This is a genomic window from Helicobacter cetorum MIT 00-7128 (assembly GCF_000259255.1).
Classification (GTDB): domain Bacteria; phylum Campylobacterota; class Campylobacteria; order Campylobacterales; family Helicobacteraceae; genus Helicobacter; species Helicobacter cetorum_B.
On record NC_017737.1, the window covers coordinates 517963 to 632746 of the forward strand.

Consider the following 114784-nt stretch of genomic DNA (forward strand, 5'->3'; position numbering starts at 1 on the left):
AGAGCAAGTCGGTAGCGGGGATAGAAGTGAAAGAATCCGCACTTATAATTACCCACAAAATCGCTTGAGCGAACACAGAATTAACTTGACCTTGTATAGCCTAGAAGAAATCATGCTTTCAGGAAATTTAGATGAAGTGATTAACCCCTTAATCGCTCACGCTCAAAGTCAGTTTGAGTAAACTTTGGTTCTTGCTTAGTAGCAATCTCACTACTTAGACTTTTTTAAAATATTCTCTCTTGATTGCCATTTTTTATGTTGTTTTAATGGCGTGTTTGTATGTGATTAAAAGTAAGTTATTTCAAGTCTTGTAATGATTTATAGTTCTATTTGTAAGAGTGTTGATTAAAACAAATATAGATAAACTTTAAATTTTAAAGGGCTAAAAAAAGTTTTATAAAAAAATCTAAAAATGTTTGCTTAAATGATTCTTTAGTCAAATACTTTTAGCTATAAAATCTGTTAATCAATATTTTTATTAAATAGAACCTTATTTATTTTAAAATGGTGTTATGGGATTAAAAAGAATTTGTATTTGAATATCTGTCTATAAGGAGTTGTTTGATGAGCTGTTGTGTTAAAAGATTGCAAGAAATAGAAGTTTATAAAATTTTACAAGAGCGTGCGAATGAGCCTTTAAAAAACATTAAAGAGCTTTCGGTGTTTTTGGTTTCTTTATTGACTACTTTTATAATCGTGATTTATCAAGCTTGTTATGTAGTGAATTACATGACAGGCAAGCAAATATGGGACATTCTTGGTATAGCGTGGCATAATCTTTCAAATTTTAGTATTTTGAATAGTGAAGATACTTATCGGATATATATTTCGTTTCAGTTGGGGCTATTTTTTGCGTGGCTATTTTTTCTTTACTCTTATTTAATAAATAATAAAGATAAGAGTAGTCGACTTGTTGCATTTATGGTTTTTGTTCTTGGGTTGATGTTGTTGATTCTACTTTCATTTTTTCCAACTTTGAAGTTATTGATAACTTTAGATGCATTTTGGGATACAAGTGGTTTTCTTAAAACTACGATGATATTTTCGCTGAGTTTGAATGTTGTTTTTGTAGCTAGTTCTTTTTTTGAAGAGAAATTTAAGACTTACTTTCCCCCTATTTGGTCTTTTATAATATTCTTATGTTGGCCTATATTTGTATGGCTTGCTTGGCTGTATGATAATGTTATTTATCACATTCTTATCTCTCAAATTTTTCTCTATTTAGTTATTTTTGTAATGCTTATGTTTTTTTTATCTTTACTTTCCTTATTTTTGCTTTCTTGTGATATTTGTTTTTCCATTAAGAAAAATAATGCTTTGTATGCATTAAGAAAAAGGATTATTGATAAGCAGATAGCAGATAGAGATACAGATTTAAAAAAGTTGATAGAATATGAACCGGCTCAAACATTTCCATTAAAATTAAGCCTAACAGACCATATTAAAACATTTTTTAGTCGTAAATTTTTGATAGGGTTGGTTATTCCATCTTTAGTATTGATTAGCTCGCCTATATTTATATCTTTTTCATACAACGATATTTGTGGCAAGAAAAGTATCCATGCTTGTAAGGCTCACTTAGCATTTGGTTTTAACAAAAAACTTGCAGATGATAAACAATCCACAAAAATAGACATTAAGTTATACGCTGGAAGTGCTAAAATTTATCGTTTGCAACTTAATTATGGGGGTTGTGTGGCATATAGGGAACAAGAAAGAAATTCTTTGAATAATAGAGGATTTTTTCAAGAACAAGGTTTATTTGCTAAATATATCAACCATGACCGATTTGCCGTTGATTATGGCAAAGATTTTATGGCTCAACCATTTGTTTGTGTAAAATTTGACAATCAGCCCCTAAGCGAGTCTATAAAACTTTTATCAGAAATCAAAAACAAACCTATTCAAACTCTAAATCCTACGCACGAGACGATGTCAATTTACACTTCATGCAAGAATACAGATATTCACAACATCACTTTATGGGTTGAATACAAGGGGCGATTAGAAAAAATAGAGCATGATTTTTAAGTGAGAAAAAATGTTTGTTTAGCATTAGCGTGTTGGTAAAAGGGCTTGTTTTAACGATTTAGTTTTAAAAACTATCTTATAATTCCCTAACAGATTGCATTAGAGGGAATATGAATAACAAATTTTTAAAATTAATCGTTTTAGTAGCACTTAGCGCAAGTCAAGTTTATGCTAATAGCGGATTGAATAAGGCGTTATTTGACTTAAAAGACACTTCTTTAATAGGTAATCTAGTCTCTAGGAAAGTAACTATTGGGGGGTGGCAAGGCAATACCAAAGAATGGGGCGCTAGGGCTTTAAGCTATATCAATGTGGCTAATGGTGATGCGAAAAAATTCAGCGCTTTAGTAGCAAAAATGCGTTTTGGCTCTAATTTGGGGGGATTGAGAGAGCATGTATATTTAAAAGAGGCGCTCAAATTACAAAAAGAATTGAAATACAATCTTAAAGTGATTGCTAGAGATGCTTTTTATAGCTATCGCACCGGCATTTATATTCCCTTAGGTATTTCTTTAAAAGACCAAAAAATTGCTCAAAAAATGCTTGCTGATGTCAATATTATTAGCCAATATCTTAGCAAAATGAAAGACACTCAAAATTCCAATAGTGTGTATAGTGGCTATAGAAGGAGTTCCAATAATTATAGCTATTACAATAATCCTTATGGGTTTTATTATGGATTATATGGTTATGGCATGTATGGTAGTATGATGATGATGCAAATGCAAGATTATCTAATGCTTGAAGATTATATTTATGCACTAGACAGAGAAGAGGGTTTAGAGCATGAGGCTATAGCCAATGACACCCCTAGAGCTGATACTAGCCCTATACCTAGAGATGAAACTAAAGATACCAATAAAAACCTTGATGACACCAAGTCAAATGATATTAAAGATACTTTAGCAAATGCTAACATTATGCGATTTTATCGTAACCCTAAATTTAGCAAAGATATTCAAGCACACCGCCTAAATCATGCCTTAGTGAATTTAGACAATAGCCACCAATTAAAAGACAACCCCTTATTTAATACCAAAGTAATGCCTTCTAAAAATGTTGATGCGATTACTCATGATGCCAAGCAATTAAATGGCTTAGTCAAAGAAATTCAAGATTTGAAAGCTCAAGGGGCAAGTGAGCATAAGATTGATTCATTGATAGACAAAGCAAATGATGTGAGAGATAAATTAGATAATAACCTCAATCAATTAAATAACGATTTAAAAGATACCCCCAATGACCTCTCAAATTCTGAAAAATTGCAAGTGCATGAAGCAATAGAGAGTGTGCAAAAGCTTAGTGATAGTAGCGATACGATTGCAAGCTACTTAGATGGGAGCATGAAAATTGATGATGGGCATGATATGATGGATAATCCTAATATCATGTCCGCACCCTTAATAGTTCGCTCTAAGCCCCAAGTTAATGCCAATAATAATACTAGCGATAACTCAAAGTATGAGCATTCTAATACTAATATCACAACAGATCGCAACAATAACCCCTCAAATAATCTTGACACCAAAGACAATTCTAATAATACTGATGTTAAAGATGATACAAACAATGATAACAACACAGATACAAAAGACAATAACGATAATAGCGACAATTCAAACGATGATAACTCTAATGACACGAACGACAACACTGATAATAGCGACAATAGCGATAATGCTGATACTGACAATAACGCTGATGAAAATCCCGGAGGCGATGATAGTTCTGATGTAGGGGATTCTAATGATATGCAGGATATGAATGACATGCAAGACATGCAAGATATGCAAGATATGAACGATATGCAGGATATGATGAACTAGGATTAGTGGTAGGAAAAAGAAGTTTAGGTCTTAAAAAGAGATTTTAAAAAAGGGCTTTAATAAAAGCCCTTTAGAAAGTAAGCTAAGTTAGCGACAGATTGAGCCTAATTGCTCTTTGAGCTTTGCATTAGCATAGTTAAGTGCCTTTTGGTTTAATTTGGGAAAACTCTTTTTAAGGATTCTATCTATGTCTTTTAGCTCACATCTTGCAATGGCAACTTTGACAATAGCAGTTTGCATTTTTTCATTGATGTAAGTATCCATAACTTTTGTATTGTCTAATAGATAGCTATAGGCAACCGCTCTAATCGCATCAACATCTTCATCATTGACTTTAGCCTCTTTCTTAAACTCTTTTCTATAAGATTTAAAGAGGTCATGCATGTCTAAAACAAGACGCATTTTAGCCTCTGAGGTAGCCTGCTCAATACCCATTTTATTATTCATAATAGGAATAGCTGCAATGCCTAATTCTTCGCCACGCTTTAATTCATTTTGAGAAAAAATCCATTGGGGAGCGTCTTTATATTCTTCTTTTAAATGTTGTAAATCTTCTAAGCGTGGTTCTTCGCTAGTAAGAATAGGCTTTGCCATAGAAATAGCACAGCACACACTAATTCCAAGTAATATCTTTTTTAACATAAAAACTCCTTCTAGTAATTTCAAAATGGTAGTATATCACAATTCAAAATGAGACTAAGTGAGATACTGCCTAACACACACCATAAATCATGCAATTTTATAACAAACAAGCTTTTATCCTAATAGCACCTAAAGCATAGTTGGTGTGTCTCTTAGTGGCAAATAGAGCCTAGTTTCTCTTTAAAACGACGGCTAATATGCTCTAATGCGGTTCTATTTAGGCTAGGAAATCTTTTTCGCACAGCACGATTTAATTCATACAAAGAGCAATGTATAATAGCCACTTTGACTACAGCAGTTTGCGTGCTTTTATTCACATAAGTATTAGTGGCTATGGTATTGTTTAATAAATAGCCAAAAACAATCGCTCTAATCGCATCAACTTGTTCCTCATCAAGGTCGCCGGTATGTTCAAGTTCTTTTCTATAAGCCTTAAAAAGATTGTGAAATTTAAGGATTAAGCGCATTTTAGCATCTGAAGTAGCCTTTTCAAGCCCTAATTTTTCATTGGTGATAGGGATATTGGCAATGCCTAATTCTTCTTTATTTTTCAAGTCATGCTTTTTGGTAAAGACCCATTCGGGAGCGTCCTTGTATTGCGCTTTCTTGTTTTGCAAATCTTCTAAATGAGGCTCTTTGGTTTCTATAATAGGCTTAGCTAACAAAAGAGCATAACAAGCACTCATGCTTAATAGTATTCTTTTTAACATTAAAGTGTTCCTTTTAACGATTAGTAGTGTAATAATACAATAATTTATGCTAGAAAGTAATAAGATATATCAATGTTTTTTTTTTTTTTTTTGAAATGGCAAGGGGGCTAAAATAGGGGGTTTATAAAGGTTTTTTTACATTTACTTGGAAGTTAAATTTTGGTTTTTTTAGATTGTTTTAATAAGGCTAAAAGATGTTTAAATCAACATGCAATGATTTAAAATTATTGCATGTTTGAAAGGCTTAGAAATTCACTACATAATTGACATAGAATTGCACGAGGTTTTTATAGACAATGGTAGTTTCTGTGCCATTATAGTGGCTTTTAAAGTAGCTATTATAAGCTAGAGGGATTTTAAGCCCAAATTCCAAACCATTATGTTTAGAGAGATTTGCTCTAAAGCCTACAACCACAGGGATTTGAAAATAGCTTGTATTCATTTTGGCATGACCATTATGGGCATTAATATATTTCATTTGGCTTTCAAAATAAGATTGATTTTCATTAGACCAAGAAGAACCCAAAAGCTCTGTGCCTAGTAAAATTCCGGCTGTGCGGTATTGATTCTTGCCCTCGCCCTCCCAAAAATTCCATAAAAAGTCTATGCCAGCACCATAAATACTATTGTTAGCTTGACCCACCATACCTACACTAGCTATATCTTGTTTGAATTGATTTTTATGTTGCAAGTTAGAATACAAGTAAGAATAAGTGCCATAAGTGCGCACACCAAAATGCTTTTTCTTGCCAAAGAACCATTTATAGCCAAATTGCACATTCAAGCCATAGCCCGGTCCGCCATTGCCTAAAGAGCTAGAGCTACTGATACTAGGAATGGTTGTAGGAATAATACTAGCTTTTTGAGCTGTAGCTTGGATTTGAGAGATGATACCATTCAAATAGTTTTGAGCGTTATTAGCCACGCTAGAGGCATTGCTTAAGACCACTTGTTTGGCTTGCTCTTTAGGACTTACAGAAATAGGCGTGCCTATAGGGGCATTTTGTAAGGGGATTTGTTGGCTAAAGGGTGCGTTAGCCTCTTTATTAAGGTAAGAGGCAACTACCCCTACAGCATTACTAGCATTAGCAAGTAAAGCACTTAGATTGTTTGCGCCATTATAGGGCAAGTCTTGTTTGTTGTTGGCAAAATTATGCAAATTGATAATGTCTTGCACCGCTGTCTTAATATTTTGGGTTAGCAGATTTGAGGAAAAATTGTAATTTTGATACTTTCCATTAGTGCCACTACCCTTGCTTGCATTTTCTAAGTCATAGAGCGTGGTAATAAGACTATCAAGCGAGTTAATTTGAGTTGCTATGCTTTCGCCATTGATACAATCTGTGCTATTTGCTGAGGTGCAAGTTGTATCGGTGCTAGGTGGGAGTGGTTTTTCATTAGGAAAGGGATTAGGGATAGTGCCATTAGGATTAGTGGCAAGGATTACTTTTTCTGGGATAAGTGTTTTGGTGTTTTGAGAATATTCTTGGTGTGAATATATCCAACCAAGCTCGCCATAAAAACCATTTTCTTCTGCCATAAGAAGAGAGTTTAACAAGCTTAAAATAGCCATGCTTTTTGTAATGCTCTTTGTTTTCATACAAAAACCTTTTAATTTAAGAATTTACTTTAAAAATACTCACGCCTTTTTGGTGCGTTTTAAAACATTTGTAATAAAGACCTTTATAAAAACGCATAATGAGAGAGCGTTTTATTGTTGATAATAATATCCTTTTAATATCGGTGCGTATTATAACTAGAATAAACTTCATATTTTATTAATTTTTTTAAAAGAGCATGGCGACCCTTGAAAGATTTGAACTTCCGTTTCCACCGTGAAAGGGTGGTATCCTTGGCCACTAGATGAAAGGGTCGTAAACAAAGATAAAAGGCACTATAGTAACTAAAAAGAGAAAATAATAAGATAATTTTGATAGAAATATTTGAGTGGCGGAGCGGACGGGACTCGAACCCGCGACCCCCTGCGTGACAGGCAGATATTCTAACCAGCTGAACTACCGCTCCATGCTTTAAATAAAATCAAATCTCATCGCATTATTATAGCTTCACTTTTGAAGTTAATGGTGGTCGCTATAAGACTCGAACTTATGACATCTACCTTGTAAGGGTAGCGCTCTACCAACTGAGCTAAGCGACCATCTGATGAGATAGCATTTAACTAAAAAACTAAGTTTTTAAAAGAGTGGTGACTCCTAGGGGATTTGAACCCCTGTAACCACCGTGAAAGGGTGGTATCCTAACCACTAGATGAAGGAGCCACTATGCTCGTTTAAATGGTGACCCGTGTTGGATTCGAACCAACGGCCCATTCCTTAAAAGGGAATTGCTCTACCGGCTGAGCTAACGGGTCTTTTGAAAAGTCAAGTAAAACAAAAAAGCAATAAAACGCCCTTTCATTTAAAAAAGACTTTGAAATAATACAATTTTTTTGAGGGCTTGTCAAGAACTTTTGAAATAATTAAAAATTTTTTTAGAAAAATAAGCCAGCAAGAGTGTGAATTTTTGGACTAGCTCTCTAAAAACTTTGTTATTTTTATCAATATTTTCTTAATTTGTAACTAATTTTGGTATAAGTTTTCACCAATTACAGAAATAATTACCTAAAGCTGTAATTTAAATTTTTGAAAACAAAGGGTAAAAAATGGTTTTTGAAAAAGTTACTGAACTTATAGGAAATACCCCATTGGTAAAAATTAAGCATGACAAAGGCACAATTTTAGGAAAATGCGAATTTTTAAACCCCTCGCATTCTATTAAAGATAGAGCCTCTGTTGCGATGATAAAAAATGCTTTAGAGAATAACAAAATCAATCAAGATACTTTAATTATTGAGCCAACGAGTGGGAATACCGGTATCGCACTAAGTATGATTTGTGCTAGTTTGGGACTGCAAGCTATCTTTACTATGCCAAGTTCTATGAGTATAGAAAGGCAAAAATTACTTAAAGCTTATGGGGCTAAGATTGTTTTAACTGAGCCAAGCTTAGGCATGCAAGGGGCAGTGCAAAAAGCGTTAGAATTAGCTAAAGATAATCCAAACTCTTTCATTCCTAGTCAGTTTGAAAATGTAGCTAACCCTAACATGCATTACAAAACGACTGCTCTTGAAATTTGGGAAAGCACACAAGGAAAAATAGACATGTTTATTGCAGGTTTTGGCACAGGAGGGACAATTTCTGGGGTAGGAAAATTCTTAAAAGAAAGAAATCCACAAATTAAAATTGTTGCCATTGAGCCAAAAGATTCGCCCTTGGTGAGCGAGAAAAGAGCCGGTAGCCATAGAATCCAAGGCATAGGGGCAAATTTTGTGCCTAAAAACTTGGATTTGAGTGTTATTGATGAAATTGTAACGATTTCTAATGAAGATGCCATTTCTCAAACCTTGCACTTAGCTAAAAATGATGGGTTGTTAGTGGGGATTTCAAGTGGAGCGAATGTGTTTGTTGCTAAGGAGATGATTAAGCCAAATCAAGTTGCAGTAACCATGCTTAATGATACGGGTGAGCGCTATTTAAGCACCGGAATTTTTGATTGAGTTTAGCTTTGGGGTAAATATTGTGATTTGGTCTTTGATTAAAGAAGATTTAAAACAACCTGCCCTTAAAGACCCGGCATTTAATAGCAAATGGGAGTTATTATTTTGCTATCCGGGTTTAGTGGCTTTGATTTTGCATAGAATTGCGCATGCTTTGTGGAATAAAAACTTTAAGCTTATGGCTAGAATGATTAGTGGGATTAATTTGTTTCTCACTAAGGTAGATATTCATCCGGGGGCAAAAGTAGGTCATAGGCTATTTATAGACCATGCTATAGGGGTTGTAATAGGCGAAACGGCTGTTATAGGAGATGATTGCTTAATTTATCAAGGTGTAACTTTAGGGGGTTTGAGCTTAGAAAAAACAAAGCGCCACCCCACTTTAGAAAATAATGTCATTATAGGGGCTGGAGCAAAAGTGCTAGGCAACATCACAATAGGGCAAGGGGCAAAGATAGGGGCAAATGCCGTAATCTTAAGAGACATAGAGCCAAATTCTGTGGCTGTGGGGATAGCGAAATAAGACCTTAAGGGCGTATTTAAGCGCTTGCAACATCATTTAATAACTCCAAGCCTAATTGCTGATTATTTTTTGAATCAAAAATTTGTGGTGGAATTTTTGGGCGTGCTGAGACTATAATTACAGCCAAGGGCTTTAAAATAGCATTGATATGAGCTATACATTCTTGTTTGTTGGGTTTAATGAGTTTAAAAAATTCATTTTGATTGTTTTCTTGTATGGTGCATTCCACCATATTTTGAAATTTTTGTATTTCTAGTTCATTCATGCTAAAAAGCACTACCAAACGCTCCATTTGTGCAAAAAAGACCCTATAAACACGCACAACATCATCTTCAATCATATTGTCCATAGCTTTTTTACCCAAGATACTTGCGCCAAAACCTCCAATCAATCCTCCTATAATAGCTCCCGGAACAGCACCTATCATTCCTCCTATAATGGCTCCTGTCATAGCTCCCCCAGTAGATGCGCTATTAACAACTAGATTTTTAATGACTTGTGAACCCGACATGTTACCTCTAAACATTTTATATACATCAGGGGCAGTTTGCACAGCAATCGTAGCCAAAGCTATTACTGCATTAGAGCGTAAAACATTATTAGCGGCACTGTTTATGCCACTTTTACTCATATTTGCCGTATTCTTGCCACCAAATTCTGCTAAGCTCTTCCCAATTGTGCCACCATTAAAATCAAAAGAAATCATTTTTTCTAAAAAAGTCTTAAGCAGAGGTATTCTTTGGGCTTGCATAGAAATCATAGCGATAGAAAATGACTTAAACGCGCTTTTACTAGCAATAAAAAGAGAGGACTTTAAGGCATCTTTGAGGGTAATATTTTTATTCCTATAGAGTAAAATAGCTACTTGGCATACAAAAGAAATTCCAAAGGCACTTATTGCTGCAATACTTCCTCTATAAGCATCATATTTTAAGCTTTCTTTAGTGCAAAATTTACTAGCATTTCTAGCTTCTTCATAAGTAAAATGCCCTTTTCTAACGATATTTTTAGCTTCAGCTGGGTCTGTTACGCCTTCTATTTTGCCTTGTTTGATTTTTTCTTGCATTAATTCTAGGGCTTTAGAATATTGGTCTTTAGGAACTTCAATTTGTTGGTTGCGATATTTGTAAAACCCATTTTCATCAAAAGCTGCATTAATACTTCGTTGGGCACTAGCACAATATTTAGATTGAATTTCAATGTTATCAACCAGTCTGTCTGCACCATTTTTGGCATTATCATCTCCGATAATACTAGCATCTTTGCCACTTAATATGTCGCTTCTATGATTAAGCAATTCTGCCATCCATCCATGCCCTGTAATGGTATTAGATAGTGGCTTGTAGAGTTCCACCCAATTAGAAGGAACAACAATAGAATTAATGCTTATAGCACTTAGAAGTTCATTAGTTTTATTGAGATTTTGTTGGGTATTACTCTGAATCATTTGGTTGTAAGCCTCTAGACTTTGGTTTGGTTCTAGAATGGGGTTTAATGTGTTACTGATTTTTTCACAAACTTTTTCCACATTTTCACAAGTTTTAGAACAATAAAATTCGCCCTCATAATTTTTATCGTCCATTATAAGTGTGCCACAAGATTGACATGCATTAAAATGGTGCAACATTTTATAAGGCACATAAGTGCAATCCCCTTTGAATATGTAGCGTGCGTAAGGTTGTGTGCCAAGACCTAGGGCGAAATTAGCAAAAACTTCTTTGTTTTCTTTGTCAGAAAAAAGCGTTTTGATTTGCGTTTGAAAATGTTCTAGCGTCTCGTTTTGGTCTGCTTCTTCAACACACAGGTTAAAGTCAGTTTCTAGGACAAGTTTTGCCAAATGAGTGGAGTTGAAATGAGTTTTAGTGTCATTTTCTAAGCTTAGGGAGATGGATTGATTAAGTATACTAGCGCCTATGGGGTGTAGGAGGATTTGTTCTTGTCCTATGGTTGCAATATTTATATTGTAATATTTTGCATAAAATTCACTGATATCTTGTATTATTGTTTGGTATTTGAGTGTATTTTCTTTGTTTAATGCTTGAGGCGGAGTGAGTGAAAATATAAGGATTTTGGCTTGTTCTAAATCCTTGAGTTGTTGCATAAAGGCTTTTGTATCCAATTTCTCAATAGAGAGCTTATCAGCAAGCATCATAATTGCAATAAATAAAACTACCATTTTGATATATACCCAATTTTCTATATCTTGAGAAGTGTTGCAAACCCCAAGCAATAAAAACGCACTAAAAAATAAAGCTATTATGCGATAGATTTGAGTTTTAGCTAATTGGTAACTTTTGCTTGTCTTGAGAACTCTTGCGCGCACAAATTGATTTAGGTTGGAGCCAAAAACAATAGTGCAAGTTTGCACTAAAACAATATTTGAAAAGAATAAAATAAAGGCTTTGTCAAAACTAAAAGCATCTATAAAAGCAAAAGAACCATGAATTTTAAAAAGATTTAAGCTTGAATACCATGCGATAGCACTGCATAATAACAAAAGAAATTTAACTAAAAAATACATAGTCTTCATTATTATAGTCTTAAGAAAATAACTACAAAGTAACAAAGAAATAACTAAGACAACTGGTAGAATAATAGGGTTTAAAGTGTGCATGTATGAACCTTTTAAGTTTTTACAAATATCTAAAAAATAGTTTTTGTAATTAAACTTAAATTAAACTTAAATTAAACTTAAATTAAACTTAAATTAAAGTGGGTCATCAAAACGAAACCAAAATAGAAAAATTGGTTCTCCAATTTTGCGAAAAATGTTCTTTATAGCCGTTATAAGTGAAAGGGGTGTTTTTGATTAGGGGGATTTCAAAACCCCATTGCAAAGATAAATAACCAATGAAATCTACAATCAATCCTATTCTAAAAGGAGCTTGAAAAAAGTTTTTCTTACTTTTAGTAATAATAGCCATTTTATCCACATCGCTGACAATCAACAATTCATCTTTGAGGGCAAATCCAAGATAAGACCTCAAATGATAGGTCTTTTTCTTAACAAGAGTAGCAAAAAAATCTAGCCCTCCGCCATAGCTTTGTGAAAGTATGATTTGAGGGTGCATAATTGTTAGAGAGTGCGAATAAGTATAGGTGCTAAAGAGTCTATAACCAAACTTGGAATGCTTTCTAAAATAATGTTCTAATCCAGAAGTGGCTCTAAAGCCAATACTACCAACAGAAATGCTTTCTTGAGCGAGCGAGTTTGGCGCATTGATAGAATAGTGCATGCGCCCATAAGTGTATCCAAAGCTAAAGTAAAAATTTAAATTTTTCTTTAAGATTTTTTCTAATACTTCTTGGTCTTTTTTATTGAGATTGATTTGCTTATTTGGTTCTTCTTTGAGGTTTTTTTGAATAGTGTTGGGGGTTTTTGTGTTTTCTTTAGGTTTATTTTTAAAGCTATCAATGAATTTAGACCAACTCATTTCCCCACTAAAAGCATGCAAGGTGTTAAAAAGAAACAATAGGGTAAATAAGCTCTTTTTCATCTCTCTATTTCTCTTTTTATTTTTGCTATTTTTAGGGGTGTTTAGATTTCTTATATTAATTTGTTGGTAATAACAATGATTAAAGATAAGCTAAAAATTTTTCAAAAATAAGCAAAAATAGAATGGATTTGACACCAAAGATGAGATTTAAGCAATTTGAAAAGATTTTAAGGTGTTAAATACTAGAATAATAGATTTTGTTTTGATGTTTTAAACTAAAGGAACATGATGAGTTATAGTAATCAAGTTATCTTTCAACAAAAAAAGATAGGCAATAAATTGATAAAGCATTTTAGTCTTGCTCGTATTTTACTAGGTATTTTAGCTTTTAATGGCTTACAAGCTATGGATAGCGCTAAAGAAGATGAAAAAAATCAAGAAAAAGTCCTTATAGACCAAAAGACTAAAAACAATCAGCAAGCCACGCCAAACCACCAAACTACCACGCTAGAAAAAAGCGCTTTTTTTGTTGGGATAGGATATTCTGGTATGGCTAGTGGTTGGGAGGGAATTTTTAGGGTAGGTGCATCTATGCAACCCATTTTAAATGGCTTTAATGTAGAGGCAGGCTATCAACATATCAGTAAGAAATACCCAAATATTGGCGTGAGAGCGGGCTTTATATATTCGTATAAGGCACAAAATCTTACTAAAAACTATCCTATCTATAATTTGAACAATAATCAACCAAATCAGTCCATAGGAATAAGCGGTCTTGGCATCTCTATGAATACCTATAGTGTATTTGTAGATTTTTTGAATGATTTTTACCAAAAAGAAAGATTTTTTCTTGGCTGGTTTTTGGGTGTGGGGCTTGGGGGAGAGAGTGTGAAGTTTAGCCAATTATTTACAAATCCTCACACCATTATGGGCGTAACGCAATTTCAAGGCTTTGGCACTTTAGGTTTGAGAATAGGGGACAAACACCATACTTTAGAGTTAAGCACTTCTATCTATGGAGATGCAGGAAATTGTAGCAATCATAAAAGCAGTTGTTTTAAATTATCTCAAACAAATACAAAAAGCATGTATGGATTATGGGGCATATATATAGCTTGGAATGTAAATTATGTCTATCGTTTTTAATAGGGCTAAAAGGTATTAGCGCTTTTTTAGGGGCAATACTTAGGATTACCAAGTATAGCCCCCACCAATACGCAACGCCACATATTCTGGGATAGCGTAATTATCAAATTTCTGTGTTTTTAAGCTAGATTGTATGGATATATCAAATACTTTATAAAAGCCAATACCACCGGTTAAGATAATGCCATAATCTAAATTATCTCTTGCCATATTTCCCATAGCTCCAAACCTAAAATCAATATACTTAAAATCTAGCATAATCCCCCCACCAGTCATTTGACTCTTTTTAAAAGGCACAATGGAATTATTTTTGGTTAAGTCAAAATCCCACGCTAGAGTTAAAAATTTATAGTGATATGCCAAACCCAAACGCACTTGAGGGTCAATGCGTAAAAATCCATTGTTTGTTCCTAAGCTGAATTTAGGGGCGTTGAGGTATTTGCCTACAAGCCCCAAAGTAAAGCCCTTAATAGAATATGCCCCGCCTAAGTCTAGTCCAAAATGTGAAGTTTTTGGAATGCTATTGAAACTAAAGTTATTCAAAGCATTCATAGAGCCTACTTCATTTAGCATGGTATTAGCGTTACCTTTTAGCCCTATGCCATAGCTTAAACTCCAAATATATTTAAAGGTAATCCCCACACCAAAACGCCCTATTTTAGTATTAAAAGCATGCCCATAACCTAGTGGCACTTCCACCAAAGCTAAGGCACGCACAGCCCCTTGCAAATTGGCATTAGGCGAAAGCATGGAGTGTGCGTTATAATTGGCTTGCGAAGTTTGTGAGAGGTTGATAGAGTGCGCATTGATTTGAGCTTGATAATATGTGTTATTATCATCAATAATAAGTTCTTTATGTTCTTTATCTGTTATAGCGCTTGCCCCTCCAAAGGCACTTCCAAATAGTCCTATTCCAAACGACCCCACGAATTCTTTCTTACGCCCTCTATAATTGTATTGGAAGACAAAGCCATTTTGCGAACTTAGCATAAGCGCATTATTTTGAATGAAATTGTTAGTTGTATTGGCAATTTGCACCACATTATTAGCTTGAGAATTTTCACTAGCATTGATAGTGATGTTTGAATTGCCACCTTGCAGAGCTTGTGCGATGGTTTGATTATTAGAAGTTCTTAGATTGCTTATATTATTTTCTAGGTTATCAATTTCTCCATTAGTAGCAAGGTTTGCAAGGGATAAAACATTTTTTTGCGCTACTTGCGCATTAAAGCTATAGCCAAATTTAGACTTTTCGTCCATATCCAGCAAAGCTGGGTTATAATACAGCGCCCATTGAGATTCTTGCAAGGCTACACCAGCACCCCCTAATCCCATAGACACATTTCCCATGCCACCAAATTCTAAGGCTTTGAGCAAACAAGGAATGAGTAATGCCAAGCTATAATAGCGCTTAGTTACCCCCCCCCCCCATAAAATTAGATTGATTCAACATTAATTCTCCTCATACAATATTTTAGAAATTTTAAAAACAAAATTTTATTCTATCTAAAAATAATTGAAACTTTTTTGATTTTGCAAATCAGTGTTATATAAAATTTAATGTTTTAGTATAAAACAATATTTAAAAATAAGTATTTTAATATATGGTATCATTTATATGACTAAGATTTTTTAATATTCAAAAAGGATTAGGATAATTTCAGCTTTCAAACCCCCTCAATTTGAAAGCTTTTAAAGTGCTATAACGACTTATCTTTTAAGTTCTTTTTCTAATTTGGCTACAGCATTCCAAGTAGAAATCACGCTATCAGGATTCAAAGAAATAGAAGTAATGCCTTCTTTGACTAAAAACTCCGCCACTTCAGGGTAATCGCTTGGAGCTTGCCCGCAAATCCCACAATATTTGTTGTGTCTTTTGCAAGCCTCAATCGCTCTTTTAAACATTTCTAGCATAGCCGGGTTTCTTTCATCAAAGATGTGGCTGACTAATTCGCCATCTCTATCCACGCCTAAAGTAAGCTGTGTCAAATCATTTGAGCCAATAGAGAAACCATCAAACAAACTTAAGAAATCATCAGCCAAAATGACATTAATGGGTAATTCGCACATGATATAAATTTCTAGCCCATTTTTACCGGACTCTAAACCATTTTTTCTTAGAATTTCTAAAACTTTTTTGCCCTCTTCAATAGTGCGTAAGAAAGGAATCATTACTTTCATGTTGGTTAATCCCATTTCTTCTCTAACCATTGCTAATGCCTCGCACTCCCAAGCAAACGCCTCGCAATATTGCTCTGAATAATACCGACTTGCACCCCTATAACCAAGCATGGGGTTTTCTTCATGGGGTTCATAGCTAGAACCTGCTAGCATTCGCATGTATTCGTTAGATTTAAAATCGCTTGTGCGAACGATTACAGGTTTAGGATAAAATGCCGCACTTATCATGCCAATGCCCTCAGCGATTTTTTTCACAAAGAAATCCTTAGGGTTAGCATAGCCTGCCATTAAGTTTTCAATTTCATTTTTTTCTTTTACTGGCTTTTTATGGTGCAAATCCACTAAAGCTAAGGGGTGGGCTTTAATTTGATTTAAGATAATCATTTCCATTCTAGCTAATCCCACGCCATGATTAGGAAGTTGAGCAAAGCCAAAAGCCTTTTCAGGGTTTCCAATATTGACATAAATTTTAGTCTTTGTCTCTTCCATATTGGAGAGCTCTACACGCTTGATTTCATAGGGGTGGATTCCTGCATACACATAGCCCTCTTCGCCCTCTGCACAAGAAACGGTGATTTCCATGCCGGTATAGAGCCTATCAGTAGCCCCACTAGCCCCAACAATGGTAGGCACGCCAATTTCTCTAGCCACAATAGCAGCATGGCAAGTGCGCCCCCCACGATTTGTAATAACCGCACTTGCTTTTTTCATGCAAGGCTCCCAATCAGGGTCGGTATTATCGGTTACTAGAATTTCACCCTCTTTAAAGGTATTCATATGTTCTAGGTTATTAATAATGCGCACTTTTCCTGAGCCAATCTTGCTACCAATAGCTCTGCCTTGTAAAATAATTTCTTTTTTCTCATTAGAGTTTGTGAATTTAAATTTTTCAAAAACTTGACTGCTTTCTTTGCTCTTTTGACTTTGAACGGTTTCTGGGCGAGCTTGCACGATAAAGATTTCTCCACTATCGCCATCTTTTGCCCATTCTATATCCATAGGGCGATAAGCACCCGCCTCTTTGGTGTAATGCTTTTCAATCTCAATAGCGTATTTAGCTAAAGTTAGCACATCTTCATCATCTAATGAAAAGGATTGTAATTCTTTTTTAGTGGTTTTAATGTTTTTAGTAGGGTGTTCGCTCCCTCTTGGAGCATAAACCATTTTTTGAAATTTATTACCTAATTGTCTTTTGATGATAGGGCGTTTATTTTGTTCTAAAGTTGGCTTAAACACATAAAATTCATCAGGATTTACCGTCCCACCTACGACATTTTCGCCTAATCCCCAAGCTGAAGTGATAAAGACAGCATTTTTAAAGCCTGTTTCTGTATCAATAGAAAACATAACCCCTGCACTGCCTTTATCAGAGCGCACCATTTTTTGCACCCCAACACTTAGTGCGACCTTCAAATGGTCAAACCCACGACTAGCTCTATAGCTAATCGCTCTATCTGTAAAAAGTGATGCAATACAAGATTTAATGTAATGCACTAATTCGGTTTTGCCTTTAATATTCAAATAAGTGTCTTGTTGACCGGCAAAAGACGCATCGGGCAAATCTTCTGCCGTAGCGCTTGAGCGCACCGCTACATCAGCCTCTTTCATATTATATTGTTTGCTTAAAATCTCATAAGCTTGAAAAATTTCATCTCTTAAATCACTAGGAAAAGGTGTGCCAAAAATAAGCTCTCTAATCTTTTTAGAACGCACTTTTAGCACATCAATTTCAGTCGCATCAACATTTTCTAAAAGCTCTACAATCTTTTGCTTAGCCCCACCTTGCTCTAAAAGATACCAATAAGCCTCACTAGTGATTGCAAAGCCATCGGGCACTTTAATACCAATAGGCACTAATTCTTGAAACATCTCGCCAATACTAGCATTCTTTCCCCCAACTAGATTCACATCTTTATTATTCAGCTCTTTGAAAAATTTGATGTAGCGCATAAACTTCCTTAATTCAAACCAAGTTTTAAAAATTTTTAGAAACCCTAAAATCGTAATGATAGCACATGAGACTTATTTTTTGGTTTTTAGATATATCAAAGTTAAAGTGTTTTTATAGTTTATGTTTTTTGTTGTATAATGTTAGTTTTATATATTTGGGGTTGGGAGCTTGTTTGAAGTGCTTTTTATCAACAAATGGATTTTAGGACTTCTTTTGGTTGTTTGTGTCGCTTGTTTGCAGAGCTGTTTCCAACCCATGCATGACCCAGAGGCAGAGAAACCAGACGCTCAAGTGCAGTGTGGCTTTGGCTCAGGAAGTTGCTGATATAGAAGTTGCTAATTAAAAATGGAGTAAAGAATTTTTAGATGAGTGCGGAACTGATTGCCGTTTATAAAGATAAGCAAATAATAGATTTAGAGAGTGCGAAAGTCTTAGGACTAAGCGATGGGATTAAGGCGCTTGGGGACTCAGAGCCGATATATTTTGATGATTCGCCTTTAGCTTTAGAAGTGATTAGGCATTCGTGTGCGCACTTGCTCGCTCAAAGTTTGAAAGCCCTTTATCCGGATGCAAAGTTTTTTGTGGGGCCTGTGGTGGAAGAAGGGTTTTACTACGATTTTAAGACCACTTCAAAAATTAGCGAAGAAGATTTGCCTAAAATTGAAGCTAAAATGAAAGAATTTGCGAAGTCTAAACTAGCTATCACTAAAGAGACTTTAACTAGAGAACAAGCCCTAGAGCGTTTTAAGGGCGATGAATTAAAACATGCCGTAATGAGTAGGATTAGTGGCAATGAGTTTGGTGTGTATAGACAGGGCGAATTTGAAGACTTGTGTAAAGGACCCCACTTACCAAACACTCGCTTTTTACACAGTTTTAAGCTCACTAAACTCGCTGGAGCCTATCTAGGTGGCGATGAAAAAAATGAAATGCTAATTAGGATTTATGGCATTGCGTTTGCTTCTAAAGAGAGCCTAAAAGATTATCTTTTCCAAATTGAAGAGGCTAAAAAACGAGACCATAGAAAGTTAGGCACAGAACTAGGGCTTTTTAGTTTTGATGATGAAATAGGGGCGGGCTTACCCTTATGGCTACCTAAGGGAGCAAGACTTAGAAAGCGCATAGAAGATTTGTTGAGTAAGGCGTTACTTTTAAGAGGCTATGAGCCTGTAAGAGGCCCTGAGATTTTAAAAAGTGATGTGTGGAAAATCAGTGGGCATTACGATAATTACAAAGAAAATATGTATTTTACCACCATTGATGAGCAAGAATACGGCATAAAACCCATGAATTGTGTGGGGCATATTAAAGTTTATCAAAATGCTTTACACAGCTACAGAGAATTGCCTTTAAGGTTTTATGAATACGGCGTGGTGCATAGGCACGAAAAAAGTGGCGTGTTGCATGGGCTTTTAAGAGTGAGGGAGTTCACCCAAGATGACGCTCATATTTTTTGCTCATTTGAACAGATTCAAAGCGAAGTGAGTGCGATTTTAGATTTTACACATAAAATTATGAACGCCTTTAATTTTAGCTATGAAATGGAGTTATCCACTCGCCCCACTAAATCCATTGGCGATGACAAAGTATGGGAGAAAGCCACAAACGCTCTTAAAGAGGCTCTAAAAGAACACCATATTGATTATAAAGTTGATGAGGGTGGGGGGGCTTTCTATGGGCCTAAGATTGATATTAAAATTACAGACGCCTTAAAACGCAAATGGCAGTGTGGCACGATTCAAGTGGATATGAATTTGCCTGAACGCTTTAAACTTGCTTTCACTAACGAGCATAACGAGGCTGAGCAACCGGTAATGATTCACAGAGCGATTTTAGGCTCATTTGAAAGGTTTATTGCAATTTTAAGCGAGCATTTTGGTGGGAATTTCCCATTCTTTGTCGCACCCACTCAAATTGCTCTTATTCCTATTAGTGAAGAGCATTATAATTTTGCCCTAGAGCTTAAAGAAGAGTTAAAAAAGCGTGAGATTTTTGTAGAAGTGCTAGATAAAAACGACAGCTTGAATAAAAAAGTGCGCTTAGCTGAAAAACAAAAAATCCCTATGATTTTAGTTCTAGGTAATGAAGAAGTAGAGACAAAAATTCTATCTATTAGAGATAGAGAAAAGCAAACCCAATATAAAATGCCCTTAAAGGAGTTTTTGAACATGGTTGAATCTAAAATGCAAGAGGTTAGTTTTTGAGTAAAAACGAAGTATTGTTAAACGAAGATATTAATTTTAAAGAAGTGCGTTGTGTAGGCGATGATGGCGAAGTGCATGGCATTATTTCTTCTAAAGAGGCATTAAGCATTGCTCGCAATTTAGGATTAGATTTAGTCCTTATTTCAGCGAGTGCTAAGCCTCCTGTATGTAAGGTCATGGATTATAATAAATTCCGCTATCAAAGCGAAAAAAAGATTAAAGAGGCTAAGAAAAAGCAAAAGCAAATTGAAATCAAAGAGATTAAGCTTTCTACTCAAATCGCACAAAATGATATTAATTATAAAGTCAAGCATGCTAGAGAGTTTATTGAATCCAATAAGCATGTGAAATTCAAAGTAGTCTTAAAGGGTAGGGAGAGCCAAAACCCTAGGGCAGGACTTGATGTGCTTAATAGGGTATGTGAGATGATGCAAGATATAGCCAACCCTGAAAAAGAGCCAAAGACTGAGGGGCGTTTTGTATCATGGATGTTTGTGCCTAAAAAAGACCAAGAAACTAAAAATTCTAAAACAAAGCAAAACCACAAAGATGCTAGTAAAGTTCAGGGCGAAAAGGATAGTCAAACCCCCTTTAATAGCATTAACCTTATGAAAGGAGAAAATCATGCCTAAAATGAAGACTAATCGTGGTGCTTCAAAGCGTTTCAAAGTTAAAAAGAACTTGATTAAGCGTGGCAGTGCTTTTAAAAGTCATATTTTGACTAAAAAAAGCCCTAAGCGTAAAGCTAATTTGAACGCACCAAAACATGTGCATCATACCAACACGCATTCTGTCATGTCCTTACTTTGTAAAGCATAAGAAGTTTGGTTGTTAAGCATAAATCCCCTTAAATTTTTAAGGGAAAGTCGTTTTTAAGAAAACGCACCTAAAATACATTAAAAGAAAGGTAAAGAAATGAGAGTTAAAACAGGCGTTGTGCGCAGAAGACGCCATAAAAAAGTCTTAAAACTCGCTAGAGGGTTTTATAGTGGCAGAAGAAAGCATTTTAGAAAGGCGAAAGAACAACTTGAAAGAAGTATGTGCTATGCCTTTAGAGACCGCAAACAAAAGAAAAGAGATTTTAGAAGTTTGTGGGTTATAAGAATCAATGCAGCTTGCAGAATGCATAATACGAGCTATTCACGCTTTATGCATGCTCTAAAGTTAGCTAATGTTGAGCTAGATCGCAAGGTTTTAGCAGATATGGCTATGAATGATATGCAAGCGTTTGTAAGTGTGCTAGAGAGTGTTAAAGAACATTTATAGAACTAAGATATTTAGGGGGTTGAATATAAGAGAGATTTAGCTAAGCTAAAATCTTTCTTATTTAAGAAGTTAAGTTTTTGCTTGTTTTGTGGGTAAAAACTATTTTTAATCAAAAACCAAGTAAAATTATAGTAAAATCCAACTTTGAGACTCAAAACAGAGAACAAGAGAACAATGTAGAAGGAAGGAATACATGAAGAAAACTTTCGTAGCGAGTGTCATCTCTCTAGTAATGGCAAGCGTATTGTCAGCCGAGATGCCTACAAAAAATAGTGCGGTTGCTAAGTCGTCTAAGAGCAAGTCTAGCAAGGGTGAGAGGAATGCGGCTTTTATAGGGATTGATTATCAATTAGGTATGTTAAGCACTACTGAGCAAAATTGCTCTAAAGCTACTTGTGATACAGATCCAGTCGTTACTCCCGGCAAAGGGGTAAGTTGGGGTAGCACAGGAAGTATTTATAACAAGGCTTTGACAAATCAGCAATACGCTATCAATGGCTTTGGCTTTATGACAGGATACAAGCATTTCCTTAAAAAAGTCCCTATGTTTGGTTTCCGCTATTATGCGTTTTTTGACTTTGCGAGTTCATACTATAAGTATGATGTGTATGGGGCTAATTATGAATACACTCGTCATGGCGCACAAAACTATATGTTTGGCTATGGTGGTGGCACAGACATTCTTTTCAACCCTGCGATTTTCAATCGTGAGAATTTGCACTTTGGCTTTTTCTTAGGGATTGCAATTGGCGGAACTTCTTGGGGTCCAATGAATCATTACTATAAGGATTTGGCTCATACATATGGCGGAAGACTTGCTACTTCAAACTTCCAATTCTTAGTTAATGGTGGGATTCGCTTAGGCACTAAGCATCAAGGCTTTGAGATTGGTCTTAAGATTCAAACCATTAGAAATAACTATTATGTTGCCAATGCTGCCCCTTATGGCGAGCCTTTTAGAGCAACATTCCATCGTCCTTTTGCGTTCTATTGGCGCTATATTGTAAGCTTTTAAAAAAGCATTTTTAAAAGCAACGACACTTTTTAGCCCTATGAGCGCTAAAAGGTGTTTGTGGAAACAAAAGTTTTATGAAAGTAGGGGTTGTGCTAGGGGGAGCATAACCACAATCAAGGCTATCAGCACTTCTTCAAATATCCTTATAAAATGTCTTAGTTGGTTTTTAAGAATTGTAGCTCTAATGCGATGATTTTTAAGAGCATTTTAAAACATACTCTCAAAAAAACATGATTTATTTTTCTTATAGTTCTTTCATTGGTCTTTTATCTTTTAAGAAAGCTTAAGGTTTATTCTATGGTTGAGATTTGTTGATTGTAAAAATTTTCTTAAGAAAGGGTTTTTAAAGGCTTATGCCTTGCTTTTTGCTGATTAAAGGTGTGTTTAAGTGCTTTTAAAATTAGATGTTAATTATTCATTTTATCCTTATTTTCTTATAGTTTTTAAAGATAGCAAAACGCTAGATATGCTTTTGAGATTTTTAAACTTAAGAGGGCGTTTAAGTTTTTTATAGTTTTATATCAATATTTAATAAGAATAGAGTTAGTCTCAATATATTGTTAAAACAGAGCTTTGTTTTATTAGTGAAATCCTTGTGGCTAACCCTTGAATTAACTCTAGTTTTTTGTTTGCATAGGTTTTAGATTTTAGTAAAGAATATAGTGGGTTTAACCTATTTGCTTGGCTTTAGTTTTTACCCATATAGTTTTATATCTTTTCTTTTGCTTACTTGTATTAGTGTTATATTTTGTTGTTTGAGGGGTTTAATCTTTGCTTTTATCTTTTTATCAGATTTTATTGATATTCTATTTTGTCGTTTTTATCTCTAAAAACTCAATTTTGATTTATTTTATTGCTTTTATTTATTTGGAGGGGGGTTGCAAGGTTTGAAAGGGTGCTTTTATTTTAAGTGTATTGTTTTAAATAATTAGAGTTCTAGCTTATAGGAGCACAGGGAGTTAATGCGAATTTAAAATCAAAAATTGATAAAAAGTTTTTGATTTCTCTTGCCTAATTCACAAAATTAAAAACTCCTTTGTATGGTAAAAATTGTAAAAAAGTAAACAATTTCTAAGCTATTTTTAACTCCATAAATGCTATAATTTTGTTAGTATCATACTTTGTTAGTATCATACTTTGTTAGTATCATACTTTGTTAGTATCATACTTTGTTAGTATCATACTTTGTTAGTATCATACTTTGTTAGTATCATACTTTAAATGGGAGTGTTTCTATGAATAAGATGGTATTGTCGGTATTTTTATTTGGATTACTAGGCATTTCTTTGAGTGCGAGCGATTTTAAAAGCATGGATAACAAGCAACTTGCTGAACAAGCAGGAAAAGTGTCTCCAGAAGAGATTCCACAATTTCGTGCAGAGGTTCATAAGCGCTTGCAAGCTATGAATGAAGAAGAGCGCAAGGCATATAAAGCGCAGTTTAAAGATGCTATTGGTAAGAATCTAGGCGCTTTAAGCGAAGATGAGCGTAAAAAGCGTGAAGAAGAAATTCTTAAGGTTATTGCCAATAAGAAAAAGCAAATGACCATGAAAGAATATCGTAAGAGAGAGTTAGATTTACATAGTTGCACTTGTGAGGGTCCTTTCCATGACCACAAAAAGAAAGAATACCAACAGCATAAAAAAGCGCATCATAAACACCACGAAGATTCCAAGCAACACAAAGATTAAAATATCTTTATGGTGCGTTTGGTTTAAGAGTGGGACTTAAAGTAGTATTAGCTCAAGATTTTTGAGATTTTTTGATATTTTTTGTGTGTTTACTATTTGAATTATGGTAAAATTTAGCAAGACAGCAGTCCCTTTTTAAAAGGGATTTTTTATTGAGCTAGTTCTAAGTTATTTTGTTTTGTGAATACTTGTAAAAAGTATTATTTTATTATGATGTTTTTTAAATTTCAATTTTTTGTGAGGTCTATGTTATGGCACGGATTTTAGTTTTTTTAATGATGGGTTCTTTACTATGGGCAGATGCTACAATTAGCACTACAATTGACCCTAATGTAATGTTTTATGACAATTCCACAGGGAATGTCAAAAAAGACCGCAAGAAAGTTTTAAAAACTATGGTTAATTTGGAGAAAGAGAGAGTTAAAGGTTTCAACAAATATTCTGAAACCAAAATGAGCAAAGGCGATTTATCGGCTTTTGGAGCTTTCTTTAAAGATAGTTTAGAGAGTTGTGTAAAGCAAGGTATTTGTTATTATGAAACCAAAGATGGAAAAGTGTCTTTCGTTGTTAATGATAGAGAGAAGTTTTACAAGCATATTCTTCAAGACTTAGGAACAGAGCTTTCACTTCCTTTGTTTAATTGGCTTTATAAGGGTTCTGACTTTGGCGCATTGCATGAACAATTTGGTGATATGTATGATGGCTATATCAAATATTTGGTAAGCATGGTTAGAATAAGTCAAAAAGAGAAAGAGAAAAAGCTTAATGCAAGCGTTCTTAAAAAAGAAGAAGAGCAAGCTAGAAAGCAAACTGAAGAGGCTATCGCTAAGAGAGAGGGTATTAGCAAGAATGTTAGCACAACTAAGAGTGCTCCTAGTGTGAAAGAAAGCACCCCTAAAACAACTACTTCGCATACTACTGACACTAAAAAACATAAGTAAGCACCACGCAAAAAGTTGTAAGAAAAGGCACATAGCTGAATAACTAAGAAGTCTCAAAGGAGAAGTGATTCTTCTTTTGGGGTTTTCAAGATTTGAACGAGAGTCTAGCGCTACCTTAATAAAGCATTAATAATAAAATCTATAACTAAAAATGCTTGTAATAAATCAAATATTTGTTTTTGCTGTAATTTGAATCAATGTTTTACTCTATTCCTATTGAGTGCTGATAATAAAATAAAAGAGCTTTAATAATAAAAGCCTTTAGGGCGATAGCTTTGTAAGCTTTGTAAAGTTAAGGGTTTTTTAAAGCAAGAGGGAATGATAAGAGTGGTTTGAGTTAGCAAGCATTTTCAAAAGCATTAAAGGCGTTTGATAAAAAAGCACTCTAAAAAAGAGTCTTAAAAAGTTTTTAGTTGTTGGCTCTATTCTAATTGTGTATGGATAACTAAAATAAAAATGCTTTTAGCGTTTTTAAATCAAATAGCAAAAAGGGCTTGATATAAGTTAAGCAATAATAATTTAAAGCGTTATTAGAGGGTTTGGGGCGTTTAAAAAGCACTTAATATGCTTTTTATAATCAGTGAATAATGCGATAGCATTTATTAACCCTCTGTCCCCCTTAAAAAATAGAAGAGTTTAAGTTAATAAAAATATCTAAAAAATGAAATTCAAAAAGAATATAAAAGCAACTTAACAGCGTTTTTAATTTGAATGCTTGTAGAAAAAATAGAATTGATTTTTATCAAATATCTTTAAAATCAACACTCAATCAAAAAAATAGAGCCTTTTATTTTTAGGAAAACCCTGTTAAAACATTGTATTGATAGATTATTTTCTTTATTGAGTGATTAAATTTTTTAAAAAAGTTCTTTTTGATAAGATAAACAAGTGGGGTGTAGTTTTCCTCTTAATAACTATTTTTTAGACTTAAGGTCTATTTTACAATCTTAAAATTTAAATTATTTTAAGTATCAACACTTTGTTTAAATAGAGCCTTAAGAAAGTTAATTGAGTATTAAGGGTGGCATTTTATACCAATAAAGCTATTTTATTAGCATTTAATGGTTTTAGCCAACCCTCCTAGAGAAGTCTCTTTATATTTGGCGTCCATATCTTTTCCGGTAGCTCGCATAGTAGCAATGACTTCATCTAAACTCACCTTAGGCTTATAGGCATCTTCTAGGGCAAGTTTAGAGGCACTAATCGCTTTAATCGCCCCTAAGACATTCCTTTCAATGCAAGGGATTTGCACTAAGCCTCCTACAGGATCACATGTTAACCCTAAATGATGTTCCATAGCAATTTCACTAGCTATTAAGATTTGTTGCATTGTAGCTTGATATAGGCATGCTAATCCTCCAGCAGCCATAGAGCTTGCCACGCCAATTTCAGCTTGACACCCAGCCTCTGCGCCACTTAATGAGGCATTTTTCTTATAAAGATAGCCAATAGCAGAGCAAGTGAGCAAAAAGTCATTGATAGCAGTTTGTGATAGATTTTCAAACAAATGATTTTGAGCGTATAAAAGCACGCTTGGCACAACCGCACATGCGCCATTAGTAGGGGCAGTTACCACCTTGCCTCCACTCGCATTTTCTTCAGCAATTGCACGAGCATATAGTGAAATATAATCAATCAAGGCTAGGGGGTCATTCCCATTTTTTGGGTGTTTTTCTAAGCGTATTTTAATGCTTGGGGCTAGGCGTGTAACTTGCAAGCGACCGGGCAAGTAAATCTCTTTAGAATTAGCGCCATTATGATAGCATTCAAGCATGACTTGATAAATTTTAGTCATCACTTCATCGGGGTGATTTCCTAAGGCAATTTCTCTTAAACGCACAATCTCAGCAATGCTTTTTTGGTGCATTTGGCATAATTCTAACAATTCCTTAGCGCTATTAAAATCATAAATATTTTTTTGACACAAGTCTTTTTCAAGGGATTGGTCTAATTCTCTTTCTGTATAGACAAAGCCCCCACCGGTAGAATAGTAAGTTTCTTCTTTTAAGAGTTCTTTATTGGCGTTAAAAGCTTGCAAAACTAAGGCATTTTCATGCCTAGATAAACGATTATCATCAAAGATTAAGTCCTTATCGTAATCAAAATTAATGGCTTTTTTATTAGCAAGCATTAGGAGCTTATTTTCTAAAACACTATACAAAATAGCTTTCTTTGTGTTTATATCTAAGCTATTGGCACAAATGCCATGCAAGCCAATTAGGACTGCCTCATCGCTTAAATGCCCTTTTCCGGTTAAAGACAATGAGCCATGCAAAGTGATTTGAATGCGCTCTACTTGCTCTAAAACATCTTTTAATAATTCACAAAATCTAGCTCCAGCCTCCATAGGTCCTATGGTGTGTGAAGAGCTAGGTCCAACGCCGATTTTAAAAATGGATAAAATAGAAAAACTAGCCATTAGAATAGTCCTAAAAACACACTTAAAGCACTCAAGCTCCCTAAGACAAATACAAAAATATCTGCTTTTAAGTTTCTAAAACGCTTTAATGCGGGAATGGTGTAAAAAGCTATCATAGGCATGACAAAAAGAATGAGTGCAATAATAGGCCCGCCTAAATTTTCAATAAAATCTAAGATATTAGGGTTGATATAAGCTACAAGTGTGATAGTGAGCCATAAAAAAATCGTGGTGCTAACGCTCAGAGCTTTAGAAGGTTTTTTTATTTTTAAGCCTTGTGTAATAATGCCTTCTAAACCTTCTTTTGCTCCATAATAATGCCCCAAAAAAGATGAAAAAATCGCTAAAAAAGCCACGATAGGCCCAGCATAATTGATTAAAGGATTGTTTAAAGTGTTAGCAAAGTAGCTCAAAATGGGGATATTTTGTTCTTTTGCTTTGATAAAATCATCAGCACTCAAGCACATAATGCAAGAAAGCACAAAAAACATCACAAATCCTAAAAGCATAAAAGATGCTCCTAATTCAATTTGATTGAGTTTATACTCTTTGAAAGCACCATATTCTTTTTCTACATTTTGAGTAAAGGTTGAAATAATAGGGCTATGGTTGAACGAAAACACAAGCACCGGTAAGGTCAGCCAAATAGCTAAGATAAATTCTTTAAAACTTGGCATAACAAAGAGATTAGAGAATTGCCAATAAGGCATAAGATACACAGAAAAGAGAAGTAAAATCAAGCATAAAGGATAGACTAGAGCGTTACAAATGCGTGTAACAATAGTGGCATTAAAAGTCATTACAAGCATCATTAAAGAAACAAGAACAAAAGCTAGTAAGCCACGATTAAAAGGCTCTAAATGTAATTGATTGGTAAAAAAGTTATCAAACACATTGGTAATGCCTACCCCATAAGCCAAACAAATAGGATAAATCGCAAAGAAATAAAGCAAAGTGATAGCAAAACCCCATTTAGCGCCAAAATGTGAGCGAGCTACCATAGTAATATCTTCGCCATTTCTTGAGCCAATAAAATAGGCTAACGCACGATGACCTAGCCAAGTTAAAGGAAAGATAATGGCAAACATTGCTATGATTACCCATATTCCATGCCCACCAGCTCTAATAGGTAAAAATAAAATTCCAGCCCCAACGGCTGTGCCAAAAAGTGAGGCAATCCAACGAATATCAAACGCATTGAGTTTTTTATAATTTTTTGGAGTAGTATTTTCTTGCATATTTGGTGTTACCGCCCTTTTAATAGTTTTTAAGAGTCGCTTTTTATTGTATCACAAAGATTTTCTAATTTTTAGGCTTGGTGTTAGTTTTTAAAGCCTTTATAAGAGACATGTTTTCTAAAGTTTGCATTTTAATAGAAACTCTTTCAAGCTATAATAATGGTTTTTAAAAATTACATTAATAGGTTTAAGCATGCCACACACAACAACTTGGTCGCCAGATTCTTGGCGCAATTTCCCTATAGAGCAACACCCTATCTATAAAAATAAGGAAGAGTTAGAGAGGGTTAAAAAAGAATTACGCTCTTACCCACCTTTAGTGTTTGCTGGTGAAGCTAGAAACTTGCAAGAAAGATTAGCCCAAGCCATTGACAATAAGGCGTTTTTATTGCAAGGGGGCGATTGTGCGGAGTCGTTTTCTCAATTTAGTGCTAATAGAATTAGGGACATGTTTAAGGTGATGATGCAAATGGCGATTACTCTTACTTTTGCTGGCTCTATGCCTATTGTTAAAGTGGGGCGCATTGCTGGACAATTTGCTAAGCCTCGTTCTAGTGCGACTGAAATGTTAGATAATGAAGAAGTGCTAAGTTATAGGGGTGATATTATCAATGGGATTTTAAAAGATGAAAGAGAGCCAAAGGCTGAACGCATGCTTAAAGCCTATCATCAAAGTGTAGCGACCTTAAATCTTATTAGAGCCTTTGCTCAAGGTGGGTTAGCCAATTTAGAGCAAGTGCATCGTTTCAATTTGGATTTTGTCAAAAATAACAACCAAAAATACCAACAAATCGCAGATAAAATCACGCAAGCTTTGGGATTTATGCAAGCTTGTGGGGTAGAGATAGAGCGCACACCCATTCTTAAAGAAGTGGAATTTTACACAAGTCATGAGGCATTATTGTTGCATTATGAAGAGCCTTTAGTGCGTAAGGATAGTTTGAGTGATAAATTTTATGATTGTTCTGCACACATGCTTTGGATTGGCGAAAGAACTAGAAACCCTAAGGGCGCTCATGTAGAGTTTTTAAGGGGGGTTGAAAATCCTTTAGGGGTAAAAATAGGGCCCAATGCGAGTGCGAGTGAAATTTTAGAATTATGCGATGTTTTAAATCCGCACAATATTAAGGGGCGTTTGAATTTGATTGTGCGTATGGGTTCTGAGATAATCAAAGAGCGTTTACCTAAGCTTTTAAGGGAAGTTTTGAGAGAAAAACGCCATATTTTATGGAGCATAGACCCTATGCATGGCAATACGATTAAAACGAGTTCGGGGGTTAAAACAAGGGCTTTTGATTGTGTGCTTGATGAGGTAAAAAGCTTTTTTGAAATTCATGAAAGCGAGGGGAGTTTAGCATCTGGGGTGCATTTGGAAATGACAGGAGAAAATGTTACAGAATGTATCGGTGGCTCGCAAGCGATTACCGAAGAGAGCTTGAATTGCCATTATTACACGCAATGCGACCCAAGACTAAACGCTACTCAAGCCCTAGAACTAGCCTTTTTAATTGCTGATATGCTCAAAAAACAGCGTGCTGTTTTAGTAGAGAAACATTAAAAGGGGAATTAATTTACTTTTAACGCTTTTAATTTTATAATACGCTATACCCTATGAGAGGAGCTTTTTTTATGAGAATTTCTTTTTTAGCAATGGTTTTGGCGTTATTCTTTATGGCATGTCATGAGACAAAGCAAGAGATTTTACAAAATGAGGCTGATAGCACGCCCTCAGAAAAGACGATTTGGCAACCTGAACAAAAGTAATTTTTAACTGAATAACTGAGTTAAACACTCAGTTAATTTGCTTTGCGAGATTAGTTCTAATCTTACTCTTTTAGAAAAGTATTAATGAAATATTTTTCTATATTTAGTTTAAAAATCTCTCAATTTCTTATTATTGTTAAAATGATTAAGGCTATTTTAGTTATTGGCAAAAAATTTAAGTTTTATTGCCAATTAAGATAGCCAATTTTAATTATGGAACATTTCTTGCTTTTAATCCTATAAATTAAAATGTAGGAAATTAAAATGGCAGTTTCTTCTATCAATCAATTTGATTCTAACCTTTATGGGCTTTTAAATCCCAAAAACACTCCTTCAAAAGAGAGCGAGACTCAAGGGGTTGCTCCTATACAAAATGTGGAGGCAATAGAAAAAGAAAAAAGAGATGCTTTAATAGAAAATCTTCCTTTCAACCCTGATAATCGTGAGACTTATGGATTTTTAGTTTTAGAATTGATGAGTGATAGGGAATATAACGCCTTTTTAAGAGCTACGGCTGGAATGGACGAGAGTCAAAAGCGCCTAGCTGCGCAATCACTCTATAGCTTGACAGATTTTTACAATGGAAAATTTTCTAAAGAAGTGGAAAACGCTCCTAAACAGCCCTTGAATGGCTTGCAAAAAAAGGCTTTAGCATCTTTTAATGCAACCAACAATAACAATAGCGCCTTTTTGCAACGCTATCAAAATGCCTACAATAACAGCACTTCTTCTATGGATGTGGTTCTATAAATTTTAAAGCTTTCTGTTTTTGAAAATAGAAAGCAATTTACCCTTATTTAATTAGCAAAACTTTTTATAGTTTTTGTTAAAAAATTAGCTAGTTTTTAAACCTGATTTAAAAATTTATAAGTCTTTAATTAAAAGGATTTTTGAAAATTTTAGGGTAACCTATCATTTTAAAAAATCAAATATATTTAGCTTTTTTAACATTAGATACTTTCTTCTAGGCTATTAAACACTTTGATTAAATCTATATGCTCATCAACATCATGCACTCTTAAAATGCTCGCTCCATTTTGTAATGCCATTAAATGCAAAGCTAAAGTGCCAGAAAGTCGCTTTTCAACTTCACGCCCTGTAATAAGACCGATAGTGTTTTTACGGCTTGCCCCAACTAGCAAGGGCTTTTTAAATTTTAGAAAGTGGCTTAAGTGCTTGATTAAGGCTAGATTATGCTCTTTTAGTTTGGCAAATCCAAACCCTATATCTAAAATAATATCCTTAAGGGCGTATTTTTCTAAAATCTCTAGTTTGTCTTTAAAGAAAATATCCATTTCATCAAATAAGTTGTGATAAAAGACATTTTCTTGCATGTCTTTGGGAGTTTTTTTGGCATGCATTAAAACACAAGTTGGCTTGTAGTCTCTTGCGACTTCTAGCATTTCAACGCTACTAAAACCGCTCACATCATTAAGAACAGAAAAATGGTGTTCTAAAGCCATTTTGGCTGTGCTTGCATGATAGGTGTCTATACTAAATTTAGCATGTTCATAGAGTTTTTGAGATTTGATTTCATATAAGACTTCTTTCAAACGCTTCTGTTCTATCTTTGGGTCAATGATTTCACTTCCGGGTTTTGAGCTTGCTGCACCTATATCAATGAGAGTGATGCCTTTTTCAAGGTGTTGATAGATTTCTTCAATGGCATTTTTATTATCAAAACGGCTCTTTTCATAGAAACTATCAGGCGTGAGATTTAAAATTGCCATAATTTGTGGGGCGTTAGGCTTGGGGGATTTGAGATGATTTTTTAATTCTTGTGCTAGAGTTTTAAGCCCAAAGGGTTGGGAATAACACTTGGTGATAAGGCGTTCTAATTGTTTGGCATTAACAATGAGAATGCCATCATAAAAAGGCTTTTTGGCTAGGATACAATCTTTTGGCGTGGCAAAATCACCCCCCACACTCAAGGCTTCTTGTTTTAAAATAAGCGTAGCGCTTAGGGGCAAATCTTTGATTTCAAAGACTAAACTAACGCCTTTTTTAAGCATATGAGCTTGAGCGATTTTTTCTGAGCCTATGTTGTGAAGGGCGGTTTTTAAGGCGTTAGGATTAAGGCGTTTTAAAGTCATTGCTGTTTTTTCTTGTATAAAAGGCTTAAGAGTAGGGGCAAGAGATTGTAGCTAAGCTTGTAATAAGAGCTATTGGCTTTAATAGCTAAATCAAAGGCTTGTAATTCCTGCTCGCTTAGTTTGATGTTATGCCTATTAACACTTTCTAGTAGGCTTTCAATTTTTTCTCTTTGATTTTCTCTTGAATCAAAATTTTCTTTGTCTAATTCTTTTAAAAACGCATAAATATCCTTTAAATCTAGCCTAGATAAATCTAAATCTAAGGGCTTTAGGGGGATTTTTTGGCGCCTATCTTCTTTTACTAATCGGGATTTAATAGTGGTTAAAACATGGTTTGGGCTTTTGGCAAACATGATGAAACAGACATTGTTTGGGGGTTCTTCTAAGATTTTTAAAAGAGCGTTTTGAGCCTCTATGCCATAACTTGGAGCACCAATTAAAAAGGCGTTTAATTTAGAATGTGTCAAACTTGCTTTAGCAATCACTTCTTTGGCATGCTCAATTCTAAAATCTTTATTGAAAGTTTTTATGGTAGTGTTTTTATCCTTTTCATAAATTTCAGTGTAGAATTTGGTGCAATTTTCAAAAAGACTTGCCTCTTCTTCTAGGCTTTCTTCAATATCATTAGTATAAATGAGGCGATTTAAGTTTTTCACTCTAAGACAACCTTATTGTATAGCACGGCAAAAAGCGCATTGTCAAAAAGCTTGAAAAGTTGCAACAATTTATAATCTAACAAAGGGTCATGCTCATTTAAAAGCAAGCAATCTTCTTTAAGGTTTTCAAAAAGCCACAAAAAGCTTGGGTTCTTTTCTAAAAGTAATTTTTCCATTTCTTTAGTTTCAATTTTACCAATATGCCAAAACATAGGGTTTTGATAGGTAAGTTCTATGGTGGCTAAGGACATGTTGGCATCTTCATTGGGATAGAAAGAAGAATGATTAAAATCAATTATGGGCAATAAAGGGCGATTAGCTGAATTTTTGGGATTAAGATTAGAAAGGATATATTCTAAAAACCAATGCCTAGAAGAATCAGTGCTAATAAGCAATGAGCCCCCATTAAGCAAATGCGAGATAGTTTGTGCGATTAAATTTGCATAGTTTGAGCGCTCTAATTCTAGCCACCCGCTTTCTTGAGCAATTATCTCGCCTTGGTCTCTTACAAAGCCATTTATCCAATCATAGAAATTCTTCATGCGTCTAGTTTATAAACAGAATGCAAGGTTCTAACAGCTAATTCGGCATATTTAATATCAATAAGCATAGAAATTTTAATTTCACTTGTAGCAATCATCATAATATTGATATTTTCTTTAGCTAGGGCTTTAAAGGCTGTGCTTGCTACGCCAGAGTGCGATTTCATGCCCACACCTACAACTGAAACTTTAGCAATATTTTCATCATAATCAATAGAGGCAGTTTGAGTCAAAAAGGGCTCTAAAGCCTCTTTGGTATCTTCTATTTGAGTTTGAGGGATAGTGAAATCTAAATCAGTTTTGCCATCTCTACCAATGGTTTGAACTATCATATCCACATTAATGCGATACTCAGCCAAAGCACTAAAGATTTCAGCCGCAATGCCCGGTCTATCTTCTACGCCCTCCATGCTCACACGAGCTTGATTCTTATCTAGTGCAATCCCGCTTACTACAGGTGCTTCCATGTTGTTTTCCTTAATGTCTTTTTCTGCTACAATGAGTGTGCCTTCACTATGATTAAACGAACTGCGAGTAACTAGCTTAACATTGAGTTTTTTAGCTAATTCCACAGAGCGATTTAATAATACTTTAGCCCCCATAGAGGCAAGCTCAAGCATTTCATCATAACTAATTTGTGTGATTTTTTGAGCCTTTTTTTCAATTCTTGGGTCGGTGGTATATACGCCATCTACATCAGTATAGATTTCGCATAAATCTGCTTTTAAAGCTCCAGCTAGTGCGACCGCACTCAAATCGCTCCCTCCACGCCCCAAAGTAGTGATTTCATGCTCTATACTAGCGCCTTGAAAGCCTGCTACTACAATGACATAACCCTCTGTTAAAAGTTTGTTTAAGCGTGCGGTGTTGATAGATTGGATTTGAGCGTTTTGAAAATGTGAAGTGGTTAAAATCCCAGCCTCTGCCCCACTTAATGAAATAGCCTTAGAACCATATCTTTCTAATGCCATGCATAAAGCAGCGCTTGAGATTATCTCGCCTGTGCTTACAATTCTATCCATTTCTCGTTTATTGGGGTTATGGCTAAAATTTTTGCAAAATTCTAAAAGCTTGTCAGTTTCGCCACTCATAGCAGAGACCACTACCACAACTTGATGGTTTAAGGCAACACTCTCTAACACTCTTTTGGCAACATTATGGATTCTTTCAGCACTACCCATGCTTGTGCCACCATATTTTTGAACGATTAACACCCTAAATACCCCTCTGTTTTAAAATAAGAAATCACTTGGCGATACACTTGACGCTTAAAAGGCGCTACTTTTTTAAGTAAATCTTTAAAACCTACAAATTGGTAAGCCCTAAATTCTGGCGTATGCGCATTTAAATTGATTTGGTTTGAATGCTTTAAGCGCACTAAAAAGTAGCGTTGCTTTTGCCCATCAAAAGGATAGAGCTTGCGCTCCATATTACTTGGGAAATCATAAGCAATCCATTTGGGATATTGCGCTAAGACTTCTACTTCATTAGTGCCAATTTCTTCTAATAGCTCTCTTTTTAATGCCTCCAAAGCACTCTCGCCCTCATCAATGCCCCCTTGAGGGAATTGCCAAGCGCCTTGAATATCTATGCGCTCTGCAACAAATATTTCACACTCCAAAGGGTAGTTTGGCGACAAAATAACAGCAGCAACATTGGGTCGGTAAGTTTTGCTCATATGTTATGTCTCTCCCTTTAGAAGTGTGCTATTTTATTAAAGGGGTATTATAGTGAAACATGGCTTTAAATATTGTTAAGCATTAAAATGAAGTTAAAGAGATAATCATATATAGATTAAAAGATGAAAGGTTAATAAGCCATGTTGTATATGGCTTATTAAAGGTTTAATTAGTTATTTTAGAGTGGGAATATATTTGGCTAAAGCCTTAATGTCTTCAATGCTAAGTTTATTGACTTGCATTTGCATAAAAGCGCTTTTTTTCTTGCCGGTTTTAAAATCCATTAAATCACTCTCAATCTGTTTGGCACTAAGAGTGTTTACAACTAATTTTCTAGCACCTACGGGTTTTTCAAATTTTTTGCCATGACAACTAATGCAACCTTTGGTTTTAATAATATCCTTCGCACTTTGGGCTAGAGCTTGCGTTAGTGTTACGATACTTAAGATTAAAATAATTTTTTTCATTTTTATCCTTAACTTATTGATTAATTTTAGGTTATTCTAAATCATACAATCCTAAACTTAAGGTTTGGCTTATAAAAAACAAGAAATTTAAGATTAAAGAGTCTAAAGATAAAAGAATTAGTTTGAAAGCAAAACTACAAAAAAGTGGGATAAAAAATAAAATGAGAGAGACAATACTCTTAAAAAAGAGTATTGTCAAAAACCTTACTTAAGAGTAGGGATATATTTAGCTAAAGCTTTGATGTCTTCTGCGCTTAATTTCTTAGCTTGCATTTCCATTACAGGGCTTTTCTTCTTGCCTTCTTTGAAAGCCATAAGTTCTTCTTTAATTTCTTTTTCAGTCATTGAATTAACTACTTTGCTCTTACCCATAGCTTTCTTTTCAAATTTAGCACCATGGCAACCAATGCAACCCTTGGCAAGATCTTTTGCCTCTGCTGCCATTAAAACATTTGCAAGTGCTAAAGCACCAAAAACTAGAACAACCTTTTTCATGTTCGTCTCCTTAAATTATCAAAATGATTTTAAAATGATACAATTTCAAATTTTAAGTTTTGCTTAAAATGAAGTAAAAATGAGAGAATATTATATGATTTTATATATCCATATCCCTTTTTGTGATAATAAATGCGGTTATTGTGCTTTCAACTCGTATGAAAATAAGCACGAATTAATAGAAGAATATGTAAAGGCGTTATGTCTAGATTTAAAGCATGCTTTAGGGCAAACAGATGAAAAAATTGAGAGCATTTTTATTGGTGGTGGCACGCCTAATACCTTAAGCGTAAAATCTTTTGAGAGTATTTTTGAATGTGTTTATCAAAATGCGAGCTTAACTACAGATTGCGAGATAACCACTGAGGCTAATCCTGAGTTGATTTCTAAAACTTGGTGTGAAAGTTTAAGAGATTTAGGAGTTAATCGTATAAGTTTAGGGGTGCAAAGTTTTAGAGAAGATAAATTATTGTTTTTAGAACGCAAACACTCCAAAAATATTGCCCCTATCATAGAAATTATTGCAAAAAGTAAGATTAAAAATATTAGTATTGATTTGATTTATAACACTCCCTTAGACAACGAATTATCGTTAAAAGAAGAATTAAAATGCGCTTATGAACTTCCTATCAATCATTTGAGTGCCTATGCTTTAAGCATTGAAAAAAACACGAATTTAGAAAAAAACGCTAAAAAATCATCAAGTATTAATTATGATAGGGTAGTTAAAGATACTTTAGAAAGCTTTTCTTTCAAGCAATACGAAGTGTCTAATTATGCTAGAAATTATAAGGTCAAACACAATTTAGCTTACTGGGGGGCTAAAGACTATTTAGGGTGTGGGGCTGGGGCTGTGGGCTGTATCAATAACAAACGATTTTATGCTAAAAAAATCATAGAAAATTATATAAAAGACCCCCTAAAACGCCAAGTTGAGTTACTGAATAAAGAAGATAAGCGATTAGAAAGGCTGTTTTTAGGTTTAAGATGTGAATTAGGGGTTGAGCTTAGTTTATTAGATGAGAATAAAGTAGGGCTTTTAATAAAAGAAAATAAGGCTTTCACTAAAAACAATCAACTCATAGCGAGCGATTTTTTTATGGCTGATGAAATGGCTTTATGGTTGCTTTAAAAAGGCATTCAAGCCTTTTTAAACGCTCTTAATTTAAGCCTACAAAGTTTTTAGCCAAAAACCAGCCGATTGCCACACAAATTAGCCCTAAAATATTTGTGCCTAAGGCATAAGAAATCGCTTCAATGTATTGAGATTTTTGCAAGAGTTTTAAAGTATCAAGTCCGTAGGAAGAAAAGGTTGTAAAGCCCCCTAAAACTCCGGTTACAAAGAAAATCCCAAATTCATCACCAAAAACTTTTTTAGCTGCTAAATGCCCCATAAAGCCAATGACAAAACACCCCACAAGATTCACCGTGAAAGTCCCTAAAGGAAAACTTTCAAACATTAAAAACTTGCTAGGCATCATTTTACCCACAAAATACCTTAATGAACTCCCTATAGCCCCCCCAAGGGCTGCAAATAAAAAGACCAAATTCATGCATAATCCTTTTAAAATAGATAAGAGTAGTGTAATAAGATTTTCTTAATATTCCTTAACTTTCAAACTTAAAGCTAGGTCTAAACACGCTTCTATGGAAGGCTTTTTTGCAATGTGGCTTTTAATACCTTGTTCTAATAAAAACTGAGCGGTTGTGTTTCCGATACTTATGGCGGTGTAATTTTCTAAAAATTCAAAATAATACAAAAAGGCTTTTACATGGCTTATGGCTGTAAAAATGAGAATGCTATTATCTTTAGGTTTTAGAGCGTTTTTTTCACTCAAGCTCAAAGTTTTAAGCTTGTTTTCATAAACAATAGCTTGGGTGAGACTCACACCATGTTCTAAAAGAATGGTATCTAAATGAGAGACAATTTCTTTAGCCCTTAGATACAAAACTTTTTTATTCTTTAGTAAAGGAATAATTTCTTTGGCAAACTCTTTTCCATGAGCTTTTTGTCCTACAAACGCCACTTTAAAACCATGAGCTTGTAAAATTTTAGCGCTAGGTTCGCTCAAAGCATAACTAGGAATATTTTGCAAAATTTTGAGTTTAGGACTATTTTTTAAAGTTTCTAGCAAAGAAAACACTGCATTTTTAGAAGTAAAGATTAGAGCGTCAAAAGGGCTTAGGTCTAATTCTAAAGCATGGTAGCAAAATTCATTGAGAATGAGAGTTTTATAGGGCGCAATTTCTTTAGAATGCACCCATACAATCTCTCTCATCTTAAGGTTTTCTTATTTTAGCAAGGTTTGCCATTTAAAGGTGCTTTGCCATATTCCATTCTAGCGCCATATTTTTCAAAATCATAGACATTGCCTTCTAAATAATAAGGCTTGTAACCAAGATTATGCATCATCTTAGCCGCATTCATCGCTCTCATGCCTGCTTTGCAATGTAGTAATACCTTGTCATTTTTATGTTCTTCTAAAAAGTTAGCAAGCTTTTTAGGGTCATTGATAAGAGTAGAGTTTGGCAAACGCAATTCTTCAAATTCATCTAATTCACGCACATCTACCACTACAAAATCATTAAAATTGACTTCTTCTAAACTGATTGCATAATTTTCAAACATTAATTATCCTTTGATTTAAATTTTTTCATATTGGATATGTTACAATGATTAAATAAATATACTTAATAAAAAAAGAATTTAATTAGTGAGGTTAGTAAATGGAAGTGAATTACCATGCGTTTTTTGATGAGGCTAGAGAGTTTTTGGGCGATAGGATTTATAAGGATTATTTACGCCGTTTTGCTTATGGTATTGATGCGTCATGCTATCGCTATGTTCCTAAAGTGGTTGTTAAAGCCAAGAATGAAGAAGAAGTGCAAAAACTCTGCGAGTTAGCTCATAAACATGGTGTAACTTTAACTTTTAGAGCTGCAGGGAGTTCCTTATCGGGGCAAGCAAGTTGTGATGGCGTGCTAGTTATTGCATCGCATTTTTTTCAGGACGCTAAAATTTTAGATAACGCTAAGAGCATTCAGCTTTCATGTGGGATTATAGGAAGTAACGCCAATCTTTTATTGAAACCTTATAGTAAAAAAATAGGCCCTGACCCTGCCACCATAAACACCGCTATGATAGGGGGGATTTTAGCTAATAACGCCAGCGGAATGTGTTGTGGTGTGGAGCAAAACAGCTATAAAACCTTAAAATCTCTAAGAGTCATTTTTGCTGATGGCACTCTTTTAGACACTTCTAATCAAGAGAGCGTTGAGAGTTTTAAAAACACGCACAAAGATTTGATTGAAGGCGTTTTAAATTTAAGAAAAGAAATCTTAGAAGATGATAATTTACACGCTTTGATTAAGAAAAAATATGAAATCAAAAACACCACTGGTTATAGTTTAAACGCTCTGATTGACTTTGAAGACCCTATGGAAATCATTAGCCATTTATTCATAGGCTCTGAAGGGACTTTAGGCTTTATTTCAAGTGCGGAGTTAGAATGCGTTAAAGATTATGCCCATAAAACTTGTGCGTTATTGTTCTATGAAAACTTAGAAGAATGCGCCAAAGCCGCTCAAATTCTAGCCACATTAAAAGCCAAGCACCCTAGCATGATTTCTTCAGCAGAGCTTATGGATTATGCGTCTTTAAAAAGCGTGAAAAATTTAGATGGCATGCCTAGTGTGATTAAAGAAGTCAAAGAGCCTAATGCATGCTTACTCATTCAAAGCGAAAGCGATGAAAAATCTATTTTAGAAAATAATATGCAAACGATTTTGGACGCCTTAAGCGTTATACCTGTGGCATTAGATTCTCAAATTAGCAGTGAGCCTAGTATCTATAACTCATGGTGGAAGATTAGAAAAGGAATTTTTCCTATCGCAGCGTCAAAAAGAAAAAGCCAAAGTTCTGTCATTATTGAAGATGTGTGCTTTAGTAAAGAGAATTTCGTTCAAGGTGCAGTCGCTATTGAAGAGCTTTTAAAAACGCATGGCTTTAAGGATAGTAGCATTATTTTTGGGCATGCCTTAAGCGGGAATTTACATTTTGTCGTTACGCCGATTTTAGAAAATGAAGTAGAAAGAAAGGCGTTTGAAAATTTAGTCTCTGATATGGCTCTTATGGTGAGTGAGTCTCAAGGCTCTATTAAAGCAGAACATGGCACAGGCAGAATGGTAGCCCCCTTTGTAGAAATGGAGTGGGGAGAAAAAGCCTACAAAATCCATAGAAAAATCAAAGAATTGTTTGACCCTAAAGGGCTTTTAAACCCTGATGTGATTATCACTGATGACAAAGAAATCCATACTAAAAATTTAAAAAGCATTTATCCTATTGAAGAGCATTTGGATATGTGTATGGAATGTGGGTTTTGTGAAAGGATTTGCCCTAGCAAGGAATTATCTTTAACTCCAAGACAACGCATTGTGGTTCATAGAGAGATTGAACGCTTAAAAGAGAGAGTAAAACAGGGGCATAATGAAGATAAAACTTTGTTAGATGAGTTTTTAAAAGGGGCTGAATATTTAGCATATGAGACTTGTGCGGTGTGTCATATGTGCTCTACTCTATGCCCTTTAAAAATTGATACCGGAAGCATTGCTTTAAATTATTATCAAACAAATCCTAAGGGTGAGAAAATTGCTACAAGTATTCTAAATAACATGCAAACAATGACTAAGGGTGCTAAATTTTCTTTAAAAAGTGCTAGTGTGGCTCAAAATATCCTAGGCTCTAAAAACTTAGTAGGTTTGACTAAAGGGATTAAAAAATTCATCAAGCCCTTTCCTAAAGCCTTTAATTACATGCCTAAAAACAACGCCTATGCTTTAGAGAATAAAAATTGTGAGAGTGGAGAAAAAGTCATTTATTTTAGCACCTGTATCAACCGCTCGTTTGCTCCATCAAAATTTATGGCTGATACTAGAAGCATTCAAGAAGTGTTTGAATCCTTATGTAAAAAGGCAAAGGTCTCTGTTCTTTATCCTAACGAATTAAATGCACTTTGTTGTGGGAAAGCCTTTATTAATTACACCGACTTAACCAAACAAAATAATGAAAAAAACCATGCGATTTTCTTAAAATTAAGTGATAATGGAAAAATTCCCATTGTCTTAGACCATAGCGCATGTTCAACGCATTTTATCAAGCAAATGAAAGCCTATAAGGATTTAAAAATCTATGATTTGAGCGTGTATATTGAAGAAGTTTTAAGTTCTAAATTAGAATTTAAAGCTATTGATGAAGACATTGGATTATATACCATGTGTGCCTTAAAACTAGAAAATAAAGAAGAGTTATTGTTGAATTTAGCTAAAAAATGCACAACAGGTGAGATTATTATCCATGCAGATACAGGTTGTTGTGGGTTTGCTGGGAATAAGGGCTTTTTTACCCCTGAATTAAATGAGAGTGCTTTAAAAGGTTTTGAAAAATTTTATAAAGCTTATAATGTTAAAAGGGGCTTTTCAACTTCTAGCACTTGTGAAATCGGCTTGAGTGAAAAAACACAATTTTCTTGGCAACATATCGCTTACTTAGTGGATGCTTGCACGCTTTTAAAATAATGTATAATTAAGGACTTTTCTTTAAAGGTTAAATAGAATTGAATAACACTCTCAAACATCTTGCCATTATTATGGATGGTAATGGCAGATGGGCTAGATTACAGAATAAGGCTAGGGCTTATGGGCATAAAAAAGGCGTAAAAACTCTTAAAGACATTACGATATATTGCGCGAACAAAAAGTTAGAATGCTTGACTTTATACGCTTTTTCTACTGAAAATTGGAAACGCCCCAAAAGTGAAGTGGATTTTTTAATGAAAATGCTTAAAAAGTATCTCAAAGATGAGCGGCCTACTTATTTGAATAACCATATACGCTTTAAAGCGATAGGGGATTTAGAAGGCTTTTCTAAGGAATTAAAAGACACGATTTTGCAGCTTGAAGAAGATACCAAGCATTTTAAGGATTTTACGCAAGTTCTAGCTCTCAATTATGGTTCTAAAAATGAACTCACTAGAGCGTTTAAAAGCTTATTAGAAACCCCCCCAAAAAACTTCAAAAATTTAGAAAGCACCAAAATTTTAGAAAACACCAAAATTTTAGAAAACTTGGAACAAGAAATTTCTAGGCATTTAGATACGCATGATTTACCTGAAGTGGATTTATTACTACGCACAGGGGGGGAAATGCGTTTGTCTAATTTCTTGTTGTGGCAATCTAGCTATGCGGAATTGTTTTTCACGCCGATTTTATGGCCAGATTTCACCCCCAAAGATTTAGAAAACATTATCAGCGATTTTTATAAAAGAGTGCGTAAGTTTGGGGAATTGAAATGCTAGTAGAGATAGAGAATTTAAGCAAATCCTATGGGAGTTTAAAAGCTTTAGACAATATCAGTCTCAAACTTCCTAAAAAGCAATTTATAGGGCTTTTAGGCCCTAATGGGGCGGGTAAAACTACTTTGTTAAAAATTTTAGCCGGATTAAATTTGAACTACCAAGGAAAAGTGAAAATTTTAGGCAAAAGTATCGGCATAGAGACTAAAAAAAGCGTGGCGTTTTTAAGCGATGGCGATTTTTTAGACCCTGAAAGTTCGCCTTTAAAAGCCATCGCTTTTTATAAAGATTTTTTTAATGACTTTGATGAATCAAAAGCCCTAGATTTACTCAAACACTTTTGTGTGCCATTAACAAGAAAATTTAAAGCCCTTTCAAAAGGCATGAGAGAAAAATTACAACTTATTTTAACTTTATCACGAGATTCTTCTTTATATCTCTTTGATGAACCAGTGGCTGGCATTGACCCCATTGCAAGAGAAGAGATTTTTGAATTAATCGCCAATGAATTTAGCAAAAATGCGAGCTTGTTAGTCTCTACGCATTTAGTGGTTGATGTGGAAAAGTATTTGGATAGTGCGATTTTTTTAAAAGAAGGGAAAATTATGGCGTTTGGAAATATTGAAACATTAAAAAATAATCATAGTAGTTTGGAGATGGCGTATAAAGCGGCGTTGAAATAGGGGGCTATAAGTCCAAACTTTTAAAAGCTCCAAAAGTCATTTTAGAGCGATATTTTATAAAAATAAGCAAACAAAATTATTACCACCAAGATACTCTTAGCTAAAAAACCTAGTCCTTATTTTTTCTAATTTTTAGTAAGCAATTATGTTTTTTGTGTTAGAATGTATTAAAAGAATCAAAAAAAGAAAGGTGTAGTGATGAAATTAAAAAATGCAAAAACTTTTATTAACTCATGCTTTAATCTCTCTTTTGTTAGTTCTACTTTATTAAAAGCTTCTCATTATCCTTCCACAGAGGGATTTAAAAAAGATTATAAAAATCTTTCTAATGACTTTAGAAAAATAGCTTTAGATTTTAATCATAATGTTAAGAAAAACAGAAATTCAAGCAAAATCAGACAGCCTTCTTAAGCTATCTCACACTCAAATAGATGCTCCGCTTTTAGATATTCATGGCATAAAAGTGTTGCATGAGTTGGGCGTGAAAATGATATAAGATTTATTTATAGAAGAAACACAAAAGGAAGCTCAACACCGTAGGAAAATAGAAAATAAGACAGCAAATTTTGTTTTCATAGAAAAGCTCATTGCTTTCTTGATAGTTGTTTTTATTGTTATAGTAGGGGTTGGTGCTAGTATCTATTGTGCTATTAAGGGTTTTAAAGAACTTTCGCTCACTATTGTTGGAATCTGTTTAGGCTCTTTGGCAATAGCTGTCTTAAGAAGAGACAATCCTACCAAGAAATAAAATATTGCTATAGGTTTTTAGATACTTAACTACCTCTAAAAAGAAGTAGTTCTCTATATGATTAGAAGAACAAATTGTTTAAAAAATGTTCTAATTTGTCTGTTATTAAATTCACGATAATATCAGTAAAAATTTTTTGTAAAATTTCTTTTAACATTTTTACTCCTTTGTATTTTTAATTTTTTAGTATTTGTAAAAGTAGAAAAAACTTTTACTGATGAGTATAGTTATTTTCATTTTTAAAAAATATTTTTCATTTTTTATTAATATATAATGTTTTTTGGTTAAAATTTTAACTGTTTTTATTTTTAATTAAGGATAGAATGTTAATTTTTTCTAAAAATCTCAAATTTTAGTTTCTGATTAAAATATGTGTTAACTTATGTAAATTATAATCTTAAGAATTAGAATTCAAAAAGGCAATAGCATGAAAGAAATGATAATTAATATCAAAAATTCCGTCTCTCTCTCTCTCTCTCTCTAAATAGCCTATTTTTTATTGCATTTTTTAAAAAATTCTTTTTACACCCCTTTACCTAATCTTACGCCCTAATTTTATGCGTTGTAAAAGGTAATTTGCTTAGCCCTATAACGCCATTTATAGGGCTAATAGAGTTGCTTAGTTGCAACAAATATTTTATTTTAAGGAGAAAATTATGGCAAGCGATAAAAAAGATAGAGCGCAAAGAAAATGTTCTAAATGTGGAAAAGGAATGCTGTGTTGTTCTGAGAAGGATTTGCAACATGCTAAAAATAATGAATCTGTAAAACTAAGATGCAATAGTTGCTATTGCCACGAAGATGAAAAATACAAAAACCTAATCGGTTAACACCTTTTTTATCCATGCTAAAAACGCTTGTTTTTAGCATAGGGGACTAAAATTAAAGAAGGGAAAATTATGGCATTTGGAAATATTGAAGAGCTAAAGGGTAGTTATCATAACTTAGAAATGGCGTATAAAATGGCGTTGAAATAGGGAGTAAGCCCCGCTCTAAAAAAACAAAAAGTATTTTTTAGAGCTTTAGCTTTTATTTGACGGCTAATTGAGTGAAAGCTTGATTAGTTGGCATAATTTCAATGCTATTGATATTAACATATGGGGGTTGTTTGTAAATCCATAGAACAATATTGGCAATATCTTGTGGTTTGATAGTTGTTTTATTTTCATAAATAGCTTTAGCTTTTTCTCTATTACCCTTAAAACGCACCAAACTAAAATCTGTTTCACCGCAAAGCCCGGGTTCTATATTACTTACTCTAATGTTAGTGCCAAGCAAATCTGCTCTTAAGTTTAAAGAAAATTGTTTCACAAAGGCTTTGCTAGCTCCATAAACATTCCCCCCAACATAAGGATAAGTGCCCGCAATAGAGCCAATATTGATAATAGTTCCGGCATTGTTTATAACTTTAAAAATTAAAATATCACCACTCATCTACCAACAGCTTTTAATTGGGTATAGCGCTAATTAAAAACAAGCGTTTTAAGGCATTGAGATTTGAAAAAATCTTAGCTTTTTTCAAGTCCAAAACCCCACGCCCTCTACTCTTAGATTGTCTCACAATTTCTAAAATCATTTTTACAAAGAACACCACAAAAATAAAAGAAAGAAAGGAGCTTTAATCCTATGACTATTTACAACAGGAATGGCTTACTATATGCCAACATTGTTTTAAACAACAAGCGTAAGCGCCTAAGTTTAGGGCTATTAGACACCAAAGAAAACCGCCTAATCGCCCTTGAAATGCTAGAAAGTGGCAATATCTTAAAGCCAAAGTATAAGCGCTTAAAAACGCTTAAACAAGAAGTTTTAAAGGAGCAATTACAAGCTAGTAGCACCACAATAAAAGGAGCTAAAACGCCCTTAAATTCCCCTAAAAAAGGGGCGCTTAAGTCCAAAAATAAAAAGGTGCTTACTATCATAGAAGAGCCTATAAAAATGAGACAACAAAACGATAAAAGAGACAAAACACTACAAAATGAGACGCTAAGTGAGACAGATAAAAAAATCACTATAGAAGAGCTTATTAAAGAGCGTCTAAGCTATTCTATAGGATTAAAAGAAAGCACCCTAAAAACCCAACAAACCAATTTTAAAAACGCTTTCAAACTTACAGGCATTAAAGATTTAAGTAAATTCTATGTTTCAAACATCACTAAAGAGCATATTAAGAGCTTTTATCAAAACGCCCTTAACAAACATTCTAGGCTAGTGATTAACATCTTAAAATCACGCTTAAAAGAGCTTTTAGAGTTTGCTAAAAAGGAGGGCTACATTACACAAAGCCCTTTCTTTGCTTTAAAGATTAGAAACGCTATAGAGCCAAAAGAGATTAAGCCCTTTAGCTTAGAAGAAATCAAGCAGATTTTAAACGCTTGCAATAACTTTAGGCTTAAAACCTATTTAACTACAGCATTTTTCACCGGAGCAAGAGTGGGCGAACTATTAGCGCTTACTTGGAAAGACATTGATTTTGAAAGAAATAAAATCAATATCAATAAGAATCTAAGCTATAAAGGCACATTAAGCAGTCCTAAAACTAAAAGCAGTATTAGAGAGATTGATATGCTAGAAGTCGTTAAAAAGGCGCTTTTAGAATACAAAGAGAGCTTAAAAGAAGAGCGTATTTTTGTTTTCATCTCTAAACCACAAAGAACCAATGAGTTTAACAAAGCCTTTAAAGAGCTTTTAATAGCGCTTAATTTAGAAAAAAGGGTGTTATACAACACAAGGCATACCTTCGCTAGTTTAATGCTTTCTCAAGGCGAAGAAAGCCTTTGGGTCTCTCAAACATTAGGGCATAAGAACCTAGATATCACCTTTAAAACTTATGCGAAGTTTATTCCTAATCAAAACAAAGAAAGAGCTACTTTTTTAAAGGGGGTCTTTTAATGAAACTTTTAAATACCTTAGAAGAGCATGAAAAAATCTTAGTAGCTTTAATTTATAAGCGCTTTGCAGGTTGCAAATCTACAAGTGCAGGGGGCGCTTTGTTTAGTCCTTATAAAAAGCTTATCAATAACCCTAGCTATCCTTTTAGCGAATTTTTAGCCACTTTAAAAGCCCTAGAAAAGCGCCATATCCTTACTTTAAGCTTGTTTAAAAGCAAGGGTTATTTTGATTATGAAGTTTTTTTAACCCCGCATTTAAGAGAATCTCTCTTAGAAGTGTTTAGAAAAATAAGCGCTAAAAAGCGTTCTATCAGCATGAAAAGAATTCTATCAAGGAAAGCCTTTAATAAAAGGGGGGAGATATGAAAAACATCATGCAAGTTTTTATTTCTAAAAGGACCCGACAAATTAGGGGGGTTTCTATGCCTAAAAAAGACTTTATAGAGCTTTTAGACTCTTTAGATAAACAAACCTATCAGCTTAAGAGCGTAAGCACTAAAAGCCAAAAAATTACAAGCTACACCCTAGATTATCTTAAAAAGACAAGGAGTTTAGAATGAAAAAATTCTACATAGCACACGACGAGGACGAGTCAATAGAGTTTGCTGAATGCCTTAATGAATGCTTAAAAAGCATTCTAAAAAAGGGCTATATCGCTAGAGCTAGTATAGGGCTAATCCTATCAGATAGTGAGCTTTTAAAACAATTAAAAGAAAAATTAGAAGGAGCTAAAAAATGAAAAAGTTAAGTTTAAAAGAACCGCTAGTGTTCTTTGAAAATCATTTAGTTAAAAGAATTAACGGAGTGGTTTTCCTAGCGGCGCTTTACAAATCGCTAAACCAAAAAAGAGAGAGCATTAAACAACAATCTTTCTTTTACAGAAAAGGATTATGAATGAATTATACCACAAAAAACTATATTTTAAAAGAAAAAATTCAAGGCGGATTTTTCCAAGGCTCAAATGCTATCGCTCAAGATGAGAGAATTTCAGGCATGGCTTTAGCTATTTATTGCTATTTATCTAGTTTGCCAAGCAATTTTAAGGCTAATTCTAGCAATATCGCTAAACGCTTTAATTTAACCTTGCAGACCACATGGAAGTATTTAAAACAACTCATAGATTTAGGCTTGATAGAATTACAAAAGGCTAGAAATACTGATGGAACTTTTAAAGATTTCTATCTTTTTAGGCTCTTTAATTCCATTAGCCACACGATAAAAAACATAGTAGTGGATAAGCCCCCTAAAATGCGTGCTAAAATTCAAGCAAACCCCCAAAAATGCGCCACTCTATCCAGTAGTGAATTTTTTGACAATAAAAAAGAAATAAAAAACAAACATGAAAAGATAAGCGCAAGCGCAAAAATTGAAAAATTTTCTTTTAAGTCTAAGCCTAAAATTTGCAAAAAATCCAAAATTAAAAAATCCTTGATTATTTGCTCTCAAAAATTTAAAAATTTCACGAGATTATTTACTAGCGCTTTAGGAAATTTGCATGCTGATGATTTAAATCTCAAAGAGAAGGGGGCGCTAGAGAAGTTTTTTGAATACAAAAACCAAAAATCCAAGCTAACAAGTGCGACTAAAAGAGCTTTACTAGAGCAAGCAAGAGAGCTAATAGCCAAAAACCAAGATTTAGAAAAGTGCGTTAATCAAAGCATTAAGCGGGGCTATAGCGAGCTTTATGCAGTGCAAGAATACGCCTTTAAGCCTAGTTTGTTTAAACAGAAAAATAAGCCAATTTATAACGAAAATTGCCCCACTAGAGACCCTTACGCCCCTTATAGCCAAAGAGAGTTAAAAGCTAAGTATGACTATGAAGAAGAGATGTTTGAAATGGCGTATAACCCCTACTACAAGGACAAACAAAGCGCAGAAGTAGATGTTGAGTATGAAAATTACTTAAAGGAATTCGTGTATTAGGAGCAACCAATGAAAGAGTTTTATTATTCAAAACACAGGCGCATTCATAGCTGTAGCTTCTATCTAAGCAGTGAGATTTTAGAGATTTTAGACTTTATAGCGTGGTGTGAGAATCAGCACAGAAGCGCTATAGTAGAGCGCATTTTAAGGAGCTATTTAAGCAGGAATAGAAAGAATAGGAGCAAGTATGGAAAGTGGAAGAGCCAAAAAAAATACACCAAAACAACGCAAAAAGTTCACCCTAGCCGAAAGTGTGATTTTACGCCTAGAATTAAGAGCAGAGAGAGAAAAAATCAGCAAATCAAAGCTTTTACAAAAAGCCATTCTTTATGGAGTGAATGAGTTTAGCAAGTCTAATTTACTAGGTCAAAAGATTCTTAACGAATATCAAGAGACCTTAAATAATTTAGAAAAGTTAGAAAAGAAAAAGAAAGAGAGAAAAAACAATGACGACCACAAACGAAAAGAAAACAAAAAATGAGCTAATCAACAGCTTTGATAAGTCTTTAGAGCTTATTGTAATCAATTCTATGATTAACTATCCTAAAGACATAGAAGAGTTTTTAGAAGGCATAAACCCTAAGTTTTTTGAGCCAACTAATCAAGTGATTTTAGACGCCCTAAACTCTTTAAAGAAAAAAAATCATCTCATCACTTTAGAAACCCTAAAATTAGCTTTAGGGCAAGACTTTTTAGACAAAAGAGAAGTTATAGAGCTTTTAAATGCTGATAGCATTCCTAACTATCTAAGCTTAAAGCCAAACTTTAAGGAATTTTTACAATTAAAAGTCCAGCATAGCCTAGCAGACAAGCTTATTAAATGCACTAGAAACAGCGAAATATTTGACGCTGAATTTTTAAGCAAGTTTATTGATATTGAGAGTAATATTACCGGTAAATTATTAAGTGATTGGATTAAATTTTACGAACAAGACGCACAAGTTGAGAAGTTAGAAACGGGCATTTTTGGACTTGATAAGAAGTTTGAGGGTGGGTTTGAAGTAGGCCAACTCATTTTAGTTATGGGAGACCCAGAGAGCGGTAAAACGCTTTTTTTCAATCAAATCTTAAACAACATGACCAAAAAACATAAAGTCGTGTATCTATCCTTTGAATTTAGCATTAAAAAATATATGACTAACATGCTTAAATACTACCCCGAAATTGACTATAGCCGTATCTTTGTAGATGATGCATGCACAGATATAAGCGATTTAAGAAGTCAAATCAAAGCCTTAGCTAGACTTGGCTATAAAGCCTTTTTAATTGATTCTCAAATGAAAATCGTAACCCCTATGCAAAACAGAACCAAAGAAGAGCAAGAGACCGAAAAATTCACCACCTTAAGCGAATTAGCCAGAAAGCTAGATATTGTCATCTTTTTTATCGTGCAAAATTCTAAGAATGACCCCATGACACCAAGCGGGAGCAGGAAAGGCGCGCATGAAGCGCATATTATTTTTAAAATCAGCCGTTTAATTGATGGCGATGCTAAGCAGATTAAGGGCGAAAGGAGAGTGAATTTTAGAAAATTTACCATTAGGAAGAATAAGCAAACCGGCGAACAAGGCTTAATCTTTTTTGAAATGGCAAATTACAAGTTTTATGAGCGCCCCGACTTAATGAAAGGCGATAATTTAGAAAGAATGCACGAAGAAGAAAATAACCGCTTTGTAATGAGCTTGGAGGGAATCTAATGCCAAAAATCAAAAATTTAGAAGAATTAAAACAAATTGTAAGCATTAGTGCCGTGATTGAAAAGTATTTAGACTTGCATAAATGCGGGACTTCTTTAAAAGCAAAATGCCCCTTTCATAGCGAGAAAAGCGCTAGTTTTATGGTAAGTGAGTCAAAGGGTATTTATAAATGCTTTGGCTGTGATGCTAAAGGCGATGCTTTTACTTTTATCCAAGATTTTAAGCAAGTAAGCTTTTTTGAGAGTGTTAAAGAAGTAGCAGGCATTTTTAACTTCACTTTAGAGATTGAAGAAGATGAAGAGAGTTTAAAAAGAGAGAAATTTATTGATGTCTTAAATTTTGCTAACAATAAATTCAAAAAACGCCTTTTAGAAAGCTCTAAACAGACCTTAGATTATCTTTTAAGGCGTGGCATTACTTTAGAGATGATACAAGAGCATGAAATAGGCTTTTGTTTAGGGGCTGATTTAGAAGTCATAAAAAGCAATTTTGAAGATTACGAGCTTTTAGGGAGCGCTTTATTTAACTATAATGCCAAAAAGGAATTAGTGAGTTATTGCAATTATAGAATCACCATTCCCTTAAAAGATAATCACGGCAAAATTAGAAGTTTTAGCGCTAGAATCAATCATAATGAAAGCCATAATAAAGATAGGACCCCCAAATACATTAACGGCAGAGATAGCCAAATTTTCAAAAAGTCTTTTATTTTATGGAATTTTCATAAAGCCAAAGAAGAAATCATTAAAAGAAAGCAAATTATTATTTGTGAAGGCTTTTTTGATGTTTTAGGCTTTATTAAATTCAATAAGCCCCATGCCGTGTGTGCGATAGGCACAGCCATTACTAAAGAGCATTTAAACATGCTCTTTAAATTAGATTTAGAAATTTGTTTTTGCTTAGATAATGATGAAGCAGGGTTTAATGCGACTTTAAGGGCTATCAATCTATGTTTTAGCTTAGGTTATTCTAATGTGAGCGTGATTAATATTATAGGAGACAAGAAAGACATGGGCGATTATTTAAAAGATGAAACCCCCCCTTTAATGACAAAGATTAACGCCTTTAGATTCCTTTGTAAAAACCTTTTAAAAGAGAGTTTAACCCCCAAAGATAAAGACAGAAATTACAGGAATTTAAAAGGCATAATAACGCATTTAAGCCCCTTTGTTAGAGACGAGCATGAGCGTATCTTAAACTCTTATTTACCTAATAGCAAAGAAGAAGAAAAGAAATTACCCCCCTTAAGCTTGTTTGAAGGCAGGATTTTACGCACCGCCAAAGATAGCGAGAGTTTTTTATTTATCGTAAGCAGGAATTTAAATGTTAATGACTTCACGCATAAAGAAGTGTTTATGCAAATTTTGCAAAAGAATTTTAACGGGTTGGAGTTTTTAAAAGAATATGAGCTTATAGAGCCTAAAGATTATTCTATTGTCTTATTAAATTTTAAAGAAATTGGTTTGAAAAACAGCCTTAAAGACGCCCTAGATTCTAAAGATTATCATTTAGCGAGCGCTTTACAAAACAAGCTTAAAGAGCTTAAAAATAGTTTGTTAGTGTAAAATCCAAACACATGCTACAAACGCACTTAAGAATAACGCCATAAAGCTTATTTGTCTAATAAGTGAGCGTTTTTCTTTGGCGTCCTTTAAGCGCTTGTCATCTTGTTCTAAAATAAGTTTAACAAACATTTCAGGGTTATTTTTTGCTAATTCTTCCATGGCTCTGTTCCTTGTTTCATACTCTAATGTTTCTATTGTTAATAACGAGTTTTTATGATTCAATTCCATAACATAAAATCTATTTAAAACTCCCTTAAAAGTCAATTATGCCGTGTTTTTAACCCCCTAAAATTACCCCTTTTTCACTAAACTAAAATCATTTAAATAATAAGGGGTAATTGTGGCAACTTTAGATTTTAAGCGCCTAAAAGATGATAATATCTCACCTAAAAGCATTTTAAATTTTGTTAAAAATCAAGAGAGTAATTTCAACTACAACGAGCTAGAAAACTACTACAAAGACCAAGGTTTAAAAGATAATGATTTAGACAATGCCCTTTATAATGATTTGACTAATTTTAAAGATTTTAAAATCTCACTTAAACCTATCAATTCCGATTCTAAAAGCATAAAAAGCCCCCTAGATAGCGAGATGATTAACAAGCAAAAGCAAGCAGATTTAAACCTTTCTTCTTCAAATATTGATGAGTTTGAATTAAAGAAAGAAAGGATATTAAACACCCTTAATTCAAAAGCTAAAGAATTGAAAGAAAGCGGGCTTTTAGAGCGTTTAGGGAAAAAAGTTAGCGAGACACTACTACCAGAAAGCTTTTCTTTAGAATCTAAGAGCTACAAAGATAACCAACAAAAATTAGAAGAGTTAAAAGAAATAGCCATTAAAAACAATGTTGATTTTAAGGATTTGCCTAAGAACTTGCAAGATAGCTTAAGATTAAAGCGCAATGATGAAGGCTTATTTTTAGGAGCTTATAACGCCTTAAAAGAGAATTTTACCAATGCGACTGAAGTTGATTATAACAAAGAAAAAGCCCTCTATCATTTAGCAAGAAGTCCTAAGAGTTTTAAAGATTTAAACGATAAAGAAAAGGCTTTAATTAAAAGTGATAGAAGTTTAATAGATGGCTTTTTTGATAGCTTTAATGATGATGAGAAGGCTTTAAAAGAATGGAAAGAAAATCATAAGGCTAAGGATATTACAAAAGAGTTTCAAAAGCAAAAGGTTTGGCTAGATAATATCCATTCAGCCAAAAGCTTAGGCTCTTTGTTTTTAGGGGCTAGTAAAGAAGAGCAAGAAAATTACAAAGAGACCCTTAATAATCTAGCTAAATTACAAGGCTTTGATAAGGCGTTAATTGATGATAAGGGCGCAGTCTTTTTAGAAAAAGATAACGAGAGTTACAAGGTTAATGATGGCTTTTTTTCTAATTTTTTAGAGAGTTTAAAAGCCAATAGCTTTAGTGTAGCAGGGGGGGTTATAGGGAGTTTAAAGGGTGCGAGTAATGCCATTAAGAAAGGTAAAATTAACCCCTTAGCAATAGGAGTAAGTGCAGGCTTAGGGGGTGCTATAGGCAGTGGTTTAGGGGGAATTACTGATGCCACAATCACCAATTTATATTTAAATAGAGAGCAAAATTTAAAAGAGACTTTAAAACATGGTTTAAGTGAAGGCTTATTATCCCTAGCAGGTGATGTTGCTATAGGTGGAGCTACTAAAGCTTTAAAAGAATTAAATGCCAAAAATCTAAAGAAAGGCTTTGATATTGCCACAAGTCTTACGCCTTTTGTAGGCACTTTTAAAAGAGCTATGACAGGAAACACTAAAAGAGCTGAAGAGATTCTTTTAAATGCGATGAGTAAAGAAGAGCAAGACGCTATTAAGGAGTTTAGCGCACAATTTGGCGGCAATGCTAAGTTTGATAAAGAAAAGAACGATTTAATAAGGGATAATCTAGTTAAAAGATATGGTGAAGATAATGCCAAAATAAAGGCTTATGATAGTATCTCTAATGCTATCAAATTGACTAATTTTAAAGAACAGCAAGAAGCTTTTATAAGAGCTATAAGAGCTGATGAAAGCGGGAATGTTATCGCCTTTTTATCCCAAGCGGCCAATGAAAGCCCAAGAGCCAACTTAAGCTTAAAAAATATCCTTAATAAAACCACAAAAAACCTAGAAAAACAATTAGATAATCTCAATTTAGACAAGAGCGCTATAAAAAGCGTTTTAGACGATTTAGATAAAGGCACTAAAGAAAGCTATGATAACGCTATCAATAAGGTAATTGCCAAAGTCTATGACACTAACTATATTTTAAAGCCTAATGAAGAGATTTTAAATTTAAAGCGTTATGAGAAATTTAGAAAAGAATTACAAAATAATGGCGAGCTAGAAGAAAGCGCTTTAAAAATGCTCCATTTCTTAGAAAGAAATATTTATAATCCTAATGGCGTTAATTTCACTCAACTTCACAATGCCAAAAACACCATAAACGCCTATCTAAGAAACATCAAAGACCCAAGTATTAAAGGGCATATTCAAAGAGAAGTAGGCAATTTTATTAAAAATGATATTGAGAATGCCACTAATGAGCTTTTTAAGCTTAATAAAAGCGCTTATAAACAATTTAGCGAACTCTATAATACCGCCATAAGCGATTATAAGAACGCAAAAAGCGCTTTAAAATTAAGCGATGAAGTAGGCTTAAGAAACAAATTAGCTAAAGAAGATGAAGTGTTAGAAAATCTTTTAAATTTAGCCAAAGGGCAAGGTGAAAAAAATTCAAGCAATTTTAGCACCTTAACTAAAGGTCTAAACGAGCAAAATAAGGAGATTTTAGAATTAAACATGCTCAATAGGCTTATGCAAAAAAGCATGCAAGAAAGCTCTAATTTAAGGGTATTTGATAGCGAGAAGTTTTTAAAGAATTTAGAGAGCTTTAAAGATGATGTTTTCACTACTAAAGGCGCAAAAGATTTTATAGATTTAACTCAAGGCTTTCATAAACTCTTTAAAAACGATGTTTTAATCGCTAAAAAGCTAACAGAAGCTACCACACAAAAAGCTAGTCAAGGATTAGCCACTAGCCTAGAGGGTGCTTTTAAATTCTTAGGGGTTAAATGGCTATTAAATACCATGTATAGAACCGCCCCTAAAACCTTTATTTTTAAATCTTTAGATGAGAAAACCGCAGGAGCAGCCCTAAGGTATCATTTAAAGCAAGCTTTAGAGAGAAGTCATAGTGTAGAAGAATTTACAAACACTTTAAAACTAAGCGCTCAAAAATCTAAATTCTCTAATGAAACAATGAAGAAAATTGAAGAGATTACAAGCGGAGTCAAAACTGCGAGCGAAGAAGTCAAAGACAAAATCACCAAACACGAAAAAGCGTTAAAAGAGTTAGAAAAAATTGATACTAGCAAGCTCACCAAAGAGCAACTTGATGTTTTAAAAGTCTTTAAGGGCGAGCTTGATGAAACTATCCTTAAAGGCAGAGATTTAAACGACCTTTATACCTTAGAGAAAGGCAGCAAAAAACACGGAGCTATCAAAATATTAAAACGCCACTATGGAGAGAATAAGACTGGAGCCATAACTAGCGATGAACTGCTTAACATGGGCGAAGTGATTAAGAACGGCAGTGTTCTATTAGAAAGCAAAGAAAATAGGAATAATCTAATAAGATATGCTTATGAATGGGATAACAATGGAGTTAAATTAAGAGTTGTAGTAGATGATTTGGGGGATAACAAAAAGATTTTTAATTTTTATAGTGATAGACCGACTGGTGGTAGCCCAACGCCACGAAGCACCAATCAGCAAATAGATATTACTCAAAAAGAATTAACTAAGCAAGACCAAGAGTTAAGTTTTTTAGAACTTGCCAACCTAGAAAAGCAACAAAAACTGCTCAAAGAACAACAAAATACCCCTAAAAACACAAATGAAAAAGAAACATCGTATAATGAAAGCCTTGAAACTAAAGCCAAAGATGAAAAAATGCCCAAACTCTCTTTTAACGAGATAAAAAAATTGATTGATAAAAGCCCTAATAAGGGTAGAGAAATGCTTGTTTTAGGCGAGCAAAATTTAACCTCTGAAGTGGTAGAATATATAGAGAAAAACAACAAAAAGATTGCGGTTGAAAAATTAGAGCCTAGTTTGGCTAAAGAATTAGGTTTAGAATATCCTAATGATGCGAAGACAATGATTGATTTTAGTGCTATCAAACACATTTTAAATAGGCATGGAAAAAATTCAAATAATGTCATAAAAAGCAAGCAACCTCCTATCACTTATGATGATATAGCTAATTATAGAAACATTGTTGAGAATGCTGATGAGACATTAAGGATAAGAGAAAACGATAGAGTGAAACTATTAAGCTACAAACAAATCAATGGGTATTTTGTGGTTGTAGAACAAGTAAGCAAGAAACAAAACGGCTTAAGCCTTGTAACAATGTTTAAAGAGAATGGGGATTATAGGAATTCAAAGAGTTACCTAGAAAGCATAGACGCAAACAACCTACATTCTAGGTTATAAGCCCAGCGTTGTTCTGTTGTTCTACACTCTCTTACTATGGACTATAGCACAAAAAAGTTAATGTTTTTAGTTAGTGAGCTTTAACCAAATTAATGGGTTCTTTGTTGTGTAGAACAAATATCAAATGGCAGAAACGAGCTTATTTTAAAGACTATGTATAAGACTAAAGGCGAGTATAAACAAAGCGAGATATACAAAGAAACGCTAGAGCATTCTCAAAGTGGCTCAAGCTTCGGTTATTAGCCGAGTGCCATTTCTATTGAATGTCTAACACTTTAATAATACACCAAGAAAGTTAACAAGGTAAAAAATTATGTAAACAAGGGAATAGCTATAAAGATGACACTAAGAAACTCTAGCTCAAAAGTCTGTATCACTTCAATGGAAGTAAGCCTGCTTTCTAAGAAACAGGTGGCTTTTCTCTTGCTAGAGATAACGAAACTATACCATAATTTTTTAAAAAAATGATGTGTTTATCTTTCAAAGGCTTTCATAAACTCTTTAAAAACGATGTTTTAATCGCTAAAAAGCTAACAGAAGCTACCACACAAAAAGCTAGTCAAGGATTAGCCACTAGCCTAGAGGGTGCTTTTAAATTCTTAGGGGTTAAATGGCTATTAAATACCATGTATAGAACCGCCCCTAAAACCTTTATTTTTAAATCTTTAGATGAGAAAACCGCAGGAGCAGCCCTAAGGTATCATTTAAAGCAAGCTTTAGAGAGAAGTCATAGTGTAGAAGAATTTACAAACACTTTAAAACTAAGCGCTCAAAAATCTAAATTCTCTAATGAAACAATGAAGAAAATTGAAGAGATTACAAGCGGAGTCAAAACTGCGAGCGAAGAAGTCAAAGACAAAATCACCAAACACGAAAAAGCGTTAAAAGAGTTAGAAAAAATTGATACTAGCAAGCTCACCAAAGAGCAACTTGATGTTTTAAAAGTCTTTAAGGGCGAGCTTGATGAAACTATCCTTAAAGGCAGAGATTTAAACGACCTTTATACCTTAGAGAAAGGCAGCAAAAAACACGGAGCTATCAAAATATTAAAACGCCACTATGGAGAGAATAAGACTGGAGCCATAACTAGCGATGAACTGCTTAACATGGGCGAAGTGATTAAGAACGGCAGTGTTCTATTAGAAAGCAAAGAAAATAGGAATAATCTAATAAGATATGCTTATGAATGGGATAACAATGGAGTTAAATTAAGAGTTGTAGTAGATGATTTGGGGGATAACAAAAAGATTTTTAATTTTTATAGTGATAGACCGACTGGTGGTAGCCCAACGCCACGAAGCACCAATCAGCAAATAGATATTACTCAAAAAGAATTAACTAAGCAAGACCAAGAGTTAAGTTTTTTAGAACTTGCCAACCTAGAAAAGCAACAAAAACTAGCCAAAGAGCAAGAATTAAAAGAGCTAGAAAGCCAAAGGTTACAAGAGAGCATACAACAGCATAAACTAGAGCGCCAAGCTATAAGAGATGCCAAAAATTCTACTTTAGGCAAGAGCGAACTAGACAGAGAGATAGTTAAAAGTGAAAATATCCCTTTTAAAGAGCTAGAAAACGCCCCTAAATCTAGCGTAAGCTTGAATGATAATGAAATATACCCCTTAAAGTATGTAATCGTAAATAAAGACGATTTAAAGCCTAATTTTAAAAACACCGGCACTCAAACACGAAATAGCATAGATAACAAAAAGATTGAAGAAATAGCTAATAATTTTGACCCCAAAATGATTGTAGGGCGTGGGGGCTTTGATGATTTGCCTATCATTCTAAATGATGGGCAAGTTATAGCAGGGAATCACAGGACCCAAGGCATGTTAAGTTTTTCTAAAGAGAGCCGAGCAAATTACGAAAAAGCGATTAAAGACAGCTTTAATTTAGATTTAAAACCAAACGAGCTAATGGTAAGAATGCCAGAAAATGAATTAAACGATAAAGAGATTTTTAAGCTTGCTAGTAAGTCTAATGAGAACAGAGCTAATAGTTTTAGTGATACGCTTTTAAGTGCGATGAGTAGCTATAATGAAAATTTAAAGCACTTGCCTATAAAGTTTGAAAGCGAGAATGTAGAGAATTTAGCCAATAATGTAGCTAGAGTGTTAGAAAGAGACGCTAAAATCCCAAGCCAAACGCAAATAGAAAACGCTAATTTAGCCCTTTTAAGCCATTATGCCAAAAACAGCGCTAATAACAGCCTTTTAGAAGTGTTTGATAATGCTTACAAGCATTTAGATAAGGAGCAGTTTAAGGCGTTTAAAGAAATGTTTGCCAATAATAGCGCTAATTTTCACAACCTAAATAATGACGCTACGCTTAAAAATTTCAATCTATCCCCCTATCTAACGGATTCATTAGACACCACCGCTAAAATGCTAGAAAGTGGGAATAGAAAGGATAATTACGCAAAGCTAGTAAATGATATTGATTACTTAGTCAAAACGACTGATAGTAACGGCACTAACGCTTTTATTAAAGAAAACCCGCAAAAGTATGAAAGCGTAGTGAGTGAATTATTAGGTAGTAGCTTTGCTAGATTTTTAAGGCTAGAAAATCCTACAAGCCAATTTTATGAGTTTTTAAAGAATGCTAAAGAGAGAATGATACAAAACGCAGGCGATATATTTGCTGGCACTAACAAGCCAATTAGTGAGATTAATGTTTTTGATTTTATTAAATACGCAATTGAAAGCGGAAATCCTAGCAAAGAAAGCAGGGAATTATTAGATTTATTGCCAAAGCTAGAAAGCAAGTTTAAAGCGTATGAGAAACATTTAAAAGAGAGTAAGCCAAAGTTAGAGAAAGAACGAGCTTTTAAAGTTATTGAGCCAAAAGATAAAAAAGCCTTTATTGATAGCATAGATAGTTATTTAAAAACAGATAATGCGCCAGAACTACCCAAAGAGATAAACATTGATGAATTTAAAAATAAGTTTAAATATGTCAGCAACCTAGATAATTTTATAGAGCATATAGGAGAAAAAGAAAACGCTCAAAAACGCTTTTTTTATCTAAATCTTATTGAGCCAAGTTTGAAAGAGCCAGATATAAAACTAATTTATAAAGACAAAGAGCCACACAAAGAGCGCATTAAATACATTAAGGCTTTTAAGAAAGATGAAAACAACATCGTTCATTTGTTTGTTTCACAAGATAATAACAAGCTTTTTATAACAAGCGTTCCAGAGATTGATAAGTATTATATTAAGTCTATGATAAACAAGGCTGACATTATCCACTCTTTCATTCAGCAGGACAGCAAGAATGCTAAAAAGCATTGAGTGGGCTACCTTGAAACTATACCACAAAATAAGACAATGTTTAAAGAAAATGGAAATTATAAGAATGGAACTAGCTATAAGAATGATATTAAACAAGAAAAGCAAGGCAAATAACGCCTCCCTTATTAAGGGCATAGGCAACAAAGACCTACTGTTATTGTGTAGTTGCAATTCTTGCAATAAGAACGCCGATATAATTCACTCTTTTATCGGCAGTGGCTGGTAATCATAACAGAGAGTTATGGAGTGAACCGCAAAAGGATTATACCAAAAAATGAAAACTAAAATCGCTTTATGGAGTGGTGGTAAAGATAGCACCGCAATGATAGATTTACTCTTAAGAGATAAAAAGCAAGTAGATTACATTGTCTTTAATGATACTCTAAATGAATTTAGCGCTATGTATGAATACATTGCAAAAGTTAGCAACTATTGGAAGGAAAGATACAACGCTAAGATAGTCATTACAAAACCACAAGGCGTTTTTATTACTAATCAAATACAAAAAATTACGACTAAAGGCGCATTTAATGGCAGACCTAAAGGATTATTAAGTAGTGGGCATGTGTTTTGTAGATGGAGAAGAGAATCTAAAGTCTATCCACTAGAGCGCTTTATTAAAGAAAATCATATTAAAGACTATACGCTTTTATTAGGTATAACTATAGATGAAATGCACCGAGCTAAATTTATGGATAGGAAGTTTGAATACCCCTTAATCTATGATTACAAGATGAATGAAAGCGATTGTAAAAACTATCTTAAAGACAGAGAATTAGAAAACCCACTATATAGGCATTTTGAAAGAACGGGGTGCTTTTTTTGTCCTTATGCTAGTTTAAGGAGCTTTTATAGAGTATGGAAATATTACCCTAAAGAGTGGGCTAAGATGAAAGAATATGAAAGTTTGTGTTTAGAAAATGCTATCAATAAATCATGGTTTCTAAAAAATCGTAGTTGTGAATATATGGAACAAAAATTTTCAAAAGAACAAGAATTGGAGTTTATAGATGATGAGCCTTTGAAAGATTGCATGTGTAAGATTTAAAGAATGATAAAAGTAACTACACGCCTTTATCAATTACTTAGCAAGGGTTTCTTTGCTAAAACTCTAATAAAAGGATTATACCGCACATGAAAAAACTCAAAGATTTTTTTAACAAGCACCCAGAAAGTATATTCCCTTTGTGTGTCTTTATTCTAATCGTGCTTTTAATTATCAATCATATAGATAGAGACATAGGAAGTTTAGCTAATGCTTTAGCAATGCTTATTTTTACCTTTCTTTATACAAGAAATTTGAGATAGCTTTTTAAACTCAATTCACCCCCTTAAATTTTTAACCCCCCTTTAAATTTTGTTTTTTGATTTAATGGCATTTGAATTTTAATAAAAGGACTTTTGAAATGCAGGATTTACAAAACAAGGAGCAAGAATTAAAAGCTTTGCAAAACGAATTAGCACAAGCTCAAGATTCTTTAGAAAATAATTTCGCCAAACATATGGCTGAAAAAACAGACGAAAAGCTAGAAGATTTGTTTTTTTCTAACAAAGAAGAGTTTTACAAAGCCGTCTTAATAGAGCAAAACAACTTTATAGAAGAGACTATAGGTAAGACTTATGATAAAGCCGTGGCTTTAAATGATGAAATCCATTCTACCAAGTCAAAGCTTGAATTAGAGAGCGCTCAAAAAGCGTTTTTAGAAAAAAACCCCGATGCCAATATGCAAGAAATCATCGCATTTTATAATGAAGAATTGCCCCCCAAATATAAGAGAGAGTTAGACAGCCTAGAAGACGCTTTAGGCTTTTTTGAATCTCTCTACTCACTCTATAAGACCTTCAAGGGTGAAAAAGAAGAAGAAAAAGCAGAAGTAGAAGAAGAATTACCTAAACAAGTAGTAGGTAACCCTAGCTCTAATGATGCCTTTTCTAGTGGCTCTAATAGTGTGATGGAAAGATTTTAATTTTTAAATAAGGAGAAAATATGTTAAGCGAACTCAATCAAATTAATTTAAGCGGGTGGAAGAATGACCCTAATGTCAGCGTGAAAGTGGCTGAAGTTATTGAAAATGCGAGTTGGAAGAAAAGCCCTTTTGAAAGCATTACAGGGCGTGGGAGCGATAGAGCTATAAGAACTTATGTAGTCAATGATAGCGCACCTTATCGTCCTAGACTTAAAAGCCAATTAGGTGGAAGTGGCGTAGTGGGTAATAGTGATTTTGATTCTAATTTAGATAATTTAGAGATTTTAAGTCAAACGATTTATCCAAGAGTGGTGGGCAATTCTTTAAAGAGTGAAATTAGCGCTTATAGTGCCTTAAAGCATATTGATTTTATTAAAGAAGCAAGCGATAGTTTGACTGAATGGCTTACTCAAAATAGAGATAGAGAGATTATTTGTGCTTTAAGCAATGATTTTACTAACGCCGTAGTGTGTGATAACACCACAGAGAACAACACTGAAGGCTATCGTTTGGCTAAGAATGCTAAAGAGAGCATTACAGATTTAACTAAAGAAATCACCGCTAAAGACACTATGAGTTTAAAGGCTTTAAGAAGAGCGATTTTCCAAGCTAGAAGCGGGGAAAAATACAATAAAACTAAAGCCTTTCCTATTAAGCCAGTAAGAAGTGATATGATAAGCACTCAAGGCATTACTATCCAGCACACTAGCTACTTAATCTTTTTAGATAGCTATCAAATCAATCAATTAAAAGCAGACCCCGAATACCAAGATTTACAAAAATACGCCGGCATTAGGGGCGAAGAGAACGCACTTTTTACGGGCATTGTAGGAATGGTGGATAATTGCCCTATCATTGATTTAGGGACATGGACTGATGTCAATGTGGGCTTATTAAATTCTGAAGTGAGCGATAGCGAGTTTAATAACCATATCAATAAGCAAAATGTAACTAAAGTTACCCCCCCAAGTGTTTATAAGGGCAAAGAGAATCAAGCCGTAAGTATTGGAATGCTAGTAGGTGCGAGTGCGTGCGTGTTAGTAGGCAGTCAAAAAATCAGCTTTTATATCAATGAAAATGAAGATGCCGGCAGAAAGACCTTGTGTGGGATTGATAGCATTAGGGGCATTGCCAAAGCTAGATATGTAGGTGAAGAGTCTAGCCCTTATAACAATAGCGATTATAGCGTTATAGGGCTTTTTAGTGCCAAAGTTTAAAGAAAGGATAAGGTAATGAAACAATTCGTTAAAAATGTAAGCTATTTGTGCGAAACAAGCTTTAAATTAGATAGTGAAATTAAAGAATTAGTAGGCATTCCTAGTGGAGCTATTATAACAAGTCTTAATTTAGAGATTAAAAGTCCTAGCGTGCATACAAATGATGTTAAGGTGGATATAGGCTTAAAAGACAAACAAGATTACTTTTTGAATGATATTAAGGCTAATGTAACTACTAAAGAGAATGTAGCAAGCTTTACAAGCCATGATATTAAGCAGTTTAACCAAAGCACACAGCTTTTAAGCTCGCTTGAAACTCAAATCATTTGCGCCAAAATCACTAATCCTATTTTTACAGATGACGGCGAAACTTCAATCGCTGGTGAATGCGTTTTAAGGGTTATTTATTTCTTGCCTAGCAATATTGAAGTGGAGTATTAAAAACGCTTTTTAATTGCCCCTTTATTTTTAGGGGGGCTTTAAAAAGAAATATTTATAAATGCGTAATGTAGTAGAAAATTTAGAAGTCAATTTAAATAAGGACACCAAAGTGGATATAAAAATAGACAATAAAGAAATGCTAGAAGAGTATTTGAAAAGTCGTTTAAAACAAAGCGAATTAAAATATAAAAAAATAACTTTTAGTATTTGTTTTATTGTCGTGTGTATTTGCCTAACTTGTGCTTACATATTCAAGGGCTTTTAAGTGTGTTTGATTTTAGATTTTTATTCAATAGGAAAGCTAGGAAGATGACAGAAGAACAAAACTACAAGAACGAGCGTTTTATAGCCCTTGTAAGCTGGATTAGTATTGTTATTTGTTTTTTTATGGCTTGTGTAACTTGTGCCTACATCTTTAAGGGCTTTTAAGTGTGAAAAATCTTATTGAAAGATTTTTTATTATTTTTCATAAAGGCGAGAAAGTGAATATTGAAATCAAAATAGACACTATGGAAAAACTAAAAGAATACATAGAACAAAGAGCCAAAATAGAAAGATTAAAAGCTTTTCTATTGTTTGCATTCTTTGTTATTTTTGTAGTAAGCGTTTGTGTAACTTGTGCCTACATCTTTAAGGGCTTTTAAAAATTGATACTGCTCTTATTAAAAACGCTTAAAGGCATAAGAAAGGATAGGAAAATGACAGAAGAGCAAAATTACAAAATAGAGAGATTGCAAATTATTGCATTTATTATTTGTTTTTTTATGGCTTGTGTAACTTGTGCCTACATCTTTAAGGGCTTTTAAAAATTGATACTGCTCTTATTAAAAACGCTTAAAGGCATAAGAAAGGATAGGAAAATGACAGAAGAGCAAAATTACAAAATAGAGAGATTAGAAGCTATTTTTAGGTTTGTTATATGCATGACTTTTATTTTAGGAGCTTGTGTAACTTGTGCCTACATCTTTAAAGGCTTTTAACATTAATTGAAAGGAAAAAGAAATGAAATTTTTAAATACTCCAATAAATTTTGAACCCCCTAGCTACTCTTATTCTAGCCCTAATAGATTTTCTAATTTTTTAAACAATATCGGTGGGGCTAGTGGGGCAGGAATGCTTTTAAGCGGGGTTTCTAGTTTAGCTAATTTAGGCGTAGGCATATGGAGCGCTAACGAGCAATTAAAGCAAGCCAAAGAGGCGCAAAAATTAGCTAGACAACAATTTTTTACAGAGAATGAGCGCTACAACACTAGAGAGCAAGAAAGACTAGCTAATAACAAAGCTATTGAAGAAGTAGCCAAAAGCTACGGATTAAACAAAGAAAGTCCTTCAAACAATGAAACAAATGCCTTTAATAGCCCTATGCTTAGGGATTAAAGGCTTTTAAGTGTGTTTGATTTTAGATTTTTATTCAATAGGAAAGCTAGGAAAATGACAGAAGAACAAAATTACAAAATAGAGAAAATGCAGATTATCGCTTTTGTTTTTTGTGTGGTGTTTGTCTCTAGTGTAGCAGGCTTAACTTGTGCTTACATCTTTAAGGGCTTTTAAGTGTGAAAAATCTTATTGAAAGATTTTCTATTATTTTTTACAAAGGCGAGAAAGTGGATATTGAAATTAAGATTGATACGATTGAAAAACTAGAGAGCTACACTAAAGAGAAAAATAAAAATAATAGGAATTTCTTTATTTTGATAGGCATTTGCTTTTTTATGGCTTGCCTAACTTGTGCTTACATCTTTAAGGGCTTTTAAGTGTGTTTGATTTTAGATTTTTATTCAATAGGAAAGCTAGGAAAATGACAGAAGAACAAAACTACAAGAACGAGCGTTTTATTGTTTTAATAACTTGCTTAACACTCTTTTTGTGTGTTTTAATAGTTACTTTAGGGGCTAGTTTAACTTGTGCTTACATATTCAAGGGCTTTTAAGTGTGTTTGATTTTAGATTTTTATTCAATAGGAAAGCTAGGAAAATGACAGAAGAACAAAACTACAAGAACGAGCGTTTTATCGCCCTTGTAAGTTGGATTAGTATTGTGTTTTGTGTGGTGTTTGTCTCTAGTGTAGCAGGCTTAACTTGTGCTTACATCTTTAAGGGCTTTTAAGATTTGAATATTTTAATCAAATATTTAAAAATCTATTTAAAGGATAAAGAAATGTATAAAGATAATGAAGAGTTAGCTAAAGAATATATGAGACAACAAACTAAGCGCACGCTTTTAAGAGTTGCGGGGTTTTTAATTGCTTTTATCTCTTTATGTCTAACTTGCGCTTACATCTTTAAGGGCTTTTAAGATTTGAATATTTTAATTAAATATTTAAAAATCTATTTAAAGGATAAAGAAATGTATAAAGATAATGAAGAGTTAGCCAAAGAATATATGAGACAACAAACTAAGCGCACGCTTTTAAGAGTGCTTTTAGGGGCTTTCATCTCTTTATGTCTAACTTGTGCTTACATCTTTAAAGGATTTTAAGAATGAAACGCCTTGTAATCTTGCCTAGAAACTCTTTACTAAAAGGCTTTAATCGCTACCATAAGCAAATTTTAGAAACAGAAATAAAAGATAGCGTCGTGTCCTTAAGCATTACAGAGAGCGGGGGCTATTATCTCTTAAATGATGAAGAAGTCTTTTGTGTGTGTAAGGGGGTGGGGTTTTTAGAATACAAAGATTATTCTAAGAATTTAGATTTTACACGCCTTCTTCCCTTTGTAGTAGAAGATTATTTGTTTAAAGCTAAAGAGCCAGAAGATAAGAGCCAATTAAAGCTTTTAAGAGAATTTTTAGAAGTGTATGAAAAAAACATACAAAAAAATGAACTCTACTTAAACCCCCCTTATTTTGAAAAACTAGAAAGCGAGTTATTAAGACAATGATTAGAGTTAATGAATTAGTAGCTAAGATTAGAAAGCGTTTGAATGATGAAGATTTTAATAACTATCTATTTAGCGATGAAGAAATACTAGATGCCATCAATTCTAGTGCTTTAGAGATGACTTTAGAATTTAGGCTTAACAGACAAAAGAAAAGAGCGCATTTAAGCCTAGATAATCCTAGTATAGATTGTGAAAATGTATTAAGTATTTTAAGCGTTTATTTTGATAATCAAGAGATACTAGAAAGAACTAGTATTGAAAGAACATCAAAACAGCCCTTAGCGCTACTTATTTGTGATGACAGATTAAGCATAACTCCCTATAAAGATGGCTTTTTAGAAGTAGTCTATTGTGAGTATTTGCCTATTTTAGAAACAGATGAAAATATCTCTTTACCTAAAGTATGCGAGCAAGCCTTAACCTATGCTAGTTTATGCTTGCTTTTAGAAACCCCAACAAATGAAAGCAACTTTAATAAAATTGCCAACTACCAACAGCTATTAAAGAATGCTAAAAACACCTTAAGCAACTATCTTAATGCCATTTATTCTAAAAACATCTCATTTTCAAAGGTGGTGAAAGTATGAATACAAGTAGGTTTATTAGAAATTTTTTAATCTTTAGAGACGCTTTGAATACGCCTAATTTCAATAACAAAGAATTAAACGAATTGTGTTTAAAAAGCGCTATAGAATGCGAGCAAATCTCTTTACAAGAACAAGCCCAAAATTTAGCTAAAGAGCAAGCAAGGGCCAAAATTGAACTAGACTTTTTAAACACCATAAGCGCGCTAAACGCTCAAAAAGCCCAAACCCTAAACACGCTAATTCAATGCCAAAGTATGCTTAAAAGCTTAAAAGATAATGCCATGATAAATAGAGCTAATGCGTATGTAAGCCTTTTGCAAGTCAAAGCTAATGGCGGAACTAATATAGGCCCTGAAAACTTTAAGAATGTTTTAGAAGTTATCAATCAAATTGGCTTAGATTATCAAAATAGCACCGTGAGCGCTAGTGGTAATGTTGAAGTTGATAAAACTAAAAAGCCTCAAAGCGAGCTAGACAAGCTTTTAAGCAAACTCTCTAAAGAACTAGACAAGCTAAACGAGCAAGAATTAGACAACCAAATCCAAATCTTTGCTAATGAATTAGAAACGATTCAAGGCGTGCCTATCACTTTATGGGGGTTTTCTACCCTAAAGAATGCCAATGAAGGCTTTTATTATAAGGATGAATTATTAGCTAGTGGGAATACTTGTTTATTTGAAAGTAAAGATTTAGGCAAGGCAGTTATTACTTTTAAAGCGCATAACGAGCAAGAGAGCTTAGAAAAACGCATTACTTTAAATGTAGTTAGTGATAAGATTAAAAAATAATGCGTTTTAACCCCCTAAAGATAAGCCATTTTTTTTATACTCTCATTAAAAATTAAGAAAGTAAGAAAATGCTAGAACTTCCTAACCCAAGACTAGAAACTCATTTTTATAGTGAATTGCTTAATAGAGTCAGCACGGCTTTAAATGAAAAAGTAGAATGGAAAGAGCAAGTTTATTTAAGCTTAGAAGGGATTTTTAGTATTCTTACTTCCTTAGAGATTCTTTTAAAAGAGCCAAAAGAGAATTTAGAGAGTGCAGAAAATGAGCTTTTAAAAGCTTTAGAAAGGAAGTTAGGGGAATATAACGCCTTTTTTAAAAATCTCAATATTGAACTAGAAAGAGAAACTAACGCCTTAAAAGAAACCATTAAGCAAGAACAAGAAAGCATAAAAGCCCTAGAACTTGCTTTAAAACAAAGCGAAACTAAAAGCCTTAAAATCTTAGAAGAGAAAAAAGAAAATTATTTAAAAGCTCTAAAGGAGCAACAAAACACCCTTAAGGCTGATTTAATAGAAAGAACCAATGTTTTAAAGCAAGAATTAGAAACGCTTTTAAATGCCTTAAAACAAGATTTGCTAGAAAATAAAGAAAATGCCCTACTAGAATTAAATGAGCGTTTAAATGCAATTCTAAGCGCTTTAAACACAGAAAAACAAAGCGCTCTTAATGCTTTAAAAGAAAATGCCAAGGCTGAATTAAGTAACGCCAATATTGAATTAAACCATTTAAAAGTAAGCGCAGTTACTGAAATAAACGCTTTAAAAGAAAATGCCACTACAGAATTAAACAATAATAAGCAAAGCGCATTAAATGCGATAGAAAACAAAGAAACAAGCGCTTTAGAAAGTATTAACGCCCTTAAAGAGCTTAGCCTAAACTCTCTTAATGCCTTAAAAGAGAATATTAAAAATGCGCTCAATCTCTTAAAAGAGAATGCCACTACAGAATTAAACGCTTTAAAAGAGAGTTTTTTAAGCGAAAGTAAGAGCCTTTTAGAATCCAAGCAATTAGAAATTAATGCAAGCTTAGAGAGTGTTAGAAACTCTGTTAATGAAAGCCTAGAAAATAGAGAGTTTTTAAATACCAAACTCTTTTATTTTGAAAGAGAAATTAATTTTATCAATAACACTAACACTTTTAAAAAGATTAGAACTTTGGCAAGCTTAGAAAACCAGCAAACGCTTTTAAGCCCTAATAAGCACTATTTGATTGAATGCTTTTTTAAATACGAGTTTAAAAACACTAATGAAGGCGAAATTGTGCTAGTCTTTGGCAATGATGAAAACTTTGATATTCCAGCTAAAGGCTTGCAAACGCTAAAGGGCTTATATGTGGGGGGTAACAATACTTATGGCGTGTATTTAGTCAAATTCTTTTACACCCCAAGAATGGAGATTAAAGAGATTGCGCTTTATGCTAAAGGCATTGTAAGCTTGTGGGTGAATGTGAATTACTTGCCTACTGATGGCTTTTGGCAAAAGTTTAAGGATTTTAATATCCATTATCACAACAACACTTTAAACAAGCGTATTGAAGATTCTTGCACCTTTAGCGCTCAAACGCTTTATTTACAAATCACAGAATTAAGCCATTATATGCCTAGTATCTCTATGACTTAAAGGAGTTTTTATGAGTAACTTCCCCCCCTTGCCTAATCCTAATATGAGCTTAAGCCCTTATGAAGATTTAAATACCCCTAACATAGAAAAACAAAGAGATAAGCTATTAGAAAAGCTAGATTCAATCCTAGAGCATAACTTAGACTTTAAAGCCCAAGTGTATGCGTCTTTAGAAGGCATTAGAGAGATTTTAAGAGATTTTGATAACATCTCTAATTTAAGCTCCAATATAGAATTAGACAAAGAGAATTTTTTACACCAAAGAGAGTATTTAAACAATGAGTTGAATGCCTTTAATCTTAAAATGCAAGAATACAACGCTTATTTTGAAACCTTTAATGCGAGTATGGCGCATAAAGAAGAAGAGCTAACAAGCGCATTAGAAAGAATCTTACGCACTAAAGAAAGAGACTTGCAAGCTAGTTTAAACGCTTTAAAAGAGAATTTAGAGAATGCTTTAAATCTCAATCAAAATAACGCCCTTACTAGCATAACAAGCGCCAAAGAAAGCGCACTAAATGAAATTGAAAGTTTAAATCATAGAATCAGCACCACTTTAAACGCTAGTTTAAGAGCAACTAAAGATGATTTTTTAAACCAAGCTAATAGCAAGCTTAATACTATGCTAGAGCCATTAAATACTGAAATAAACGACCTTAAACAAGAGCAAAGCAACTTAAATAACAATGATGTTTTAATACAAAATCGCCTAGATAACAAGCTAAACAAGTTTAATGAAAGACAACTGGATTTAATCTCTAAAAACGCCAACACTATAGATAACTTAAGCACAAAAACTACGAGCCTAGAAAATAGACTTAATGATTTCCCAACAGAAAAAATTATTTTATTAAAACAAATCAATAAATCTCTAAACTTTGTCAATGATAGCAACATTTTTAAGAAAATGATTATCCTAGCTGGTTCTGATTCAGTTATCTTCAAAGCTAATAAGATTTATTTAATTGAGTTGTTTTTAAATTATGAAGTGCTCTATAGTGGGTATAATGATAGCAATGCCGGGCAACTCATCTTATGCGTGAGTAATAATGCCTATAGTTGTAATGAAAAAATAATCATTTTAAACAATACTTTAAGAACTTGTAAAAATATTGATATGAGCGGGAGCGGTAATAGCCAATACCCTTATGTAGTAAAAACCATTTTTAGACCTAAAGAAAATTACCAATCTTTATGGCTTTTTGGTAGAGAATACCAATCTATTTGGATTAATCCGGCTTATAGAATTAATGTGGCGGTAAATATCAGCGACATTTTAAAATCAAATGGATTTTATAGACCACAATTAACTAATGTTGGGGAATATCAATACGAACTTTATAATAATCAATTTTTTGTAGGCATTCAATCAAGTTATTTAAAAATTAGTGAGTTAAGTTATATGCCCGAATTTTAATGCGTTAGGATATATAAAGCGCCTAAACCGCCAATAACAAAAGTGATTAAAAACAAGGCGCTATAACCTAGCAAGCGGTTTTTATCTGCATTATTAAACTTTTTATCGTCTTGCTTTAAAATTAAATCTACAAACATTTCAGGGTGGTTTTTGGCTTAACTCTTCCATAGCTCTATCTCATATTCTAATGTTTCAATACTTACTAATGAATTTTTATTGTTTAATTCCATAAACTAATGTAGCTAAAAACAGTTTAAAATGTCAAATATTTAACCCTTTAAAATGCCTTTCTTTTAGCCTACAATCAAGTTAAATTAGAATAAGGGTAAAAACAATGCACGAACACAAAAATATTTTAAAATTAGAGAATTACGAGTTTTTAAGCGATGATGTAGCTAGGGCTTTAGCCCAAAGAAAAATAAGCGCTTGCATGTATAAAGAAGATGATTTTTTAATCATAGAAACACACCAAGATTTTAATGTAGATGAGATAAAAAACGAGATTTCAAAGCTAAGCTTTCTTAGAGTCAAACAACAAAGAGAAAACGAAATCAATGAGCGCACCACTAACACACTTTTAAAAGGCTTTAAATCTCTTGCTTTAGGCACAACGCATGCTTATGATTTGAATTTAGAAGACCAAGCTAATATCCAATCATTAGTTTTAATGGGCTTAGGTGGGGCATTTAGATGCGCTGAAGTTTTAGAAGATGAGAGCTTAGGCTTAAAGACTTACAAGGAGCATTCTAACGAGCAGTTAAAGAGTGTTTTTAAAGACTTATTAGAATACAAACAAAGCGTTCTAGTCTTTTATGGCTTAGAGAAAGAGCGCTTAAACGCCTTAGAAAGTTTAAAAGATTTATTGAATTTTGAAACTAAGGCTTATGAAAATAAAAATAAAAGAAAGAAAGGAGCTAAAAAACAATGAGTTATTACGCAGATTTAGGCGCAGGGCGTGGGGGTTTAGGTCTTTTTAATGAAAGTTTAAACGCTAGTGCTAGAGCGCACAGCACTTTGGCAAATAGCATGAATAATTTTAGCAATTCTCTCAATAATATAGGCAATTTATTAAATAACGCTCAAATAAGAGAAGACGCTTTAAGATACCAGCGCCTAAGAGATTCTAAACTAGACGCACAAAACGCTTTTAACAATGAAATGGCTTTAGAAAATCTAAAAGAGCAAAAGAAACAAAATGAAAGCCTAAATAAAGCTAGAGAAGTGCAAAATAGGCATAATAGCGCTTTAACTAATAGCCTTAATTTTAAAACCAACCAAGAAAGAGAGCTGTTTAATCGTCTTAAAAGCCTTGATGAAAATTCTAAAAATAAGCCCCCTTTAAATAAAAGGCCACTCAATGGAATAGCAAAAGTAGAAAGCGTGAATAGCATAACACCACCTACAAATAACAAGCCTATGAGTTTAAGAGACTATGTAACGCCGATGTTTAGGTATTAGTAAAAGCGCTTTTTACTCTCTTTAATAAACAAAGAGATTTAAAGGTAAAAAAACTATAATTTTTGTATAGGTTGTGCCATAATCATTTTAATTAAAAATAACCAAAGGATACAAACTGAAACCTACAGATGAAAAAAGTTTAGAAAAGGCAAAAACCCTTATTCAAAGCGGAGAATTAGATAATTTTGAAGTAGGCACTCTAAAAGGTTTAATAGATATTCATAAGGCTTTATTTAATGGGTTATATGAATTTGCCGGGCTTATTAGAGACAAAAACATTTCTAAGGGGAATTTTAGGTTTGCTAATTCTATGTATTTAGATGTTATCTTGCCTAAAATTGAAAAAATGCCTCAAAGTAATTTTGATGAAATTATAGAAAAATATGTAGAAATGAATATCGCACACCCTTTTTTGGAGGGTAATGGCAGAGCCACTAGAATATGGCTAGACTGCATATTCAAAAAAGAATTAAAGCTTATTGTTGATTGGGATAAAATAGATAAAAATGCCTACTTAAGTGCAATAAAGAGAAGTCCTGTGAATGATTTGGAAATTAAAACTCTTTTGAAAGCTCATTTAAGTAGAGATATTTTTAATAAACAAACTCTCATTAAAGGCATTATTCAGTCTTACTATTATGAAGGTTTAGAAAAAAACTAAGCGCTTTTTACTTAAAGGGCGTTTTTGAAATTTAAGCTTAATAAAAGCTTGTTGTTGCTATTATTGCAATATGTTAAAATAAGTCTCTAAATATACGCACTTTTTAAATAATATTTAAGTTTTAATAAATTATAATAACCCTACCTAGTTAAGGGTAACGGCAATTACTTCTTAACTAGAGTTCTATTGAAAGGGTTATAAATGCATAGGCTGATTATTGTAATAATGATTGTCTTAAGTTTGGCTAAAAAAGCTTTACTAAGACTTTAGGGGGAGCTATCTAAAAAGCTAGTAGCTCTCTTGTTTAAACCCCTTTCATAACCCCTAACTAATTCCTTAAAAGCGTGAATGTTAAAACTTGTTGTTGAGCTTAAAAGCAAAAATCAAAGGCTTTTAAAAGCGTGGAATTAACGCATTTTTAACCCCCTAAAAGCACCTTTAAATCATTAGTATAGATAAAATCAAATTAAGGATTAAAAGAATGCAAGAAAAAAAACAAGATTTTTTAAAATTCCTTTTTGTGGTGGTGTTTATGGAACTAAGCATTTGCCTTTATTTCACGCATAAGTTTGAAAAATTAGAAGAGCTTACTCAAAGCAATTTAGAGCTTTTAGAAAAAGCCTTACAAGATTCTAAAGAGCATTTAATAGATATGGAAAATATGCCTAAAAATTCAAAGAATTAGCATGAATGAAAATGATTTTTTGATTTTAGGTTATAAGCTTTCTAAATTAGCGCCTTATTTGCTTGTTTTGATTGTGGGGCTGTTTGTAGGGTTTTTATATGTTTTAAGAACGATTAGAAAAGAAGTTTTTAAAAATAGGTTAGAAAAAATCTTTTATGTGATTCAGGGGATTGGCTCTAGTATGCTTTCTACTTGGATAAGCTTTGAAGTGATTGAATACTTTTTTAAATTGCCAGTTAGTCTAAATGTAGCCATTAGTGGGGGCATTGGATATTTAGGGGCGGAGAGTTTAAGCGTGTTTGCTATAGGATTTTTAGAAAAGCGCTTTAAATGATAAGGCTTAAAAGAGCGTCATAAGCCCCCTTAATAGCGCTTATTTAAGCGCTTAGAATAAAAAGTTTTTTTAGATTTTTTTAATAAGAAAGGTTTTTAATAAAAGAAATGTTACTCTCATTTTTGAGTTTAAGGGGTTTTAAGGTAGGCTTAGGGGTTGTAGTCATTTTAGGCTATATAGGCTTAATGCTTTATGTAAAGCATTTAGTTATTGCTAATACGCTTTTAAAAGAAAAATACAAGCAAGTTGAAAGCCATTTGATTATACAAAATGAAACGATAGAAAAACTGCAACTAGACACTAAAGCCTATGTTTTAGAAAAGCCTAAAATCAAAGAAAAAATCATCACCAAATACCAGAAAATCAATACAGAAATAAAAGACTTAGGCTGTGAAAATGAGCTTAACAAAATCAAAGAGCTTTTAAGGGCGTTTAAAAGCGATTAATTAGACTCAATCAACTAGAGAGCTTTTTAAAAAAAAGATTAAAAATAGCAATCTTTAAGGGATTTTATTTAAGGGCTTTAATTCGTTTGTTTGTGGTTTAGGGACAATAGAAATACTTAAATCTAAAGCGTTTAAAACAGAGATAATTGTTTCAAAGCGTGGCTTTTTGTGTTTTTTAAGAGATTTATATAAGCTCTCTCTGTTTAGCCCGCTAAGTTTAGAGACCTTGGCAAAACCAACAGAACGAACAATACTTTCTAAAGCTTTTAAAAACTCTTCTGTATTAAAATTGTTTGTAATTTCTTCTAAAAAATAAACTATATCTTCTTTATTTTTGAAGAAGTCTGCGCTGTCAAAGTCGCATAATTCAATATCTTTGTTATCCATTTTCAAACCTTTTTAAAATCTCTCTAGCTTTTAAAATATCTCTTTTTTGTGTGTCTTTAGAACCACCAGCTAATAAAAAAATAATTTCATTACCCTTAAAAGTGAAATAAATTCTATAGCCATTAGAACAAAAAAACGCATTTCAAATAAATTAGAGCCTAAAGCTTTAAAGTCGCCTAAATTATTGGTAATCTCAATGTTGAACAAGCGCCTTCTAATAATAGAAACACCTTTTTTATCCTTTAGATTTTCTAACCACTTGCTAAAGATTGTTGTTTGTTTTATTGTCATGCTAGATTGTAGCTAATTAGCTACTAATTGTCAAATTTTAAATGCGCCATGTGCGTTTAGGGGTGTGCCTGTTAAAGCTTGGCGTTCTTTCTTTGATAATAGGCGCTTTAACATCACTATGAGCTAAAGCGCTCGCAAGAGCGTCTATACAATCATCTTTTCTGAAAGGCTTATCGGGATTAAAACTAAAAAGCTCTTTTTTGATTTGTTCTTGATTTTTACAAGCATAAGAAAACACTAAAAGCCCGCTATTATAGAAAGGGCGCATGCTCTTAATCTTTTGAACCTTTGAAATCTTTCTGCTTGGGGTATAAACAAAGACATCATCATTTAATAGTTCGGTATTTTCTTCTTTGGCTTTTTGATTAAATTTAGCTAATTCGTGCATTAAAAGCCTATGTAAGACTAAGCCCCCGCCATCACTTTCTATATAAGTGTGAGCGTCTTTATAAGTGCTTTTAGCTTGTAAAATATGCTTAATGGTCTCTTCTTCGCTCCATATGCCAAAAAAGCAATCTAAGACACAATAACGCACGCTATCTTTGTAATTCTCACACGCTACTATAATAATGGCTCTATTATCAGCACTCTCTTTTAAACTCATCGCATTATCTATAAAAATATAGGTGTTAGCGGGGCTTATTTCGTGGTTAAAAATATTAGTATAAAAGCTCTCATCAAAATAGCCCCCACTACTAATTAATGGCTCTTGTAAATACTGGCCTGAAAACTCATCATTACCCATCTTTAATTTGAGGCTTTCTAATTCTTCTAAAGAATGTCTAGCCTTAAATAATGGCTCGTTTTTCTTTCTTAAATAGCTAAAATCTTTAATCTTGTATTCTTCTTCGTTATCTTGCATAGCCTTTAATTTAATGACTTTCCAAGCCTTAATACTCTCTAAATCAAACTCTCTTTCATTTTGTAAAAAACCGCATAAATCATTGGTGCCTAAGCGTTGCATTAAAATAGTGATGTTGGAATCATTGTCTTGCAAACGGCTTAACACGCTCTCTTTAAAATTTTGATTGACTAAATTTACGGCTTTTTTAGAAGTCATTTCACTTACTTTGATGGGGTCATCTATTAAGATTTGGTGCGCATGAAAGCCCGTTAATGCGCTTTTTAGAGTGGTAACAAACAAACCGCCCCCTTCTCTTAAAACAAACTCACTAGCGTTGTCTTGTAAAAATTCTAAGCTTTCAGGGAAAATCTGTTTATAAAATTGGCTCTTCATTAAATCTCTTACTTGATTAGCGATTTTTCTGCATAAATCATCGCTATAAGAGATATAAAAGAATTTTCTAGCCCTATTTTTACCTAAGCTCCAAGCGATAAAACTTCTTGCAATAATTTCAGTCTTGCCATAGCTAGGGGGCATATTGATAATTAAATTTCTTATAAGCTCGTCTTTTAAGCAAGTGTTAGGCTGGGTGCATTCTAAGACTTTACACAAATAATTAATATGCCAACCTTGCATAAAAGGCATTAAATTATAGCGCTCCCACTTTAATTTTAAAAAAAAGTAAAAATCTCGTTTGGCTAATTCTCTTAAGGCAAGCTCTTTTTTAATTCTTTCTTTCATTTTTTTAAAAAATCCTTGTAAAAATCGTTGTTTTTAATATAGCTATTTTAGATTTTTCTTTAAAGGGTTAAAAATTAAAGGATTTTTTAAGAAAATTTGCTATATTATAGCAATATGTTAAAATAAGTTTCTAAATATACTCACTTTTTAAATAATATTTAAGTTTTATAAATGTATAATACTCCTACCAACAAGCAAGAGCGCCAACTCTTAGCTTGTTGAGTTCTTTACGAAAGGAGCACCATATGATTAGGGTGATTATTGTAATAGTGATTGTCTTAAGTTTAGCTGAAAAGCTTTATTAAGATAAGCGGGATTAAGAGAGCTTAAGCCACTCTCTTAATCTCTTAAAGAGATTAAATCATTATAATAAAACACATCAAAAAGAAAGGCATAAGGCTTGATATTCTTTCTTTTAATAAGTGTCTAACTATGAATTAAAAGCAAAACTCTTTTGTGAAAGGGTATATACCCCTAAAATCTTTTAAGAGCGATTGTTAAACTACTTAAACGATTTTTAATTAGGGGCATACTTAAGCAGGCAGTAATTATAACATTTTTTGTATTTTATTTCTCATAAAAACAAAAAAATTAGCAAGAGAGTTTTAAAAACTCGCTTTTTGCTTGCTATAAAATGCCTTTAAAATTTTTAACCCTTTCTTTAAAAAAAGTTTTTTGTATAGTTCTTTTGTTATTTGTTTGGTCGCAAATAACATCTTTCTTTTATTTTGCCTATAAGGCGCTTTTATCCTTAAGGAGCTAAGCCTTAAGGGTTAGAGTTTTTAGACATAGGAAAAAAACTAATGGACTTCACACAACTAAAAAACGATTTTAAAAACGATTTAAACCACCAAAGAGCTAGTATTAATGAATTTTTACAAGCTAAGAAATACTATCACGGAAACCAACTCCCCCCAGATGTGCTAAATGTGATTTTAGAAAGGGGACAGACACCTATTGTTGAAAATCTCTATAAGATGATAGTTAATAAGATTTTAGGCTATAAGATAGAGAGCATTACTGAAATTAGATTAACACCACGCCAAGAGACAGACAGGGCCTTAGCAGATTTATTGAATGACTTATTAAAAGTTTTTAGCCAAAAGTCTAATTATGATAAGGAAGTGATTAAGAGAGATAAAGATTTAATTATGGGGGGTTTAGGGGTAGTTGAATTGTGGGTTAATAGAGATAAGGATAATAATATTGATATTGATATTAAAGCCTTAAGCCCTGAAAGCTTTATTATTGATTATTTCAGCACGGATAATAATGCCAATGACGCTAGAAGGTTTCATAAGATTTTAAAAATTAGCGAAATGGAATCTAAAAGCTTATTCCCTAATACAGAAGTAATCTATAAGAGAGAAAATGATGAAAATTTTATAGAGCTTATAGAAAGTTGGTATAAAGAATTTAACCCTAAAACTAAAGAATACGAGTGGAATCGCTATCTTTGGAATAGTCAAAATGGCATTTATAAAAGCGAAATAAAGCCTTTTAAGCATTCAAAAAGCCCTTTTATTGTTAGCAAACTCTACACTGATGAAAATAACCATTATTATGGGATTTTTAGAGATTTAAAGCCTATGCAAGATTATATTAACTATGCAGAAAATCGCATGGGTAATATGATGGGAAGTTTTAAAGCGATGTTTGAAGAAGACGCTGTAACTAATATTGATGAGTTTGTAGAAACGATGAGTTTAGATAATGCCATAGCCAAAGTGCGCCCTAATGCCTTAAAGGATAATAAAATCCAATTTATGAACAATCAAGCCGATTTAAGCGCACTAAGTCAAAAAGCAGAGCAAAAACGCCAGCTTTTAAAGGTGTTAGCCGGCTTAAATGATGAGAGTTTAGGCGTAGCGAGTAATCGTGCTAGTGGGGTAGCTATCGCACAAAGAAGAGAAAGCGGTTTAATGGGCTTACAAACCTTTTTGAAAGCTAGTGATGATATGGATAAGCTTATGTATTCTTTAGCGATTGATTTTATTAGCCATTATTTCACTAAAGAGCAGGTTTTTAGGATTGTAGATAAGAAAGTGGGTGATAGGTATTTTTCTATCAATACCAATAAGGATAATCAAATTAAGCCCTTAAAATTTGATTTGATTTATAAGAGCCAGTTAAAAACTGAAACTAAAGATGAGAAGTGGAGCCATTGGAATGAACTATTAAAAATCATTGCTCCTATAAGACCGGATTTAATGCCTAGAATGTTGCCTTTAATGTTGCAAGATATGGACAGCCCAATCACAGCTGAAGTGCAAGAATTAATAAGCGAAGTTGAACTAAATCAAGCTAAGCAAGTAGAAGCACAAGCGCCACTAAATCAGCAAATACAAGCGCTTGAAATGGAAAAATTAAAAGCGCAGATTATGGAATTGCAAGCTAAGGCGCACAAATACACCGAACAAGGGCAATTAGTTAAAGCAAGCACAGATAGCGAGCAAATCAACCAAGCCTTACAAGTGAAACAAGCCGAAGTTAGCGCTGATAATAGCGATAATAAGCTTAATAACAAAAACACATGGCGTAAATATCCAAGTAGCATGAATTTAGACTACTAAAGAAAGGGGATAAAACAATGACTAATAAATGGTTTTTAAAGAAAAATCAAAACATTAAACAAAGAAAGATTAAGATTAAGCGCTTGTTAGAAAACTCTAAAAAGCAAGAAAAAATCGCTTTAGTATTGAGAGATTTAAAAGATTTTTTAAACGATAAGGCGCTTATAAGCGCTGAATTAGACTTTATTAGAACGCCTTATTAAAATAATGAGTAGTATTGAAGAAGTCGCTAATCATTACGGCATGAATCTCTCTTTTTATGCGTATAATCAAACCTTAGGCGATTGGGTGAGTGTGTTAGAAAGTGCTATAAAAACACATAATAAAATCGCTTTTGACCCTAGTATTTTTGTGCCTAGTGATAATGGTTTAAGTAGCCCTAATGCTAACGCATTCCCTAGCTTTACCCAAAATTTTAACCCTATAGCTAGTAGTGTAGGCTCGCTATTAAATGGAGTTGTTGGCATTATTAGTAATAGCATTCAAAATAATAAACAATTAGAAATACAAAGAATAGAACAAGAGACGCAAGGCTTATTAAAAAGCGCTTCAAGCTTAAGGGATAAAAGAATAGAAACAGAACAAAAGAGAGCTTTAAGCATTCATTTAAGCATATTTGCCCCCTATAGCCGAATGGCTAATGGCAGATTATACAATGAGCTTGCCCCGGGTAAAAATACTTATGATGCTTTGAATGCGTATCAGCCTATGAACGCTATGCTTGGTAATTTTCAAAATAACCCTTTAAATGAGCTTATTTTTAATACTAATAGCAAGTATTTGAGCGGTAATAGTGAGTTTAATTTAACGCCTTTATACTTAGCCAAATTCAAAAAGCCCCCCAAAGATTATTATGAAACCCTTAAAAGACAAAGAGATTTTAAGGCTATTAGAGATTATGCTGTTGAAAAAGCCTATTATTTACATAATGCTATGAATAGAGGGTTTTTTGCCGATAAAGATAACTATGAAATGCAATGGCTCTATCCTAGTGATTTTATGAAAGGTAAGAAAGACACGCATGCTAACAAGGTGTATATCTATGAGCGTTTTAAAGATACTTTGAATGGGTGGGAAAATAGCGTAATCTCTCAAGCTAGAGCTAAGATTTTAAAAAATTCAGGGGAAAATAATATCAATAGCGAAGTCTTTTTAGAAGAAAATCAATTTTATTCTAAGGGCGAGAGATTGCCCTTATTTAAAGGGCTTAGAGATTTGTGAGAAAATTAGCTATACTTTTAAAAAGTAAGGAAAAAAGATGTATGCTATAGCGTTTGATTTAAAAATTGAAATCTTAAAAAAAGAATACGGCGAGCCGTATAATAAAGCCTATGATGATTTAAGGCAAGAATTAGAGTTATTGGGGTTTGAATGGACGCAAGGGAGCGTTTATGTTAATGTTTCTAAAGAAAATACTTTAACACAAGTCTATAAGGCGATTAATAAATTAAGTCAAATTGAATGGTTTAAAAAGAGCGTTAGAGATATAAGAGCCTTTAAAGTAGAAGATTGGAGCAATTTTACTGAGATTGTAAAAGCTTAGCAAAAACTAATACCCCCTAAAAAGTTTTAACCCTTTAAAAATCGTTTTGTTTTGTTTAAATGCCTTTAATTTAGTTATAAGGGGCGATTGAATGCGACTGTATAATGAGATACAAGAGCTTTTAAGGGTCAATGAAGAAAACAAACAAGCTCAAAACAATGTCTTAAGTCTAGCTAGAAATGAGTTGGTAGAGCTAGTAAAATCTGAAAGCAACAAAGCCAAAGATGAAAATAAAAGCGCTTTATTAGCTACGCTTAATCCTATGCTAAAAGATGAAGTTAAAAAGCTCAAATTAAAAGATGAAGTTAAAAAGCTCGTTAGTAGCTCCCTAGATAGTAAAAGAATAGAAAGCGCAATTTTAAACACTCTCTTAGAAAAGTTTAACACCATAGAAATAGAAAGAGAGCTAAAAAAACAGCTTAGGGATAGAATGCTTAATGAGATAGAAGAACTTTTAAACAAAGAGAGCTTACAAGAAATGATAGCCTTAGAAAGAGATGAGATGAAAGCAGGGCTTAAGCAAGAGAATTTAAGCGCATTAAGGGGCTTTGTAACAAGCTATCTAAACAACCATACTGAAGAGATAATTAAAAGCGTGCTTAAAAATATGGATTTTGGCTTTTTAAAGTCCCAAAGCAAGCTATTTTATCCTATGATTAAAGACAATTTAAAAGCGTTGTTTTTAGAAGAATTAGAAAGCGAGTTTTTGCAAAATTACATTTTAGAAGTTTCTAGTAAGCTTTTTGATAAGGTGAAAAAGCTAGAAGAGCTTAAAAAAATAGAGTTAAAAGCAAGCTTTTATTTGCAAAGCGTGCTAGAAACAAACAAGGTCAAATTACTGCAAGATGCTTTAAATCTAGTAGAAAGGGAGCTTTTAAGAGAAGTTGAGTTAAAAAACGCTTTAGCTTATGAGAAAAAGAAAGCCGAGTTAATTAAAGAAGGTAAGCTAGAGAGCGAGATTTTAAAGAATAAACGCTATAAAGGAGAATGAAATGAGCGTGTTAGCACCTGCCATAAAAGAAAATGCAGAAGAGTTGGCTAAAAAAAGTATTAGCCTTAGCAATAATGATTTAAGCTCTATTAAGGGCAATGATGAGCCTAACAATAATGATTTAAGCGCCTATTTGATTGAGAAAACTCATAATGAAGAAGAGCAAGAACAAATAAAAGAGCGCCCAATAACAGGCATTAAAAAGCTTGATGAAAAGATTAAAAACAACAATTTAAGCGCTATGGATTATTTGGTGGCTAGAAAGTATTTAGGCATTGATTTAAATATGACGCTAAACGGAAATTTAAACATTAAAAGCGATAGCGTAGTGAAAAATCAAACGCAAGCCTTAAAGGAAGCCTTTGAAATTAGTAAAAACTTGGATTTAGCTAATCAAATGGTTAATAGAGTGCAAGAAGGGAGCGGGCTATATCAAGGCTTAAGACGCTTTTTAGATGATAAAACTAATGGTTTTGTAGGATTAAATCACGAACAAACCCAAACTAAAAACTTAGCCACTGATTATATCTATTCCTTTGCAAGGGCTATGAATGGTGGCAGGGCTACTAATGCGAATGTAGAAGATGCCAAAAAAGCGCTTGGCTTAGGAGCAAGGAGCAAAGAACAAAATACAAGTAATATAAGTCAAAGCATGCGCACCGCCATTGACTTGCTAGATAATAAAATAGAGAATTTAAGAAGTGCAGGGGCCAACAATAACGCTTTAATGTATTTACTGATGAAAAGAAATCTTGCCGAACAAAGAGCGGACTATATTGATAAAAATCAAGGTAAAATCAATTTAAAAGATTATAATCAAATAACTAGCCGTTATGAAAGGTTTATGAAAGGCGAGTAAATGCAAGAAAACAGACAATACCCTAAGGAGCTAAAAGAAGAGATAAAAAAATACTATGAAAGCCATAAGGGCATTACGCTTAAAGAATTGCATGAAAAATTTAGAGAAGTGAAATACTTCACCTTAGCAAGTTGGGCTAATAGTGGGGAGTGGGATAATGGGAGTAAGAAAAAGAATAAAGGCTCTAAAGCAGAAGTAAGGGCGTATTATGAAAGCCACGATATTAAGGCTAAAGAATTAGCTAGAATGTATGGCTATAGCGTGAATACCATTAGAAGATGGATACATAATGAGAAATGGCAGGCTAAAAAAGTCTATACTGAAGTGGGCGTGCAAGTTATAAACGATGATTTGACTAACCAAAATATTACTTCGTTTATCGGAGCGAAGAAAGATGAAATTAAAGAAAAAGTCAAAGAGAGTTTAAGCCATATTCAAATAGACCCTATCATAATGGAATGTATTATTGAATCTAGCTCTGAAGAGTTGCTTATGCAAGCGATGACAATAAACTACATTAACAAACAAATCCTTTTAAGCGCTATTGTAGCAAGAGATGAATTAGTGAAAATGATACGCTACAATCAAAACGACATTAAGGGAAACCCCGTAATTATTGCGTGCGCTGAAAAGGTTGCTAAGATGTTTAGTGATGCTAAAATCTCTCTCTTTGGCAAAGAAAACACCATAAATCAAGTAGATAGCTTAGATAATGATGTTGCCAAACTTAGCATGCAAGAATTATTACAAATTGCTAATGATGAATCTAACTCTTAAAAAATTTAACCCTTTTTAAACAATGCTTTTTTAATAGACTTTTAAAACTTTTATTAAAAGGATATTAAAAATGTATGAGATTATCTTAACTAGACTACACACGCTTAAAGAAGTTAAAAAGAATGATAAGCTAGAAAGCGGGATTTTAGGGAGTTTTGAAGTTTTTAAAAAAGATGATAGAGAAACGCCATTGTTTAGCTGTTTTTCTTTAGAAAATAGCGGAGAGCCTACCGATACGCCAAACTTAGACAGACCTATTGTAGCAAGGAGCTATACTCTAAGCTGGACTGATACAAGTTGCACCGTGCCAAAAGACTACCAAAATAAGCATAACAATAGGCATGCGTGCTTGCAACTGCACAATCCTAATGACAAAGCCTTTAGTGAGAGAAAAATTTTAATCCATGTAGGCAATAGCGCCCATGATACTTTAGGCTGTGTGCTATTAGGGAAACAATATGATGAAAATACGGGAATGATTTACAAAAGCGCTGACGCCATTAAAGGCTTTTTTGATTTGGTGCAAGAATTAGGGGTGCAAAATTTTGAACTCATTATTAAAGACATGCAAGATTAAGGGGTTTTTTGTAGTCTTTTTAGCGCTTTTTATGAGTGGGTGCGCTAAGAGAGTGGTATATCAAAAGGTTTTAGTGCCTACTAAATGTAATATTAGCTTGCCTTTAAGACCTTCTAAAGAATTGGATACTTTAGAATATCTTAAGGCTTTGTTAGTCTATACGGAAGTTTTAGAGAATGATTTAAAATTTTGTAATTCTAATGAGTAGATTATTGACATACTAGCTAAAGCCTTTATTGCGTTAGTTGGTAAGGTTTGGTTTTAGTTTGGTTTTAGTTTGGTTTTAGTTTGGTTTTAGTTTGGTTTTAGTTTGGTTTTAGTTTGGTTTTAGTTTGGTGGTGGGGGGGCTTTGGCTCTTTGTCTTTTGGGGGTTATAGCTTTTTTTAAATTGGCTTTTGTTCCCTTTTGTTAGCCTTAGTTATAAAAAGCGTTTTTGCTGTGGTTTTAGAGTGTGTTTATTAGAGTGTGTTTATTAGAGTGTGTTTATTAGAGTGTGTTTATTAGAGTGTGTTTATTAGGGACGCCCCCCTTTTATTCAAAAGGGATAAAATTTTTTAAATCATTTTGTTTTTGTTTGTCTTTGCGTTAATCGCTGTTTTTTATTGTGGGTTATAGCATTCAAAAAGAAAAAGGTTAGCTGATTTTGGTTACTATTGGATTTGTTTCATAAGGGGCGCATCTTATGCTTAAAATTTGAGAGAATGAAAAAGCGTTTTGTGCGAGCGTTTTTGATGTTTTAGAGCCTTTGTTAAATGGCGCTACAAGCACACCTTAAGGGCTGTTTTGAATGGTTGGTTTTGTTGCTAAATTGTTAAAAATTTGTTATTATTTTGTTGTTCTTTGAAAATCATTTTGTTAAAAGAGACAAAACACTAAGAGATGAGACGCTTTAAGGGCTTAAAAATGCTTATTGTCTTTTTAAGGCTTAAGGTGCGTTTGTTTTCGTGTTTTGGGGATTTAAAAGCGGAAATTAAGAAAAAGTAAAAGCGCTTTTTGTAGAAGTTTCTTGTTTGGTGGGGGTTTGTTTATAACCATTTGGGGCAAGATGAGGCGTGTTATGCGTAATAATCCCTTGATATTAGTTTCTATCATAACCTCCCAATCATCTAAATCGCATTCAAATGCCTTTTCTAATCCTAAAGCTAATCCAGCGTTATTGATTAAACAATCAATTTGTTTAGTGGTAGAAAAAACTTTGTTGATGGCTTGTTCTGTAGCGTTTTTATTTTGAATATCAAAGCACAATGGAATAAAACTATCATGGTAGTTGTTTTGCAATTCTTTTAAAACTTCTATACGCCGACCTGTTCCAAACACCATAAAACCCTCTTTTAAAAAAGCTTTAGTGATTTCTAACCCAAATCCAGAAGTTGCACCGGTAACTAGAATGTATTTTTTCATTTTTTGCTCCTTACTCTTAAAATAAATCAAAATAATTTTCATCATAACAAAATAAGATTATATGGTTTTTAAAACTTTAGCTAAGTTAAAACTTTTAAGTTACAATTCTCAAAAAAGAGGGGGAGGCATGATTAAAAATAAAGTGATTAAAAATGATAGAAAGATTAGTTGAAAGAATTTTATTTGCGACTCGTTGGTTATTAGCGCCTTTATGTATTGCTCTATCGTTAGTTTTAGTTGTTCTAGGCTATGTTTTTATGAAAGAGTTATGGCACATGCTAAGCCATTTAAACACGATTAGCGAGACTGAATTGGTGCTATCTGCTTTAGGGTTGGTGGATTTGTTGTTTATGGCGGGACTTGTTCTAATGGTTCTATTGGCGAGTTATGAAAGCTTTATTTCAAAATTAGACAAAGTGGATACGAGTGAAATCACTTGGTTGGAGCATACAGATTTTAACGCTTTGAAATTAAAAGTTTCACTTTCTATTGTGGCTATTTCGGCTATTTTCTTATTGAAAAAATACATGACCTTAGATGATGTTTTGGCAAAAATTCCTGCCAACACGCCCCTATCGCATAATCCTGTTTTTTGGCAAGTGGTGATTCACTTAGTGTTTGTATGCTCGGCACTTTTAGCAGCCATTACAGATAAAATCGCCTTTTCACATAAGAAAGGGCATTGAACTCACTAATTGGCTATAATGTAGATATGAATTTTTTAAAAGTTTTAAAACATGATGCTTTAGAGCAAGTAGGAAGTGTTGTTATAGGAAATTTCTTCGTAACGCTTGCTGTTTTAATGATTTGTTTTTTCTCTCAAAATGCTGAAGCAACGAATATGCTCACTTTGAGCCATTCAATGCTTTTTGGTTTTCTGTGGGCGGTATTCATTGCCATTATTATGGGTGTGATTAAAAATCTCAATGCCAAGCTTTTTTCTAAAAGGGGGGTTTTAAGCTTTTCTTTGCCTATTAGCTTGGAATCTTTATTGCTCCCTAAGATTTTACTTCCTATAGGGTTCTTTATTTTAAGTTTGCTATGGTTTGTTTTAAGCGTGCGTTTGGGTTATTATCTCTTTGCTAACGCACAATCTAGCGTGCTGTTTGGTTTGTCTAGCATATTAAAATCCTACATTCTAAATTTTTCTAAAATCATGGGTATCGTGCTGTTTTTGGGGCTTATTTTAATGAAATTTTTGTTTGTTTTGAGCGTGCTAAACACGAATAAAATCAAAAAAGCCCGCTTTTTACTAGGGGGGTTATTATTTATTCTTGTGGGGGTTATTTTGGAAATGGCGTTTAATGCGTTTTTGCCCTTAATGAGTTCAAGCTTGAGCATGAATGAGGGGTTTTATTATTTCTTGCAACAACAAGAATTAGAAGAAGAAAAATACTATCTCTTATGGGGGGTGGATTTTTTAAAAATCCTTTCATTGTATTTAGTAAGCCGCTATTTACTCGCACATAAATTAGAATTAGATTAAGAAAAGCGGTATTTAAAGTATGCATCAGTGAGCAAGCAATCTTTAGTTTTTATTAAGCTAGGATAAAAGCCGTGTTGATAGCCTAACTCAAAAAGCTTGTCTATGGCTAAAATTTGGGTTTCACTTAGGCGGGTTGAGGTCTCATTGGCATACAAGCTTAGATAGGTTTGCAATTGCTCCTTACTTACCCGAACTAAAGAGCGTTCTATGAGCATTTCAGAGAGTAAATCTTGGTGTTTTAAGGCTACTTCAATGGCTTGAATCAAAGCCTTTTTAATCAAAATCGCACGATATAGTGGAATAGAGCGTCTAATCGCCATGCCCCCTAAAGGCAAAGGTAAATCAACTTTAACAAATTCTTTCCAAATATCCCATAATTCTTTTTCCACTTCTAGTTCGTTATGAAAATCTAAGATATTTTCATGGATTAACACTCCTGCATGCACCTTTCCTTCAAGCACCGCTTTTTCAATGTCTAAGAAATTCATATAGGTAATGCGGGCGTGTTTATAATAGAGCTTGAATAATAGGGCGTTTGTGGTATGCTCTCCACTTAAAGCAACTCTAAAATCTCTTTTTAATCTCACGCCTTTTTTTTTCACCAATTTGGGTCCATAGCCATTTCCAAAGCTAGTCGCTGTTGGGAGCAAGGCATAATCATTAGCAATTTTAGGATACAGCCCAAAGCTAATCGCACTCACATCATAAGTGTTTTTCAAAGCTTCTTGGTTTAAGGTTTCAATATCTAGGGCAGTATTTTGAAAACTTTTATGCTTAATGGGGCAATCTATCCAGCCAAACTTAATGGCATAATACATAAAAATATCATCAGCATCAGGGCTATGAGCGATACTAATCAAAGCAATTTCCTTTAAATAGGGTAAGTTCTTTTATTATAATAGATTTTAGGCTAGGATTTGATAGAATAAGCAAATCAAATTTAATTAAGGCGACTTTATGGCGATAGATGAAGACAAACAAAAAGCGATTTCTTTAGCGATTAAACAAATTGATAAGGTTTTTGGTAAGGGCGCATTGGTGCGTCTTGGGGATAAGCAAGTAGAAAAGATTGATGCTATTTCTACCGGCTCATTAGGATTAGATTTAGCTTTAGGGATTGGGGGAATTCCAAAGGGTAGAATTATTGAAGTGTATGGGCCAGAATCAAGCGGAAAGACTACTTTGAGCTTACATATCATTGCAGAATGCCAAAAAAATGGGGGCGTGTGTGCGTTTATTGACGCTGAGCATGCCCTAGATGTGCATTATGCGAAGAGACTTGGCGTAGATATTGAAAATTTGCTAGTCTCTCAACCAGATACAGGCGAGCAAGCCCTAGAAATTTTAGAGACTATCACTAGAAGTGGGGCGATTGATTTAGTGGTAGTGGATTCTGTAGCTGCACTTACGCCTAAAGCAGAGATTGATGGGGATATGGGAGACCAGCATGTGGGCTTACAAGCAAGGCTTATGAGTCATGCATTAAGAAAAATCACCGGCGTGTTACACAAAATGAATACCACACTAATTTTTATCAATCAAATTAGAATGAAAATTGGCATGATGGGTTATGGAAGCCCAGAGACTACAACAGGGGGGAATGCCTTAAAATTTTATGCGAGTGTGAGAATTGATATCAGAAGAATTGCCGCTTTAAAACAAAACGAACAGCATATTGGTAATAGAGCGAAAGCCAAAGTGGTAAAAAATAAAGTCGCTCCGCCTTTTAGAGAAGCGGAATTTGACATTATGTTTGGGGAAGGGATTTCTAAAGAAGGCGAAATTATTGATTATGGCGTGAAACTAGATATTGTGGATAAGAGTGGGGCATGGCTAAGCTATCAAGATAAAAAGCTAGGGCAGGGTAGAGAAAACGCTAAGGCTTTATTGAAAGAAGATAAAGCCCTAGCGAATGAAATCATTCTTAAGATTAAAGAGAGTATTGGCACTACTGAAGAGATTATGCCCTTACCTGATGAGCCCCTAGATGAAATGGCGTAAAATAAGAAATGAAAGAAGAAATAAGATTAAAGGATTTTGAGTGATAAGTATTAAAGATATTTCTGCTTTAGAAGTTATGGATAGTAGGGGTAATCCTACCATTCAAGCAACCATTACACTAAGTGATAATACCAAAGCCAGTGCGATTGTGCCTAGTGGGGCAAGCACAGGTAAAAGAGAAGCTTTAGAATTAAGAGACAATGATAAAACACGCTTTTTGGGTAAAGGCGTGTTAAAGGCATGTGAAAATGTCAATCGTGTGATTAAAGATAATTTAGTAGGGCTTGATGCGTTTAATCAAGCTTTAGTGGATAAGGTTTTAAAAGAATTAGACAACACACCTAATTATTCTAACCTAGGGGCAAATGCAACTTTGGGTGTGTCTATGGCATTAGCAAGGGCTAGTGCGAAGTCTTTAAACATTCCTTTGTATCGCTATTTAGGGGGAGCTAACGCCTTAACTTTGCCTGTGCCTATGCTTAATATCATTAATGGTGGAACGCACGCAAATAATTCTATAGACTTTCAAGAATACATGATTATGCCCTTAGGTTTTGAGAGTTTTAAAGAGGCTTTAAGGGCAAGTGCAGAAGTTTATCAGGTGCTTAAAAAACTCCTAGATGAGAAAAATCAGCTCACAAGCGTGGGCGATGAAGGGGGCTTTGCACCTAATTTTAAAAACAATGTAGAACCTTTAGAAGTCATTTCTCAAGCCATTGAAAAAGCCGGTTACAAGCTAGGCGAAGAGATAGCCCTTGCCTTAGATGTGGCTAGTAGTGAATTGGTAGATGAAAAAGGTTATTATCATTTAAAGGGCGAAGATAGAGTTTTAAATGCGTTTGAATTAGTCGCCTACTATGAAGAATTAGTTTCAAAATACCCGATTGTGTCTATTGAAGATGGCTTGAGCGAAGATGATTGGAATGGTTGGGAATTTTTAAGCAAAGCATTGGGGCATAAAGTCCAGCTAGTGGGCGATGATTTGTTCGTAACGAATGCAAGTATCCTAAAAAAAGGCATTGAAAAAAATATTGCGAATGCGATTTTGATTAAGCCTAATCAAATTGGCACCATTAGTGAGACTTTAGAGACAATAAGATTAGCTAAATTGCATGCATATAAATGCGTGATGAGCCATAGGAGTGGGGAGAGCGAAGATAGCTTTATTGCTGATTTTGCTGTGGCATTAAATACCGGAGAAATTAAAACCGGATCAACCGCAAGAAGTGAAAGAATCGCTAAATACAATCGCCTTTTAGAGATTGAGCATGAATTAAAAGAAGGCGTTTATTTGGGTAGGGAGTTATTCAAGCGTGGCTGAAGTTTTGTTTGAGCAAGAAGAAGTCAAGTCAAACAGGTTCAAAGACTTCTTTTATGCCAATCGCATGATTATTGTATTTTTTATTGCGTTGCTTGCCTTTGGCTACTACTTAGGGAAATTGCTTTTTGGAGGCTCATCTTTGGAAAGGTATTGGGATTTGAAAGATAAGCATGAACGCTTGCAACATGAAATCGTAGAATTGCAAAGTCAAAATGTGCGTCTTCAAAAGCGTCTCTTTGAATTAAGAGAGTTGCGCCCTAAAGACTAAGATTAAGGAAAAAGTGGAGTGTTTTTAAAAAGTTTTATAAGTCTTGTAATCGCTTTTAGTGTATCGTATGCTAGAGATAACCCTTTTGACCCAGAGATTACTTCTAAAAACATGCAAGGGGGTTTTAGTGATGTCTATGAAAGCTACTTTAAAAAGCTAGATATTGACTTGCCAACAACTGCTAGGATTTTAAAAAAGATAAGCATTACTTACCAAGATATTGATGGCTCTATCCATACTAAGGTTATTCCTGTTGATAAGAGCATTGATTGGCATTACCCTTTGAAACTTTCTCAAAATACACTTTCTCAATCTGAACTTGAAAGGCGTTATAAAATCAAGGAATTTGAATTTGTTATTTCTAATAACACCTTGACTTTGCATTCTCCTTATAAATTGTTGCGCTCGTTTGTATTGATAGAGCCTTATCGTATTGTTTTAGACATTAAACGAGGTTCTGAAAAAATTCATGAGGTTCTAGCATTAGAGCAGAAATTTTTTTCTCAAATCAAGCTAGGAACGCATGATGATTTTTATCGCATTAGCATTACTTTAGATGGTAAATACCGCTATATTTTAGAGGAAAAAAAGGGTGCATACCAATTAATTTTAAAATGATAAACGAACATCTTGTTTTAATTGGCTTTATGGGAAGTGGCAAAAGCTCCTTATCCCAGCAATTAGGCATAGCTTTAAAGCGTGAAGTTTTAGATACTGATGTTTTGATTAGTGAAAAAGTGGGTTTAAGTGTAGCGCAAATTTTTGAAAAATTTGGCGAAGAGGGGTTTAGAATGCTTGAAAGAAACCTCCTAGAAGAGCTTAAGAGCCTTAAAACCCCCCATATTATTTCTACCGGTGGGGGCATTATTATGCATAATAATTTTAGGGGTTTGGGGAAAGTATTTTATTTAAGGGCAAATTTTGAGGTGATTTTAGAGCGCTTGAGTGCTTATGAATTTCAAAAGCGTCCCCTTTTAAAAGACTTGCAAAAAGCAAAAGAGCTTTATTTAAAGCGTCAAGTTCTCTATGAAAAAAATGCTGATTTTATTATTGATGCTAATGGTGGTTTGCAGAAATCTTTAGAACAAGTGTTAGAATATTGTCTTACTGATTAAAATGCTTTGGAGGCTTTTATGCTAAGTAGAGACATCGTTCAATACGCTAAAGTTCGCACTGAATTGTATGCGTATTTCACTTATTTATTCTCACATAATTTGCGCAATCATCTTCCAGAAATCACTTTAGATTATTTAACACGCCAGATTGACAAAATGAGCGCTGAAATCAAAATGGCAAAAAGCTTTTTTGTGCTTGATTCCAAAGGTTTATTGGTGCTTTCTCCAAGCAGTTTTAAAAGAGGGTATAAAATTGGGGCATTAGAGTATGATTTATGCGAGGGCATTGAACTAGAAAAGGGGGAATTGGGGAATCATAGTTTTAGTGATAAGTATTATTTCTATGAGGCGCTCAATCAAAAACGCTGTATTTTAACCGACCCATATCCTAGCAAAAAGGGCAATCATTTGGTCGTTACTTTGGCTTATCCTCTTTATAATCAAGAGCATGAGCTTGTGTATATTGTGTGTTTGCAAATCCCTTTAAGAGTAGCGATTGCTATTAGCTCACCCTCAAAGTATTTTAAGAGCTTTAATGAGGGGAGCATGGTTATGTATTTTATGATTTCTATCATGCTTACTTTAGTTTCTTTGCTCTTGTTTGTGAAGTGTGTTTCAAGCTTTTGGACAGCTATTGTGCATTTTAATAGTTTTGATATTAAAGAAGTTTTTCACCCTATTGTGCTTTTAACTTTAGCTTTAGCGACCTTTGACTTGGTAAAAGCGATTTTTGAAGAAGAGATTTTAGGGAAAAATAGTCGGGACAACCACTACGCCGTGCATCGCACCATGATTAGATTCTTGGGTTCTATTATTATCGCACTAGCCATTGAGGCTCTCATGCTTGTATTTAAATTCAGTGTGAGCGAACCGGATAAAATCACTTATGCGGTGTATTTGGCTATAGGTGTGGCAGTGCTTTTAATTAGCCTAGCTATTTATGTTAAATTCGCCTATAGTGTCTTACCTAAACAAGGGAATCTAGAATAAACAAGGCAAAAGCCTTGTTGTTGGATTTATTTTTTATGATTTTGTCATAAGTTGATAGAAATTTAAGCTTTTTAGCATTAAAATTTCATTTCATTATTTTAAAATCTTAAATTAAAGGAATGTTATGCGTTGTTGTCATCAAGTTACCCCCCCCCCCTCAAATCGTGATTTTATAAAAATCCCTCATTTTAATCTTTCTCGTGTTTTAAAACTCAGTGCCTTAGCTTTTAGCGTGTCGTGTGCTACAAATAGTGCTCAACTTCAAGAGTTATCTGATCAAAAAATCCAAAAAGAGCAAAAAAAGGCTTTCATGGATACAGATAAAAAGAAAATAGAGCAAGTCCGCTCCAAGCAAAATGCTATGGCAGATAAAAAAGCATTTTTTGCTGGGGTAGGGTATTCGGGTATGGCTAGTGGTTGGGCGGGGCTTTTCCAGCAAAATTGGGGAGATTCTGTCTCTAACATTAATAGTTCTCAAGCTATTTTAAATGGCTTTGATTTGAATGCAGGCTATCAATATATTGGCAAGAAATATCCACTTATAGGTGTGAGAGTAGGCTTTATGTATTCGTTTAAAACTGGAGATTATTATCAAAACCAATCCATACTACAATCTAGTAATAATATTCTAGTGGTTTATCAAGATGAGACTAGTCAAAAAGTATCTATGAATACCTATAGTTTGTTTATAGACTTTTTGAATGATTTTTATCAAAGCAAGAAGTCTTTTGTTGGTTGGTTTTTAGGTGCGGGGTTTGGCGGAGAGAGTGTGAGTTTTGGCTCTAACGCTACAGATTCTGTGGATGTAACCCAATTTCAAGGCTTTGGCACTTTAGGTTTGAGAGGGGGCAATAAGCACCATACCTTAGAAGTTAGTGGCTCTTTGCATGGGGATAAGGGAAATTGCCCTTTTGGTCAAGGCTCTATATGTCCTAATTCTATTTCCAACTCCAATTCCCTATCTGTTAAGTCTGCGTATGGCTTATGGACTATATATGCAACTTGGAATGTGAATTATATCTATCGTTTTTAATGATTTTGTGTTTTAAAATCTTTTGATTATTGATTAAAAATAGTTTTTATAGCTTTTTATAGCTCTCTTTCGGGTAAGACCTTAGACCATTCTTTAATAAGGCGTAAGAATAAGGAAGTATCCGGGGAGTTTTTTTGATGGATAAGCCTTCCCTCTTCTGTAGCCTCCCAAATCACTTTATGATGGCGCATAACTAAATGCCATGATTGCATCATTTCTTGCTTAATAAGTGAGCGCACTCTTTTAGCAAACTCTTGGTTGTGAAACAATACAGCGCTTTCTGTATTAATATCTGCAGAGCGAGGGTCAATATTAAAACTTCCTAAAAGGGTGAGATTATCATCAAAAACAATCGTCTTGCTATGCAAGGAATGTTTAGTGCTAAAACGCCCTTTAATTTGGCGGTTTAAGAAATTGTTGCGGATTTCATAGACATCAGCGCCCATTTTGACTAATTTATTGCGATACCTTTCCCATGCTCCATAGACTACTATGGCATCAGTTGAGGAGAGCGAATTGGTTAAGATTTCTATATCCATGCCCTTAGCGATTTGAGTTTTAAAGGTTTGTATGATTTTTTTGCTTGGTATGAAATAAGATGATGCAATAGATACTGAATCACTAGCATTTTCTAGGGCTTTTTCAAAAGCAAGTTGGATAGGGGAATGTGATGAGGTGGTTGGCTTTTTTTTCATAAGGGGGGCATCAACTTTTGTAGGAGAATCTGCTAAAAAATTAGCCTCACCATAATAGAGATTGTATTGATAAGTTTGAAAGCGTTTTATAAAATCTTCTATCTTATTTTCAAATTCTTGTTTGTCTTCGTAGCTTAGAGGGATACTTTTATGGAATTTGGCAATTTCTTTGGCATTATTTTTTAGCTTTTTGTGTATACCTAGTAGTGAGATAGGCACAGAGCGATAAAAATCCCAATAGGTTTCAAAGCTTTTTTTAGCGTTTAAGGCAACGCCTCCTAAAAATAAGGCATCTAAGTCTAAAAAATTGGTGTCTAAATCATTATCAAAATAATTATCTCCAATATTACGACCTCCCATAATTACGGCAATATTATCTACAATAAATAGTTTATTATGCATGCGTTTTTTAATGCGTTCATAATCTGTAAGCATTTCAAAATAGCGTAAGGCCTTGTTGCGGATATAGTAGGGGTTAAAAATTTTGACTTCAATATTTTTGTGAAAATTCAAAAGCATAATATCTGAAAAGTCAGAATCCAAGCCATTATCATCTATAAGGATACGCACCTTTACCCCACGATTGGCCGCATTCAAAAGCTCTTTAGCAATCACTTGAGAGGAAAGGTCGTTTCTATAAATATAAGTTTGAATATCAATGCTTTTTTGACTCATTCTAATGAGTCCCACTCTATGCAATAAAGCATCAAAACCATCTTCTAAGAGCATGGCTAAACTATAAGTGGGGTTGATAGAAAGCCATTGCTTGTATAAGTTGCCAATAGGGGTTTTGTAGGGGTTGTAGTGAAGAGGGGGATTTAGGGGTGTGTGTGGGGTTTTATGGGTGGCAACAATCCCAAAACACCCACTTAGAAAAAAAATACTAAAGAAAACTAAAAAGCTCCTAAATCTCAAGACCACCCACTAAAAACCAAAAACTAAATGACATGTTAGCGGTTTTTTCCTACTTTTAGCATACGATTACGCAAAGTGGCAATACTACTTTGCAAAGGCAATTCTTTAGGACAAGTGTCATGGCAAGCAATCAAGCTCATGCACCCAAAAACCCCATCATCATCGCCGACTAATTCATAGAAGTTATCATCACTTCTTTCATCATGACTATCAATTAAAAAGCGCATAGCTCTATTCATGCCAGCGGCTCCTATGAAATTAGGACGCATAAGCTTTGTCCCACATGATGCAATACAGCAACCACACTCAATACATCTATCTAGTTCAAAGACTTCTTGAGCCTCATCAGGCTCAATGCGCTTTTCAGGCTTGGTAATATCCACTTCTTCTCTAGAATGCGCCCAGCTTTCCACTCTTTTAGTCATATCACCAAACCAATCACCGGTATTCACACTCAAATCCTTAATGAGCGTAAAGCTTGGCATAGGCATAAGCGTGATTACCCCACTTTCAAAGCTAGAGGTAAGGGTCTTACAAGCTAAGCGTGGTCTGCCATTAACCATCATCGCACAAGAGCCACAAATTCCAGCACGACAAACAAAGTCAAAGCTTAAATCCGGGTCTTGATGCTCTCTAATGAGATTTAAAGCAATAAAGAGCGTCATAGATGGAATCTCTTTGAGCTGATAGTCCCTAAAGTGGGGCTTACTTACCGCACTTTGGGGGTCAAATTTTAATACTCTAATGGTAATGGTGCGTTCGTTCTCACTCATGGTGTCCTCCTTGTGTGTTGGCATTGTGTTTGTCTAATAAATCATGCACATTATAAGAATACAAATGTTGGTTTTTAGCCCTAACTTCTTCATCTTCTAAGCGCACATTTCTTGCTTTATATTTGTCTTGCAATTCAAAAGGCATAAGAGCGTCTTGCACTTCATAGCGGTCTTTACCAAGCTTTTCTAACTCTAAAATAGTTTTTAAAATTTCAGCATCTCGCTCTTCTTTTTTGGGGTGGGGAATGAAATTGCCCTTTTTGCCATAACCTCTAAAGTCGGGGCTAATCTCCATTTTCATAATATCTAATGGCTCATATTCAATAGTGGGCATGTCTTGTTCAGGGTTTGGCCAACTTGCTAGAGTTCTACTGAGCCATTTTTCATCATCTCTTTTAGGATAATCAATTCTAGTATGTGCACCCCTACTTTCAGTGCGCAATAACGCCCCTTGAGTGATACAAAGGGCGAGTTTAAGCATTTTTTTAGTGCGGTAGGCATCTTCTAATTCAGGATTATTGTGTAAAACCTTATTTTTGACACAAATATTTTTAGAGCGTGCATAAAGCTCTTGCAATTCTTTAAGAGCCTCTTCTAATTTAGAGCCCTCTCTAAAAACACCAACTTTCTCGTCCATAATTTCTTTCATGCGCTCTCTAATCTCATACACATCTTCTTTGCCCTCATTGTGTAATAAGAATTGCATATAATCTTGGCTCTTTTGGATAAAGGTTTCTACAACAGCAGTGTTGATATCAATCTCAGCTCCCACACAATGCTCAGCAAAATAATCCCCAATAATCATGCCAGCTACCACAGCCTCACTAACAGAATTACCTCCTAAGCGATTAAAGCCATGCAAATCCCAGCATGCTGCCTCGCCCGCACAAAACAAGCCTTTTAAATGGGTTTCACCCTTAGAGTTTGTCCTAACGCCTCCCATAGAGTAGTGTTGCATGGGTTTAATGGGAATCCAACCTTTTTGCTTAGCATAGCCTTGTGCGTATTCTGGCTCATTAGTAGGCATGCCTTGCATGTTTTCTTTGGTTTGTTCACTATCATCTGCGGGGTCAATGCCAGCAAAGGTCATCGCAATATCTCGCACATCTCTTAGATTCTTTTCTACATGAGGACGCCCTAAAATAGCAATATCCAACCAAACATGGTCTCCATAAGGGCTAGGCACACCATAGCCTTTTTGAATATGCTCTAAAATACGCCTTGAGACAACATCTCTACTAGCAAGCTCTTTTTTCTCAGGCTCATAAGCGGGCATAAAGCGTCTTCCAAATTTATCCCTTAAAACACCTCCATCGCCTCTACAGCCTTCTGTCATTAAAATCCCACTTGGAACTAATGCAGTAGGGTGGAATTGCACTGCCTCCATATTACCTAGCATAGCCACACCGGTTTCTAGGGCAGTTGCAGCTCCTGCACCATCACAAATCACCGCATTAGTGGTGTGCTTATACACACGCCCATAACCACCGGTTGCTAAAAGAGTGCCTTTAGAAACATAGGCTGAAATTTCACCCGTAATCAAGTCTCTTACTACGGCTCCATAACATTTACCATTTTGATGAATAAGTGCGAGCATGTCTTTTCTATCTTGAATATCCACCTTATGATGCAAGGCCTCATTAGCTACCGCATATAACATGGTATGCCCGGTGGCATCAGCAGTAAAGCAAGTGCGCCATTTTTTTGTGCCACCAAAATCTCTACTTTGAATATAACCATGCCTATCGTCTCTTTCAGTAATAGTTACATGCTCGCCATTAACAACAGCACCTCTATCGCCCTTTTTAATCCTAGTCCAAGGCACACCCCAAGAGGCTAATTCTCTAATAGCTTTTGGGGCGGTGGTTACAAACATTCTGGCTACTTGTTGATCACACCCCCAATCGCTCCCTTTAACCGTGTCTAAAAAGTGCAAGTCTTCGTTATCGCCCTCGCTTTTTTTAGCATTTGCCAAACTCGCTTGCATGCCCCCTTGAGCAGCAGCACTATGACTGCGTCTTACTGGAACTAGACTTAAAACAATAGTATTAAGCCCTCTTTGCTTGCAAGCAATACTAGCCCTTAAGCCCGCTAAACCGCCCCCAATAATTAATGCATCGCAATAATGTATCTTCATTTTACTATCCTACTCTTTATGGAATTTCTCATCAGCCTCTATGGCTTGTTGCATGGTGTGAATGCCACTATTTTGGTTTTCTAAGCCTTTTTTAATATACGCTCCATAAGTGCAAAGCCCCAAAACAATAAAAAACACACTCATAGCCCATTTAATGCTCCTTAAGCCTTGAATGCTTACATTCTTAAACCAACCCCATTTAATTGCTAAGCGATACAAACCAATAGAGCCATGGAGTTCTACAGCAAATAGCAAGAAAATGTATAAAAGCCAAAAATGTTGCGTTACGAAACGATAGCTTGAACCATGCGGTCCAATGGTAGAAGGCTCAGTAAGCATGACAAACAAATGCACGCTTGCTAAGAAAAACATAAAAAATCCCGTAGCTACTTGGGTAAACCACAAGCTTGTATCGCCATGTTTCATCAAATGCTTATGGGTTTTAAAAATCTTGTATTGACGATAATTGATAGGAAACTTACGCACCGCCAAAAATGCATGCACAACCAAAATAAGAATAATGCCACTTGCAACTACACTTACAATCGCTGGCTCGCCCATTTTCAAAAACAAGCTTCCCTCAAAAAACTTTGCTACCTTATACATGGCCTCATCGCTAATTAAAATACTAGAAACCAAGAACATATGCACTATCATAAAGAGTGCTAAAATAAGACCCGTAGCGCTCTGTAAGAAGTCTAGTTTGGCATAAATACCACTTTTTCTACGCTCTTTGGTAACATTATAGTAACCCTCAATAACTTCCTCTTGCTGCATGTAATTCTCCTATAGAACTCAATTTTTCATAAAACTTCGGCGTTCAAATAATTAAACACGCTGTTTTCATGTTACTACATTCTTGGTAACATTTCTTAAAACGAAATTTAATAATGAGAAAAAATTGAATGAAAAGGGCTTAATTGTTTAAAATTTACATTTTTTAAAACGCATGCGCTATAATGGTTTTAATTTTTATAAAGATAATAAAGGAAAGTAACTTATGAAGATTGCTATGGCTAATTTTAAATCCGCTATGCCTATTCTTAAGAGTCATAAGTATTTGCAAGACTTAGAAAAAAGTTTAGAGCCACAGCATTTTGATAGGGTCTTTGTATTCCCTGATTTTTTAGGGTTGTTGCCTAATGCATTTTTGCATTTCACTTTGGGAGCGCAAAACGCTTACCCTAAAGATTTAGGAGCCTTTACAGGAGAAATTACTTCAAAGCATTTAGAAGAATTAAAAATCAGCACGCTTTTAATTGGGCATAGCGAAAGACGCACGCTTTTAAATGAAAGCCCTAATTTTTTGAAAGAAAAATTTGATTTTTTTAAAAATAAGAATTTTAAGATTGTCTATTGCATTGGCGAAGATTTACAAACTAGGGAAAAGGGCTTAGGGGCGGTTAAAGAATTTTTAAATAAGCAATTAGAGATAATTGACACAAATTATCAAAATTTAATGGTGGCTTATGAGCCTATATGGGCGATTGGCACAGGAAGAAGTGCGAGTGTAGAAGATATTTATCTCACGCATAACTTTTTAAAGCAAAATTTAAATCCAAAAACCCCTTTGTTGTATGGTGGAAGTGTGAATATAAGTAACGCACAAGAAATCTTAAGCATTGATAGCGTAGATGGCTTGTTGATTGGGAGTGCGTCTTTAGAATTAGAAAATTTTAAAACAATCATTTCATTTTTATAAAGGAAAATTATGGGTTTTTTAAAGGGTAAAAAAGGGCTTATTGTAGGGGTCGCCAACAATAAGTCCATCGCCTATGGGATTGCTAAATCTTGTTATGAACAAGGCGCAGAACTAGCTTTCACTTACTTAAATGAGAGTTTAGAAAAGCGTGTGAGGCCTATCGCACAAGAATTTAATAGTGAGTGCGTGTATGAATTAGATGTGAGCAAAGAAGAGCATTTTAAGTTATTACACGATAATATCAAACAAGATTTGGGTTCGTTAGATTTTATCGTTCATAGCGTAGCCTTTGCTCCAAAAGACGCTTTAGAAGGGGGCTTATTAGAAACTTCTAAGAGTGCGTTTAACACGGCTATGGAAATTTCAGTCTATTCTTTAATAGAGCTAACGCATACCCTAAAACTTTTATTGAATAATGGGGCATCAATTTTAACTTTGAGCTATCTAGGTAGCACCAAATACATGGCACATTATAATGTTATGGGACTAGCTAAAGCAGCATTAGAAAGTGCGGTGCGTTATTTGGCTGTTGATTTAGGTAAAGAAAATATACGAGTGAATGCCTTGTCCGCTGGACCTATTAGAACGCTTGCATCTAGTGGGATAGCGGATTTTAGAATGATTTTAAAATGGAATGAAATCAATGCTCCTTTAAGAAAAAATGTGAGTTTAGAAGAAGTTGGCAATGCGGGAATGTATTTGCTCTCTAATTTATCTAGTGGGGTGAGCGGCGAAGTGCATTTTGTAGATGCCGGATACAATATTATGGGCATGGGAGCTGTAGAAGAAAAAGATAATAAAACTACACTATCATGGGATTTACATAAAGAATAATAAGGATATTTTGATGAAATTAAGTGAATTATTAAGCACCTATTCTATTGAGACAGATTTTTCAAACGATTTTGAAGTAAACGCCCTAGCTCCTTTAGATAAAGCTACGCCTAATGATATTAGCTACATTGACCAAGCACGCTATCTCAAGCTTTTAAAAGATTCCAAAGCTGGGGCGGTGTTTATCCGCAAAAAAGAGTCTTCTAAAGTCCCCAAACACATACAAGCTCTCATTGTAGATAACCCGCATTTAGCCTTTGCTAAAGTTTCGCATGCTTTTAAAATCCCTTTTTTTAAAAACCCAGAAAGAGCGAGCGAGCCTAAGAGTTTTGAGAAAGTTACTATCATGCCACAAGTTATTATTGGAGAGAATGTAGAAATTGGCGAAAATTCTTTGATTTATCCTAATGTAGTGATTGCTGATGGCGTAAAAATTGGTAAAAATTGTATTTTATACCCGCATGTAACTTTGTATCAAAACACAATTTTAGAAGATAATGTCATTATTCATGCCGGCAGTGTGATTGGGGGCGATGGCTTTGGTTACGCTCATACAGCCCTTGGAGAGCATATCAAAATTGAGCATGTAGGCATTGTAAGAATCCAAAAGAATGTAGAAATTGGGGCAAACACCGCCATTGATAGAGCGGTTTTTGGCGAGACATTAATTAAAGAAGGCGTTAAAATTGATAACTTAGTTCAAATCGGGCATAATTGCGTCTTAGGCGAACACAGCATTGTGGTTTCTCAAGTGGGCTTAAGTGGCTCTACAACCACAGGGCGTAATGTAGTCTTTGGTGGGCAAGTAGGCATTGGGGGGCATTTGCATGTGGGTGAATTTACTCAAATTGGGGGTAAAAGTGCGGTAGGTAAAGACTTGCCCCCTCATACGAATTTTGCTGGAGCCATTCCTGCTATGGAAATCCATGAGTGGCATCACTTCTTAGCCCATTTACGCACAAATTTTAGAAAACAGCAAAAAACAAGCTTATTGCAAAAAGCTAAGGGGTTTTTTAAGTCTTAAACCAAATAGGCTATAATAAGCCTATTTCTAGTTGCAATTTAAAATTTAAACAAGGATAATAGAATGAAAGATAGTTTTCTTTTCACTTCAGAATCAGTTACTGAGGGACACCCCGATAAAATGGCTGACCAAATCAGCGACGCCGTTTTAGACTACATCATCGCACGAGACAAACAAGCAAAAGTCGCATGTGAAACGCTAGTTTCTAATGGATTTTGTGTTATAACAGGTGAGTTAAAAACTTCTGTTTATGCCCCTATGCAAGAGATTGCTAGAGAAGTGGTTAAAAAGATTGGTTACACAGACGCTCTTTATGGCTTTGATTATAGAAGTGCGGCGGTTCTAAATGGCATTGGCGAGCAAAGCCCTGATATTAATCAAGGCGTGGATAGAGAAGATGGCGAGATTGGAGCAGGAGACCAAGGGCTTATGTTTGGCTATGCGTGTAAAGAGACTCCCACACTTATGCCCTTACCCATTCATTTAGCCCATCAGCTCACTTTTGCTTTAGCCCAAAAGAGAAAAGATAATAGCTTACCTTTCTTAAGACCTGATGGTAAATCTCAAGTGAGCGTGCGTTATGAAAATAACAAGCCCGTAAGCATTGATACGATTGTTATTTCCACTCAGCATTCTCCAGAAGTTTCACAAAAGCATTTAAAAGAAGCGGTGATTGAAGAGATTGTTTATAAGGTTTTGCCCAAAGAATATTTACATGATAATATTAAGTTTTTTGTAAACCCCACAGGAAAGTTTGTTATCGGTGGGCCACAAGGTGATGCGGGTTTAACCGGTAGGAAAATTATTGTGGATACTTATGGGGGGAGTTGTGCGCATGGTGGGGGAGCCTTTAGTGGGAAAGACCCTAGCAAGGTGGATAGAAGTGCAGCTTATGCGGCTAGATATGTGGCTAAAAACTTAGTGGCTAGTGGGATTTGCGATAAAGCAACCGTGCAACTTGCCTATGCGATTGGCGTAGTTGAGCCGGTATCTATTTATGTGAATACGCATAATACGAGCAAGTATTCAAGTGCGGAGTTAGAAAAATGCGTGAAATCTATTTTCAAGCTCACACCAAAAGGCATTATTGAGAGCTTGGATTTACTAAGACCTATTTATTCGCTCACTTCAGCTTATGGGCATTTTGGGCGTGAGCTAGATGAGTTTACTTGGGAAAAGACTGATAAGGCCGAAGAGATTAAAGCATTCTTTAAGCATTAAAAAATGCTTTAAGGGTAATATTTTAGAAAAATTTTTGTATAATCAAAAATTCACACAAGGAGTTATCTTTGCAACGAACATTATCTATCATTAAGCCTGACGCAGTTAAGAAGAGGGTGATTGGCAAGATTGTTGAGCGTTTTGAGAGTAATAATTTAGAAGTAATCGCTATGAAACGCTTGCATTTAAGCGAGCAAGACGCTAAGGCTTTTTATGCGGTGCATAAGGACAGACCCTTTTTCAAAGACTTAGTAGAGTTTATGACAAGTGGTGCGGTAGTGGTTATGGTTTTAGAAGGCGAAAATGCCGTAGCTAAAAACAGAGAGCTTATGGGAGCGACCGACCCTAAAATGGCTGAAAAAGGCACTATAAGAGCGGATTTTGCAACAAGCATTGACGCTAATGCGGTGCATGGGAGCGATAGCTTAGAAAACGCACACAATGAAATCGCTTTCTTTTTTGCCTCTAGAGAACTTTAAGGGTTAATTAAAGTAAGTTTATGCAACTTGAAATGCGTAAAATCACTCCAAATGCTCCCAAGCAAGTGTCTTTGGAGTATGAGGGGGTAGTTTTAGAAGGCGAAGTTATGCGTGTGAACGCAAAGCTATTTTGTCTCAAAGCACGCCTTAAGGGTGAGCTTATGCTTGCTTGCAATATGAGTGGGGAAGAGTTTAAAAAAAGTATTGATGAGCCTTTGGTTTTGCATATTTCAGATGGAATGTGGGGTATGCAAAGCCAAAGTTTAGGTTTTGATAACTTAGATGTTATTGAATCTTTCAATGGTTTTATTGATTTGAGCGAGATTTTACGCTCTGAAGTGGAGTCCATTAAATTAGACTACCACTATTTAGATTGAATATTTTAAGGAGATTTTATGGCAGTACCTGATAGAAGAGTGAGTAAAACAAGAGCGGCAAAAAGACGCACCCATTACACTGTTAAGTTAGCTAAGCCTATTAAAGCAAAAGATGGCACTTGGAAACTTCCTCATCACATTAATAAATTCACTAAAGAATACCAATAGATTCCTTTTTGATGGATTTTTGGTGAGGAAAATTTTGAGAGGTTCTAACAAGCCTTTTAAGGATACACAATGAAAATCGTAATAGACTTAATGGGGGCTGACCATGGGGTTTTGCCTGTTATTGAGGGAGTTTCAAGAGCCTTAGATAATAAGAACTTTGAAGTAGTCTTAGTTGGAGATAAAAATAAAGCAGAGCCTTTCATCTCTAAAGAATTAGCTAGTAGAGTGGATATTATCCATACAGAAGATTATATTAGAATGGAAGAGGCAGCTACTGAGGCGATTAAACGCAAGGAGTCCTCTATTTATCTTGCTATGGATATTTTAAAAAATGGCGCTGACGCTTTGATTTCAGCGGGTCATAGTGGGGCTACTATGGGTTTAGCAACCTTACGCTTAGGGCGTATCAAGGGGGTTGAGAGACCCGCCATTTGCACCTTAATGCCTAGTGTTGGCAAGCGTCCTAGCATATTACTAGATGCAGGAGCTAATACGGATTGCAAACCTGAATATTTAGTGGATTTTGCACTAATGGGATATGAATATGCCAAGAGTGTGTTGAAATATGATAATCCTAAAGTAGGGCTTTTGAGCAATGGTGAAGAGGATATTAAGGGCAACATGCTTGTCAAAGAAACGCACAAAATCCTTAAGCCTTATGACTTTTTCTATGGTAATGTAGAGGGGAGTGATATTTTTAAAGGGCTTGTAGATGTCGTTGTGTGTGATGGCTTTATGGGCAATGTAGTATTAAAAACGACTGAAGGGGTTGCTAGTGCTATAGGTGCGATTTTTAAAGAAGAAATCAAGGGTTCTTTTAAGGCTAAAATGGGGGCAGGTTTGTTGAAAAATGCCTTTGTTACTCTCAAGCAAAAAACCGATTATGCTGAATATGGCGGTGCACCACTATTAGGAGTGAATAAAAGCGTGATTATTAGTCATGGCAAGAGCAATGCTAGGGCGATTGAATGCGCTATTTATCAAGCTATTAGGGCATTAGAGGGGAATGTTTGCGCAAGAATTGCTGAGGCATTTGAGCGCTTAAAATCCAACCCTTCTTCGCTTGGAAGCAATACTCAAAATGTTTGAAATATCTCTAATGCTAAGGGAATTTGATGAAAATTTATGCCTCTCTTAAGTCAATTGCTATGCATGCCCCAGAGAGAAAAGTAGGGAATGCAGAGTTTCAAAAATTTTTAGATACTAGCGATGAGTGGATAGAAAAGCGCACGGGAATTAAAGAGCGCCGTTTTGCAAAAGACTCTCAAAAAAGTAGCGATTTAGGCGTAATTGCCGCTAAAAAGGCTATAGAGCGTGCGAAACTTACCCCAAAAGACATTGATTTAGTCATTGTGGCATCATTAAGCCCAGATTTTTTGGCTATGCCCTCAACTGCATGTATTATCAGTGCTAAATTAGGCATTGAGAATAAGCCTGCTTTTGATATTTCAGCCGCTTGCACGGGATTTATTTATTTGTTGTCTATGGCTAAGGCCTATGTTGAAAGCGGAATGTATCAAAATGTGCTAATCGTTGGAGCAGAAAAGACTAGCAGTGTGCTAGATTTTGAGGATAGAGGGACTTGTATTTTGTTTGGCGATGGCGCTGGGGCGTGCGTAATTGGTAGAACGACTGAGATAAAAGAGAGTGTTTTAGATGTGCAGATTTCAGCCAATGGTAATTTTTCGGATTATCTTTGCACGCCACGAATGCTACAAGCAACTCCTTTTAATCAAATTGAGGATAGCTCAAAGCCCTTTTTACGCATGAAAGGGAATGAAGTGTTTAAACTAGCGGTTAAAACACTTTTAAAAGATGTGGAAATAATTTTGGAAAAAAATGCCTTAAAACCTGAAGATGTGCGTTTGTTTATTCCCCACCAAGCAAACTTAAGAATTATTCAGGCTGTAAGAGAGCATTTGGATTTTAAAGATGAGCAAGTAGTTTTAACCGTGCATAAATACGGCAATACTTCAGCCGCAAGTATTCCGATGGCTATGTGTGAGGCGTATGAAGAGGGGCGTTTGAAAAAGGGCGATTTAATGCTTTTAGATGCCTTTGGGGGGGGCTTGACTTGGGGTTCAGCATTAGTGTATTTTAATGGGGAATAAGCCTTTAGAAGAGATAATGTAATAGGGCTTATTAATTCTTGATGAGATGAGGCATTTTTAAGGCTATAATAACTAATCTTAAAAAAGGAATTTTGATGAAAAAGATTACTCTTTTGGCGTTGGTGATGTTAGGAAATCTAATGGCACAAAGCGATTATTGTAGCGACCATTGCATGGGGACACCAGACCAGCGCACCGCACCTATGGGGTTTTGGTTTAGCTTTACACGCTCAGTGGAGCATTATATAGAAGAGCCACAAGCACGAGCTAAAAAGCTCAAAAAGTGTCAACAAGCGTTTAATTCTACCTTGAGAATTAATTATATTACAAAGTCTTTTAGAAGAGATTGTGAAAACGCTGAAATGGCTGAAAAGCAAGCCAAGAGCGAGCAAGCTAAGAATGAGCCAACAAGCGAGTCAAAAGACACCCACACGCAAGAAAATAGCAAGAGTGTGAGCGCTAAAGAGAGCAAGGAATAATAAAGGGTGTGCTTAAAATTGAGTGCTTTTAAGGGCATGAATAGGGGTTAATGAGAGAATACTCTTTGTCTCTTATTCAATGCCAATCAAAAATCTATTTTATTTTTAAAATCTTTCAAACCTTAGTAAGTCGCATTGTCTAAAAAATCAAAAAATGCATGTGTTTTTAATGCTGTTTAGTGTTTTAAGACTGCTTGGACTAAGGGCTTTAATTGTTGCTTTAGCAATCTTTTTATAAGGGTATAAAAGCGCATGGTTTTTGCATTCATTATGGGGGGTTAGAATCTTTTATTGCAAGTTATGCAAAATACTTTGATAATTTAAAATGCATGCGTATAGAGACAATCAAATTTTAGGGTTATAGCTTTAATCCTTAAAACGATGTGGTATGATTTGAAACATTGATTTTTAATGAGATGTCTTATTGATAGCATACATTATAAAATTAGCTATTCGTATTTTTAGGTTTAATATCAATCTATCATTTGGAGTGCTTAGGTTTACTTAAAAACCCCATTAGCTTTAAAATGCGCTTTCTTATTTAAGCTATTATTTGGAGCATTTAAATTAAGTTTGAATTTATATCAAAGGGTTGTTGGCTAGATTGGCATAATCAGCTTAAAAATAGAGCGTTTGCACGCTAAAAACAAGGCTCAAAGTTTCATTAAAGAATAGCGAGCAAAAAGAAACAAATAATGGTTATGGGTAGGGCGCTCTTATCTTTCAAAAAGGCTTAGAAATCTCATAAATTGCTAAAAATAGCCTTTAGTGATTAAAAAAAGTGCTAAATAAAATCATATTTTAAAAATTATATATAAAAATATTATAAAAAGTCTTTTTGTTAAGTTGGTCTATCTATCATTGGTGGGGTTAATGCTTATAAAAGTCATAACTATAATATTAAAAAATCTTTAATCAAGTTGGTTATGGCTTTAAAAAACTTGCTTAAGCATTAAAAACACCTTTTTATAAGTTCTTTTTAGTTTTAAAAATTGATAGTCAATGGTTATCTATGAATTGCATTTAAAATTATTTTATAGATATTAAAGCTTTTTGAGATTATAATAAAAGCTTTTTTAAAATAATGTTAAAAGGAATCTTATGGTATTGTGCCAATCTGTTACCCCCCCCCCCGAAATGAGTTATTAACGCCCCCTTACTTATCTAGTCTTTTAAAAATCTTTAAACAAAGTGTTTTGTGCTTGGCTTTAATGTTATTTTCTAGTTATGCCTATGGAGATGAGTTGCAAGAAGATATGAATAATAAATTTTTCAAAAAAGTCAAAGAAAAGTTAAAAAAAGCTCACGCTCAAAAGCAAGTTGATAAAACAAAAAAGAGATACGCTGATAAGAGTGCGTTCTACTTAGGGGTAGGTTATGAATTTGATTTTGTGAGCAATAATTTGTTTGGTATTAGCTCTACCGGAAAGCATACTTCAAAAACCCCCTCTATGTTTAATGGGCTTGGTGTGGCTATGGGCTATAAATACATTTTGAAAAAACATAAATGGCTTGGTTTTAGGGGTGGCGCATTTTATGATGTTTCAGTTCCTTTTGTCAGTCTTTCTAGTATCGATAACGAAATTGATAATGCGGAGAGTAACTTGAATAATACTATCAATGGCATGAATAATAGTATGAATAATGCAGTCTCTGGTTGCACCACTAACCAAGATACTACTACTTGTAATTATAGTAGTAGCGTTTGCACTACTAGCCAAGATACTATTAATTGCAATTATAGCGACTATAGCAGTAGTAGTAATGGTAGTATTGATTATGCTATTGGAACCCCACAAATTAGTGCTATCCAAACTTATGGAGCTAATCTTGATGTGCTTTTGAATGTGGCTAATCATCAAAGAATCTTTTTTGGTTTTAGGGTTGGGATAGGGCTTGCTGGTGCGAGTTATAGCATTAGTAATAGCAGTGATTATGCAAGCTATTTGAAACCACTCAAAGATAAGGTTAATAACACCACTTTTCAATTTTTAGTCAATCTAGGCATGCGCATAGGGGGCAAGCATAATCATTTTGAATGGGGGGTTAAAATCCCTACCATTAATAACACCTATTTTGACATAGGCTCTCAAGCTAACTCACAAATTCAACAAGCGATGCAAGGATTAGGGAGTTTTGGTTCTAGCTACGCATTGCCCTCTAAATCTACTATGAGACGCTTTCTTGCACTCTATTTTGAATATATTTTTAGCTTTTAAAAGGTTGTAGGCTAGGTAAAAAGGAAGAGATTAAGGGGGTTTTAAACCCCCTTAAATTTAATGAGAGAGTCTTTTAGAAATCTCAGTCGCTACATCATAGCCATGGTTTAATGCGGTTGCAACGCTCGCACCATTTTTAAACAAAATATCGCCCACGATGAATAGATTAGAAATATTAGTGCTTTCTAAATTGTCTTTAACCATAGGGATATTCGTGCTAGAATCTAGCTCTAAATCACAGCGCTTAAAAAATTCTAATGGTGTAGAACCCCCAATAGCATAAAGGAGACGCTCAAAATTTTCGCTGGTGTTATCCGTGAAATTCACTTTAATTTGCGTGCCATATTCTTCTAAGCTCTCAATATCCACGCCAAGCTTGCTCTTAAGCGTGTTATTATCAAGGACTTCTTTTAAATTTTTAGCGTTATCTTCATTGATTCTAGCAAACTCGCTTCGGCGGTAATTAAGGGTTGTGGGTGCAATCTTGCATAAAGAAATGGCGTATTCCACCGCTGAGTTACCCCCACCTATAACAAGAGTTTTTTCGCCCTCTTTGCAATCATTAATGGTAAAGACCACTTGCTTAGAGAGATTAACCGGGATTTTATAGCTAGTAGGGCGGTTTGGCTGACCCATTTTACCAATAGCAATGACAACAAATTTTGCATAATGCACTTCATTAGATGAAGTGGTTACTTTAAATAAATCGCCCTCTTTTTTCACACTCTCAATATCAGTCTTATAGCTAGGCTCTATGTGGTGCTCTTTTAGTAGTTGGGTAAAATTATCCAAAGTTTCTTCTTTAAAGCTGTCTTTAAAAGGGATATGCCCTCTAAGTTCTACGACTTGTTTTTTATAGTCTTTATCCACTCTTTTGCCCGCTTTATAGAATTTTTGCATCATGCCTGAATGGCTTTCTGTTTTTTCACATAAAAGCACTTTTTTAATTCCAGCTACCTCGCACTCTACAGCGCTTGCAATACCGCCCGGACCTGCGCCTACAATCAATACATCTAAAATTTCTTTTTCCATATTCAAATATCCTTATATAATGACTAAAATTTAGGGCTTTTTGCTTGGCGAGTTTTTTTGGTGCTCTTGTTGTAAAATCGCCTCGTTTAAATCATTAGGGCTATCATACAAAACACCCTCAAGCATGTGTTTTTCATCATCAAACTGCCCGCTTTTCACACCCCATAAAAACGCTATTAACCCTACTAGCCCCATAAGCACAGAGACAACTAACATTATGGTTAAGATTTCTGTGTTCATACCTTACAATCTCTATTTAAGATAATAGCGCTAGCCTTTAATAGCAAAATATTATACTCAAGTTGGCTCTAAAAAAAGCAAATAGGGTTTTATTTTTAGATAACATGATAATAAAAACGAAACTTAGATTTAAGGAATTTGATATGCAAGAGGCGTTGCAATCTTTTCAAGAAGGCTTTAGCCATTGGGGTTATTTGATTTTATTTTTGTATTCGTTGGGTAGTGGGTATGTGGGCATTGTGATTGCCTCTATTTTGAGCGCAACGACACAGACTTTGGATATAAAAATGACTATTTTTGTAGCCTTTCTAGGTAATGTTGTGGGTAGTGGGGCATTTGTAGTGTTTGCACGCTATCAAAAAAAAGAATTTTTAAAATACTTTCAAAAACACCAACGCAAACTCGCTTTAGCCTCTTTATGGGTTAAACGATATGGATTTTTAATGATTTTTGTTAATAAATATCTATATGGAATTAAAACGATAGTGCCTTTGGCAATTGGTTTTAGTAAATATCCTTTAAAGAAATTTTTATGGCTTAATGTTTTATCTAGTTTAGTGTGGGCATTATTAGTAGGGGGTATATCATATGTGGCGAGCGATTGGGTTAAGGGGCTTTATGATGAGTTTTCGGCGCATTCTTCATACTTTATTATGGGGGTGGCTTTGGTGCTTATTTTGCTATGGGTTTTGTTGAAACGCTATTCACGCAAAATTGGTTTTTAAGCAAGAATTTACTTCTATGTGCTAAACTACGCCCTTAGTATTCGCTAAAATTAAGCGAATGCAGTATCTTGAATTAAAAACAAAGGATGGCATACCATGGCAAAAATTGGTATCTTTTTTGGAACAGACAGCGGTAATGCTGAAACAGTTAGTGAGAAAATTGCAAGCAAACTTGGCGATGCTGAAGTAATTGATGTTGCTAAAGCAAGCAAAGAGCAATTTGATGGTTTCAATAATGTGATTTTAGTTGCTCCAACAGCAGGAGCTGGTGATTTACAAACTGATTGGGAAGATTTCTTAGGAACATTAGAGTCAAGTGATTTTGCTAACAAAACCATTGGACTTGTAGGTTTGGGCGACCAAGATACTTATAGTGAGACTTTTGCTGAAGGTATTTTTCATATCTATGAAAAAGCTAAAGCTGGTAAGGTTGTAGGTCATACTTCTACTGATGGTTATAACTTTGAGGCTTCTAAAGCTGTTGAGGGTGGTAAATTCATTGGTTTAGTAATTGATGAAGACAATCAAGATGATTTGACTGATAGCCGTATTGAAAAATGGGTAGATGAAATTAAAGGTTCTTTTGCTTAATTTTTAAACCCTAAGCTTTTATAAGCTTGGGGGACTTTCTATAACTTCCTTAATTGAACTTAATTTAATGTTAGAAATAGATAATCAAACTTCTTTTGAATGCAATGTTTCTTTGTTAGAAGAGATTGCGCAGTTTTTAGCCCCCACTCAAATGATTGAGCTTGTGCTAGTGAGTGCAGAAAATATGCGTATGATTAATAGAGATTTACGAAATTGTGATTATGCGACTGATGTTTTGAGTTTCCCTTTAGAACAAATTATGCATGCGCCTTTAGGTAGTGTGGTTATCAATATGGATTTAGCTAAAGAAAACGCTCAAATGCTAGGGCATACTTTAGATGATGAAGTAGCGCTTTTATTTATTCATGGGATTTTGCATTTATTAGGCTATGACCATGAAAAGGACAATGGAGAGCAACGCCAAAAAGAAAGTGAAATTATCAAAGCCTTTAACTTGCCTTTGAGCTTGATTGAGCGCACGCTTAAAGAGGACTAGAGACTTTAAGAACACCATTGAAATAGCCCTTTTTTAACATGTTTTCTTAGTGTATTTTTAAAGAAAGCTAGATTTTGTTTCATTAAAAATTCTTTATTTTTTTAAGAGAGGGTTTTAAAAGCTTGCGTCTTATTTTATTTGTTTTTTAAAATTTTAAATGCCTTTATTCTTTAGGGGGGGACTTAGGAGCATTTAATATTAAGCGTCCTTATCCCCCTTAAAATCCCCTAAACACCCGCTAAGCGCTTATAAAGCTATTACTTTAAAGCGTTGTTTTTAAGACTCTTTATCTTTTTGCAATCTTTATAAGAAATTTAATGATTTTTATCATCAAAAAATATTTTGATTTTATCTTATGAGTAAATGGGGCTATTAGTTTTGTAAATGGATAAGGTGTTTAAAATATTCTTATAGAAAGTGAGCTAACCAATATGAATTGAGTAAGAGAGAGTGCGCAAAAACTAGGGCAAACCCTAGAATATCGCTTGAATGCAAGGGTATTAAAAGACTTATTTAAGATTTTGGGCGCATTTTTTCTACACTTGCATGACAAGCCTCTATGAATGCCCCTCTAACCCCCATTTTTTCCAAAACGCTTAAGCCCTCAATAGTTGTGCCTTTGGGGGTGCAGATTTGCTCAGTAATCATTTCTGGGCGTTCATTCTCTAAAAGCTTGGCAAAGCCCTTAAAAGTCATGCTAACTAATGCTAAAGAATCTTTAGCGTTCAAACCCTCTCTAATGCCTGCATCTTTTAATGCGCTTGCTACAAGGCTTAGAAACGCTAGTGAGCTACCATTGGTAGCCACACTTGCATTCACCTGCTCTTCATTAGATACATTTATGGCTAAACCAAAGCTTTGGATAATTTCTAGCGTGTTTTGACTAATGGTTTCAATCTCTTTTGTTTGAGAGGGGATATACTCACAGATTGCGCTAGAAGAGAGGGCGAACTTGCTCGCAATATTTGGCATGCATTTTAAGTAGTATTTAGCATAAAAAGTGTTGCATAAACTCTTAAAGCTCACGCCTGCAAGCGCACTAATAATGCTTTTAGCCTCACCCTCGTAATTAAAATCATGCAAATTATAGGGCTTATAGAGCAAGAAAACAAATTTATTTTTAATATCAATGATTTTAGTGGGTGGTATAGAAATAATCGTGGCATCAATATTCTTTTCTTTTAAAAAAGGGGCGATTTTTTGGGGATTACGCCCTGTGATTTGCAGGTTGAATTGTTGGCTTAATTTTTCATGCGCCCCCTCTAAGATAGATTGCATCATATTCCCATATCCAATAAAAAGTAAAGTTTCTTTTTGCATTTTTTTCCTTAAATAGTTTTTGTTGTTTTAGAGATTATACTGATTTTTGTCGCACAGATTGTTATATTAAGCCTTAAGTAACAAAACAAGCATAATTTTGTATATATAGAATGGTTAATTAAATATTTTATTAAGGTTTGATGTGATATTCTACGCACTTTGTAATCTGTGCTAAGGAAAATGTAAGGATAGGGCATGTTGAATATATATATATATATATAGAAGATAGTTTTTTACTGCTTAAATACTTTCATCTACCTCAATTATAATGTTTTTAAGATATTCAAACACACATTAAAGCATTATAAAGCAATTTAGAAACATTTTGGATAACAAAAATTATTTTTTTAAGGAGTTAAGCTCTTATGCGAACTTTTTTTAAATGTTCTATTAGTTCTGCACTAAGTCTTGTTTTATACACAGGTGTTTTGGTTGCTGAAGAAAATGGCTTTTTTACTCAAATCAGCTATGAAACCGGTCTTGCTACACAAGAGTTAGACAATAAGGGGCTTGTGCAAGCTAATAGCTCTAGGTATGATATTGAAAAAGAGGCCATTCTTTTAAACTCTTCTGTAGTGCCTTTGACTTATGATATTCAAGCGCTTGGCAAAAGAACTGAAGAGCTTATGCAACTACTTTGCCCTAACCCTGATAAATGCAATTTGTTTGCAGGCGAAGATAAGCATTGGGGTCTTTCTCAAAATCCAAGAAATAACGATAACGCTCCCTATAGTAACTTACAGAGTTTGCAAGCAAACTTGGCGTTATTAAATAGTCTCATCAATAACGCCAATTCTAGCGACCTTGCCCCAACGATAGAGATTTTAAAGGACGCTAATAGAGATAAGGTTTATTTGATTGATAGTGCCACTAAAAACAAAACAGAAATCAGTATTGCTCCTTCTTTAGCAGAAAATCTTTTAGGCACTAAAGAGAGTGCCACTTTTACTATCCCTGAAGTTTCGTATGCAGTCGCTCGAGAAATCACGCAAGCTCTAGGGGTTTTAATGGGTAATCAATCCAAAAAAGAGCACCCCGATTTTAACGCCTCACAAACAGAAGTGTTTGATAATCATAGCGCTTTAGCGACATTTCTTAATAACTTAAGCTCCCAAGAGCAAATTAAAGGGCTTACTCCTAGTGAAATTCAAAATCTTTCTGCCACTATTTGGAATCATCTAAGGCTTATGCCAACTTTTTCTAATAAGCTATCTAATATCTTAAATAATAGCGATTTAACTCCTGCTCAAAATGCCACGCTTTCTAATGCTTTGGGTCAAAATTTTGGGCTTAGTGTGGCAGAGGCTATGTTAGAAAAAATGAATAGCGATATTTTAAAGGGGTCTTATTTTGGAAGCAATACAAAAATAGAGCCACTCACTCAAGCTCAAATTAAACAAGTAGCACAAGTTATTGTTAAAG

120 protein-coding genes, 5 tRNA genes and 5 pseudogenes (1 of these 130 cut by a window edge) are annotated in these 114784 nt (G+C 34.3%); 91 read left to right on the plus strand and 39 right to left on the minus strand.

What is annotated here, in order from left to right; genetic code table 11:
- The 3 genes from prfA to HCW_RS02505 all read left to right on the plus strand — a co-directional run.
- Positions 1 to 181 carry the 3' portion of a peptide chain release factor 1 gene (gene prfA / locus HCW_RS02495; RefSeq protein ID WP_014660652.1) on the plus strand. It extends 878 nt beyond the left edge of the window, so only the last 181 of its 1059 coding nucleotides appear in the window; its start codon lies off the left edge, out of view; it ends in the stop codon at positions 179 to 181.
- A gap of 383 nt (positions 182 to 564) precedes the next feature.
- Positions 565 to 2031 (plus strand): hypothetical protein, encoded by a 1467-nt coding sequence (locus HCW_RS02500; RefSeq protein WP_014660653.1) that lies wholly within the window; start codon positions 565 to 567, stop codon positions 2029 to 2031.
- A 110-nt stretch (positions 2032 to 2141) separates the two neighbouring features.
- Positions 2142 to 3857: a hypothetical protein gene (locus HCW_RS02505; protein WP_014660654.1), complete on the plus strand. Its 1716-nt coding sequence runs from the start codon at positions 2142 to 2144 to the stop codon at positions 3855 to 3857.
- Positions 3858 to 3944: 87 nt separating this feature from the next.
- Here the strand turns inward: HCW_RS02505 and HCW_RS02510 are convergent, their stop codons facing one another.
- The 8 genes from HCW_RS02510 to HCW_RS02545 all read right to left on the minus strand — a co-directional run bounded on the left by HCW_RS02510 (position 3945) and on the right by HCW_RS02545 (position 7580).
- Positions 3945 to 4499 carry a hypothetical protein gene (locus HCW_RS02510; RefSeq protein ID WP_014660655.1) on the minus strand — a complete coding sequence of 185 codons (555 nt, stop codon included), beginning with the start codon at positions 4497 to 4499 and terminating at the stop codon, positions 3945 to 3947.
- 152 nt (positions 4500 to 4651) lie between these two features.
- Entirely contained in the window at positions 4652 to 5209 is a 558-nt protein-coding gene (locus HCW_RS09040) for a hypothetical protein (RefSeq protein WP_014660656.1), read from the minus strand.
- A gap of 244 nt (positions 5210 to 5453) precedes the next feature.
- Complete coding sequence (locus HCW_RS09045; protein ID WP_014660657.1) at positions 5454 to 6809, minus strand: outer membrane protein; 1356 nt, start codon at positions 6807 to 6809, stop codon at positions 5454 to 5456.
- A gap of 198 nt (positions 6810 to 7007) precedes the next feature.
- Positions 7008 to 7083, minus strand: a tRNA-Glu gene (locus tag HCW_RS02525).
- 74 nt (positions 7084 to 7157) lie between these two features.
- Positions 7158 to 7234 (minus strand) — tRNA-Asp (locus tag HCW_RS02530).
- Between the two features lie 57 nt (positions 7235 to 7291).
- Positions 7292 to 7367: transfer RNA gene (locus HCW_RS02535), tRNA-Val, on the minus strand.
- A 46-nt stretch (positions 7368 to 7413) separates the two neighbouring features.
- Positions 7414 to 7488: transfer RNA gene (locus tag HCW_RS02540), tRNA-Glu, on the minus strand.
- A 16-nt stretch (positions 7489 to 7504) separates the two neighbouring features.
- A tRNA-Lys gene (locus HCW_RS02545) sits at positions 7505 to 7580 on the minus strand.
- Positions 7581 to 7871: 291 nt separating this feature from the next.
- Here HCW_RS02545 and cysK point away from each other — a divergent pair.
- Positions 7872 to 8765 (plus strand): cysteine synthase A, encoded by an 894-nt coding sequence (gene cysK / locus HCW_RS02550; RefSeq protein WP_014660658.1) that lies wholly within the window; start codon positions 7872 to 7874, stop codon positions 8763 to 8765.
- Between the two features lie 19 nt (positions 8766 to 8784).
- Positions 8785 to 9279 (plus strand): annotated as a pseudogene (gene cysE, locus HCW_RS02555) (serine O-acetyltransferase); the annotation flags it as partial.
- A gap of 25 nt (positions 9280 to 9304) precedes the next feature.
- On the opposite strand, the gene HCW_RS02560 reads toward cysE, so the two are convergent.
- Complete coding sequence (locus HCW_RS02560; protein WP_155802212.1) at positions 9305 to 11809, minus strand: hypothetical protein; 2505 nt, start codon at positions 11807 to 11809, stop codon at positions 9305 to 9307.
- Between the two features lie 199 nt (positions 11810 to 12008).
- Positions 12009 to 12785: an outer membrane beta-barrel protein gene (locus HCW_RS02565; protein WP_014660661.1), complete on the minus strand. Its 777-nt coding sequence runs from the start codon at positions 12783 to 12785 to the stop codon at positions 12009 to 12011.
- Between the two features lie 228 nt (positions 12786 to 13013).
- Between HCW_RS02565 and HCW_RS02570 the strand changes: the two genes are divergently transcribed.
- Positions 13014 to 13871 carry an outer membrane beta-barrel protein gene (locus HCW_RS02570; protein ID WP_014660662.1) on the plus strand — a complete coding sequence of 286 codons (858 nt, stop codon included), beginning with the start codon at positions 13014 to 13016 and terminating at the stop codon, positions 13869 to 13871.
- 45 nt (positions 13872 to 13916) lie between these two features.
- Here the strand turns inward: HCW_RS02570 and traF are convergent, their stop codons facing one another.
- Positions 13917 to 15269, minus strand: coding sequence for a conjugal transfer protein TraF (gene traF, locus HCW_RS02575; RefSeq protein ID WP_014660663.1), 1353 nt, complete (start codon positions 15267 to 15269; stop codon positions 13917 to 13919).
- Positions 15270 to 15581: 312 nt separating this feature from the next.
- Complete coding sequence (gene ppsA / locus HCW_RS02580) at positions 15582 to 18002, minus strand: pyruvate, water dikinase (protein WP_014660664.1); 2421 nt, start codon at positions 18000 to 18002, stop codon at positions 15582 to 15584.
- Between the two features lie 169 nt (positions 18003 to 18171).
- Between ppsA and HCW_RS09375 the strand changes: the two genes are divergently transcribed.
- From HCW_RS09375 to HCW_RS02615, 8 genes and pseudogenes are all read left to right on the plus strand, one after another.
- Positions 18172 to 18327 carry a hypothetical protein gene (locus HCW_RS09375; RefSeq protein WP_014660665.1) on the plus strand — a complete coding sequence of 52 codons (156 nt, stop codon included), beginning with the start codon at positions 18172 to 18174 and terminating at the stop codon, positions 18325 to 18327.
- A gap of 41 nt (positions 18328 to 18368) precedes the next feature.
- On the plus strand, positions 18369 to 20207 hold the full coding sequence (gene thrS, locus HCW_RS02585) for a threonine--tRNA ligase (protein WP_014660666.1): 1839 nt from the start codon (positions 18369 to 18371) through the stop codon (positions 20205 to 20207).
- Positions 20204 to 20839: a translation initiation factor IF-3 gene (gene infC, locus HCW_RS02590; protein ID WP_014660667.1), complete on the plus strand. Its 636-nt coding sequence runs from the start codon at positions 20204 to 20206 to the stop codon at positions 20837 to 20839. Before thrS ends, infC begins: the two co-directional genes overlap by 4 nt.
- Positions 20832 to 21026, plus strand: a complete 195-nt coding sequence (gene rpmI / locus HCW_RS02595) for a 50S ribosomal protein L35 (RefSeq protein ID WP_014660668.1) — start codon at positions 20832 to 20834, stop codon at positions 21024 to 21026. Before infC ends, rpmI begins: the two co-directional genes overlap by 8 nt.
- Before the next feature lie 96 nt (positions 21027 to 21122).
- The gene (gene rplT / locus HCW_RS02600; RefSeq protein WP_014660669.1) at positions 21123 to 21473 is read left to right on the plus strand and encodes a 50S ribosomal protein L20; all 351 of its coding nucleotides are present in this window, start codon (positions 21123 to 21125) and stop codon (positions 21471 to 21473) included.
- 193 nt (positions 21474 to 21666) lie between these two features.
- On the plus strand, positions 21667 to 22488 hold the full coding sequence (locus tag HCW_RS02605) for an outer membrane protein (protein WP_014660670.1): 822 nt from the start codon (positions 21667 to 21669) through the stop codon (positions 22486 to 22488).
- Positions 22489 to 23723: 1235 nt separating this feature from the next.
- Entirely contained in the window at positions 23724 to 24179 is a 456-nt protein-coding gene (locus tag HCW_RS02610) for a DUF1104 domain-containing protein (protein WP_014660671.1), read from the plus strand.
- A gap of 251 nt (positions 24180 to 24430) precedes the next feature.
- Positions 24431 to 25012, plus strand: a pseudogene (locus HCW_RS02615) (hypothetical protein); the annotation flags it as partial.
- A gap of 1159 nt (positions 25013 to 26171) precedes the next feature.
- Here the strand turns inward: HCW_RS02615 and HCW_RS02620 are convergent.
- Entirely contained in the window at positions 26172 to 27539 is a 1368-nt protein-coding gene (locus tag HCW_RS02620) for an L-serine ammonia-lyase (protein WP_014660673.1), read from the minus strand.
- The gene (locus HCW_RS02625; RefSeq protein WP_014660674.1) at positions 27539 to 28777 is read right to left on the minus strand and encodes an aromatic amino acid transport family protein; all 1239 of its coding nucleotides are present in this window, start codon (positions 28775 to 28777) and stop codon (positions 27539 to 27541) included. The genes HCW_RS02620 and HCW_RS02625 overlap by 1 nt, the downstream gene beginning before the upstream one ends.
- 193 nt (positions 28778 to 28970) lie before the next feature.
- Between HCW_RS02625 and HCW_RS02630 the strand changes: the two genes are divergently transcribed.
- The 3 genes from HCW_RS02630 (at position 28971) to HCW_RS02635 (ending at position 31291) form a co-directional block, all read left to right on the plus strand.
- On the plus strand, positions 28971 to 30335 hold the full coding sequence (locus tag HCW_RS02630; RefSeq protein ID WP_014660675.1) for a class II 3-deoxy-7-phosphoheptulonate synthase: 1365 nt from the start codon (positions 28971 to 28973) through the stop codon (positions 30333 to 30335).
- Positions 30336 to 30406: 71 nt separating this feature from the next.
- Positions 30407 to 30541, plus strand: a complete 135-nt coding sequence (locus HCW_RS09840; RefSeq protein WP_014660676.1) for a hypothetical protein — start codon at positions 30407 to 30409, stop codon at positions 30539 to 30541.
- Between the two features lie 264 nt (positions 30542 to 30805).
- Complete coding sequence (locus HCW_RS02635; protein WP_014660677.1) at positions 30806 to 31291, plus strand: hypothetical protein; 486 nt, start codon at positions 30806 to 30808, stop codon at positions 31289 to 31291.
- Positions 31292 to 31491: 200 nt separating this feature from the next.
- On the opposite strand, the gene folP is transcribed toward HCW_RS02635, so the two are convergent.
- The 7 genes from folP to HCW_RS02670 all read right to left on the minus strand — a co-directional run bounded on the left by folP (position 31492) and on the right by HCW_RS02670 (position 36473).
- Positions 31492 to 32634: a dihydropteroate synthase gene (gene folP, locus HCW_RS02640; RefSeq protein ID WP_014660678.1), complete on the minus strand. Its 1143-nt coding sequence runs from the start codon at positions 32632 to 32634 to the stop codon at positions 31492 to 31494.
- Entirely contained in the window at positions 32631 to 33290 is a 660-nt protein-coding gene (locus tag HCW_RS02645) for a DNA polymerase III subunit delta' (protein ID WP_014660679.1), read from the minus strand. The genes folP and HCW_RS02645 overlap by 4 nt, the downstream gene beginning before the upstream one ends.
- Entirely contained in the window at positions 33287 to 33832 is a 546-nt protein-coding gene (locus tag HCW_RS02650; RefSeq protein WP_014660680.1) for a HobA family DNA replication regulator, read from the minus strand. The genes HCW_RS02645 and HCW_RS02650 overlap by 4 nt, the downstream gene beginning before the upstream one ends.
- Entirely contained in the window at positions 33829 to 35046 is a 1218-nt protein-coding gene (locus HCW_RS02655; protein WP_014660681.1) for an aspartate kinase, read from the minus strand. Before HCW_RS02655 ends, HCW_RS02650 begins: the two co-directional genes overlap by 4 nt.
- The gene (locus HCW_RS02660; protein WP_014660682.1) at positions 35040 to 35510 is read right to left on the minus strand and encodes an RNA pyrophosphohydrolase; all 471 of its coding nucleotides are present in this window, start codon (positions 35508 to 35510) and stop codon (positions 35040 to 35042) included. Before HCW_RS02660 ends, HCW_RS02655 begins: the two co-directional genes overlap by 7 nt.
- A gap of 174 nt (positions 35511 to 35684) precedes the next feature.
- Positions 35685 to 35978: a c-type cytochrome gene (locus tag HCW_RS02665; protein ID WP_014660683.1), complete on the minus strand. Its 294-nt coding sequence runs from the start codon at positions 35976 to 35978 to the stop codon at positions 35685 to 35687.
- Positions 35979 to 36182: 204 nt separating this feature from the next.
- A complete protein-coding gene (locus HCW_RS02670; protein ID WP_014660684.1) occupies positions 36183 to 36473 on the minus strand; it encodes a c-type cytochrome in 291 nt (96 codons plus the stop codon).
- A 94-nt stretch (positions 36474 to 36567) separates the two neighbouring features.
- Here HCW_RS02670 and hemW point away from each other — a divergent pair, with 94 nt between their 5' ends.
- Positions 36568 to 37605 (plus strand): radical SAM family heme chaperone HemW, encoded by a 1038-nt coding sequence (gene hemW, locus HCW_RS02675; RefSeq protein WP_014660685.1) that lies wholly within the window; start codon positions 36568 to 36570, stop codon positions 37603 to 37605.
- Positions 37606 to 37633: 28 nt separating this feature from the next.
- Here the strand turns inward: hemW and crcB are convergent, their stop codons facing one another.
- From crcB to HCW_RS02690, 3 genes are read right to left on the minus strand one after another with little or no spacing between them, the layout of a single operon-like run.
- Complete coding sequence (gene crcB / locus HCW_RS02680) at positions 37634 to 38026, minus strand: fluoride efflux transporter CrcB (protein WP_014660686.1); 393 nt, start codon at positions 38024 to 38026, stop codon at positions 37634 to 37636.
- 45 nt (positions 38027 to 38071) lie between these two features.
- On the minus strand, positions 38072 to 38752 hold the full coding sequence (locus HCW_RS02685; protein ID WP_014660687.1) for a uroporphyrinogen-III synthase: 681 nt from the start codon (positions 38750 to 38752) through the stop codon (positions 38072 to 38074).
- Between the two features lie 17 nt (positions 38753 to 38769).
- Positions 38770 to 39102: a rhodanese-like domain-containing protein gene (locus HCW_RS02690; protein WP_014660688.1), complete on the minus strand. Its 333-nt coding sequence runs from the start codon at positions 39100 to 39102 to the stop codon at positions 38770 to 38772.
- 98 nt (positions 39103 to 39200) lie between these two features.
- Between HCW_RS02690 and HCW_RS02695 the strand changes: the two genes are divergently transcribed.
- The 6 genes from HCW_RS02695 (at position 39201) to HCW_RS09390 (ending at position 45084) form a co-directional block, all read left to right on the plus strand.
- On the plus strand, positions 39201 to 42047 hold the full coding sequence (locus HCW_RS02695; protein WP_014660689.1) for an FAD-binding and (Fe-S)-binding domain-containing protein: 2847 nt from the start codon (positions 39201 to 39203) through the stop codon (positions 42045 to 42047).
- Positions 42048 to 42085: 38 nt separating this feature from the next.
- Positions 42086 to 42826, plus strand: coding sequence for a di-trans,poly-cis-decaprenylcistransferase (locus HCW_RS02700; protein WP_014660690.1), 741 nt, complete (start codon positions 42086 to 42088; stop codon positions 42824 to 42826).
- Positions 42820 to 43506: an ABC transporter ATP-binding protein gene (locus HCW_RS02705; RefSeq protein ID WP_014660691.1), complete on the plus strand. Its 687-nt coding sequence runs from the start codon at positions 42820 to 42822 to the stop codon at positions 43504 to 43506. The genes HCW_RS02700 and HCW_RS02705 overlap by 7 nt, the downstream gene beginning before the upstream one ends.
- Positions 43507 to 43704: 198 nt before the next feature.
- Positions 43705 to 43917: a hypothetical protein gene (locus HCW_RS02710; RefSeq protein ID WP_014660692.1), complete on the plus strand. Its 213-nt coding sequence runs from the start codon at positions 43705 to 43707 to the stop codon at positions 43915 to 43917.
- Positions 43918 to 44101: 184 nt separating this feature from the next.
- Complete coding sequence (locus tag HCW_RS09385; protein WP_155802213.1) at positions 44102 to 44254, plus strand: hypothetical protein; 153 nt, start codon at positions 44102 to 44104, stop codon at positions 44252 to 44254.
- 656 nt (positions 44255 to 44910) lie between these two features.
- On the plus strand, positions 44911 to 45084 hold the full coding sequence (locus HCW_RS09390; protein WP_155802214.1) for a hypothetical protein: 174 nt from the start codon (positions 44911 to 44913) through the stop codon (positions 45082 to 45084).
- Positions 45085 to 45283: 199 nt separating this feature from the next.
- On the opposite strand, the pseudogene HCW_RS02715 reads toward HCW_RS09390, so the two are convergent.
- Positions 45284 to 45652, minus strand: a pseudogene (locus HCW_RS02715) (SDR family NAD(P)-dependent oxidoreductase); the annotation flags it as partial.
- A 49-nt stretch (positions 45653 to 45701) separates the two neighbouring features.
- On the minus strand, positions 45702 to 45830 hold the full coding sequence (locus HCW_RS09845; RefSeq protein ID WP_269208206.1) for a hypothetical protein: 129 nt from the start codon (positions 45828 to 45830) through the stop codon (positions 45702 to 45704).
- Positions 45831 to 45880: 50 nt separating this feature from the next.
- Here HCW_RS09845 and HCW_RS02720 point away from each other — a divergent pair, with 50 nt between their 5' ends.
- From HCW_RS02720 to dnaG, 9 genes are all read left to right on the plus strand, one after another.
- On the plus strand, positions 45881 to 47146 hold the full coding sequence (locus tag HCW_RS02720; RefSeq protein ID WP_014660694.1) for a tyrosine-type recombinase/integrase: 1266 nt from the start codon (positions 45881 to 45883) through the stop codon (positions 47144 to 47146).
- Positions 47146 to 47511, plus strand: coding sequence for a hypothetical protein (locus HCW_RS02725; protein WP_014660695.1), 366 nt, complete (start codon positions 47146 to 47148; stop codon positions 47509 to 47511). The genes HCW_RS02720 and HCW_RS02725 overlap by 1 nt, the downstream gene beginning before the upstream one ends.
- Positions 47508 to 47705, plus strand: a complete 198-nt coding sequence (locus HCW_RS02730) for a hypothetical protein (protein ID WP_014660696.1) — start codon at positions 47508 to 47510, stop codon at positions 47703 to 47705. The genes HCW_RS02725 and HCW_RS02730 overlap by 4 nt, the downstream gene beginning before the upstream one ends.
- On the plus strand, positions 47702 to 47884 hold the full coding sequence (locus HCW_RS02735) for a hypothetical protein (RefSeq protein ID WP_014660697.1): 183 nt from the start codon (positions 47702 to 47704) through the stop codon (positions 47882 to 47884). Before HCW_RS02730 ends, HCW_RS02735 begins: the two co-directional genes overlap by 4 nt.
- The gene (locus HCW_RS09395; protein WP_155802215.1) at positions 47881 to 48039 is read left to right on the plus strand and encodes a hypothetical protein; all 159 of its coding nucleotides are present in this window, start codon (positions 47881 to 47883) and stop codon (positions 48037 to 48039) included. Before HCW_RS02735 ends, HCW_RS09395 begins: the two co-directional genes overlap by 4 nt.
- Positions 48040 to 49068, plus strand: a complete 1029-nt coding sequence (locus HCW_RS02740; RefSeq protein ID WP_014660698.1) for a winged helix-turn-helix transcriptional regulator — start codon at positions 48040 to 48042, stop codon at positions 49066 to 49068.
- A 187-nt stretch (positions 49069 to 49255) separates the two neighbouring features.
- The gene (locus HCW_RS02745) at positions 49256 to 49549 is read left to right on the plus strand and encodes a hypothetical protein (protein WP_014660699.1); all 294 of its coding nucleotides are present in this window, start codon (positions 49256 to 49258) and stop codon (positions 49547 to 49549) included.
- Positions 49515 to 50765 (plus strand): ATPase domain-containing protein, encoded by a 1251-nt coding sequence (locus HCW_RS02750; protein WP_014660700.1) that lies wholly within the window; start codon positions 49515 to 49517, stop codon positions 50763 to 50765. Before HCW_RS02745 ends, HCW_RS02750 begins: the two co-directional genes overlap by 35 nt.
- Positions 50765 to 52330 carry a DNA primase gene (gene dnaG / locus HCW_RS02755; RefSeq protein WP_014660701.1) on the plus strand — a complete coding sequence of 522 codons (1566 nt, stop codon included), beginning with the start codon at positions 50765 to 50767 and terminating at the stop codon, positions 52328 to 52330. Before HCW_RS02750 ends, dnaG begins: the two co-directional genes overlap by 1 nt.
- Here the strand turns inward: dnaG and HCW_RS09230 are convergent.
- On the minus strand, positions 52322 to 52489 hold the full coding sequence (locus tag HCW_RS09230) for a hypothetical protein (RefSeq protein ID WP_231283034.1): 168 nt from the start codon (positions 52487 to 52489) through the stop codon (positions 52322 to 52324). The genes dnaG and HCW_RS09230 overlap by 9 nt on opposite strands.
- 181 nt (positions 52490 to 52670) lie before the next feature.
- Here HCW_RS09230 and HCW_RS09575 point away from each other — a divergent pair, with 181 nt between their 5' ends.
- The 20 genes from HCW_RS09575 to HCW_RS02845 all read left to right on the plus strand — a co-directional run bounded on the left by HCW_RS09575 (position 52671) and on the right by HCW_RS02845 (position 71042).
- On the plus strand, positions 52671 to 56834 hold the full coding sequence (locus HCW_RS09575; RefSeq protein WP_014660702.1) for a hypothetical protein: 4164 nt from the start codon (positions 52671 to 52673) through the stop codon (positions 56832 to 56834).
- Positions 56835 to 57301: 467 nt separating this feature from the next.
- On the plus strand, positions 57302 to 60127 hold the full coding sequence (locus HCW_RS02765; RefSeq protein ID WP_014660703.1) for a PBECR2 nuclease fold domain-containing protein: 2826 nt from the start codon (positions 57302 to 57304) through the stop codon (positions 60125 to 60127).
- Between the two features lie 274 nt (positions 60128 to 60401).
- Positions 60402 to 61175 carry a phosphoadenosine phosphosulfate reductase family protein gene (locus HCW_RS02770; protein ID WP_014660704.1) on the plus strand — a complete coding sequence of 258 codons (774 nt, stop codon included), beginning with the start codon at positions 60402 to 60404 and terminating at the stop codon, positions 61173 to 61175.
- Between the two features lie 86 nt (positions 61176 to 61261).
- Positions 61262 to 61435, plus strand: coding sequence for a hypothetical protein (locus HCW_RS09400; protein ID WP_155802216.1), 174 nt, complete (start codon positions 61262 to 61264; stop codon positions 61433 to 61435).
- Positions 61436 to 61533: 98 nt separating this feature from the next.
- Entirely contained in the window at positions 61534 to 62094 is a 561-nt protein-coding gene (locus HCW_RS02775; protein WP_014660705.1) for a hypothetical protein, read from the plus strand.
- Positions 62095 to 62114: 20 nt separating this feature from the next.
- A complete protein-coding gene (locus HCW_RS02780; RefSeq protein WP_014660706.1) occupies positions 62115 to 63311 on the plus strand; it encodes a DUF4043 family protein in 1197 nt (398 codons plus the stop codon).
- 15 nt (positions 63312 to 63326) lie between these two features.
- Complete coding sequence (locus HCW_RS02785; protein WP_014660707.1) at positions 63327 to 63752, plus strand: hypothetical protein; 426 nt, start codon at positions 63327 to 63329, stop codon at positions 63750 to 63752.
- Between the two features lie 58 nt (positions 63753 to 63810).
- Positions 63811 to 64017: a hypothetical protein gene (locus HCW_RS02790; RefSeq protein WP_014660708.1), complete on the plus strand. Its 207-nt coding sequence runs from the start codon at positions 63811 to 63813 to the stop codon at positions 64015 to 64017.
- A gap of 166 nt (positions 64018 to 64183) precedes the next feature.
- Complete coding sequence (locus HCW_RS02795; RefSeq protein ID WP_014660709.1) at positions 64184 to 64396, plus strand: hypothetical protein; 213 nt, start codon at positions 64184 to 64186, stop codon at positions 64394 to 64396.
- A 358-nt stretch (positions 64397 to 64754) separates the two neighbouring features.
- On the plus strand, positions 64755 to 65129 hold the full coding sequence (locus tag HCW_RS09050; protein WP_014660710.1) for a hypothetical protein: 375 nt from the start codon (positions 64755 to 64757) through the stop codon (positions 65127 to 65129).
- Positions 65130 to 65305: 176 nt separating this feature from the next.
- Complete coding sequence (locus HCW_RS02805) at positions 65306 to 65506, plus strand: hypothetical protein (RefSeq protein WP_014660711.1); 201 nt, start codon at positions 65306 to 65308, stop codon at positions 65504 to 65506.
- 44 nt (positions 65507 to 65550) lie between these two features.
- Positions 65551 to 65682: a hypothetical protein gene (locus tag HCW_RS09850; protein ID WP_269208207.1), complete on the plus strand. Its 132-nt coding sequence runs from the start codon at positions 65551 to 65553 to the stop codon at positions 65680 to 65682.
- A 44-nt stretch (positions 65683 to 65726) separates the two neighbouring features.
- A complete protein-coding gene (locus HCW_RS09855; RefSeq protein ID WP_269208208.1) occupies positions 65727 to 65858 on the plus strand; it encodes a hypothetical protein in 132 nt (43 codons plus the stop codon).
- Between the two features lie 51 nt (positions 65859 to 65909).
- Positions 65910 to 66047 (plus strand): hypothetical protein, encoded by a 138-nt coding sequence (locus HCW_RS02815; protein WP_155802217.1) that lies wholly within the window; start codon positions 65910 to 65912, stop codon positions 66045 to 66047.
- A 51-nt stretch (positions 66048 to 66098) separates the two neighbouring features.
- A complete protein-coding gene (locus HCW_RS09860) occupies positions 66099 to 66230 on the plus strand; it encodes a hypothetical protein (RefSeq protein WP_269208209.1) in 132 nt (43 codons plus the stop codon).
- A gap of 2 nt (positions 66231 to 66232) precedes the next feature.
- Positions 66233 to 66631, plus strand: coding sequence for a hypothetical protein (locus HCW_RS02825; RefSeq protein WP_014660713.1), 399 nt, complete (start codon positions 66233 to 66235; stop codon positions 66629 to 66631).
- Complete coding sequence (locus HCW_RS02830) at positions 66628 to 67218, plus strand: hypothetical protein (RefSeq protein WP_014660714.1); 591 nt, start codon at positions 66628 to 66630, stop codon at positions 67216 to 67218. Before HCW_RS02825 ends, HCW_RS02830 begins: the two co-directional genes overlap by 4 nt.
- Entirely contained in the window at positions 67215 to 68006 is a 792-nt protein-coding gene (locus HCW_RS02835) for a hypothetical protein (protein ID WP_014660715.1), read from the plus strand. Before HCW_RS02830 ends, HCW_RS02835 begins: the two co-directional genes overlap by 4 nt.
- A gap of 68 nt (positions 68007 to 68074) precedes the next feature.
- Complete coding sequence (locus HCW_RS02840; protein ID WP_014660716.1) at positions 68075 to 69625, plus strand: hypothetical protein; 1551 nt, start codon at positions 68075 to 68077, stop codon at positions 69623 to 69625.
- Between the two features lie 10 nt (positions 69626 to 69635).
- Positions 69636 to 71042: a hypothetical protein gene (locus HCW_RS02845; protein WP_014660717.1), complete on the plus strand. Its 1407-nt coding sequence runs from the start codon at positions 69636 to 69638 to the stop codon at positions 71040 to 71042.
- Here the strand turns inward: HCW_RS02845 and HCW_RS09685 are convergent.
- Positions 71039 to 71179, minus strand: coding sequence for a hypothetical protein (locus HCW_RS09685; protein WP_231283035.1), 141 nt, complete (start codon positions 71177 to 71179; stop codon positions 71039 to 71041). The two genes, HCW_RS02845 and HCW_RS09685, sit on opposite strands and share 4 nt — an antisense overlap.
- 197 nt (positions 71180 to 71376) lie before the next feature.
- On the opposite strand from HCW_RS09685, the gene HCW_RS02850 reads away from it, so the two are divergent.
- The 6 genes from HCW_RS02850 to HCW_RS02875 all read left to right on the plus strand — a co-directional run bounded on the left by HCW_RS02850 (position 71377) and on the right by HCW_RS02875 (position 74626).
- A complete protein-coding gene (locus HCW_RS02850; RefSeq protein ID WP_014660718.1) occupies positions 71377 to 71970 on the plus strand; it encodes a hypothetical protein in 594 nt (197 codons plus the stop codon).
- Positions 71967 to 72500 (plus strand): hypothetical protein, encoded by a 534-nt coding sequence (locus HCW_RS09055; RefSeq protein WP_014660719.1) that lies wholly within the window; start codon positions 71967 to 71969, stop codon positions 72498 to 72500. Before HCW_RS02850 ends, HCW_RS09055 begins: the two co-directional genes overlap by 4 nt.
- 115 nt (positions 72501 to 72615) lie before the next feature.
- A complete protein-coding gene (gene fic, locus HCW_RS02860) occupies positions 72616 to 73161 on the plus strand; it encodes a protein adenylyltransferase Fic (protein ID WP_043902592.1) in 546 nt (181 codons plus the stop codon).
- 481 nt (positions 73162 to 73642) lie between these two features.
- The gene (locus tag HCW_RS02865; protein WP_014660721.1) at positions 73643 to 73846 is read left to right on the plus strand and encodes a hypothetical protein; all 204 of its coding nucleotides are present in this window, start codon (positions 73643 to 73645) and stop codon (positions 73844 to 73846) included.
- Position 73847: 1 nt separating this feature from the next.
- On the plus strand, positions 73848 to 74180 hold the full coding sequence (locus HCW_RS02870; protein ID WP_014660722.1) for a phage holin family protein: 333 nt from the start codon (positions 73848 to 73850) through the stop codon (positions 74178 to 74180).
- Positions 74181 to 74287: 107 nt separating this feature from the next.
- A complete protein-coding gene (locus HCW_RS02875; RefSeq protein ID WP_014660723.1) occupies positions 74288 to 74626 on the plus strand; it encodes a hypothetical protein in 339 nt (112 codons plus the stop codon).
- 54 nt (positions 74627 to 74680) lie between these two features.
- Here the strand turns inward: HCW_RS02875 and HCW_RS02880 are convergent, their stop codons facing one another.
- Both HCW_RS02880 and HCW_RS02890 read right to left on the minus strand, forming a co-directional pair.
- The gene (locus HCW_RS02880; RefSeq protein WP_014660724.1) at positions 74681 to 75013 is read right to left on the minus strand and encodes an addiction module antidote protein; all 333 of its coding nucleotides are present in this window, start codon (positions 75011 to 75013) and stop codon (positions 74681 to 74683) included.
- A gap of 328 nt (positions 75014 to 75341) precedes the next feature.
- Positions 75342 to 76889 (minus strand): phage-related CUP0950-like protein, encoded by a 1548-nt coding sequence (locus tag HCW_RS02890; protein WP_014660726.1) that lies wholly within the window; start codon positions 76887 to 76889, stop codon positions 75342 to 75344.
- Between the two features lie 803 nt (positions 76890 to 77692).
- Between HCW_RS02890 and HCW_RS02895 the strand changes: the two genes are divergently transcribed.
- From HCW_RS02895 to HCW_RS02935, 9 genes are all read left to right on the plus strand, one after another.
- Positions 77693 to 79462: a hypothetical protein gene (locus HCW_RS02895; RefSeq protein ID WP_014660727.1), complete on the plus strand. Its 1770-nt coding sequence runs from the start codon at positions 77693 to 77695 to the stop codon at positions 79460 to 79462.
- A gap of 17 nt (positions 79463 to 79479) precedes the next feature.
- Positions 79480 to 79665, plus strand: a complete 186-nt coding sequence (locus tag HCW_RS02900) for a hypothetical protein (RefSeq protein WP_014660728.1) — start codon at positions 79480 to 79482, stop codon at positions 79663 to 79665.
- Positions 79666 to 79669: 4 nt separating this feature from the next.
- Positions 79670 to 80683: a hypothetical protein gene (locus HCW_RS02905; RefSeq protein ID WP_014660729.1), complete on the plus strand. Its 1014-nt coding sequence runs from the start codon at positions 79670 to 79672 to the stop codon at positions 80681 to 80683.
- Between the two features lie 37 nt (positions 80684 to 80720).
- On the plus strand, positions 80721 to 81005 hold the full coding sequence (locus HCW_RS02910; RefSeq protein WP_014660730.1) for a virulence associated protein VapD: 285 nt from the start codon (positions 80721 to 80723) through the stop codon (positions 81003 to 81005).
- A gap of 91 nt (positions 81006 to 81096) precedes the next feature.
- Positions 81097 to 81996, plus strand: a complete 900-nt coding sequence (locus HCW_RS02915; protein ID WP_014660731.1) for a hypothetical protein — start codon at positions 81097 to 81099, stop codon at positions 81994 to 81996.
- A gap of 1 nt (position 81997) precedes the next feature.
- Positions 81998 to 82855: a hypothetical protein gene (locus tag HCW_RS02920; RefSeq protein ID WP_014660732.1), complete on the plus strand. Its 858-nt coding sequence runs from the start codon at positions 81998 to 82000 to the stop codon at positions 82853 to 82855.
- Positions 82856 to 83632, plus strand: coding sequence for a putative DNA-binding transcriptional regulator (locus HCW_RS09245; protein ID WP_014660733.1), 777 nt, complete (start codon positions 82856 to 82858; stop codon positions 83630 to 83632).
- Positions 83633 to 83702: 70 nt separating this feature from the next.
- Complete coding sequence (locus HCW_RS02930; RefSeq protein WP_014660734.1) at positions 83703 to 84209, plus strand: DUF5675 family protein; 507 nt, start codon at positions 83703 to 83705, stop codon at positions 84207 to 84209.
- Complete coding sequence (locus tag HCW_RS02935) at positions 84178 to 84417, plus strand: hypothetical protein (protein ID WP_014660735.1); 240 nt, start codon at positions 84178 to 84180, stop codon at positions 84415 to 84417. Before HCW_RS02930 ends, HCW_RS02935 begins: the two co-directional genes overlap by 32 nt.
- 821 nt (positions 84418 to 85238) lie before the next feature.
- Here the strand turns inward: HCW_RS02935 and HCW_RS02940 are convergent.
- Positions 85239 to 85610, minus strand: a pseudogene (locus HCW_RS02940) (SDR family NAD(P)-dependent oxidoreductase); the annotation flags it as partial.
- A gap of 152 nt (positions 85611 to 85762) precedes the next feature.
- On the opposite strand from HCW_RS02940, the gene HCW_RS02945 reads away from it, so the two are divergent.
- Positions 85763 to 86296, plus strand: a complete 534-nt coding sequence (locus HCW_RS02945) for a TIGR00645 family protein (protein ID WP_014660737.1) — start codon at positions 85763 to 85765, stop codon at positions 86294 to 86296.
- 26 nt (positions 86297 to 86322) lie between these two features.
- Entirely contained in the window at positions 86323 to 87096 is a 774-nt protein-coding gene (locus HCW_RS02950) for a hypothetical protein (protein ID WP_014660738.1), read from the plus strand.
- Here the strand turns inward: HCW_RS02950 and HCW_RS02955 are convergent.
- Entirely contained in the window at positions 87093 to 87956 is an 864-nt protein-coding gene (locus HCW_RS02955) for a menaquinone biosynthesis family protein (RefSeq protein ID WP_014660739.1), read from the minus strand. The two genes, HCW_RS02950 and HCW_RS02955, sit on opposite strands and share 4 nt — an antisense overlap.
- 97 nt (positions 87957 to 88053) lie before the next feature.
- Between HCW_RS02955 and recA the strand changes: the two genes are divergently transcribed.
- The 7 genes from recA to HCW_RS02990 all read left to right on the plus strand — a co-directional run bounded on the left by recA (position 88054) and on the right by HCW_RS02990 (position 93824).
- Positions 88054 to 89097: a recombinase RecA gene (recA, locus tag HCW_RS02960; RefSeq protein WP_014660740.1), complete on the plus strand. Its 1044-nt coding sequence runs from the start codon at positions 88054 to 88056 to the stop codon at positions 89095 to 89097.
- A gap of 40 nt (positions 89098 to 89137) precedes the next feature.
- Positions 89138 to 90418: a phosphopyruvate hydratase gene (gene eno / locus HCW_RS02965; RefSeq protein WP_014660741.1), complete on the plus strand. Its 1281-nt coding sequence runs from the start codon at positions 89138 to 89140 to the stop codon at positions 90416 to 90418.
- The gene (locus tag HCW_RS02970) at positions 90411 to 90686 is read left to right on the plus strand and encodes a hypothetical protein (protein ID WP_014660742.1); all 276 of its coding nucleotides are present in this window, start codon (positions 90411 to 90413) and stop codon (positions 90684 to 90686) included. The genes eno and HCW_RS02970 overlap by 8 nt, the downstream gene beginning before the upstream one ends.
- An 18-nt stretch (positions 90687 to 90704) precedes the next feature.
- Positions 90705 to 91304 carry an AMIN domain-containing protein gene (locus HCW_RS02975; protein WP_014660743.1) on the plus strand — a complete coding sequence of 200 codons (600 nt, stop codon included), beginning with the start codon at positions 90705 to 90707 and terminating at the stop codon, positions 91302 to 91304.
- Positions 91301 to 91801, plus strand: coding sequence for a shikimate kinase (locus HCW_RS02980; protein WP_014660744.1), 501 nt, complete (start codon positions 91301 to 91303; stop codon positions 91799 to 91801). The genes HCW_RS02975 and HCW_RS02980 overlap by 4 nt, the downstream gene beginning before the upstream one ends.
- Before the next feature lie 18 nt (positions 91802 to 91819).
- Positions 91820 to 92791, plus strand: a complete 972-nt coding sequence (locus tag HCW_RS02985) for a PDC sensor domain-containing protein (protein WP_014660745.1) — start codon at positions 91820 to 91822, stop codon at positions 92789 to 92791.
- A gap of 124 nt (positions 92792 to 92915) precedes the next feature.
- Positions 92916 to 93824: an outer membrane beta-barrel protein gene (locus tag HCW_RS02990; protein WP_014660746.1), complete on the plus strand. Its 909-nt coding sequence runs from the start codon at positions 92916 to 92918 to the stop codon at positions 93822 to 93824.
- A 56-nt stretch (positions 93825 to 93880) separates the two neighbouring features.
- Here the strand turns inward: HCW_RS02990 and HCW_RS02995 are convergent, their stop codons facing one another.
- Genes HCW_RS02995 through HCW_RS03010 form a run of 4 tightly spaced genes read right to left on the minus strand, consistent with a single transcriptional unit; the run spans position 93881 to position 99121 of the window.
- Positions 93881 to 95434: a phospholipase D family protein gene (locus HCW_RS02995; RefSeq protein ID WP_014660747.1), complete on the minus strand. Its 1554-nt coding sequence runs from the start codon at positions 95432 to 95434 to the stop codon at positions 93881 to 93883.
- 35 nt (positions 95435 to 95469) lie between these two features.
- Entirely contained in the window at positions 95470 to 96207 is a 738-nt protein-coding gene (locus tag HCW_RS03000; RefSeq protein ID WP_014660748.1) for a fumarate reductase iron-sulfur subunit, read from the minus strand.
- On the minus strand, positions 96200 to 98344 hold the full coding sequence (locus tag HCW_RS03005; protein ID WP_014660749.1) for a fumarate reductase flavoprotein subunit: 2145 nt from the start codon (positions 98342 to 98344) through the stop codon (positions 96200 to 96202). The genes HCW_RS03000 and HCW_RS03005 overlap by 8 nt, the downstream gene beginning before the upstream one ends.
- 9 nt (positions 98345 to 98353) lie before the next feature.
- Entirely contained in the window at positions 98354 to 99121 is a 768-nt protein-coding gene (locus HCW_RS03010; protein WP_014660750.1) for a fumarate reductase cytochrome b subunit, read from the minus strand.
- 235 nt (positions 99122 to 99356) lie between these two features.
- On the opposite strand from HCW_RS03010, the gene HCW_RS03015 reads away from it, so the two are divergent.
- The 11 genes and pseudogenes from HCW_RS03015 (at position 99357) to HCW_RS09065 (ending at position 108958) form a co-directional block, all read left to right on the plus strand.
- Entirely contained in the window at positions 99357 to 100046 is a 690-nt protein-coding gene (locus HCW_RS03015; protein WP_196794377.1) for a triose-phosphate isomerase, read from the plus strand.
- A gap of 9 nt (positions 100047 to 100055) precedes the next feature.
- On the plus strand, positions 100056 to 100880 hold the full coding sequence (fabI, locus tag HCW_RS03020) for an enoyl-ACP reductase FabI (protein ID WP_014660752.1): 825 nt from the start codon (positions 100056 to 100058) through the stop codon (positions 100878 to 100880).
- A 13-nt stretch (positions 100881 to 100893) separates the two neighbouring features.
- Entirely contained in the window at positions 100894 to 101904 is a 1011-nt protein-coding gene (lpxD, locus tag HCW_RS03025; protein ID WP_014660753.1) for a UDP-3-O-(3-hydroxymyristoyl)glucosamine N-acyltransferase, read from the plus strand.
- Between the two features lie 63 nt (positions 101905 to 101967).
- Positions 101968 to 103125, plus strand: a complete 1158-nt coding sequence (gene metK / locus HCW_RS03030) for a methionine adenosyltransferase (protein WP_014660754.1) — start codon at positions 101968 to 101970, stop codon at positions 103123 to 103125.
- A 68-nt stretch (positions 103126 to 103193) separates the two neighbouring features.
- Complete coding sequence (ndk, locus tag HCW_RS03035; RefSeq protein ID WP_014660755.1) at positions 103194 to 103604, plus strand: nucleoside-diphosphate kinase; 411 nt, start codon at positions 103194 to 103196, stop codon at positions 103602 to 103604.
- 20 nt (positions 103605 to 103624) lie between these two features.
- Positions 103625 to 103981 carry a hypothetical protein gene (locus HCW_RS03040; RefSeq protein ID WP_014660756.1) on the plus strand — a complete coding sequence of 119 codons (357 nt, stop codon included), beginning with the start codon at positions 103625 to 103627 and terminating at the stop codon, positions 103979 to 103981.
- Positions 103982 to 103999: 18 nt separating this feature from the next.
- Positions 104000 to 104149, plus strand: a complete 150-nt coding sequence (gene rpmF / locus HCW_RS03045) for a 50S ribosomal protein L32 (protein ID WP_014660757.1) — start codon at positions 104000 to 104002, stop codon at positions 104147 to 104149.
- A gap of 69 nt (positions 104150 to 104218) precedes the next feature.
- The gene (gene plsX / locus HCW_RS03050) at positions 104219 to 105238 is read left to right on the plus strand and encodes a phosphate acyltransferase PlsX (RefSeq protein ID WP_014660758.1); all 1020 of its coding nucleotides are present in this window, start codon (positions 104219 to 104221) and stop codon (positions 105236 to 105238) included.
- Positions 105239 to 105264: 26 nt separating this feature from the next.
- Entirely contained in the window at positions 105265 to 106260 is a 996-nt protein-coding gene (locus HCW_RS03055) for a ketoacyl-ACP synthase III (RefSeq protein WP_014660759.1), read from the plus strand.
- Between the two features lie 95 nt (positions 106261 to 106355).
- Positions 106356 to 106649: pseudogene (locus tag HCW_RS03060) on the plus strand (hypothetical protein); the annotation flags it as partial.
- 1301 nt (positions 106650 to 107950) lie between these two features.
- Positions 107951 to 108958, plus strand: a complete 1008-nt coding sequence (locus HCW_RS09065; RefSeq protein ID WP_231283050.1) for an outer membrane beta-barrel protein — start codon at positions 107951 to 107953, stop codon at positions 108956 to 108958.
- 57 nt (positions 108959 to 109015) lie between these two features.
- On the opposite strand, the gene HCW_RS03070 is transcribed toward HCW_RS09065, so the two are convergent.
- Together HCW_RS03070 and ccoS are read right to left on the minus strand one after the other, a co-directional pair.
- Positions 109016 to 109990 carry an NAD(P)-binding domain-containing protein gene (locus tag HCW_RS03070; protein WP_014660762.1) on the minus strand — a complete coding sequence of 325 codons (975 nt, stop codon included), beginning with the start codon at positions 109988 to 109990 and terminating at the stop codon, positions 109016 to 109018.
- Positions 109991 to 110020: 30 nt separating this feature from the next.
- Positions 110021 to 110230 (minus strand): cbb3-type cytochrome oxidase assembly protein CcoS, encoded by a 210-nt coding sequence (ccoS, locus tag HCW_RS03075; RefSeq protein WP_014660763.1) that lies wholly within the window; start codon positions 110228 to 110230, stop codon positions 110021 to 110023.
- Between the two features lie 143 nt (positions 110231 to 110373).
- Here ccoS and HCW_RS03080 point away from each other — a divergent pair, with 143 nt between their 5' ends.
- The 3 genes from HCW_RS03080 (at position 110374) to ybeY (ending at position 112042) form a co-directional block, all read left to right on the plus strand.
- Positions 110374 to 110955: a DedA family protein gene (locus HCW_RS03080; RefSeq protein ID WP_014660764.1), complete on the plus strand. Its 582-nt coding sequence runs from the start codon at positions 110374 to 110376 to the stop codon at positions 110953 to 110955.
- Positions 110956 to 111051: 96 nt separating this feature from the next.
- Positions 111052 to 111546, plus strand: a complete 495-nt coding sequence (locus HCW_RS03085; protein WP_014660765.1) for a flavodoxin — start codon at positions 111052 to 111054, stop codon at positions 111544 to 111546.
- Positions 111547 to 111613: 67 nt separating this feature from the next.
- Positions 111614 to 112042 (plus strand): rRNA maturation RNase YbeY, encoded by a 429-nt coding sequence (gene ybeY, locus HCW_RS03090; RefSeq protein WP_014660766.1) that lies wholly within the window; start codon positions 111614 to 111616, stop codon positions 112040 to 112042.
- A gap of 513 nt (positions 112043 to 112555) precedes the next feature.
- On the opposite strand, the gene proC is transcribed toward ybeY, so the two are convergent.
- Positions 112556 to 113362, minus strand: a complete 807-nt coding sequence (gene proC, locus HCW_RS03095; RefSeq protein WP_014660767.1) for a pyrroline-5-carboxylate reductase — start codon at positions 113360 to 113362, stop codon at positions 112556 to 112558.
- Positions 113363 to 114784: the final 1422 nt, after the last annotated feature.

What these genes read in the sequence shown, in the direction of transcription:
- HCW_RS02500 (WP_014660653.1), top strand. Translation starts at nt 565, where the DNA reads ATGAGCTGTTGTGTTAAAAGATTGCAAGAAATAGAAGTTTATAAAATT.
- HCW_RS02505 (WP_014660654.1), top strand. Translation starts at nt 2,142, where the DNA reads ATGAATAACAAATTTTTAAAATTAATCGTTTTAGTAGCACTTAGCGCA.
- HCW_RS02510 (WP_014660655.1), bottom strand. Translation starts at nt 4,499, where the DNA reads ATGTTAAAAAAGATATTACTTGGAATTAGTGTGTGCTGTGCTATTTCT.
- HCW_RS09040 (WP_014660656.1), bottom strand. Translation starts at nt 5,209, where the DNA reads ATGTTAAAAAGAATACTATTAAGCATGAGTGCTTGTTATGCTCTTTTG.
- HCW_RS09045 (WP_014660657.1), bottom strand. Translation starts at nt 6,809, where the DNA reads ATGAAAACAAAGAGCATTACAAAAAGCATGGCTATTTTAAGCTTGTTA.
- cysK (WP_014660658.1), top strand. Translation starts at nt 7,872, where the DNA reads ATGGTTTTTGAAAAAGTTACTGAACTTATAGGAAATACCCCATTGGTA.
- HCW_RS02560 (WP_155802212.1), bottom strand. Translation starts at nt 11,809, where the DNA reads ATGTATTTTTTAGTTAAATTTCTTTTGTTATTATGCAGTGCTATCGCA.
- HCW_RS02565 (WP_014660661.1), bottom strand. Translation starts at nt 12,785, where the DNA reads ATGAAAAAGAGCTTATTTACCCTATTGTTTCTTTTTAACACCTTGCAT.
- HCW_RS02570 (WP_014660662.1), top strand. Translation starts at nt 13,014, where the DNA reads ATGAGTTATAGTAATCAAGTTATCTTTCAACAAAAAAAGATAGGCAAT.
- ppsA (WP_014660664.1), bottom strand. Translation starts at nt 18,002, where the DNA reads ATGCGCTACATCAAATTTTTCAAAGAGCTGAATAATAAAGATGTGAAT.
- thrS (WP_014660666.1), top strand. Translation starts at nt 18,369, where the DNA reads ATGAGTGCGGAACTGATTGCCGTTTATAAAGATAAGCAAATAATAGAT.
- rpmI (WP_014660668.1), top strand. Translation starts at nt 20,832, where the DNA reads ATGCCTAAAATGAAGACTAATCGTGGTGCTTCAAAGCGTTTCAAAGTT.
- rplT (WP_014660669.1), top strand. Translation starts at nt 21,123, where the DNA reads ATGAGAGTTAAAACAGGCGTTGTGCGCAGAAGACGCCATAAAAAAGTC.
- HCW_RS02605 (WP_014660670.1), top strand. Translation starts at nt 21,667, where the DNA reads ATGAAGAAAACTTTCGTAGCGAGTGTCATCTCTCTAGTAATGGCAAGC.
- HCW_RS02610 (WP_014660671.1), top strand. Translation starts at nt 23,724, where the DNA reads ATGAATAAGATGGTATTGTCGGTATTTTTATTTGGATTACTAGGCATT.
- HCW_RS02620 (WP_014660673.1), bottom strand. Translation starts at nt 27,539, where the DNA reads ATGGCTAGTTTTTCTATTTTATCCATTTTTAAAATCGGCGTTGGACCT.
- HCW_RS02625 (WP_014660674.1), bottom strand. Translation starts at nt 28,777, where the DNA reads ATGCAAGAAAATACTACTCCAAAAAATTATAAAAAACTCAATGCGTTT.
- HCW_RS02630 (WP_014660675.1), top strand. Translation starts at nt 28,971, where the DNA reads ATGCCACACACAACAACTTGGTCGCCAGATTCTTGGCGCAATTTCCCT.
- HCW_RS09840 (WP_014660676.1), top strand. Translation starts at nt 30,407, where the DNA reads ATGAGAATTTCTTTTTTAGCAATGGTTTTGGCGTTATTCTTTATGGCA.
- HCW_RS02635 (WP_014660677.1), top strand. Translation starts at nt 30,806, where the DNA reads ATGGCAGTTTCTTCTATCAATCAATTTGATTCTAACCTTTATGGGCTT.
- folP (WP_014660678.1), bottom strand. Translation starts at nt 32,634, where the DNA reads ATGACTTTAAAACGCCTTAATCCTAACGCCTTAAAAACCGCCCTTCAC.
- HCW_RS02650 (WP_014660680.1), bottom strand. Translation starts at nt 33,832, where the DNA reads ATGAAGAATTTCTATGATTGGATAAATGGCTTTGTAAGAGACCAAGGC.
- HCW_RS02660 (WP_014660682.1), bottom strand. Translation starts at nt 35,510, where the DNA reads ATGAGCAAAACTTACCGACCCAATGTTGCTGCTGTTATTTTGTCGCCA.
- HCW_RS02665 (WP_014660683.1), bottom strand. Translation starts at nt 35,978, where the DNA reads ATGAAAAAAATTATTTTAATCTTAAGTATCGTAACACTAACGCAAGCT.
- HCW_RS02670 (WP_014660684.1), bottom strand. Translation starts at nt 36,473, where the DNA reads ATGAAAAAGGTTGTTCTAGTTTTTGGTGCTTTAGCACTTGCAAATGTT.
- hemW (WP_014660685.1), top strand. Translation starts at nt 36,568, where the DNA reads ATGATTTTATATATCCATATCCCTTTTTGTGATAATAAATGCGGTTAT.
- crcB (WP_014660686.1), bottom strand. Translation starts at nt 38,026, where the DNA reads ATGAATTTGGTCTTTTTATTTGCAGCCCTTGGGGGGGCTATAGGGAGT.
- HCW_RS02685 (WP_014660687.1), bottom strand. Translation starts at nt 38,752, where the DNA reads ATGAGAGAGATTGTATGGGTGCATTCTAAAGAAATTGCGCCCTATAAA.
- HCW_RS02690 (WP_014660688.1), bottom strand. Translation starts at nt 39,102, where the DNA reads ATGTTTGAAAATTATGCAATCAGTTTAGAAGAAGTCAATTTTAATGAT.
- HCW_RS02695 (WP_014660689.1), top strand. Translation starts at nt 39,201, where the DNA reads ATGGAAGTGAATTACCATGCGTTTTTTGATGAGGCTAGAGAGTTTTTG.
- HCW_RS02705 (WP_014660691.1), top strand. Translation starts at nt 42,820, where the DNA reads ATGCTAGTAGAGATAGAGAATTTAAGCAAATCCTATGGGAGTTTAAAA.
- HCW_RS02710 (WP_014660692.1), top strand. Translation starts at nt 43,705, where the DNA reads ATGAAATTAAAAAATGCAAAAACTTTTATTAACTCATGCTTTAATCTC.
- HCW_RS09390 (WP_155802214.1), top strand. Translation starts at nt 44,911, where the DNA reads ATGGCAAGCGATAAAAAAGATAGAGCGCAAAGAAAATGTTCTAAATGT.
- HCW_RS09845 (WP_269208206.1), bottom strand. Translation starts at nt 45,830, where the DNA reads ATGATTTTAGAAATTGTGAGACAATCTAAGAGTAGAGGGCGTGGGGTT.
- HCW_RS02720 (WP_014660694.1), top strand. Translation starts at nt 45,881, where the DNA reads ATGACTATTTACAACAGGAATGGCTTACTATATGCCAACATTGTTTTA.
- HCW_RS02725 (WP_014660695.1), top strand. Translation starts at nt 47,146, where the DNA reads ATGAAACTTTTAAATACCTTAGAAGAGCATGAAAAAATCTTAGTAGCT.
- HCW_RS02730 (WP_014660696.1), top strand. Translation starts at nt 47,508, where the DNA reads ATGAAAAACATCATGCAAGTTTTTATTTCTAAAAGGACCCGACAAATT.
- HCW_RS02735 (WP_014660697.1), top strand. Translation starts at nt 47,702, where the DNA reads ATGAAAAAATTCTACATAGCACACGACGAGGACGAGTCAATAGAGTTT.
- HCW_RS09395 (WP_155802215.1), top strand. Translation starts at nt 47,881, where the DNA reads ATGAAAAAGTTAAGTTTAAAAGAACCGCTAGTGTTCTTTGAAAATCAT.
- HCW_RS02740 (WP_014660698.1), top strand. Translation starts at nt 48,040, where the DNA reads ATGAATTATACCACAAAAAACTATATTTTAAAAGAAAAAATTCAAGGC.
- HCW_RS02745 (WP_014660699.1), top strand. Translation starts at nt 49,256, where the DNA reads ATGGAAAGTGGAAGAGCCAAAAAAAATACACCAAAACAACGCAAAAAG.
- HCW_RS02750 (WP_014660700.1), top strand. Translation starts at nt 49,515, where the DNA reads ATGACGACCACAAACGAAAAGAAAACAAAAAATGAGCTAATCAACAGC.
- dnaG (WP_014660701.1), top strand. Translation starts at nt 50,765, where the DNA reads ATGCCAAAAATCAAAAATTTAGAAGAATTAAAACAAATTGTAAGCATT.
- HCW_RS09230 (WP_231283034.1), bottom strand. Translation starts at nt 52,489, where the DNA reads ATGGAAGAATTAGCAAAAAATAACCCTGAAATGTTTGTTAAACTTATT.
- HCW_RS02765 (WP_014660703.1), top strand. Translation starts at nt 57,302, where the DNA reads ATGTGTTTATCTTTCAAAGGCTTTCATAAACTCTTTAAAAACGATGTT.
- HCW_RS02770 (WP_014660704.1), top strand. Translation starts at nt 60,402, where the DNA reads ATGAAAACTAAAATCGCTTTATGGAGTGGTGGTAAAGATAGCACCGCA.
- HCW_RS09400 (WP_155802216.1), top strand. Translation starts at nt 61,262, where the DNA reads ATGAAAAAACTCAAAGATTTTTTTAACAAGCACCCAGAAAGTATATTC.
- HCW_RS02775 (WP_014660705.1), top strand. Translation starts at nt 61,534, where the DNA reads ATGCAGGATTTACAAAACAAGGAGCAAGAATTAAAAGCTTTGCAAAAC.
- HCW_RS02780 (WP_014660706.1), top strand. Translation starts at nt 62,115, where the DNA reads ATGTTAAGCGAACTCAATCAAATTAATTTAAGCGGGTGGAAGAATGAC.
- HCW_RS02785 (WP_014660707.1), top strand. Translation starts at nt 63,327, where the DNA reads ATGAAACAATTCGTTAAAAATGTAAGCTATTTGTGCGAAACAAGCTTT.
- HCW_RS02790 (WP_014660708.1), top strand. Translation starts at nt 63,811, where the DNA reads ATGCGTAATGTAGTAGAAAATTTAGAAGTCAATTTAAATAAGGACACC.
- HCW_RS09050 (WP_014660710.1), top strand. Translation starts at nt 64,755, where the DNA reads ATGAAATTTTTAAATACTCCAATAAATTTTGAACCCCCTAGCTACTCT.
- HCW_RS09850 (WP_269208207.1), top strand. Translation starts at nt 65,551, where the DNA reads ATGACAGAAGAACAAAACTACAAGAACGAGCGTTTTATTGTTTTAATA.
- HCW_RS09855 (WP_269208208.1), top strand. Translation starts at nt 65,727, where the DNA reads ATGACAGAAGAACAAAACTACAAGAACGAGCGTTTTATCGCCCTTGTA.
- HCW_RS02815 (WP_155802217.1), top strand. Translation starts at nt 65,910, where the DNA reads ATGTATAAAGATAATGAAGAGTTAGCTAAAGAATATATGAGACAACAA.
- HCW_RS09860 (WP_269208209.1), top strand. Translation starts at nt 66,099, where the DNA reads ATGTATAAAGATAATGAAGAGTTAGCCAAAGAATATATGAGACAACAA.
- HCW_RS02825 (WP_014660713.1), top strand. Translation starts at nt 66,233, where the DNA reads ATGAAACGCCTTGTAATCTTGCCTAGAAACTCTTTACTAAAAGGCTTT.
- HCW_RS02830 (WP_014660714.1), top strand. Translation starts at nt 66,628, where the DNA reads ATGATTAGAGTTAATGAATTAGTAGCTAAGATTAGAAAGCGTTTGAAT.
- HCW_RS02835 (WP_014660715.1), top strand. Translation starts at nt 67,215, where the DNA reads ATGAATACAAGTAGGTTTATTAGAAATTTTTTAATCTTTAGAGACGCT.
- HCW_RS02840 (WP_014660716.1), top strand. Translation starts at nt 68,075, where the DNA reads ATGCTAGAACTTCCTAACCCAAGACTAGAAACTCATTTTTATAGTGAA.
- HCW_RS02845 (WP_014660717.1), top strand. Translation starts at nt 69,636, where the DNA reads ATGAGTAACTTCCCCCCCTTGCCTAATCCTAATATGAGCTTAAGCCCT.
- HCW_RS09685 (WP_231283035.1), bottom strand. Translation starts at nt 71,179, where the DNA reads ATGTTTGTAGATTTAATTTTAAAGCAAGACGATAAAAAGTTTAATAAT.
- HCW_RS02850 (WP_014660718.1), top strand. Translation starts at nt 71,377, where the DNA reads ATGCACGAACACAAAAATATTTTAAAATTAGAGAATTACGAGTTTTTA.
- HCW_RS09055 (WP_014660719.1), top strand. Translation starts at nt 71,967, where the DNA reads ATGAGTTATTACGCAGATTTAGGCGCAGGGCGTGGGGGTTTAGGTCTT.
- HCW_RS02865 (WP_014660721.1), top strand. Translation starts at nt 73,643, where the DNA reads ATGCAAGAAAAAAAACAAGATTTTTTAAAATTCCTTTTTGTGGTGGTG.
- HCW_RS02870 (WP_014660722.1), top strand. Translation starts at nt 73,848, where the DNA reads ATGAATGAAAATGATTTTTTGATTTTAGGTTATAAGCTTTCTAAATTA.
- HCW_RS02875 (WP_014660723.1), top strand. Translation starts at nt 74,288, where the DNA reads ATGTTACTCTCATTTTTGAGTTTAAGGGGTTTTAAGGTAGGCTTAGGG.
- HCW_RS02880 (WP_014660724.1), bottom strand. Translation starts at nt 75,013, where the DNA reads ATGGATAACAAAGATATTGAATTATGCGACTTTGACAGCGCAGACTTC.
- HCW_RS02890 (WP_014660726.1), bottom strand. Translation starts at nt 76,889, where the DNA reads ATGAAAGAAAGAATTAAAAAAGAGCTTGCCTTAAGAGAATTAGCCAAA.
- HCW_RS02895 (WP_014660727.1), top strand. Translation starts at nt 77,693, where the DNA reads ATGGACTTCACACAACTAAAAAACGATTTTAAAAACGATTTAAACCAC.
- HCW_RS02900 (WP_014660728.1), top strand. Translation starts at nt 79,480, where the DNA reads ATGACTAATAAATGGTTTTTAAAGAAAAATCAAAACATTAAACAAAGA.
- HCW_RS02905 (WP_014660729.1), top strand. Translation starts at nt 79,670, where the DNA reads ATGAGTAGTATTGAAGAAGTCGCTAATCATTACGGCATGAATCTCTCT.
- HCW_RS02910 (WP_014660730.1), top strand. Translation starts at nt 80,721, where the DNA reads ATGTATGCTATAGCGTTTGATTTAAAAATTGAAATCTTAAAAAAAGAA.
- HCW_RS02915 (WP_014660731.1), top strand. Translation starts at nt 81,097, where the DNA reads ATGCGACTGTATAATGAGATACAAGAGCTTTTAAGGGTCAATGAAGAA.
- HCW_RS02920 (WP_014660732.1), top strand. Translation starts at nt 81,998, where the DNA reads ATGAGCGTGTTAGCACCTGCCATAAAAGAAAATGCAGAAGAGTTGGCT.
- HCW_RS09245 (WP_014660733.1), top strand. Translation starts at nt 82,856, where the DNA reads ATGCAAGAAAACAGACAATACCCTAAGGAGCTAAAAGAAGAGATAAAA.
- HCW_RS02930 (WP_014660734.1), top strand. Translation starts at nt 83,703, where the DNA reads ATGTATGAGATTATCTTAACTAGACTACACACGCTTAAAGAAGTTAAA.
- HCW_RS02945 (WP_014660737.1), top strand. Translation starts at nt 85,763, where the DNA reads ATGATAGAAAGATTAGTTGAAAGAATTTTATTTGCGACTCGTTGGTTA.
- HCW_RS02950 (WP_014660738.1), top strand. Translation starts at nt 86,323, where the DNA reads ATGAATTTTTTAAAAGTTTTAAAACATGATGCTTTAGAGCAAGTAGGA.
- recA (WP_014660740.1), top strand. Translation starts at nt 88,054, where the DNA reads ATGGCGATAGATGAAGACAAACAAAAAGCGATTTCTTTAGCGATTAAA.
- HCW_RS02980 (WP_014660744.1), top strand. Translation starts at nt 91,301, where the DNA reads ATGATAAACGAACATCTTGTTTTAATTGGCTTTATGGGAAGTGGCAAA.
- HCW_RS02985 (WP_014660745.1), top strand. Translation starts at nt 91,820, where the DNA reads ATGCTAAGTAGAGACATCGTTCAATACGCTAAAGTTCGCACTGAATTG.
- HCW_RS02990 (WP_014660746.1), top strand. Translation starts at nt 92,916, where the DNA reads ATGCGTTGTTGTCATCAAGTTACCCCCCCCCCCTCAAATCGTGATTTT.
- HCW_RS03000 (WP_014660748.1), bottom strand. Translation starts at nt 96,207, where the DNA reads ATGAGTGAGAACGAACGCACCATTACCATTAGAGTATTAAAATTTGAC.
- HCW_RS03005 (WP_014660749.1), bottom strand. Translation starts at nt 98,344, where the DNA reads ATGAAGATACATTATTGCGATGCATTAATTATTGGGGGCGGTTTAGCG.
- HCW_RS03010 (WP_014660750.1), bottom strand. Translation starts at nt 99,121, where the DNA reads ATGCAGCAAGAGGAAGTTATTGAGGGTTACTATAATGTTACCAAAGAG.
- HCW_RS03015 (WP_196794377.1), top strand. Translation starts at nt 99,357, where the DNA reads ATGGCTAATTTTAAATCCGCTATGCCTATTCTTAAGAGTCATAAGTAT.
- fabI (WP_014660752.1), top strand. Translation starts at nt 100,056, where the DNA reads ATGGGTTTTTTAAAGGGTAAAAAAGGGCTTATTGTAGGGGTCGCCAAC.
- lpxD (WP_014660753.1), top strand. Translation starts at nt 100,894, where the DNA reads ATGAAATTAAGTGAATTATTAAGCACCTATTCTATTGAGACAGATTTT.
- metK (WP_014660754.1), top strand. Translation starts at nt 101,968, where the DNA reads ATGAAAGATAGTTTTCTTTTCACTTCAGAATCAGTTACTGAGGGACAC.
- HCW_RS03040 (WP_014660756.1), top strand. Translation starts at nt 103,625, where the DNA reads ATGCAACTTGAAATGCGTAAAATCACTCCAAATGCTCCCAAGCAAGTG.
- rpmF (WP_014660757.1), top strand. Translation starts at nt 104,000, where the DNA reads ATGGCAGTACCTGATAGAAGAGTGAGTAAAACAAGAGCGGCAAAAAGA.
- plsX (WP_014660758.1), top strand. Translation starts at nt 104,219, where the DNA reads ATGAAAATCGTAATAGACTTAATGGGGGCTGACCATGGGGTTTTGCCT.
- HCW_RS03055 (WP_014660759.1), top strand. Translation starts at nt 105,265, where the DNA reads ATGAAAATTTATGCCTCTCTTAAGTCAATTGCTATGCATGCCCCAGAG.
- HCW_RS09065 (WP_231283050.1), top strand. Translation starts at nt 107,951, where the DNA reads ATGTTATTTTCTAGTTATGCCTATGGAGATGAGTTGCAAGAAGATATG.
- HCW_RS03070 (WP_014660762.1), bottom strand. Translation starts at nt 109,990, where the DNA reads ATGGAAAAAGAAATTTTAGATGTATTGATTGTAGGCGCAGGTCCGGGC.
- ccoS (WP_014660763.1), bottom strand. Translation starts at nt 110,230, where the DNA reads ATGAACACAGAAATCTTAACCATAATGTTAGTTGTCTCTGTGCTTATG.
- HCW_RS03080 (WP_014660764.1), top strand. Translation starts at nt 110,374, where the DNA reads ATGCAAGAGGCGTTGCAATCTTTTCAAGAAGGCTTTAGCCATTGGGGT.
- HCW_RS03085 (WP_014660765.1), top strand. Translation starts at nt 111,052, where the DNA reads ATGGCAAAAATTGGTATCTTTTTTGGAACAGACAGCGGTAATGCTGAA.
- ybeY (WP_014660766.1), top strand. Translation starts at nt 111,614, where the DNA reads ATGTTAGAAATAGATAATCAAACTTCTTTTGAATGCAATGTTTCTTTG.
- proC (WP_014660767.1), bottom strand. Translation starts at nt 113,362, where the DNA reads ATGCAAAAAGAAACTTTACTTTTTATTGGATATGGGAATATGATGCAA.